The organism is Leclercia sp. LSNIH8, from assembly GCF_002920195.1.
Classification (GTDB): Bacteria; Pseudomonadota; Gammaproteobacteria; order Enterobacterales; family Enterobacteriaceae; genus Enterobacter.
The window spans coordinates 115,343-229,925 of record NZ_PQJY01000003.1 but is presented as its reverse complement, the minus strand read 5'-3'; the positions used below and the strand labels follow the sequence as shown (position 1 = coordinate 229,925).

At 56.8% G+C, this 114,583-nt stretch carries 107 protein-coding genes and 2 pseudogenes; 45 read left to right on the top strand and 64 right to left on the bottom strand.

What is annotated here, in order from left to right:
- Positions 1-224 precede the first annotated feature (224 nt).
- From C3406_RS09565 to C3406_RS09555, 3 genes are read left to right on the top strand one after another with little or no spacing between them, the layout of a single operon-like run.
- Entirely contained in the window at positions 225-566 is a 342-nt protein-coding gene (locus tag C3406_RS09565; RefSeq protein WP_103822050.1) for a TehB family protein, read from the top strand.
- 10 nt (positions 567-576) lie between these two features.
- Positions 577-930, top strand: a complete 354-nt coding sequence (locus tag C3406_RS09560; RefSeq protein ID WP_103822051.1) for a TehB family protein — start codon at positions 577-579, stop codon at positions 928-930.
- A gap of 4 nt (positions 931-934) precedes the next feature.
- Positions 935-1,117: a DUF1869 domain-containing protein gene (locus C3406_RS09555; protein WP_103179704.1), complete on the top strand. Its 183-nt coding sequence runs from the start codon at positions 935-937 to the stop codon at positions 1,115-1,117.
- Between the two features lie 20 nt (positions 1,118-1,137).
- Here C3406_RS09555 and C3406_RS09550 read toward each other — a convergent pair whose 3' ends face one another.
- From C3406_RS09550 to ymcF (C3406_RS09515), 8 genes are all read right to left on the bottom strand, one after another.
- Positions 1,138-1,404, bottom strand: coding sequence for a flagellin (locus C3406_RS09550; protein WP_476629935.1), 267 nt, complete (start codon positions 1,402-1,404; stop codon positions 1,138-1,140).
- A 159-nt stretch (positions 1,405-1,563) separates the two neighbouring features.
- Positions 1,564-2,988, bottom strand: a complete 1,425-nt coding sequence (gene patD, locus C3406_RS09545; protein ID WP_103822053.1) for an aminobutyraldehyde dehydrogenase — start codon at positions 2,986-2,988, stop codon at positions 1,564-1,566.
- A gap of 24 nt (positions 2,989-3,012) precedes the next feature.
- A complete protein-coding gene (locus C3406_RS09540) occupies positions 3,013-3,819 on the bottom strand; it encodes an ABC transporter permease (RefSeq protein ID WP_103822054.1) in 807 nt (268 codons plus the stop codon).
- Entirely contained in the window at positions 3,809-4,753 is a 945-nt protein-coding gene (locus C3406_RS09535) for an ABC transporter permease (protein ID WP_103822055.1), read from the bottom strand. Before C3406_RS09535 ends, C3406_RS09540 begins: the two co-directional genes overlap by 11 nt.
- A 1-nt stretch (position 4,754) precedes the next feature.
- A complete protein-coding gene (locus C3406_RS09530) occupies positions 4,755-5,768 on the bottom strand; it encodes an ABC transporter ATP-binding protein (RefSeq protein ID WP_103822056.1) in 1,014 nt (337 codons plus the stop codon).
- Between the two features lie 16 nt (positions 5,769-5,784).
- Positions 5,785-6,930: a putative ABC transporter substrate-binding protein YdcS gene (gene ydcS / locus C3406_RS09525; RefSeq protein ID WP_103822057.1), complete on the bottom strand. Its 1,146-nt coding sequence runs from the start codon at positions 6,928-6,930 to the stop codon at positions 5,785-5,787.
- Between the two features lie 291 nt (positions 6,931-7,221).
- On the bottom strand, positions 7,222-8,640 hold the full coding sequence (locus C3406_RS09520; RefSeq protein ID WP_103822058.1) for an aminotransferase-like domain-containing protein: 1,419 nt from the start codon (positions 8,638-8,640) through the stop codon (positions 7,222-7,224).
- Between the two features lie 112 nt (positions 8,641-8,752).
- Positions 8,753-8,941 carry a cold shock small protein YmcF gene (gene ymcF / locus C3406_RS09515; RefSeq protein ID WP_039028652.1) on the bottom strand — a complete coding sequence of 63 codons (189 nt, stop codon included), beginning with the start codon at positions 8,939-8,941 and terminating at the stop codon, positions 8,753-8,755.
- 360 nt (positions 8,942-9,301) lie between these two features.
- Here ymcF (C3406_RS09515) and C3406_RS09510 point away from each other — a divergent pair, with 360 nt between their 5' ends.
- The 5 genes from C3406_RS09510 to C3406_RS09480 all read left to right on the top strand — a co-directional run bounded on the left by C3406_RS09510 (position 9,302) and on the right by C3406_RS09480 (position 14,210).
- Complete coding sequence (locus C3406_RS09510) at positions 9,302-10,330, top strand: LLM class flavin-dependent oxidoreductase (protein WP_103822059.1); 1,029 nt, start codon at positions 9,302-9,304, stop codon at positions 10,328-10,330.
- Between the two features lie 659 nt (positions 10,331-10,989).
- On the top strand, positions 10,990-12,396 hold the full coding sequence (locus C3406_RS09500) for a cytochrome ubiquinol oxidase subunit I (RefSeq protein WP_103822061.1): 1,407 nt from the start codon (positions 10,990-10,992) through the stop codon (positions 12,394-12,396).
- A complete protein-coding gene (gene cydB / locus C3406_RS09495; RefSeq protein WP_103822062.1) occupies positions 12,396-13,406 on the top strand; it encodes a cytochrome d ubiquinol oxidase subunit II in 1,011 nt (336 codons plus the stop codon). Before C3406_RS09500 ends, cydB begins: the two co-directional genes overlap by 1 nt.
- The gene (locus C3406_RS09490; protein ID WP_103822063.1) at positions 13,406-13,534 is read left to right on the top strand and encodes a DUF2474 domain-containing protein; all 129 of its coding nucleotides are present in this window, start codon (positions 13,406-13,408) and stop codon (positions 13,532-13,534) included. Before cydB ends, C3406_RS09490 begins: the two co-directional genes overlap by 1 nt.
- Before the next feature lie 445 nt (positions 13,535-13,979).
- Positions 13,980-14,210 carry a DUF2554 family protein gene (locus C3406_RS09480; protein WP_103822064.1) on the top strand — a complete coding sequence of 77 codons (231 nt, stop codon included), beginning with the start codon at positions 13,980-13,982 and terminating at the stop codon, positions 14,208-14,210.
- On the opposite strand, the gene C3406_RS09475 is transcribed toward C3406_RS09480, so the two are convergent.
- Both C3406_RS09475 and C3406_RS09470 read right to left on the bottom strand, forming a co-directional pair.
- Positions 14,211-16,175 (bottom strand): peptidase U32 family protein, encoded by a 1,965-nt coding sequence (locus C3406_RS09475; RefSeq protein ID WP_103822065.1) that lies wholly within the window; start codon positions 16,173-16,175, stop codon positions 14,211-14,213. It lies immediately after the preceding gene.
- An 80-nt stretch (positions 16,176-16,255) separates the two neighbouring features.
- Positions 16,256-16,783: a helix-turn-helix domain-containing protein gene (locus C3406_RS09470; protein WP_103179718.1), complete on the bottom strand. Its 528-nt coding sequence runs from the start codon at positions 16,781-16,783 to the stop codon at positions 16,256-16,258.
- A 68-nt stretch (positions 16,784-16,851) separates the two neighbouring features.
- Here C3406_RS09470 and C3406_RS09465 point away from each other — a divergent pair, with 68 nt between their 5' ends.
- On the top strand, positions 16,852-18,039 hold the full coding sequence (locus C3406_RS09465; protein WP_255410156.1) for a benzoate/H(+) symporter BenE family transporter: 1,188 nt from the start codon (positions 16,852-16,854) through the stop codon (positions 18,037-18,039).
- On the opposite strand, the gene C3406_RS09460 is transcribed toward C3406_RS09465, so the two are convergent.
- Positions 18,019-18,891 (bottom strand): AraC family transcriptional regulator, encoded by an 873-nt coding sequence (locus tag C3406_RS09460; protein ID WP_103822067.1) that lies wholly within the window; start codon positions 18,889-18,891, stop codon positions 18,019-18,021. The two genes, C3406_RS09465 and C3406_RS09460, sit on opposite strands and share 21 nt — an antisense overlap.
- A 174-nt stretch (positions 18,892-19,065) precedes the next feature.
- On the opposite strand from C3406_RS09460, the gene C3406_RS09455 reads away from it, so the two are divergent.
- Positions 19,066-19,962 (top strand): DMT family transporter, encoded by an 897-nt coding sequence (locus C3406_RS09455; protein ID WP_103822068.1) that lies wholly within the window; start codon positions 19,066-19,068, stop codon positions 19,960-19,962.
- Positions 19,963-19,997: 35 nt separating this feature from the next.
- Here C3406_RS09455 and C3406_RS09450 read toward each other — a convergent pair whose 3' ends face one another.
- Both C3406_RS09450 and C3406_RS09445 read right to left on the bottom strand, forming a co-directional pair.
- Positions 19,998-20,669 (bottom strand): DUF3313 domain-containing protein, encoded by a 672-nt coding sequence (locus C3406_RS09450; protein ID WP_103822069.1) that lies wholly within the window; start codon positions 20,667-20,669, stop codon positions 19,998-20,000.
- A 139-nt stretch (positions 20,670-20,808) separates the two neighbouring features.
- Positions 20,809-22,401: an ABC transporter substrate-binding protein gene (locus tag C3406_RS09445; RefSeq protein WP_103822070.1), complete on the bottom strand. Its 1,593-nt coding sequence runs from the start codon at positions 22,399-22,401 to the stop codon at positions 20,809-20,811.
- A 114-nt stretch (positions 22,402-22,515) separates the two neighbouring features.
- Here C3406_RS09445 and pepT point away from each other — a divergent pair, with 114 nt between their 5' ends.
- Positions 22,516-23,745, top strand: a complete 1,230-nt coding sequence (gene pepT, locus C3406_RS09440) for a peptidase T (protein WP_103822071.1) — start codon at positions 22,516-22,518, stop codon at positions 23,743-23,745.
- A gap of 79 nt (positions 23,746-23,824) precedes the next feature.
- On the opposite strand, the gene C3406_RS09435 is transcribed toward pepT, so the two are convergent.
- The 3 genes from C3406_RS09435 to tehA form a co-directional block, all read right to left on the bottom strand.
- A complete protein-coding gene (locus C3406_RS09435; protein WP_103822072.1) occupies positions 23,825-24,259 on the bottom strand; it encodes a hypothetical protein in 435 nt (144 codons plus the stop codon).
- A 370-nt stretch (positions 24,260-24,629) separates the two neighbouring features.
- Positions 24,630-25,226 carry a tellurite resistance methyltransferase TehB gene (gene tehB, locus C3406_RS09430; RefSeq protein WP_103822073.1) on the bottom strand — a complete coding sequence of 199 codons (597 nt, stop codon included), beginning with the start codon at positions 25,224-25,226 and terminating at the stop codon, positions 24,630-24,632.
- Entirely contained in the window at positions 25,223-26,227 is a 1,005-nt protein-coding gene (tehA, locus tag C3406_RS09425) for a dicarboxylate transporter/tellurite-resistance protein TehA (RefSeq protein ID WP_103822074.1), read from the bottom strand. The genes tehB and tehA overlap by 4 nt, the downstream gene beginning before the upstream one ends.
- A gap of 122 nt (positions 26,228-26,349) precedes the next feature.
- On the opposite strand from tehA, the gene ydcK reads away from it, so the two are divergent.
- Positions 26,350-27,330, top strand: coding sequence for a YdcK family protein (gene ydcK, locus C3406_RS09420; RefSeq protein WP_103822075.1), 981 nt, complete (start codon positions 26,350-26,352; stop codon positions 27,328-27,330).
- Here ydcK and rimL read toward each other — a convergent pair.
- The 4 genes from rimL to C3406_RS09400 all read right to left on the bottom strand — a co-directional run bounded on the left by rimL (position 27,325) and on the right by C3406_RS09400 (position 31,780).
- A complete protein-coding gene (gene rimL / locus C3406_RS09415) occupies positions 27,325-27,873 on the bottom strand; it encodes a 50S ribosomal protein L7/L12-serine acetyltransferase (RefSeq protein ID WP_103822076.1) in 549 nt (182 codons plus the stop codon). The two genes, ydcK and rimL, sit on opposite strands and share 6 nt — an antisense overlap.
- Positions 27,874-27,922: 49 nt before the next feature.
- The gene (locus C3406_RS09410) at positions 27,923-29,578 is read right to left on the bottom strand and encodes a glucan biosynthesis protein D (RefSeq protein ID WP_103822077.1); all 1,656 of its coding nucleotides are present in this window, start codon (positions 29,576-29,578) and stop codon (positions 27,923-27,925) included.
- A 247-nt stretch (positions 29,579-29,825) separates the two neighbouring features.
- On the bottom strand, positions 29,826-30,599 hold the full coding sequence (locus C3406_RS09405; RefSeq protein ID WP_103179733.1) for an ABC transporter substrate-binding protein: 774 nt from the start codon (positions 30,597-30,599) through the stop codon (positions 29,826-29,828).
- Between the two features lie 11 nt (positions 30,600-30,610).
- Entirely contained in the window at positions 30,611-31,780 is a 1,170-nt protein-coding gene (locus C3406_RS09400; RefSeq protein WP_103822078.1) for a pyridoxal phosphate-dependent aminotransferase, read from the bottom strand.
- A gap of 110 nt (positions 31,781-31,890) precedes the next feature.
- On the opposite strand from C3406_RS09400, the gene C3406_RS09395 reads away from it, so the two are divergent.
- Entirely contained in the window at positions 31,891-32,733 is an 843-nt protein-coding gene (locus C3406_RS09395; protein WP_103822079.1) for a LysR family transcriptional regulator, read from the top strand.
- Here the strand turns inward: C3406_RS09395 and C3406_RS09390 are convergent.
- Both C3406_RS09390 and hglS read right to left on the bottom strand, forming a co-directional pair.
- On the bottom strand, positions 32,720-34,228 hold the full coding sequence (locus tag C3406_RS09390) for a carboxylesterase/lipase family protein (protein ID WP_103822080.1): 1,509 nt from the start codon (positions 34,226-34,228) through the stop codon (positions 32,720-32,722). The two genes, C3406_RS09395 and C3406_RS09390, sit on opposite strands and share 14 nt — an antisense overlap.
- Positions 34,229-34,270: 42 nt before the next feature.
- A complete protein-coding gene (gene hglS, locus C3406_RS09385) occupies positions 34,271-35,614 on the bottom strand; it encodes a 2-oxoadipate dioxygenase/decarboxylase HglS (RefSeq protein WP_103822081.1) in 1,344 nt (447 codons plus the stop codon).
- A gap of 435 nt (positions 35,615-36,049) precedes the next feature.
- On the opposite strand from hglS, the gene C3406_RS09380 reads away from it, so the two are divergent.
- The 6 genes from C3406_RS09380 to C3406_RS09355 all read left to right on the top strand — a co-directional run bounded on the left by C3406_RS09380 (position 36,050) and on the right by C3406_RS09355 (position 44,565).
- Entirely contained in the window at positions 36,050-38,449 is a 2,400-nt protein-coding gene (locus tag C3406_RS09380; RefSeq protein ID WP_103822082.1) for a DMSO/selenate family reductase complex A subunit, read from the top strand.
- The gene (locus C3406_RS09375) at positions 38,433-39,065 is read left to right on the top strand and encodes a DMSO/selenate family reductase complex B subunit (RefSeq protein WP_103822083.1); all 633 of its coding nucleotides are present in this window, start codon (positions 38,433-38,435) and stop codon (positions 39,063-39,065) included. Before C3406_RS09380 ends, C3406_RS09375 begins: the two co-directional genes overlap by 17 nt.
- Positions 39,058-39,891, top strand: a complete 834-nt coding sequence (locus tag C3406_RS09370; RefSeq protein ID WP_103822084.1) for a dimethyl sulfoxide reductase anchor subunit family protein — start codon at positions 39,058-39,060, stop codon at positions 39,889-39,891. The genes C3406_RS09375 and C3406_RS09370 overlap by 8 nt, the downstream gene beginning before the upstream one ends.
- Positions 39,891-40,775, top strand: coding sequence for a 4Fe-4S binding protein (locus C3406_RS09365; RefSeq protein ID WP_103822085.1), 885 nt, complete (start codon positions 39,891-39,893; stop codon positions 40,773-40,775). Before C3406_RS09370 ends, C3406_RS09365 begins: the two co-directional genes overlap by 1 nt.
- A 206-nt stretch (positions 40,776-40,981) precedes the next feature.
- Positions 40,982-41,905 carry a LysR substrate-binding domain-containing protein gene (locus C3406_RS09360; protein ID WP_103822086.1) on the top strand — a complete coding sequence of 308 codons (924 nt, stop codon included), beginning with the start codon at positions 40,982-40,984 and terminating at the stop codon, positions 41,903-41,905.
- A 281-nt stretch (positions 41,906-42,186) separates the two neighbouring features.
- The gene (locus tag C3406_RS09355) at positions 42,187-44,565 is read left to right on the top strand and encodes a glucose/quinate/shikimate family membrane-bound PQQ-dependent dehydrogenase (protein ID WP_103822087.1); all 2,379 of its coding nucleotides are present in this window, start codon (positions 42,187-42,189) and stop codon (positions 44,563-44,565) included.
- A 49-nt stretch (positions 44,566-44,614) separates the two neighbouring features.
- On the opposite strand, the gene C3406_RS09350 is transcribed toward C3406_RS09355, so the two are convergent.
- The 7 genes from C3406_RS09350 to ycgZ form a co-directional block, all read right to left on the bottom strand.
- On the bottom strand, positions 44,615-45,067 hold the full coding sequence (locus tag C3406_RS09350; RefSeq protein WP_103822088.1) for an energy transducer TonB: 453 nt from the start codon (positions 45,065-45,067) through the stop codon (positions 44,615-44,617).
- 164 nt (positions 45,068-45,231) lie between these two features.
- Complete coding sequence (locus tag C3406_RS09345) at positions 45,232-46,923, bottom strand: methyl-accepting chemotaxis protein (protein ID WP_103822089.1); 1,692 nt, start codon at positions 46,921-46,923, stop codon at positions 45,232-45,234.
- Positions 46,924-47,098: 175 nt separating this feature from the next.
- The gene (locus C3406_RS09340; RefSeq protein WP_103179746.1) at positions 47,099-48,217 is read right to left on the bottom strand and encodes an S-(hydroxymethyl)glutathione dehydrogenase/class III alcohol dehydrogenase; all 1,119 of its coding nucleotides are present in this window, start codon (positions 48,215-48,217) and stop codon (positions 47,099-47,101) included.
- A 29-nt stretch (positions 48,218-48,246) separates the two neighbouring features.
- Positions 48,247-48,522, bottom strand: a complete 276-nt coding sequence (locus tag C3406_RS09335; protein WP_103822090.1) for a metal/formaldehyde-sensitive transcriptional repressor — start codon at positions 48,520-48,522, stop codon at positions 48,247-48,249.
- 217 nt (positions 48,523-48,739) lie between these two features.
- Positions 48,740-49,018, bottom strand: coding sequence for a biofilm development regulator YmgB/AriR family protein (locus tag C3406_RS09330; protein ID WP_103822091.1), 279 nt, complete (start codon positions 49,016-49,018; stop codon positions 48,740-48,742).
- Between the two features lie 15 nt (positions 49,019-49,033).
- Positions 49,034-49,333 carry a hypothetical protein gene (locus C3406_RS09325; protein ID WP_103822092.1) on the bottom strand — a complete coding sequence of 100 codons (300 nt, stop codon included), beginning with the start codon at positions 49,331-49,333 and terminating at the stop codon, positions 49,034-49,036.
- 137 nt (positions 49,334-49,470) lie between these two features.
- On the bottom strand, positions 49,471-49,710 hold the full coding sequence (gene ycgZ / locus C3406_RS09320; RefSeq protein WP_103179748.1) for a regulatory protein YcgZ: 240 nt from the start codon (positions 49,708-49,710) through the stop codon (positions 49,471-49,473).
- 476 nt (positions 49,711-50,186) lie between these two features.
- Between ycgZ and C3406_RS09315 the strand changes: the two genes are divergently transcribed.
- The 4 genes from C3406_RS09315 to C3406_RS09300 all read left to right on the top strand — a co-directional run bounded on the left by C3406_RS09315 (position 50,187) and on the right by C3406_RS09300 (position 53,372).
- Complete coding sequence (locus tag C3406_RS09315) at positions 50,187-50,384, top strand: hypothetical protein (protein ID WP_103822093.1); 198 nt, start codon at positions 50,187-50,189, stop codon at positions 50,382-50,384.
- A gap of 1 nt (position 50,385) precedes the next feature.
- Positions 50,386-51,156, top strand: coding sequence for a hypothetical protein (locus tag C3406_RS09310; protein ID WP_103822094.1), 771 nt, complete (start codon positions 50,386-50,388; stop codon positions 51,154-51,156).
- 172 nt (positions 51,157-51,328) lie between these two features.
- Complete coding sequence (locus C3406_RS09305; RefSeq protein ID WP_103822494.1) at positions 51,329-52,312, top strand: DUF1852 domain-containing protein; 984 nt, start codon at positions 51,329-51,331, stop codon at positions 52,310-52,312.
- A gap of 28 nt (positions 52,313-52,340) precedes the next feature.
- Positions 52,341-53,372: a methionine synthase gene (locus tag C3406_RS09300; RefSeq protein WP_103822095.1), complete on the top strand. Its 1,032-nt coding sequence runs from the start codon at positions 52,341-52,343 to the stop codon at positions 53,370-53,372.
- Positions 53,373-53,441: 69 nt separating this feature from the next.
- Here the strand turns inward: C3406_RS09300 and C3406_RS09295 are convergent, their stop codons facing one another.
- Positions 53,442-53,924 carry a glutathione peroxidase gene (locus tag C3406_RS09295; RefSeq protein WP_103822096.1) on the bottom strand — a complete coding sequence of 161 codons (483 nt, stop codon included), beginning with the start codon at positions 53,922-53,924 and terminating at the stop codon, positions 53,442-53,444.
- 561 nt (positions 53,925-54,485) lie between these two features.
- Between C3406_RS09295 and C3406_RS09290 the strand changes: the two genes are divergently transcribed.
- Complete coding sequence (locus C3406_RS09290) at positions 54,486-55,163, top strand: SOS response-associated peptidase (protein WP_103822097.1); 678 nt, start codon at positions 54,486-54,488, stop codon at positions 55,161-55,163.
- A gap of 114 nt (positions 55,164-55,277) precedes the next feature.
- On the opposite strand, the gene ymcF (C3406_RS26825) is transcribed toward C3406_RS09290, so the two are convergent.
- The 13 genes from ymcF (C3406_RS26825) to C3406_RS09230 all read right to left on the bottom strand — a co-directional run bounded on the left by ymcF (C3406_RS26825) (position 55,278) and on the right by C3406_RS09230 (position 71,815).
- Positions 55,278-55,499 (bottom strand): cold shock small protein YmcF, encoded by a 222-nt coding sequence (gene ymcF / locus C3406_RS26825; protein WP_476629934.1) that lies wholly within the window; start codon positions 55,497-55,499, stop codon positions 55,278-55,280.
- Between the two features lie 80 nt (positions 55,500-55,579).
- Entirely contained in the window at positions 55,580-56,842 is a 1,263-nt protein-coding gene (locus C3406_RS09285; RefSeq protein WP_103822098.1) for a Y-family DNA polymerase, read from the bottom strand.
- Positions 56,843-57,010: 168 nt separating this feature from the next.
- A complete protein-coding gene (gene dsbG / locus C3406_RS09280; RefSeq protein WP_103822099.1) occupies positions 57,011-57,766 on the bottom strand; it encodes a thiol:disulfide interchange protein DsbG in 756 nt (251 codons plus the stop codon).
- A complete protein-coding gene (locus C3406_RS09275) occupies positions 57,766-59,790 on the bottom strand; it encodes a protein-disulfide reductase DsbD family protein (protein WP_103822100.1) in 2,025 nt (674 codons plus the stop codon). Before C3406_RS09275 ends, dsbG begins: the two co-directional genes overlap by 1 nt.
- Before the next feature lie 45 nt (positions 59,791-59,835).
- Positions 59,836-60,225 carry a copper-binding protein gene (locus C3406_RS09270; RefSeq protein ID WP_199182704.1) on the bottom strand — a complete coding sequence of 130 codons (390 nt, stop codon included), beginning with the start codon at positions 60,223-60,225 and terminating at the stop codon, positions 59,836-59,838.
- Between the two features lie 263 nt (positions 60,226-60,488).
- Positions 60,489-60,926 carry a poly-beta-1,6-N-acetyl-D-glucosamine biosynthesis protein PgaD gene (gene pgaD, locus C3406_RS09265; RefSeq protein ID WP_103822101.1) on the bottom strand — a complete coding sequence of 146 codons (438 nt, stop codon included), beginning with the start codon at positions 60,924-60,926 and terminating at the stop codon, positions 60,489-60,491.
- A complete protein-coding gene (pgaC, locus tag C3406_RS09260; protein ID WP_103822102.1) occupies positions 60,923-62,257 on the bottom strand; it encodes a poly-beta-1,6-N-acetyl-D-glucosamine synthase in 1,335 nt (444 codons plus the stop codon). The genes pgaD and pgaC overlap by 4 nt, the downstream gene beginning before the upstream one ends.
- Entirely contained in the window at positions 62,254-64,269 is a 2,016-nt protein-coding gene (pgaB, locus tag C3406_RS09255) for a poly-beta-1,6-N-acetyl-D-glucosamine N-deacetylase PgaB (RefSeq protein WP_103822103.1), read from the bottom strand. The genes pgaC and pgaB overlap by 4 nt, the downstream gene beginning before the upstream one ends.
- Before the next feature lie 9 nt (positions 64,270-64,278).
- A complete protein-coding gene (pgaA, locus tag C3406_RS09250) occupies positions 64,279-66,744 on the bottom strand; it encodes a poly-beta-1,6 N-acetyl-D-glucosamine export porin PgaA (protein ID WP_103822104.1) in 2,466 nt (821 codons plus the stop codon).
- Positions 66,745-67,067: 323 nt separating this feature from the next.
- Complete coding sequence (locus C3406_RS09245) at positions 67,068-68,483, bottom strand: surface lipoprotein assembly modifier (RefSeq protein ID WP_158250552.1); 1,416 nt, start codon at positions 68,481-68,483, stop codon at positions 67,068-67,070.
- Between the two features lie 52 nt (positions 68,484-68,535).
- A complete protein-coding gene (locus tag C3406_RS09240; RefSeq protein WP_103822106.1) occupies positions 68,536-69,300 on the bottom strand; it encodes a Slam-dependent surface lipoprotein in 765 nt (254 codons plus the stop codon).
- 501 nt (positions 69,301-69,801) lie between these two features.
- Positions 69,802-70,683, bottom strand: a complete 882-nt coding sequence (locus C3406_RS09235; protein WP_103822107.1) for an arginase family protein — start codon at positions 70,681-70,683, stop codon at positions 69,802-69,804.
- A gap of 37 nt (positions 70,684-70,720) precedes the next feature.
- The gene (locus C3406_RS09230; RefSeq protein ID WP_103822108.1) at positions 70,721-71,815 is read right to left on the bottom strand and encodes an NADH:flavin oxidoreductase; all 1,095 of its coding nucleotides are present in this window, start codon (positions 71,813-71,815) and stop codon (positions 70,721-70,723) included.
- 102 nt (positions 71,816-71,917) lie between these two features.
- On the opposite strand from C3406_RS09230, the gene C3406_RS09225 reads away from it, so the two are divergent.
- Together C3406_RS09225 and C3406_RS09220 are read left to right on the top strand one after the other, a co-directional pair.
- Complete coding sequence (locus C3406_RS09225) at positions 71,918-72,802, top strand: LysR family transcriptional regulator (RefSeq protein ID WP_103822109.1); 885 nt, start codon at positions 71,918-71,920, stop codon at positions 72,800-72,802.
- 164 nt (positions 72,803-72,966) lie between these two features.
- Positions 72,967-73,482, top strand: a complete 516-nt coding sequence (locus tag C3406_RS09220) for a GNAT family N-acetyltransferase (protein ID WP_103822110.1) — start codon at positions 72,967-72,969, stop codon at positions 73,480-73,482.
- A gap of 239 nt (positions 73,483-73,721) precedes the next feature.
- On the opposite strand, the gene C3406_RS09215 is transcribed toward C3406_RS09220, so the two are convergent.
- Positions 73,722-74,612 carry an EcsC family protein gene (locus tag C3406_RS09215; protein ID WP_103822111.1) on the bottom strand — a complete coding sequence of 297 codons (891 nt, stop codon included), beginning with the start codon at positions 74,610-74,612 and terminating at the stop codon, positions 73,722-73,724.
- A gap of 526 nt (positions 74,613-75,138) precedes the next feature.
- Here C3406_RS09215 and C3406_RS09210 point away from each other — a divergent pair.
- Positions 75,139-75,516, top strand: a complete 378-nt coding sequence (locus C3406_RS09210; RefSeq protein WP_103822112.1) for a RidA family protein — start codon at positions 75,139-75,141, stop codon at positions 75,514-75,516.
- A gap of 48 nt (positions 75,517-75,564) precedes the next feature.
- Here C3406_RS09210 and C3406_RS09205 read toward each other — a convergent pair whose 3' ends face one another.
- Complete coding sequence (locus C3406_RS09205; RefSeq protein WP_103822113.1) at positions 75,565-76,020, bottom strand: nuclear transport factor 2-like protein; 456 nt, start codon at positions 76,018-76,020, stop codon at positions 75,565-75,567.
- Positions 76,017-76,562, bottom strand: coding sequence for a VOC family protein (locus C3406_RS09200; protein ID WP_103822114.1), 546 nt, complete (start codon positions 76,560-76,562; stop codon positions 76,017-76,019). Before C3406_RS09200 ends, C3406_RS09205 begins: the two co-directional genes overlap by 4 nt.
- 159 nt (positions 76,563-76,721) lie before the next feature.
- On the opposite strand from C3406_RS09200, the gene C3406_RS09195 reads away from it, so the two are divergent.
- A complete protein-coding gene (locus tag C3406_RS09195) occupies positions 76,722-77,621 on the top strand; it encodes a LysR family transcriptional regulator (protein WP_233210550.1) in 900 nt (299 codons plus the stop codon).
- A 32-nt stretch (positions 77,622-77,653) separates the two neighbouring features.
- Here the strand turns inward: C3406_RS09195 and C3406_RS09190 are convergent, their stop codons facing one another.
- From C3406_RS09190 to C3406_RS09180, 3 genes are all read right to left on the bottom strand, one after another.
- Complete coding sequence (locus tag C3406_RS09190) at positions 77,654-78,130, bottom strand: SRPBCC family protein (RefSeq protein ID WP_103822116.1); 477 nt, start codon at positions 78,128-78,130, stop codon at positions 77,654-77,656.
- 15 nt (positions 78,131-78,145) lie between these two features.
- Positions 78,146-78,865, bottom strand: a complete 720-nt coding sequence (locus tag C3406_RS09185) for a DUF1571 domain-containing protein (protein ID WP_233210549.1) — start codon at positions 78,863-78,865, stop codon at positions 78,146-78,148.
- 71 nt (positions 78,866-78,936) lie between these two features.
- Positions 78,937-79,683: an SDR family oxidoreductase gene (locus C3406_RS09180; RefSeq protein WP_103822118.1), complete on the bottom strand. Its 747-nt coding sequence runs from the start codon at positions 79,681-79,683 to the stop codon at positions 78,937-78,939.
- Positions 79,684-79,781: 98 nt separating this feature from the next.
- Between C3406_RS09180 and C3406_RS09175 the strand changes: the two genes are divergently transcribed.
- Entirely contained in the window at positions 79,782-80,711 is a 930-nt protein-coding gene (locus C3406_RS09175) for an AraC family transcriptional regulator (protein ID WP_103822119.1), read from the top strand.
- On the opposite strand, the gene C3406_RS09170 is transcribed toward C3406_RS09175, so the two are convergent.
- Entirely contained in the window at positions 80,708-81,538 is an 831-nt protein-coding gene (locus tag C3406_RS09170) for a helix-turn-helix transcriptional regulator (RefSeq protein ID WP_103822120.1), read from the bottom strand. The two genes, C3406_RS09175 and C3406_RS09170, sit on opposite strands and share 4 nt — an antisense overlap.
- Before the next feature lie 100 nt (positions 81,539-81,638).
- Here C3406_RS09170 and C3406_RS09165 point away from each other — a divergent pair, with 100 nt between their 5' ends.
- Positions 81,639-82,544: an SDR family oxidoreductase gene (locus C3406_RS09165; protein WP_103822121.1), complete on the top strand. Its 906-nt coding sequence runs from the start codon at positions 81,639-81,641 to the stop codon at positions 82,542-82,544.
- Between the two features lie 42 nt (positions 82,545-82,586).
- Here C3406_RS09165 and C3406_RS09160 read toward each other — a convergent pair.
- Positions 82,587-83,499: pseudogene (locus C3406_RS09160) on the bottom strand (NmrA/HSCARG family protein).
- Positions 83,500-83,590: 91 nt separating this feature from the next.
- On the opposite strand from C3406_RS09160, the gene C3406_RS09155 reads away from it, so the two are divergent.
- The gene (locus C3406_RS09155; protein ID WP_103822495.1) at positions 83,591-84,514 is read left to right on the top strand and encodes a LysR family transcriptional regulator; all 924 of its coding nucleotides are present in this window, start codon (positions 83,591-83,593) and stop codon (positions 84,512-84,514) included.
- On the opposite strand, the gene C3406_RS09150 is transcribed toward C3406_RS09155, so the two are convergent.
- Positions 84,498-85,406, bottom strand: coding sequence for a LysR family transcriptional regulator (locus tag C3406_RS09150; protein WP_103822122.1), 909 nt, complete (start codon positions 85,404-85,406; stop codon positions 84,498-84,500). The two genes, C3406_RS09155 and C3406_RS09150, sit on opposite strands and share 17 nt — an antisense overlap.
- Positions 85,407-85,544: 138 nt before the next feature.
- On the opposite strand from C3406_RS09150, the gene C3406_RS09145 reads away from it, so the two are divergent.
- Positions 85,545-86,474, top strand: coding sequence for an aromatic alcohol reductase (locus tag C3406_RS09145; protein ID WP_103822123.1), 930 nt, complete (start codon positions 85,545-85,547; stop codon positions 86,472-86,474).
- A 15-nt stretch (positions 86,475-86,489) separates the two neighbouring features.
- Here the strand turns inward: C3406_RS09145 and C3406_RS09140 are convergent, their stop codons facing one another.
- The gene (locus tag C3406_RS09140) at positions 86,490-87,368 is read right to left on the bottom strand and encodes an AraC family transcriptional regulator (RefSeq protein WP_103822124.1); all 879 of its coding nucleotides are present in this window, start codon (positions 87,366-87,368) and stop codon (positions 86,490-86,492) included.
- A gap of 158 nt (positions 87,369-87,526) precedes the next feature.
- Between C3406_RS09140 and C3406_RS09135 the strand changes: the two genes are divergently transcribed.
- Positions 87,527-88,282, top strand: a complete 756-nt coding sequence (locus C3406_RS09135; RefSeq protein ID WP_103822125.1) for an SDR family NAD(P)-dependent oxidoreductase — start codon at positions 87,527-87,529, stop codon at positions 88,280-88,282.
- A 29-nt stretch (positions 88,283-88,311) separates the two neighbouring features.
- Here the strand turns inward: C3406_RS09135 and C3406_RS09130 are convergent, their stop codons facing one another.
- Positions 88,312-88,902: a TetR/AcrR family transcriptional regulator gene (locus C3406_RS09130; protein WP_103822496.1), complete on the bottom strand. Its 591-nt coding sequence runs from the start codon at positions 88,900-88,902 to the stop codon at positions 88,312-88,314.
- A 76-nt stretch (positions 88,903-88,978) separates the two neighbouring features.
- Between C3406_RS09130 and bdcA the strand changes: the two genes are divergently transcribed.
- Positions 88,979-89,692 (top strand): SDR family oxidoreductase, encoded by a 714-nt coding sequence (bdcA, locus tag C3406_RS09125; RefSeq protein ID WP_103822126.1) that lies wholly within the window; start codon positions 88,979-88,981, stop codon positions 89,690-89,692.
- Between the two features lie 4 nt (positions 89,693-89,696).
- Here bdcA and C3406_RS26820 read toward each other — a convergent pair.
- From C3406_RS26820 to C3406_RS09110, 4 genes and pseudogenes are all read right to left on the bottom strand, one after another.
- Positions 89,697-89,875 (bottom strand): annotated as a pseudogene (locus tag C3406_RS26820) (GNAT family N-acetyltransferase); the annotation flags it as partial.
- The gene (locus tag C3406_RS09120; protein WP_103179769.1) at positions 89,876-90,295 is read right to left on the bottom strand and encodes a translesion error-prone DNA polymerase V autoproteolytic subunit; all 420 of its coding nucleotides are present in this window, start codon (positions 90,293-90,295) and stop codon (positions 89,876-89,878) included.
- A 280-nt stretch (positions 90,296-90,575) separates the two neighbouring features.
- The gene (locus C3406_RS09115; protein WP_103822127.1) at positions 90,576-91,460 is read right to left on the bottom strand and encodes a dihydrodipicolinate synthase family protein; all 885 of its coding nucleotides are present in this window, start codon (positions 91,458-91,460) and stop codon (positions 90,576-90,578) included.
- 19 nt (positions 91,461-91,479) lie between these two features.
- Positions 91,480-92,358, bottom strand: coding sequence for a DMT family transporter (locus C3406_RS09110; protein ID WP_103822128.1), 879 nt, complete (start codon positions 92,356-92,358; stop codon positions 91,480-91,482).
- A gap of 90 nt (positions 92,359-92,448) precedes the next feature.
- Between C3406_RS09110 and C3406_RS09105 the strand changes: the two genes are divergently transcribed.
- The 3 genes from C3406_RS09105 (at position 92,449) to C3406_RS09095 (ending at position 94,592) form a co-directional block, all read left to right on the top strand.
- Positions 92,449-93,783 (top strand): aminotransferase-like domain-containing protein, encoded by a 1,335-nt coding sequence (locus C3406_RS09105; RefSeq protein WP_103822129.1) that lies wholly within the window; start codon positions 92,449-92,451, stop codon positions 93,781-93,783.
- Positions 93,784-94,069: 286 nt separating this feature from the next.
- A complete protein-coding gene (locus C3406_RS09100; protein ID WP_103179772.1) occupies positions 94,070-94,252 on the top strand; it encodes a con-10 family general stress protein in 183 nt (60 codons plus the stop codon).
- Positions 94,253-94,373: 121 nt separating this feature from the next.
- Positions 94,374-94,592 carry a hypothetical protein gene (locus C3406_RS09095; RefSeq protein ID WP_103822130.1) on the top strand — a complete coding sequence of 73 codons (219 nt, stop codon included), beginning with the start codon at positions 94,374-94,376 and terminating at the stop codon, positions 94,590-94,592.
- Between the two features lie 36 nt (positions 94,593-94,628).
- Here C3406_RS09095 and C3406_RS09090 read toward each other — a convergent pair whose 3' ends face one another.
- Both C3406_RS09090 and cybB read right to left on the bottom strand, forming a co-directional pair.
- Positions 94,629-95,939 (bottom strand): MFS transporter, encoded by a 1,311-nt coding sequence (locus tag C3406_RS09090; RefSeq protein WP_233210548.1) that lies wholly within the window; start codon positions 95,937-95,939, stop codon positions 94,629-94,631.
- 9 nt (positions 95,940-95,948) lie between these two features.
- A complete protein-coding gene (cybB, locus tag C3406_RS09085; protein ID WP_103822131.1) occupies positions 95,949-96,476 on the bottom strand; it encodes a cytochrome b561 in 528 nt (175 codons plus the stop codon).
- Between the two features lie 184 nt (positions 96,477-96,660).
- Between cybB and gap the strand changes: the two genes are divergently transcribed.
- Positions 96,661-97,662, top strand: a complete 1,002-nt coding sequence (gap, locus tag C3406_RS09080) for a type I glyceraldehyde-3-phosphate dehydrogenase (protein WP_103822132.1) — start codon at positions 96,661-96,663, stop codon at positions 97,660-97,662.
- Positions 97,663-97,765: 103 nt separating this feature from the next.
- Positions 97,766-98,692: an alpha/beta hydrolase gene (locus C3406_RS09075; RefSeq protein ID WP_103822133.1), complete on the top strand. Its 927-nt coding sequence runs from the start codon at positions 97,766-97,768 to the stop codon at positions 98,690-98,692.
- Between the two features lie 103 nt (positions 98,693-98,795).
- Here C3406_RS09075 and aldA read toward each other — a convergent pair whose 3' ends face one another.
- Together aldA and C3406_RS09065 are read right to left on the bottom strand one after the other, a co-directional pair.
- Positions 98,796-100,235 carry an aldehyde dehydrogenase gene (gene aldA, locus C3406_RS09070; protein ID WP_103822134.1) on the bottom strand — a complete coding sequence of 480 codons (1,440 nt, stop codon included), beginning with the start codon at positions 100,233-100,235 and terminating at the stop codon, positions 98,796-98,798.
- 197 nt (positions 100,236-100,432) lie between these two features.
- The gene (locus tag C3406_RS09065) at positions 100,433-101,236 is read right to left on the bottom strand and encodes a YdcF family protein (protein ID WP_103822135.1); all 804 of its coding nucleotides are present in this window, start codon (positions 101,234-101,236) and stop codon (positions 100,433-100,435) included.
- 388 nt (positions 101,237-101,624) lie between these two features.
- Here C3406_RS09065 and C3406_RS09060 point away from each other — a divergent pair, with 388 nt between their 5' ends.
- From C3406_RS09060 to C3406_RS09040, 5 genes are all read left to right on the top strand, one after another.
- Positions 101,625-102,947, top strand: coding sequence for an MFS transporter (locus tag C3406_RS09060; protein WP_103822136.1), 1,323 nt, complete (start codon positions 101,625-101,627; stop codon positions 102,945-102,947).
- A 152-nt stretch (positions 102,948-103,099) separates the two neighbouring features.
- Positions 103,100-104,752: an MFS transporter gene (locus C3406_RS09055; RefSeq protein WP_476629933.1), complete on the top strand. Its 1,653-nt coding sequence runs from the start codon at positions 103,100-103,102 to the stop codon at positions 104,750-104,752.
- Between the two features lie 33 nt (positions 104,753-104,785).
- A complete protein-coding gene (locus C3406_RS09050; RefSeq protein WP_103822137.1) occupies positions 104,786-105,865 on the top strand; it encodes an HlyD family secretion protein in 1,080 nt (359 codons plus the stop codon).
- Entirely contained in the window at positions 105,862-107,241 is a 1,380-nt protein-coding gene (locus tag C3406_RS09045) for an efflux transporter outer membrane subunit (protein WP_103822138.1), read from the top strand. The genes C3406_RS09050 and C3406_RS09045 overlap by 4 nt, the downstream gene beginning before the upstream one ends.
- A 96-nt stretch (positions 107,242-107,337) precedes the next feature.
- On the top strand, positions 107,338-107,997 hold the full coding sequence (locus C3406_RS09040; RefSeq protein WP_103822139.1) for an O-methyltransferase: 660 nt from the start codon (positions 107,338-107,340) through the stop codon (positions 107,995-107,997).
- A 401-nt stretch (positions 107,998-108,398) separates the two neighbouring features.
- Here the strand turns inward: C3406_RS09040 and hrpA are convergent, their stop codons facing one another.
- Positions 108,399-112,301 (bottom strand): ATP-dependent RNA helicase HrpA, encoded by a 3,903-nt coding sequence (gene hrpA, locus C3406_RS09035; RefSeq protein WP_103822140.1) that lies wholly within the window; start codon positions 112,299-112,301, stop codon positions 108,399-108,401.
- 202 nt (positions 112,302-112,503) lie between these two features.
- Here hrpA and azoR point away from each other — a divergent pair, with 202 nt between their 5' ends.
- Positions 112,504-113,109, top strand: a complete 606-nt coding sequence (azoR, locus tag C3406_RS09030; protein ID WP_103179784.1) for an FMN-dependent NADH-azoreductase — start codon at positions 112,504-112,506, stop codon at positions 113,107-113,109.
- A gap of 56 nt (positions 113,110-113,165) precedes the next feature.
- Here azoR and C3406_RS09025 read toward each other — a convergent pair whose 3' ends face one another.
- Complete coding sequence (locus C3406_RS09025; protein ID WP_103822141.1) at positions 113,166-114,419, bottom strand: MFS transporter; 1,254 nt, start codon at positions 114,417-114,419, stop codon at positions 113,166-113,168.
- Between the last annotated feature and the right edge of the window lie 164 nt (positions 114,420-114,583).

Below are 114,583 nucleotides of genomic sequence, written 5' to 3'. Positions count from 1 at the left end.
CGGTTCTACTTCTTAACCGGTTGAGGCTTTTTGTTACCCGAATCGGGTACTTTCCGGGATTTGTCTTTATCAACTTGTAGCATCAGACTCTCCTTTGTGGCCTTCGACGTAGATAAGTATAGCTTGGAAAAAGAACCCCTTTTAAAGTTGCATTTAAAATGCAATTTATGATACAAAATAGCCATCACCCGAGCTGTAATGACCTCATCCACAGGGAGGACGTTATGCTGCGTATTCCGCAACACTCTATTCACACCCGTTCCACACCGTTCTGGAACAAAGAGACTGCCCCGCCGGCCCTTTTCAGGCGCCATCTGGATACCGGCACCCGTCCCGGCGTCTATCCGCGTCTTAGCGTGATGCAAGGTGCAGTGCGTTATCTGGGTTATGCCGATGAAACGTCACCCGACCCGGACACCACGTTGATTATTGAAAGCGGCCATTTTGCTGTTTTCCCGCCTGAACGCTGGCATCACATCGAGCTGATGAGTGACGATACCCTCTTTAATATCGATTTTTTTGTTGAACCCGAGGTTCTAAAATTTGCCGGGCGTTCTCACGCCTGAGGAGCTAACGATGTTACGTATTCCTGCCAATTTTGTGCATACCCGTGCCACTCCTTTCTGGACTAAAGAGACTGCACCCGCCGCGCTTTTCACCCATCACAACACCAAAGCGGGGGTCTATGGCCGTCTGTCCGTGATGCAGGGCGCCGTAAAATACTTTGGATTTCCGGACGGCGACGCCACTGAACCTGATATGGAGCTGTTGATTGAAGCCGGCAGCTTTGGTATTTCTCCGCCGCAAAAATGGCATCGAATTGAACTCATGACCGAGGACACCGTGTTCAATATCGACTTTTTTGCCGATCCCGAGGTGACGCTGAATGGCGCAGGTCTGGGTAAAGTCGTTAATACCCACAAGGAGTAGCATCATGGGCAAAGCAACGTATACCGTTACCGTCACCAATAACAGCAATGGGGTGTCGGTGGATTACGAGACGGATGCTCCCATGGAGCTGCTCGTCCCGGATGTCGCTGCCGACGTGGTGAAAGAGCTGGTGAACACCGTGCGCGCCTACGACACGGAAAACGAGCACGAGGTGTGCGGCTGGTAGATTACCGCGCCGCTCCCTTCTTACATTTTGAGCAGTTCAAGCACCGTTTGCGGCACCTGATTCGCCATTTTCAGGGCCGCATTCTGGCTCTGCTCCAGGATCTGCGCCCGGGCGAGCTGGCTGGCCTCGGCGGCATAGTCGGCATCCTGGATGCGACTGCGGGCGGCCTGCATCGCCACGCCCTGCTGCGAGAGCACCGCTTTGCTGGATTCAAACCGGTTCATCATCGCGCCATACTGCCCCCGATAGCTGCTCACTTTCTCCAACGCGGCATCCAGTAATCCCATACATTTTCTGGCCCCCGCCTCGGAGGCCATATCGCTATTTTCCAGCTGCAGCGTCTTTAAATCCGTCGGGGCCAGCTAAATATATTTCTAAGTTAATGTATTCAATAAAATATATTATTGCGCGCCGGTTGCCGTGCCGCAACCGGCGCTGGGCACAGATCAGTGCTTAAACATGATATGACGAACCACGGTGTAATCTTCCAGACCATACACCGACATGTCCTTGCCGTAGCCCGACATTTTCATCCCGCCGTGGGGCATTTCGCTCACCAGCATAAAGTGGGTATTCACCCAGGTGCAGCCGTACTGGAGGTGGGCGCTGACGCGGTGCGCGCGGCCCACGTCCTGGGTCCACACGGAAGAGGCCAGCCCATACTGTGAATCGTTAGCCCAGTTCAGCACCTCCTCTTCGTCGTCGAATGAAGTCACGCTCACCACCGGACCAAACACCTCCCGCTGGACGATGGCATCCTCCTGCTTCGCCCCTGCCAGCACGGTGGGCTGGAACCAGTAACCTTTACCGTCGTGCTTGCTGCCGCCGGTGATCACCTGTACATGTCCCAGGGCTTTCGCCTCATCCACCGCTTTGCACACCCGGTCGAGATGCGCCTGGGAGCTTAACGGACCCAGCTCGGTGCTCTCGTCATTCGGATCGCCGATCTTCAGGCTGGCGACCGCGGCGCCCAGTTTTTCCACAAGCGCGGCGTATATCCCTTTTTGGGCGTAGATACGACAGGCTGCGGTACAGTCCTGCCCGGCGTTGTAAAAGCCAAAGGTGCGTACCCCCTCCACCACCGCGTCGAGATCGGCATCATCAAAGACAATCACCGGCGCTTTACCGCCCAGCTCCATATGGGTGCGCTTAATCGTCGAGGCGGTATGGCCGATGATATGTTCGCCGGTGGCGATAGAGCCGGTGAGCGACACCATGCGCACCTTTTCGTGCCCGGTCAGCGGGTCGCCCACGGTTTTACCCCGGCCAAACAGCACGTTAATGACCCCGGCCGGGAAGATATCTTTTGCCAGCTCTGCCAGCTTGAGGGCGGTGAGCGGCGTGATTTCAGAGGGTTTGAGCACCACGCAGTTACCGGCCGCCAGCGCAGGAGCCAGCTTCCACGCCGCCATCATCAGGGGATAGTTCCACGGCGCAATCGAGGCGACAACGCCAACCGGGTCGCGGCGAATCATGGAGGTGTGCCCTTCCAGATATTCTCCTGCCGCCGAACCGTGCAGGGTACGCGCCGCCCCGGCAAAGAAGCGGAACACGTCGGCAATCGCCGGGATTTCATCTCCCCTCACGCAGTGCAGCGGTTTGCCGCAGTTCTGCGACTCCAGCCGGGCTAAGGTGTCGGCCTGAGCGTCGATGGTGTCCGCCAGTTTCAGCAGGCATTCGGCGCGGCTTTTCGGCGTGGTCCGCCCCCAGCTGGCAAACGCGCGGTCCGCGGCCTGCACAGCTGCGTCCACCTGGGCGGGAGAAGCCTCGGCGATCTCCAGCAGCACCTCACCGGTGGCAGGGTTATAGACCGGCTGCTTTTCCCCTTCGCCGTTGACCAGTTCACCATTAATCAGCAGTTGAGTTTGCATAGCTTTGTCCTGTTTCAGTCAAGGTTATTTCCCGCTTCCGGCTACGTTTTCGCCGTCGCGGGTCAGCCACCAGGCCCCCAGAATGGGAATGGCAGTCACCAGCATAACCAGCAGTGCCACCACGTTTGTTACCGGTACATCGCGCGGACGCCCAAGCTGGTTTAACAGCCACAGCGGTAACGTGCGCTCATGTCCGGCGGTAAAGGTCGTCACAATAATCTCATCGAACGACAGGGCGAACGCCAGCATGCCCCCCGCCAGCAGCGCCGAGCCCAGATTGGGCAGCACCACATAGCGAAAGGTTTGCCAGCCGTTGGCACCTAAATCCATCGAGGCTTCAACCAGGCTCCAGGAGGTGCGCCGGAAACGGGCAATCACATTATTGAACACCACCACCACGCAGAATGTGGCGTGACCGAGAATGATGGTAAAGAAACCGGGCTCCAGATTAATGGTCTTGAACGCCGTCAGCAGCGCCAGACCGGTGATGATCCCCGGCAGGGCGATAGGCAGGATCAGCATCAGCGATACCGCGTTCTTGCCAAAGAACTCCCGCCGCCATAACGCCGCGGCCGCCAGAGTGCCCAGCACCAGCGCAATGGCCGTCGACAAAGCCGCGATTTTAAGTGACAACGTCACGGCTTCAATAATGTCGCTGCGCGTCGCCGCGGCACTGAACCACTTCAGCGTCAGCCCCTGTGGCGGAAAACTGAAGGCCGCGTCCTCGGTATTAAAAGCATAGATGGCAATAATCAGCAGCGGGAAGTGGAGGAAGATCACCCCGCCCCAGGTGGCGATTTTCAGAAACAGCGGTGCGCGTTCAGAGTGCATCAAACGCTCCCAGGCGCTTCACGAACGCCAGATAGAGAGTAATGAGAACAATCGGCACCAGCGTAAAGGCCGCCGCCATAGGCATATTGCCAATCGCCCCCTGCTGGGAGTAGACCATCTGCCCGATAAAGTAGCCTGGCGGCCCCACCAGCTGCGGCACGATGAAGTCGCCCAGCGTCAGGGAGAAGGTGAAGATCGACCCGGCAGCGATGCCCGGGATCGCCAGGGGCAGCACGACATAGCGGAAGGTCTGCCGCGGCCGGGCGCCGAGATCGGCTGAGGCCTGCAGCAACGACGGCGGCAGCCGCTCCAGCGCCGCCTGCACCGGCAGGATCATAAACGGCAGCCAGATATAGACGAATACCAGAAAGCGCCCCAACCCGGAGGTGGAGAGCGTACTGCCTCCCACGCCCGGCACCGTCAACAGCGAGGTGAGCAGCGGCTCCAGCCCCATATGGCTGAGAAACCACTGTGCCACGCCATCTTTTGCCAGCAGTAGCGTCCAGGCATAGGCCTTGACGATATAACTGGCCCACATCGGCAGCATCACCGCGATATAGAAGAAGGCTTTCCACTTTCCGTGGGTGTAGCGCGCCATATACCAGGCCATCGGGAAGGCCAGAATCGCACTGCCGATGGTGACAGCAATCGCCATCGTCAGGGTACGCAGGATGATGTCGTAGTTGGCAGGATTAAACAGCGCGCGAATGTTGGCGAAGGTCAGATCCGGCGTGACCGCCATGGTGAAGTCATCGAAGGTGTAGAACCCCTGCCACAGCAGGGTGAACAGCGACCCGAGATAGACAATGCCAAACCACATCAGCGGCCCGAGCAGGAGTAAAAACAGCCCCAGCGACGGCCTGCGCCAGAACAGCGCCGACAGACGCCCCGGCAGGCCGTGCGAAGCTGGTGGCGGCGAAACGCTCATATCCATTTCACCTCTCCTCATGCAGCGGCACCATAGCATCGCGCGCCCACGAGGCGGTCACCTGCTGCCCGGCCTCAACCCCCGGGGCCAGCGCGGAGCCGGTCAGGTTGGCCTGGCTCACCAGCAGTTTCTCCCCCTCGGCAAGCCGCAGCTCGTAACGGGTCGCCGCCCCCTGAAACTGCACCGCCTGCACCTGGCCCTGCACCTGGATTTCACCCTGCCCGTCCAGCCGAATATGCTCCGGGCGCAGGGAGTAGCTACCGGTCATGCCGCAGACGCGCCGGGCGGTGGTATCGGTAAAGACGTTCGAGGTGCCAACGAAGCTGGCGACGAACGGGGTGCGTGGACGCAGATAGAGCTCCCGCGGGGTATCCACCTGCTCGATTCGCCCGTTGTTAAAGACCGCCACCCGGTCGGACATCGACAGTGCTTCCCCCTGATCGTGGGTGACGAAAATAAAGGTGATCCCCAGCTCCTGCTGCAGTTTTTTTAGCTCAAACTGCATCTGCTCCCGCAGCTTGAGATCGAGCGCACCGAGGGGTTCGTCCAGCAGCAGAACACGGGGTTGATTGACCAGCGCCCGGGCAATCGCCACCCGCTGACGCTGGCCGCCGGAGAGCTGGGATGGCTTGCGCGCTTCGGCAAAACTGAGGCCGACCTTCTCCAGCGCCTCGCGGGCCTGAGCCTGGCGGGTGGACTTGTTGATCCCCTTCACCATCAGCCCGTAGGCCACATTCTCGAGGATGTTCATATGGGGAAACAGGGCATAGTCCTGAAAGACGGTATTGACGTCGCGATCCCACGGAGGGAGTTCGCTGGCGTCTTTGCCAAAGATAGATATAGCGCCGCCGCTCAGCTGTTCGAAACCGGCAATCAGGCGCAGGCAGGTGGTTTTGCCGGAGCCCGAAGGCCCCAGCATGGAGAAAAACTCCCCGTCACGGATCCGGATCGTTACTCCATCCACCGCACGCACGTCGCCATACAGGCGGGAGACATCGTTAAACTCTACTGCGTAGGTCATAATCCGCTCCCTGCGCTTAACGACCGCCCATGATGGCGATGTAGTCCTGAACCCAGCGGCTGTAAGGGACGAATTTGCCGCCGTTGGCGACTGGGGTTTTCCAGAACAGGATCTTGTCGAAATAGGTGTAGCCGTTAGTTTCACAGCCTTTATCGCCCAGCAGAGTGCTGGCTTTACAGCCTTCTGCCACCACCGGCAGGGAACCGAACCACGCCGCCAGATCGCCCTGCACTTTTGGCGTCAGGGACCAGTTCATCCACTTATAGGCACACATCGGGTGTTTGGCATCGGCGTGCAGCATGGTGGTATCCGCCCACCCCGTCACCCCCTCTTTCGGGAAGACGGTGCCTATCGGCTGATTCTCCCCTTTCAGGGCGTTGGACTGATAGGGCCAGGCGCTGGAAGCCACCACCCCTTCGTTTTTGAAGTCACTCATCTGCACCGTCGTGTCGTGCCAGTAGCGGTGGACCAGCGCATGCTGATCTTTCAATACGTTTAACACCGCCGTGTATTGCGCTTCCGTCAACTGGTAGGGATCGGTGATGCCCAGATCCGGCTGGGTGGCTTTGACATACAGCGCCGCATCGGCAATGTAGATCGGTCCATCGTAGGCCTGCACGCGCCCTTTGTTGGATTTACCGTCCGGCAGTGTCTGTTCTTTAAACACCACGCCCCAGGTGTCAGGCGGGGTCGGGAAGGTTTTGGTGTTGTACATCAGCAGGTTTGGCCCCCACTGATAGGGTGTGCCGTAGGCCTTGCCGTTAACGTTGAACCACTCCCCTTTGACGATCCTGGGGTCGAGGGTTTTCCAGTTGGGGATCAGGTCCGGATTGATGGGCTGAACGCGTTTGCCCATGATCAGGCGCAGGGAGGCGTCGCCGGAGGCGGTCACCAGGTCGTAACCGCCCTTCGCCATCAGGCTCACCATCTCATCGGATGTCGCGGCGGTTTTGACGTTCACTTTACAGCCGGTCTCTTTTTCAAACTGGGTGACCCAGTCGTAGTTTTTATCGGTCTCGCCCCGTTCGATATAGCCCGGCCAGGCAATGATATCCAGACGTCCTTCGCCTTTGCCGATCTCTTTTGGCGGCTCTGCCGCCTGCGCAGTCAAAATAGTCATGCCGAGCGCGCACAGGCTGCTACGGGCAAATGTTTTGCTCATACGTATTACTCCTGTCGTAATGAAATCAGAAGGCAGCCGTGCCGGTAGAATATCTCCTTAATTAAACGTAGACCGCGCCATTGCAGCGCACCCGGCAGGCCTGAGAAATTTCACCAGGTTGTGACCGGGGGCGCATTCCCCGGTAACTGGATTATAGACAAGGGGTTAGCAGGCGAAGAGGTTATGCATATTTCCTATGAGCGATAATAAAAAACGCCGCAAATTAATTGCGGCGTGATTAACAGGATAAGAAATGATTATTTAGCGGCTGCGATCAATAGCGAGAAAAACTTATTTTTGCGTTTTTAACATCCCGCTAATTATTTGCCCTAACTGGATCACCGCCTGCTCCTCCCGCTCTCCCCAGGCCCACGAAGTATTGAAGCGGAAAAAGGGCGTCCAGGTATCGGAGGTGGAGAACATTTTGCCCGGCGCAATGCTGATGTGGTGCTTCAGCGCCCGGGCGCTGAGCTCCCCGGCATCCAGCGGCGCGGGCAGCTCCAGCCATAAAAAATAGCCGCTGTCGCTGTGGTGAATTTTCACCTCATTGGGCAGATGGCGGAGCAGCGCCTGCCACGCCTGCTGTTTACGCTCCGCCAGCGTGCGGCGCAGGCGCCTGAGATGGGCGTCATAACGTTTGGTGGCGAGATAATCCACCAGCGCCAGCTGCATGGGCGAGCTGGTGGATAAGGTGCTCATCAGTTGAAGCTGCTGGATGCGGCGGGCATGTTTCCCGGCGGCGACCCAGCCAATGCGAAACCCGGCCACCAGGCATTTGGAGAAGGAGGAGCAGTGCAGGGTCATGTCGCTGCGATCCCAGGCTTTCGCCGGGAGCGGCTTTTCGCGGCCATAATAGAGCTCGCTGTAAACATCATCTTCAATCAGGGTGACGTTGTGCCGGGCGAGTAATTCGACAAGCTGCGCTTTTTTATCGGCGCTGAGGGTAAAGCCCAGCGGGTTCTGCGCGTTGGTCATCAGCCAGCAGGCTTTTACCGGGTAGTCGTTCAGCGCCTGCGCCAGGGCGTTGAGATCGATACCGTCGCGCACGTCGGTTGCCACCGACAGCGCCTTCAGCTTCAGCCTTTCCAGCGCCTGCAGCGCACCGTAGAAGCAGGGATTCTCCACAATCACCCAGTCGCCCGGCTCGGTGACCGCCTGCAGGCTGAGGTTCAGGGCTTCCAGCGCGCCCGCGGTAATCACAATTTCATCCGGGGAGATGTTCATCCCCTGTTGGGCATAGCGGCGGGCGATGGCGTGGCGCAGATCGACATTGCCCGGCGGCAGGTTCTCGATCACGCTCATGGCGGTGGCGGTTTTACTGACGTTCGCCAGGGAGCGGTTCAGCTGCTGTAAGGGAAAGAGACGCGGATCGGGAAAGGCCGAGGCAAAGGGCACCACCGCGGGATCGCGGCTGGCCTGCAGCACATCGAAGATATAGGTATTGATATCCACCGCTTCGTCGCGCATTACCTGCGCGGGCGGCATCGGCTGCTCTCCGCTGGGACGGGCGGCGACGTAATAACCCGACTGTGGGCGCGCCACAATGTGCCCCTGGCTCTCCAGCATCTGGTACGCATGGCCGACGGTCATAAAGCTCAGCCCGCTGCTGGTCACCTGCTCACGCAGGGAGGGCAGCTTATCGCCGGGCTGCCAGACGCCCAGATCGATCTGCGAAATGATTTGCTGCGCCAGGCGCTGGTATTTTTTCATCGGGTTCTCCTTGCTGCGTTACATAGTATATCAGCAGGAGAAAAAAGGCAGAATTAATAAACTGTTATAGGTGAGAGAGGAAAGTCAGCAGGCGTGACGGCGCCTGACTGGATTATTTACGCAGCTCAAACGGGACCTGGCGGGCATGACGGGAGGCCGCTAAATGGTCGAGGGTGATCATGGAAGATTTGCAGAAAATGCACTTCGCACCGTGTGGATTTTTTTCAGACACGTCGAAAATAGAAGTACGGAACTGCGAACCATGACAGCATGGGCAACGAAAATGGATAGTAGAACTCATGTAAATCTCCTGTACGTATACACGTAAAAACTAATGGGCCTTAAAGGCAATAAAGGTCTGAGACAAAACTAATCAGAGCGTAAAGATAAAACCCAGGAGCGACTGTGGAGAGGCACAACGTGATGAGATTGCTTTAGAAACTGCTTCAGATATTTTTTGGATTTCAAACCGAAAAATCATTAACGCATTAATGATGGAAGGATGCAAGCGGTATTTACGCTAACATTCCATAAAACAGGCAGAGCCGCTGAATTCATTCAAAATTTTTGACCTCATCTGTGAAATAAACGCCATTTCTTCTCGCCGGGTAATCCGTAAAGTAAGGGTTATGTTGTTTCTCAGAAATCAGGAAACCCCGGAATGAAAAAGATCGGTTTTTTATCATTTGGTCACTGGACACCGTCACCTCAGTCCGGCACCCGCAGCGCCGCTGATGCGCTGCTACAGTCTATCGATCTGGCGGTCGCCGCCGAAGAGCTGGGCGCGGATGGCGCTTATTTCCGGGTGCATCATTTTGCCCGCCAGCTCGCCTCCCCCTTCCCGCTGCTGGCCGCAATCGGCGCAAAAACCAGCCGGATTGAGATCGGCACCGGCGTAATCGATATGCGCTATGAAAACCCGCTCTATATGGCGGAAGATGCGGGCTCAGCCGACTTGATCTCTGGCGGACGCTTACAGCTGGGGATCAGCCGCGGCTCGCCGGAACAGGTGATCGATGGCTGGCGTTATTTTGGTTACGTGCCGGGCGAAGGTGAAAACGAGTCGGATATGGCGCGCCGTCACACCGAAGTGCTGCTGGATGTGCTGCGCGGCGAAGGGTTTGCTAAACCCAACCCACAGCCGATGTTCCCTAACCCGCCGGGCCTGCTGCGCGTGGAGCCGCACGCCGAAGGACTACGGGATCGCATCTGGTGGGGCGCAGGCTCTAATGCCACCGCCGTGTGGGCCGCGAAGCTCGGGATGAACCTGCAAAGCTCTACCCTGAAAGATGACGAAACCGGCGAGCCGTTCCATATTCAGCAGGCAAAACAGATCCGCGCCTACCGTGCCGCCTGGGCCGAAGCGGGACATACCCGCACCCCGCGCGTCTCGGTCAGCCGCAGCATTTTCGCCCTGATGGACGATCGCGACCGGATGTACTTCGGCTCCAGCCGTAACGAAAGCGACAGCGTGGGTTATCTGGATGAGAAAACCCGTGCCATCTTCGGGCGCAGCTATGCCGCCGAGCCGGACAAGCTGATTGCCCAGTTGAAACAGGACGAAGCGATTGCCGAAGCGGATACGCTCTTACTGACGGTGCCGAACCAGCTGGGCGTGGAGTATAACGTGCATGTGATTGAGTCGATTCTGAAGCATGTAGCACCGGCGATGGGCTGGCGGGACGCGTAAAATAATAGAGGTCCCGTGAAATGGATAATACACGGGACGTTATTTTCACGTCATTGTGTGAAATTAGTTATATAACCTCATAATATATTTGCATTAATTATGGCACAATGTGACTGGCTTTTGTCACAGAACCGATGTTAAGTAGCGCGTGTTTTTAACTCATGAAAAACAGGCCTTCAGGATGAAACCCAGTACTACTGTAATAATATGGTTGATGGAGTTAGCTCTTCTGTGTCTGGTTTATTCGTTAATTTGTATCGTTATGCCCGATATCTGGCTATATGACCTTTATACAGATAAATTTGGTTTTTTGACCGAGGCCGAATGGTACGACCGCTACATTTTCGCGTTGTCTCTATTATCGCTGCTTTTAACCACGCTTTTAATCTGGCTAATCTCCCGTCATATGCAAAAACGTAAGGCCCACTAACCGTAAAGGGGCTCTCGCCCCTTTATCGCCTTACCCGGCCTACAAAACCTCTCCCCGTAGGCCCGCGCAAGCGAAGCGCCGCCGGGCGTTGTGGCAACTGACTATAACACTCCCGGATAACGCCCTGCTTTTTAAAACTGTTATACAAAAATTCCTCTTTTCTGTCTCTGATACTGATTTTTGTGCTGATTTACCATAACAGTCACACCGATTGACCTTGAGGTTGTGCATGTTTGGTTTAGATGCGTTTGTTCTTGCGAGGATCCAGTTTGCTTTTACTGTCTCCTTTCACATTATTTTCCCGGCGATTACCATTGGCCTCGCCAGCTATCTGGCGGTGCTGGAGGGACTATGGCTAAAAAGCAAAAACCCCGTCTGGCGCTCGCTGTACCATTTCTGGTCGAAGATCTTCGCCGTCAACTTTGGCATGGGCGTGGTCTCCGGGCTGGTGATGGCCTACCAGTTTGGCACCAACTGGAGCGGTTTTTCCCAGTTTGCGGGCAGCATTACCGGCCCGCTGCTGACCTATGAAGTGCTCACCGCCTTCTTCCTCGAAGCGGGTTTCCTGGGGGTGATGCTTTTCGGCTGGAACAAAGTGGGGCCAGGGCTGCACTTCTTTGCCACCTGTATGGTGGCGCTGGGCACGATTATCTCCACCTTTTGGATCCTCGCCTCCAACAGCTGGATGCAGACTCCGCAGGGCTATGAGATCGTCAACGGCCAGGTGGTGCCGGTGGACTGGTTGGCGGTGGTGTTCAACCCCTCCTTCCCCTATCGCCTGCTGCATATGTCGATTGCCGCGTTTCTCAGCAGCGCGCTGTTTGTCGCGGCCTCGGCGGCCTGGCATCTGCTGCGCGGGAACAATACCCCCGCCATTCGCCGCATGTTCTCCATGGCTCTGTGGATGACGCTGATCGTCGCCCCCATTCAGGCGCTGGTCGGGGATATGCATGGCCTCAACACCCTGAAGCATCAGCCGGCCAAAATTGCCGCCATTGAGGGCCACTGGGAGAACCCGCCCGGCGAGCCGACGCCGCTGCTGCTGTTTGGCTGGCCGGATATGGCGCAAGAGCGCACCCGCTACGGCCTTGAGATCCCGGCGCTCGGCAGCCTGATCCTCACCCACAGCCTGGATAAGCAGGTTCCGGCGTTGAAAGAATTCCCGAAAGCGGATCGGCCCAACTCAACCATCGTCTTCTGGTCGTTCCGCATTATGGTCGGGCTGGGCTTGCTGATGCTGCTCCTGGGCGCGATCGCCCTGTGGCTGCGCTACAGGCAGCGGCTCTATTACTCCCGGCCTTTCCTGTGGTTTGCCCTGCTGATGGGACCGTCGGGCTTAATTGCGATTCTCGCCGGATGGGTGACCACCGAAGTAGGCCGTCAGCCCTGGGTGGTGTATGGGCTCCAGCGCACCAGAGATGCCGTATCGGCCCATGGCGATCTGCACATGAGCATCAGCCTGCTGGCCTTTATCGTGGTCTACACCTCGGTCTTTGGCGTTGGTTATAGCTACATGGTGCGCCTGATTAAAAAAGGACCGCAGGAAGAAGAGAGCTTCCCGACCGAAAACGATGGCCGCCCGGCGCGCCCGCTCTCGGCCGCGAGCGCTGAATTCACTCACAAGGAGACACCATAATGGGCATCGATCTCTCCCTGATCTGGTTTGTGATTATTGTCTTTGCCACCCTGATGTACATCGTGATGGACGGCTTCGATCTCGGTATCGGTATTCTGTTTCCCGCCATCAAGGACGCGGATGACCGGGACGTGATGGTCAACAGCGTCGCCCCGGTGTGGGACGGGAACGAAACCTGGCTGGTGCTGGGCGGAGCTGCGCTGTTCGGCGCCTTTCCGCTGGCTTATGCGGTGATTATTGATGCCCTGACCATTCCGCTGACCTTAATGCTGATCGGGCTGATTTTCCGCGGGGTGGCGTTCGAGTTCCGCTTTAAGGCAACGCCCGCACACCGTCCCTTCTGGGATAAGGCGTTTATTGGCGGTTCACTGCTCGCCACCTTTACCCAGGGGATGGTCGTGGGGGCGGTGATCACCGGCTTTCCGGTCAGCGGTCGCGCTTTTGCCGGGGGGCCGTTCGACTGGTTTACGCCCTTCAGCCTCTTCTGCGGCCTGGGGTTGGTAGTGGCTTACGCCCTGCTGGGTGCCACCTGGCTGGTGATGAAAAGTGAAAACCCGCTCCAGGGTCGGATGCGTCAGATATCGAAGCGCCTGCTGCTGGCGCTGTTGGTCATCATTGCGGCGATCAGCCTCTGGACACCGCTGGCGCACCCGGCCATTGCCGATCGCTGGTTTAGCCTGCCGAACCTGTTCTTCCTGCTGCCGGTTCCGCTACTGGTGGCACTGCTGGGCCTGTGGCAGTGGCGCTGCCTGGATAACCCGCATAGCCACCATCTGCCGTTCGTGCTGACTCTCGGGTTAATCTTTCTTGGCTTTAGCGGGCTTGGGATCAGCATCTGGCCGCATATCATTCCGCCGTCCATCACCCTCTGGCAGGCCGCTGCGCCTGCCCAGAGCCAGGGCTTTATGCTGGTGGGGGCGTTGTTTATTATCCCGATCATCCTTGTCTACACTTTCTGGAGTTACTACGTTTTTCGCGGAAAAGTCCAGCCTGGGGAGGGCTATCATTGATGAATCAACCTGTCTGGAAACGTCTGATGTGGATGGTGATTATCTGGGGCGGCAGCGTGCTGGCCCTGGCGCTGGTGGGGTTTTTCTTCCGGGTGCTGATGACGGCGGCGGGGTTTAAGTCACACTAGCCAACTTAAAGCGATAATTTGGCCGCTACATAACACTCAATTTACAGCGGCTCCCTGGTCCGGCTGAAAATCGCCGAAGCGTTGACCGCAGGCTGGGGCGAGGCGCATGGACGCGCCGAGAGGGGGCGACCTACAGGGATGTAGGATCGCCCCCGACCCGATAGCCGGAGGGAATAAGCTGAGGGCACCGCGAAGCGGCGATTTTCTTGCCGGGAGCCGGGATTGTTAAGGGGGCGGCGATAGCCCCCTTAACACGTTCACGGGTGACGTGGTTTGCAGAGAAGCAAGGAACGCAAGGTGAACGGAACTCCCTCAACCGTCGCATATCCCACCTTCCCCATCCCTACAAATCTCAACAAATCCTTTCCCGCCTTTAAAAAACCGAATAATAACCTCACGAAACTATCGGCATCATACTCCGCAAACGTAATCAACCGGTGGCAAGATGTTTAAAAAAACGTTATCAGCAATAATGCTCACCTGCGCCCTATTCTCCGGCCAACTGATGGCCAGCCATAAAGGACATGAATTTTTTTGGGTGAAGAACGTCGAGCAGCAGCTGCGCCACGAAGCGGACAGCGATGAATTACGGGTGGTGGCAGAAGAGTCGGCAGACGGCTTGCGCGAACATCACCACTGGCAGAAGTCGCGCAAACCGGATACACATTTTCTTTAATTACGCGCCTTTACGCTTCGGCAGCGTTTTGAGCAGATCGTCAGGGCTGACGGAAGCCACCACGCTGCCCGGCTGAGGCATTTTAAGGATGTGATTTTTCATCTTGCCGATGACGTGCATCTCGCATGGTCGGCAGTCAAATTTCAGGGTTAACACCTCATCACCATTCACCAGCTGCATCGGCGTCGCCTTCCAGCTCTTGATATTGCCTTTGGCCTGTTTCGGACAGAGGTTAAAGGCGAAGCGCAGGCAGTGCTTGGTGATCATCACCGGTACGTCGCCCTTCTCTTCGTGGGCTTCATACGCGGCATCAATCAGCTCAACGCCATATCGCTGATAGAACGCGCGCGCCTTGTGGTTGTAGACGTTCGCCAGGAATGAGAGATGCGTTTCCGGGTAGACCGGCGGCGGTACAGAGACCGCTTTGCGGCTGCCACGTGGGTAGTTTGCCAGGCGCGCGGCGTCCAGCATCTCGGCCGTTTCACGACGGAACTGGTTCAGCAGGCTGTTCGGCACAAAGAGCGCGCCAGGCAGGTTAACCTGAATATCCCGGGCGTAATAGATAGTCTGACCCAGCTTAGCGACGCCATCCTTCAGGTTGTTCAGCGCTTTTTCGGCATTGTTAGCCACCTCAAACTGCCCGTCCAGGGTGTGGGTGACGCTGGTACCATCTTCGCTGGTCATGGTCAGGATCAGCTGCTCTTCCCAGCCGCCCAGCTCGATGTCTACCGCAACGCGGCGCTCGCTGGAGGTTTTCAGCAGCGCCTGCTGCCAGTTATGGTCCAGGTTGCGGTTCAGGGGCGTATGCGGACGCACTTTATGCAGGTCGGCAGGCATTTCGTTTGGCCAGACGCGGTAGCGATTTTCACCGGTTTTCTCCACCGTGTTGGCGCGAAAACCGACCACTTCACGTTTGATCATCACGTTCAGGCCATCGCCATTCGCCAGCGGTTCGGTCACTTCCACATCCAGGTGCTCTCTGGAGACCTTCAGCACTTCACCCACCGGCAGGCCGATAAATTTCGGCGAATCGAATGCTCCGATATCCCCTTTGCGCGCATTCACAAAGTAGTCGGTACTGCCGCGATGGAAGGTTTTGTCCGTAGACGGAATAAAGAAGTGCTCTGTACGGCCGGCGGAACTGCGGGCCAGATCGCCGCGATCTTCAATAATGGCATCGAGCATCTGGCGGTAATGGGCGGTGATGTTCTTCACATAGCTCATGTCTTTGTAACGCCCTTCAATCTTGAAGGAGCGCACACCCGCATCGATCAGCGCGCCCAGGTTGGCGGTCTGATCGTTATCTTTCATCGACAGGAGGTGCTTTTCAAACGCCACCACCCGGCCCTGATCGTCTTTCAGGGTATAGGGGAGACGACACGCCTGGGAGCAGTCGCCGCGGTTGGCGCTGCGCCCGGTCTGGGCGTGGGAGATGTTGCACTGCCCGGAATAGGCCACGCACAGCGCGCCGTGGATAAAGAACTCGATGGTAGCGTCGGTCGCCTGGTGGATATCGCGGATCTGATTGAGGTTCAGTTCACGGGCCAGCACGATCTGGGTAAAACCGGCATCCGAGAGGAACTTCGCTTTTTCCACGGTGCGGATATCGCACTGGGTACTGGCGTGCAACTCGATCGGCGGGATATCCATCTCAAGGACGCCCATATCCTGGACGATCAGCGCATCAACGCCGGTCTGATACAGGTCGGTAATCAGACGCTGCGCCGGTTCCAGTTCATCATCATGAAGAATGGTGTTCAGGGTCACGAACACTTTCGCCCCAAAACGGTGGGCGAACGGCACCAGGTCGGCGATATCGCGCAGGCTGTTGCTGGCATTATGGCGGGCGCCAAAACCAGGGCCGCCGATATAGACCGCATCGGCACCATGAAGGATCGCTTCACGGGCAATGGCGGCGTCACGAGCCGGGCTTAAAAGTTCAAGATGATGGGATGGCAGGCGCATACTTCGTCGTTATCCGTTATGGTCAAAATGGCGGCTATTGTAGTCAGAAGTATGGGCCAGTGAAACAGTTTTACGTGTCTTTATCGGGGATAATGGATGAGTGAGTGAAAGTGCACCGTCTGGCCGCTGCTGTTGCGGTAGGCGTGCGGTTTATCCCCGGCAAAACGCAGGCCGGTATCGGGCAAAAGCGTCTGCCAGACGCCGTCGATCTGCATCTCCAGCTCACCGCTTATCACCACCACATGCTCAATTACCCCAGCCTCGTGCGGGGTGGATTCGCTGAGGGCGCCCGGCGCGAGGGTAATCGAGAAATGATCGTATTTCAGCGCCTCATCCCAGGGAAAGAGCGGTTTCACCACCATCGCCTGCTGCTGGGGATCGAATACCGGCGGGTTTTCCGCTTCTGGCGTGATAAAGGTGGAGAACGGCACGTTCAGCCCAGTGGCGATTTTCCACAGCGTCGAGACCGTCGGGCTGGATTCGTTCCGCTCCACCTGGCCGAGCATCGCTTTCGACACTCCGGTCTCTTCAGCCAGCTTTGACAGGCTCCAGCCGCGCGCCTGGCGCAGCGTTTTTAGCGTAATTGCAAGATGTTGCGTAATGTCCATAGCCCCTCCTCTTGCCGCGAGTGTACCACTTGTATGCTATAACGCACAGTGCTACATTCACGGCTGTTATAACGCACAACGGAGCTCCCATGCGCGCATCTTCGCTCACCTTTCCAACCGTTTTGTCCGGTTTCGTTGCCGTCCTGGTGGGCTACGCCAGCTCTGCCGCCATTATCTGGCAAGCGGCAGCGGCGGCAGGCGCTACGGCCCCGCAGATTGCAGGCTGGATGACCGCCCTGGGTCTGGGGATGGGGATCAGCACGCTGGGGCTGTCGTGGTGGTATAAAGCACCGGTGCTTACCGCCTGGTCGACACCGGGTGCCGCCCTGCTGGCAACCAGCCTGCAAGGGGTCACGCTTTCAGAAACCATCGGCATTTTTATTTTTGCCAATGCCCTGATCGTTATCTGTGGCGTCAGCGGCCTGTTCGCCCGGCTGATGAAGATCATTCCCCATTCACTGGCGGCGGCGATGCTTGCCGGGGTGCTGCTGCGCTTTGGGTTACAGGCCTTCAGCAATCTGGAGGGGCATCTGCTGCTGTGTGGCAGTATGCTGCTGGCCTGGCTGCTGACCAAAGCCTTTGCTCCACGCTACGCCATCGTCGCTACCCTGCTGGTGGGCGGATTAGTCGCGGCGCTGAAAGGTGACGTTGTCACGGAAAAACTGACTTTCGCGCTGGTAATGCCGGAATTTATCGCCCCCACCTTCAACCTCACCACCCTTATCAGCATCGGCCTGCCCTTCTTTTTAGTCACCATGGCGTCACAGAATGCGCCGGGGTTCGCCACGATGAAAGCCTCCGGCTATCCGGTGGCCGTCTCACCGCTCATCATTGTCACCGGCGGCCTGGCGCTGCTGCTGTCGCCGTTTGGCGTCTACTCCATCTGTATTGCGGCGATCACCGCCGCCATCTGCCAGAGCCCGGATGCGCACCCGGATGCCGGTAAACGCTGGCTGGCTGCGGCTGCGGCGGGCGTCTTTTACCTGCTGGCCGGCATTTTCGGCGGCTCGATTAGCGGGCTGATGGCGGCTCTGCCGCTAAGCTGGATCCAGACGCTGGCAGGTCTGGCGCTGCTGGGCACCATCAGCGGTAGTCTGCATCAGGCGCTACATAATGAGGCGGAACGCGATGCCGCCATCGTGACCTTTCTGCTGACCGCCAGCGGCGCAACCCTTGCGGGGATAGGCTCGGCGTTCTGGGGGCTGATGGCGGGCGGCGTCTGCTACGCCCTGCTGCTACGCACTCGCCGCACGTAGCTGGGACGGCGTAAGCCCGGTGGCGGCGCGAAAGCGGTTGCTGAAATGGCTGGCGGAGCTGAATCCGCATGCCAGGGCAATGTCGGTGAGCGGCTGGCGGGTGGTCCGCACCAGGGTTTTGGCCTTCTCCATCCGCCGCTGCATCACGTACTGGTGCGGCGCCATCTGCATCGACTGACGGAACATACGGGCAAAATGAAACTCGCTTAAGCTGGCCTGGGCTGCCAGATCCGCCAGGGTCAGCGGCTGGGCCAGATTCTCTTCGATAAACGCCAGCACATTACGCAGGACGAACGGCGACAGGCCACCGGTGATGGTCGGCAGCGACCACTGGACGTTGCTGTAGTGCTGCACCAGATGGGTCAGGAGCAGCGTGGAGGCGGTACTCAGCGTGAGCTGATTGGCAGACTGCTGCCAGTCGCAGCCGAGGATAAAATGGCGATACAGGGCGGTAATGCTGGCGTCGTCACCAAACAGATTTTCGTCCAGGGTAAAGCTGTAGGGGCTTTTGTCCCACACCTGCTCCCCCACGTTACGCAGATGGGCATCGGTACAGTAGAGATGCACAAACGACAGATCGTCGCGAATATCCCAGGTGGACTCGCTCTCTTTCGGCATCAGGCAGAAACGGTCCGGCCCGCCGCCGTTTTTCCAGCCGGCAGTGGTTTTGTGATAGCTCTCGTAGCCGTCGGCGATATAGAGACTGAGCGTATGGTGATCACAATACTGGGTGATGGTGTCGCGCTTGTTTGACCAGGCCGCCAGCTGGATCCCTGAATTCAGCGCCACGGCATTGTGTAATACCGCTTTATGTTTGCGCAGATTTTCAAAGGCACCATAGGTCTCAGCCATAACCACTCACACCGTTGTTAATAAGAGTTAACAAGTCTAAAAAGAACTGCCCTTCAGTACCACCCCGGGTCAGGAAAAAAGCGCAAGAATATGCAAGTCCGCCGCAAGTCTGTGAAAGAAGGTCATTCTCCCTGCCGCCATACTGACCCAGACTTTGCTGATAAGAGAAAAAAGATGAACGCATTTTTGTACGCTCTGGTCGTGATTATCTGGGGAACCACCTGGATTGCTATCTATCTACAACAGGGGCCGGTTCCCGCGCCGGTCTCTATTTTCTGGCGCTTTGCCGTCGCCACCGCCACCATCATGGCGGTGCTGCTGGTTCTGCGCCGCCTGCGTCCGCTGGCCTTGCGCGACCATCTGTTTTGCGGCCTGCAAGGATGCTGCGTCTTTTGCTTTAATTTCTGGTGTTTTTACACCGCGGCGGCGTATATCAATACCGGGCTGGAGTCGGTAATTTTCTCCATGGCGGTGCTCTATAACGCCCTGAACAGTTTTCTCTTTTTTGGTCAGCGTCCGCCCGCGCGTTTTTATCTGGCGGCGGCGCTGGGGCTGCTCGGCATTATTACCCTTTTCTGGAACGATCTGTTAGCCAGCGGCTGGAGTGCCGGTCTGCTGTTCGGCATTGCCCTCTCGGCGCTGGGCACTTACGGTTTTTCGCTCGGCAATATGATCAGCCTGCGCCACCAGCGCAATGGTCTGGAGACCATGACCACCAACGCCTGGGCGATGCTCTACGGTACGCTGGTGATGGGGGCAATTGCGCTGATCCGCGGGGATGATTTTACGCCGGTCTGGTCGGTAAGCTACATGGGTGCCCTGCTCTATCTGGCGCTCTTTGGCTCGGTGATTGCCTTTGGTGCCTACTTTACGCTGGTTGGAAGAATTGGCGCAGGCAAGGCGGCTTACAGCACCCTGCTATTCCCCCTGGTCGCGCTCTCATTTTCGACGGTGTACGAAGGCTATGTCTGGCACAGCAACGCCATTGCCGGGCTGCTGCTGATCTTAACAGGGAATCTGGTGATGTTTGCCCGTCCGGAGAACTGGTTCAGACGGTTGCGAACGGCGTAAAAAAACCGGCCTGCACGCTGCAGGCCGGCCTGATATTATTGGGTTTTATGCACGTCAAACATGGTGGCATCGGTCGCCATGTCATCCACAACCTGCTTCAGGGTTGCGAAGGTCATTGGCGTGTTTTCATTACTCAGCTCTTTACCTTCCCCTTTACGCACCACTTTGATGACCGGCTTGTTGGTCTTAGCGTCAATCAACTCGCCTTCAAAGAAGAGGTGGGTATCCATGGTACGATGGCCGGTTGCCATCTGTGTACCCGCCACGACCAGCGCAACAGGGACAACTTCATAGAACTGCAGGCCTTCTTTCTGCGAGCTCACACCAGTAATGGCGCCGCGGAAGATCAGGCTGCGTGAACCTGGCGTCGTCACAATCGGCTTACGCTGGCCGATAGCAGTTTTCATTTTGGTGTTGGTGTAGTTTAACAGTTCATCCAGCGTACGCTGGCCGATCTGGGTCGTTGGCTTTGGTGCCGGATAATAGGTGATATTGTTCCAGATAATGCTGTCGTAGTTCGCTTCGTTATAAGACTGATCAACCCAGCGCAGCGTTGGCTTGCCCGATGCGGAAGTCGTTTCTTTAAGCCCTGAGTAGTCTTTTAAAAAACCTGAATATTGATCAGGCGCGGCCACTTTTGACGCACAGCCAGCGAGAAGCAACAGGCCGGAGAGCGCGGCAACTTTAAATAAAGTGTTAGTACGCATAATGGGTGTATCCCTGTGAAGTGCAAATATGCAATTGAAGTTATAGCAAAAGTTGGCAGGAAAAAAAGTGACAAAAAATGAGGAAGAGAGCACAAATTGAAAAAAATTGCCCGTAACGATAACGGGCAGTGATAAATGATTATTTTACATCCACTTGCCAGAATAAATGTTTACCGAAAGGGTCTATTTCATAGCCCGTGACTTCTTTACGGACGGGTTCGAAAATAGTTGAGTGCGCAATCATTACCGCAGGCATTTGTTCGTGCATCATTTGCTGCGCCTGTTTATATAACGCCACCCGTTTATCGTGATCGGTAATGGATTTAGCCTCGGCAATAATTTTATCAAATGGCGGATAACACCATTTCGCGGAATTAGAACCGCCGTTGGCTGAGGTACAGGTAAAGAGCGGGCCGAAGAAATTATCCGGGTCGCCCGTTGCGGTTGTCCAGCCCATCAGCGCCGCCTGATGCTCGCCGCCCTTCACCCGCTTCAGGTATTCACCCCACTCGTAGGTGACAACTTTGGTCTGCACGCCAACTTTTGCCCAGTCGGCCTGAATCATCTCGGCCATCCGTTTGGCATTCGGGTTGTACGGACGCTGTACCGGCATCGCCCACAGGTCGATGGTCATCCCGTTGGCAAACCCGGCCTCTTTCAGCAGGGCTTTGGCTTTTTCCGGATCGTAATCGTAATCCTTCAGCTCGCTGTCTGCGCTCCAGACGCCCGGCGGCAGCAGGTTTTTGGCCGCCGTTCCGGTACCCTGGAAGACGGCCTCAATAATGGCCGGTTTGTTGATAGCCATCGCCAGCGCCTGACGCACTTTGACATTATCCAGCGGCGGTTTCTGGGTGTTAAACGACAGGAAACCCGTATTCAGCCCGGCCTTGCTCATCAGGTTAAGATCTTTATTGGCCTTCATCCGCGGCAGGTCGGCGGGGTTCGGGAATGGCATTACCTGACACTCGTTTTTCTCCAGCTTGGCGAAGCGCACCGAGGCGTCCGGGACGATGGTGAACACCAGACGATCCAGTTTTGCTTTACCCTGCCAGTATTCCGGGAAGGCGGTGAACAGAATGCGCGAGTCTTTCTGGTATTTCGCCAGCTTAAACGGCCCGGTGCCAATCGGCTCCATATCCACCTTCTCTGGCGTGCCGGCTTTCATCATCGCATCCGCATACTCGGCGGAGAGGATCGAGGCGAAGTACCACGCTAAGTCCGCGACAAACGGCGCTTCCGGATGAGCGAGGGTGAAGCGCACCGTGTGATCGTCCACTTTATCAATGGCGGTAATCAGCTTGCCAAACTCCAGGCTTTCAAAATTCGAATAGTTACCGTTAGAGACGTTGTGATAGGGATGCTTCGGATCTTTCTGCCGCATAAACGAGAAGATCACATCATCGGCGTTAAAGTCTCGCGTTGGGGTGAACAGCTTGTTGCTCTGGAACTTCACCCCCTTGCGCAGATGGAAGGTGTAGACCTTGCCATCTTCACTCACCTCCCAGCTTTCGGCCAGGCTTGGCACCAGATCGGTAGTGCCAGGCGTAAAATCCACCAGCCGGTTATATACCGGCACCGCGCTGGCATCCACGCTGGTGCCCGAGGTATAGAGTTGCGGGTTAAAGTTCTCAGGCGATCCTTCGGAACAATAGACCAGCGTTTTAGCGGCAACGGTGGAACTGACCGTCAGCGCGGCGACGGTTAGCGCCAGTTTTGTGAGGTTGCTTTTCATCGCGTTTTCCTGTCTTTTAATTTGACGGCTAATGAATTTTTGTCGTGCCAAACCATAAATATCATTAAAGTGATTTTGCAAACACCTGATAACTCAAATAAAGAAGGATCCACCATGGCTTCTGCGCTCGCCAGACAATTAACCCAACGCTTCTTTCGCTACCTGGCCGTCACCAGCCAGAGCGACCCAAAGGTGAAAACCCTGCCCTCCACACCCGGCCAGCATGAGATGGCACGGATGCTGGCCGCAGAGCTGCAAACGCTGGGTTTGTCGGAGATCGTGATCGACGAATTTGCCACCGTCACCGCGGTAAAAAAGGGCAATGTACCCGGCGCGCCGCGAATCGGTTTTATCACCCATATCGATACCGTTGACGTCGGTTTGTCACCGGATATTCATCCACAGATCCTCACCTTTACTGGAGATGATCTCTGCCTGAATGCCGAAAAAGATATCTGGCTGCGGGTCAGCGAACACCCTGAAATCCTCGCTTATCCCAATGAAGAGATCATTTTCAGCGACGGTACCAGTGTGCTGGGTGCCGACAACAAATCGGCGGTGACGGTGGTGATGACGCTGCTGGAGAACCTCACCGCTGAGCATCAGCATGGCGACATCGTGGTGGCCTTTGTGCCGGACGAAGAGATTGGCCTGTGCGGGGCGAAAGCGCTGGATCTGGCCCGTTTTGATGTCGATTTCGCCTGGACCATCGACTGCTGCGAGCTGGGGGAGATTGTTTACGAAAACTTCAACGCGGCGGCGGCGGAGATTCGCTTTACCGGCGTGACGGCGCATCCGATGTCGGCGAAGGGCGTGCTGGTGAACCCGCTGCTGATGGCGACCGACTACATCAACCATTTCGATCGCCTACAAACACCGGAGCATACCGAGGGCCGCGAAGGTTATATCTGGTTTAACGGTATTCAGGCCGGGCAAAACGAGGCGTTGCTGAAGGCGAGCATTCGTGATTTCGACCGTGAGAGCTTTGCCGCGCGCAAGGCACAAATTGGCGACGTTGCGGAGAAAATCGCTGCCCAGTATCCCACCGCGAAGGTGAGCTGGCATATCGAAGATACCTACAGCAACATCAGTAATGCGGTGGGTGACGATCGCCGGGCAATCGACCTGATGTTCGAGGCGATGGAAAGTTTAGGCATCACGCCAAAACCGACCCCGATGCGCGGCGGCACCGACGGTGCAGCGCTTTCGGCGAAGGGACTGTTAACGCCAAACTTCTTCACCGGCGCCCATAACTTCCACTCGAAGTTTGAGTTTTTACCGTTGAAATCGTTCGAGGCGTCGTACAACACGGCGCTGCAGCTCTGTCTGCTGGCGGCGCGTTAAGCGGGTTGACGTTTTATTCCGTTTTCACTTAACGTGCGCAAACTGGAGAACCCGGCCATGACATGACCGGGTTAATTTTTTATTTAACCTGACGGTTATTATCTGCTTTAAGCTCTTCCCAGGATGCTTCGAGTATCCAGAGGCACTTAGCGCCATCGCTCGTTTTCAGTAGCGCCTGCCGCGTACGCTGGTAGAACGCCTCGATCTCTGCCGCTGATTTCTCGGTCGGAGGGGTACAGATGATGTCGCTACCAATCATGTGCGGCCATTTTCCAGCATCAATGGTTTGCATCACCCGGAGCGTAACGGTGGTGTTCGTTGACAAGGCTGAGGCCATCGCGTCTTCAAGTTGTTGAGCCTGCTTAACGTCAGCGATTGCAGCCAGCGCCGGGATCTGTTCAATCCACTCCGCCTCGCCAGCAGCCACGCCGCGCAGAGCGGAAGGCCAATCTGTTTCTTCAGCCATTGCCGGAAGTGAGATAAGCGCTAGCAGGAAAACGGCCAGCCACTTCATCGCACCACCTCCAGATCGGTGCTGTCGCGGATTATCTGCCGACGTGTCGACAACGAAAGAATAATACAGCCTGCAATGCGCGGGATTGCCATTTAGTTAAACTCCATTTAAGAAAATCCTGTAGTGTTATGCACTTACATGCCATCCCACGCTATAGCTTAAAAAAGCATCCGTCAACTTCTGTACGACGGGACGTTAAACGCCCTGCTGTTTCCTTGATGAAAATAAAATAAGCCGGAAAAATCTGGCCTGGGTCTGATAACGAACCTGTTTACCATTGCATTCGCGGATACGCCGGGTGGCGGCTGCGCCTTACCCGGCCTACGGTCTTGTAGGCCCGTGCAAGCGCAGCGCCGCCGGGCAAGAACGGTTACGTCGGTTTACGCGCCAGCATCGTGGCAAAGCGCAGCTTAATGCGGTTCCCCTGGGCATCGGTGCGGTGCAGCTCGCCTACATCCTCGTTATACTTCAGCAGTTCCCAGCCCGCATAGTAGTGGCTTAACTCGCCGGTTTTAAACGCGAACGGGAAGCCAACGTTGCACGGATAATCGTCGGTATCCATTGCCGCCACAATCAGGTTATACCCGCCCGGTTTCGTGCAGCGCTGCATGTTGTCGATAAGATTGGGGATGGTTTCCGCCTGCAGGAACATCATCACCACGGTAGAAAGAATAAAATCGTATTCGCCGTCAAAGCGCAGGGTGTTGAGATCCTGGACCGCCGTCTGCAGGTTAGTGATGCCCTCTTTCGCCTTGATGCTCTCGATATTCTCGATGCCCATCGGGTTTTTATCCCACGCGGTGACGTCAAAGCCGTTCGCCGCAAGGTAGAGGCTGTTTCGTCCGTTGCCGCAGCCGAGATCCAGCGTCTTGCCCGGCTTAACAATCCCGGCGCTGTACAGCACTTCGGAGTGGGTACGGGTCAGGCCATATTTTTCGGTAAAGTAGTTCTCATCAAACACAGTCATTCTTTTTCCTCAGCTTGCATAAGCGTTGCTTTGTCTGCACGAACCAACAGTTTCCCCTGCATCAACAGGATAAACGTACGCACCAGTAATAGCGCAATGATGGCATTGGTAAAAATAAAGAGCGGAATGGCGATGGCGTGAAAGAAACCGGACGGGCTGCTCTGCCCCAGATGCAGACCGGTGGTGGCCAGCGCCGAGACGCCGAACGAAAAGCTCCAGAATGAAGCATTAAAGGGCTGCGACAGATACCAGGGCATCAGCCGCAGGGTAAAGAGTAATTGCAGCAGGCCGTAGCCGAACAGCATTTTGGCAAAGGTATCCGCCTCGCCGCCGTTGACGCTGAGCCACGCGCTGCAGGCCACCAGCGCAGGGGCCAGCTGAATACCGAGAGATGAGCGCATCGGCGCAGGCAGTTCCCCCGCGCTGCGCAACCGTTGCAGGATCACCGGCTCCAGGCTCAGCCAGGAGAAGACCCCCGCACCGAGAAACACCAGCCCGGCATCGTGAAACCCGAGCGCGCCGCAGGCCATGGCGCTGATAAAGTTGTTGGCCACCGTCGGCAGGTAGAGCCCGGGAGTGGTCGCCTCTTCCGGATGTTTGCCGCGCCACAGCCCGGCGGATTGCCACGCCGCATAGCTCAGCTGCACCACCACGCCCACGCTAAACAGAGCCAGTGCCAGGGGGCGATACCAGGGCACAAAGCCGATGGCCACCAGCATGGTGGTGGCCGGGAACAGACTTACAAAGCTGCTCATTACCGGATGGCGCATCTCCGCCAGTACGCTGCCGGGAAACCGCACCGCGCGGGTGATGAACGCCACGGTCAACAGCAGCCAGATCGTCATTGCCAGCGTCACCAGCATCTCTCCCGGCCAGTGCGGCACCGGCCAGATGGTGCTGGCGTAGCGCCAGGCGAAGCCCATACCGATGGTCCCCAGCACCATACCGTAGTAACCAGCGGGTAAATTCAGAACGCGTTCAGTCGTTTGCGTTTTATACATATTTTTTAATCTATAAATTATATTTGAAATGCTAGTTTAAGGAGTTTCATTTACCTATGCCAGTGTTTCGATCAAGCTAAAGTTTGCTACGTTTAGTAAAGAGGACAACTGCGGGCACTGTGATGAAAAAATATCGACTTAGCGAGGAAAGCCGTCTGCACCACTGGCAGGATGGCGAGACCAAAACAGCGGTAAAGGTGCGCCAGATTATCGCCGCACGTGATTTCAGCGATGTGAAAAGCGGCACCCGGGGCGGTTGGATCGACGACGAATCGGCGCTCTCGCAGGAGGATGACTGCTGGATCTACGACGAGAACAGCGTGGTCTTTGCCGGGGCGCAGGTGAGCGGTAACGCGCGCATTACCCGGCCCTGCGTAATTAGCCATCGGGCATCTGTCGGCGATAACGCCTGGGTGGACGGGGCCGAGATCAGCCACAGCGCGCGCCTAAGTGACAACGTCACCGTTCAGTCTTCGGTGGTGCGTGGCGAATGCCATCTTTTTGGGAACGCCCGTATCCTGCACAACAGCATGGTGATCGCCGCCAAAGGGTTAACCCCGGACAATGAGCAGATCCTGCGTATTTTTGGCGAGGCGACCGTCAGCCAGTCGCGGGTGGTGCATCAGGCACAGATCTACGGCAACGCCATTGTCAGCTACGCCTTTGTAGAGCATCGCGCTGAAATCTTTGACAACGCACTGATCGAAGGCAACGAAGAGAATAACGTCTGGGTATGCGACTGCGCCAAAGTCTACGGCAACGCGCGCCTGCTTGCGGGGCTGGAGGAGGATGCCATCCCTACCCTGCGCTACAGCTCCCAGGTGGCGGAAAATGCCCTGGTTGAGGGCAACTGCGTCATCAAACACCATGTGCTGATTGGCGGCGAAGCCTGGCTACGCGGCGGACCGATTCTGATAGATGACAAAGTGGTGATTCAGGGCCGGGCGCGCATTCGCGGGGAAGTGCTGATCGAGCATCATATTGAGATTACCGATGACGCGGTGATCGAGGCGGCGGAAGGCGAGATGATCCACTTGCGTGGTGAGAAGGTGATTAACGGCGCGCAGCATATCACCCGCACGCCGCTGCTTGGCGCATTATGAGGTGCAGATCCGGGCGTAGATATTCTGGTCGTCATAGCGTCCGTTGAGGAATTCCGCCTCTTTCAGACACCCTTCCAGTACAAAGCCGTTGCGCAGCGCCACCTGATTGCTGGCGGCGTTGTCAACGCGGCACTTGATGACGAAACGGCGGATCTCTCCGCGTCCGGCATAGTGGCGGATAAACGCCTCCAGCGCCTGGGACAAAATACCCTGCCCCTGATGGGCTTCATCCAGCCAGTAGCCGATATAGCCGGTTTTATTCAGCGGTTCGATGGCGTTAAACGACAGCACCCCCACCAGCGCATTATCGTGAAAAATCAGGAACATTTTGGCGTAACCGCGCTGATGCAACATCTGGTTGCTCTGAATGTTCTGGCGGGTATCCTCTTCGGAGCCGACATATTGCGGCCAGTTAAGGTAGTCCTGCAACCACGCCCGGTTTTTGATCACCAGATTATGCAGCTCGGTGGTGTAACGCTCGTCGGCGGCACGCAGTTCGATATGCGCATTGACGGGAATGATCTCTTCAGTTGGTGTGGTCATCGTGCATCCTCTGCAACGCCGAGCGGCGCAGCCGCCACCCGGCAAAGGCTTAACGCATTACGCGGTCGTCTACATACTGACGTTTATCCGGCGCGGGCGGGAAATAGTGATACAGCCAGGTTTCGCTGATCGCTTCGCCCTGGCAGCGCAGGAACATCCGTATATCCACCGTATCGGTCGAATCGCTGGTCGGGTACCAGTCAAACTGGATGCGATAGCCATCGAACGGCTCCACGTAGAGGATCTCAATCTGCTTCGCTTCGCCACTGGAGAGGGTGATCACCGGCTCGATCCCTTTTGGCGCGGCCGCTTTCAGATCGCCGCCAACAAAATCGACCGCAAAACGACGCGCCCACACTTTCGGGTAGTGCTCGCCAGGAGCCCAGCCTTCCGGGAAGCCGCCCATGCCGGTGCGGGTAGCCAGCACGTTTGCCAGTGGGGAACGGACCGGCGGCCTGGCGCTCCAGTAGAGACGGTACTGGAAGTTCAGTTGATCCCCCGCCTTCACCGGTTTTTCCGGCTGCCAGAAGCAGACCACGTTATCCAGGGTTTCGCCGGTGGTCGGGATCTCCATCAGCCCGACGGTGCCTTTGCCCCACTGGTTACGCGGCTCAACCCACAGGCTTGGGCGCTTGTTGTACCAGCCCATGATGTCCTGATAGTGGGAGAAGTCGCGGTCAAGCTGGAGCAGACCAAACCCTTTCGGGTTTTTGTCGGTATAGGCGTTGTATTGCAGTTTTTGCGGGTTATTCAGCGGACGGCAAACCCACTCGCCGTTGCCGCGCCACATCGCCAGACGATCGGAGTCGTGGATCTGCGGATGAATGGTATCGCAGACGCGACGCTCGTTGTTGCCGCAGGCGAACATGCTGGTCATCGGGGCAATACCCAGCTGCTGGATCTCTTTACGGGCATAGAGATGGTTTTCGACTTCCATGATCACCTGCGTCTTCTCGCAGTGGATCACAAACTTATAGGCCCCGGTGATGCTCGGGCTGTCGAGCAGGGTGTAGACCGTGAAAGTGGTCGCCCCGGGTTTAACGGTTTCGAACCAGAAGGCGGTGAAGTCCGGGAACTCCTCGGTGCTGTCGGCGTAGGTGTTCAGCGCCAGGCCGCGGGCGGAAAGCCCATACTGATAGGTGTCGTCCACCGCGCGGAAGTAGCTTGCGCCGAGGAAAGAGACGATATCGCGGCGCGCCAGCTCGGGCGATTTAAAGGCGCGGAAACCGGCGAAGCCTAAGTCGCTCTGCCCTTCCAGCTGCTTTGTATCGACCCCCGCGTCGTGGTAGTTGAAGAGTTCCGGGCGGAAGTGGATCTCTCGCGCCTGGGCGGTCTGGTTATCCAGGGAGAACATGCGCACCCGACGGCGGAAGCCCATCCCGACATGGAAGAACTGCACATCAAGCTGGCGGTTTTCGATGTTGTTCCACAGCGACTGCTTTGGATCGTACTGGATGCTGTTGTAAGCCTGCGGCGTCAATGTGGCGAGCGTATCCGGCAGCGGACGCGGCGCACCACCCCACGGTGTTTGCGCCAGGTCGTGAGCCATGGATTGCAGCACAGAAAAGTCGAAACGGCGGCTGGTGCCGTCCGCAATATCCGATTCAGCTGCACTGGCCGCCTGGGAAAAGAGTGCGGCGAAACCGGAAGTCCCGCTCACTGCGGCTACGGCCAGGGAGCCTTTTAAAAAACGTCTGCGATTCATGCCTGGAAAAACGTCCTTATGGTCGTGGGGTGGTGGGTTTCGCTTAAGGCGAAACAACGGCAGAAATAACATCATTAAAAGGGCACAGCCTAAACAAAAACGGTTAAGAATCCAATTGTTGGCAGGCGAGAATATGAACAAAGCGCGAAAGAATTTTCTGTCGAGGGGAATTGCCTGAAACGGAGGTAAAGTTATGTTTAAAACAGCCCCCGACGGAGAGCATCGTCGGAGGCTAAGGGTAAGATGATTATTTCACGCTGACATCAATGCCAGGGAAGTACTTCTGCGCGAGTTTGTCGATGGTGCCGTCAGCACGGACTTTATCAATAGCGGCATCAAGCTGCTTTTTGGTGGCCTCATCGCCTTTACGCAGGCCATAGCCGATCCCGCTGCCGAGGATGGTGTCATCGGCGACCGGCTTACCGATAAAGCCAAAGCCTTTCCCCTGCGGCTTGCTGAGGAAACCCGCCTGCCCGGCGGCAGACATCACCAGCGAGGCGTCAATACGGCCATTCAGCAGATCGCCCCAGGCCATGTTCTGATCTTTATACGACACCACGGTGACACCCTGTTTTTCCCAGTGCTCCTTGGCGTAGGTTTCCTGAATGGAGCCCTGTAACACGCCCACGGTTTTGCCCTTCAGCCCTTCCGGGGTGGCGTCCACCGCGCTACCGGTCTTGCCCACCAGCTGAGATGGAATACGGTAGATCGGCTGGGTAAAGTCGATGCTCTGGCGACGCTGGTCGGTGATGTTCATCGCCGAGTTGATGGCGTCGAATTTCTTCGCCACCAGCCCCGGGATCAGCGCGTCAAACGAGGTTTCAACCCAGCTGCACTTCAGGGCCGCCGCCGCGCAAATCGCGTTCCCCAGCTCAATATCAAACCCTTCCAGCTCACCCGAGGCGTTACGGCTCTCAAAAGGCGGATACTCTGCTTCTACGCCGTAACGTAATTCGGTTGCGGCAAGTGAGGAAAACGAACACAGCAACCCCAGGCCGACAACGAAGGCTTTTACTTTCATGACTGAACTCCTTAGCGTGGTTTTACCCGACACAGGGCCTGCGCACCTGCCCGTAATGTCGCCTCATCTTTGGCAAAAGAGAGACGGATTAATTTGTTATCTGTCCCGTCGGTATAGAACGCCGAGAGCGGGATCGTGGCAACACCGTAATCAACAATCAGCCGTTTCACCATCTCGCTGTCGCGTTCATCGCTGAAGTGGCTGTAATCCGCCAGCAGGAAGAAGGAGCCTGCGCTCGGCAGCAGACGGAACGGTGAATCGGCCAGTAGATTGACCAGCAGATCGCGTTTGCGCTGGTAGAACGCCGCCAGCGACAGCCAGGTTTGCGGATCGGCCATATGTTCAGCAAACGCGTACTGCATAGGGGTATCGGCAGAGAACATCAAAAACTGATGGATTTTGCAGATCTCATCCATCAACTGCGCCGGGGCGACACAGTAGCCGACGCGCCAGCCGGTGACGTGGTAGGTTTTGCCAAACGACGAGACGATCACGCTGCGCTCCGCCAGCCCTGGATGGGTGGCCATGCCGTGATGCGGCACGTCGTCAAAGACCACGTGCTCGTACACTTCGTCAGAGAGAATAATGATATCGGTGTTGCGGGTGATCGCCGCAAGCTGCGCCAGATCCTCCGCCGAGAAGACCTGCCCGCTCGGGTTATGCGGCGTGTTGACGATAATCATCCGGGTGCGCGAGGTAATGGCGGCGCGCACTTCATCCCAGTTCACCGCAAAATCTGGCACCGTCAGCTTGATGGCCACCGGCGTCGCACCCTGCAACCGCACTATTGGCGCATAGCTGTCAAATGAGGGCTCAAAGTAGATCACCTCATCACCAGCATGCACCAGCCCGCTGATGGCCGAGTAGAGCCCTTCGCTGGCGCTGGCGGTAACTAACACTTCGCTGGCGGGATCGTACTGCGTGCCGTAGAGGGAGGCGATCTTATCGGCGATGCGTTCCTTCAGCGACGCCAGCCCGGTCATGGAGGCGTACTGGTTGTGGCCCGCCTGCATGGCGCGGTGGACGCCCGCCACCAGGGCGGGATCGCAGTCGAAATTCGGCGCGCCCTGAGAAAGGTTGATGGCATTGTGTTCAGCGGAGAGCTGACCGATAACGGTAAAAATCGTGGTGCCAACGTCCGGCAGTTTGGAGCGGGGTTGTATCGGAGTACGCAGCGTCATCGGAATTTCCTCTGGTGAATAATGCATAACTATTCAACCTGAACGCTATTGTGGCGACAATCGAATTGTTGTCATAATAGCCATGATAAAAAATCATACCTGGAGGTTCTGTGTCGCATCGCGCATTCCCGCTCACTGCCGTTGAGGCGTTTATTGTTACCGCCCGACACCTGAATCTGACCCATGCGGCAAAAGAGCTCTGCCTGACCCAGGGGGCGGTGAGCCGTAAGATCGCCGCCCTTGAAAGCTGGTTTGGTTTTCCGCTGTTTGAGCGCCACGCCCGCGGGCTGCGTCTCTCCTCTCAGGGCAGCGCCCTGCTGCCGGATCTGCGCGCGTCGTATGAACATTTTCTCACGGTGGCGGACCAGGCCCGGGCGCAACAAACCGTGGTGCGCCTGAAGGTGCCCACCTGCGCCATGCGCTGGCTGGTGCCGCGGCTGCTACAGGTAGAACGCGAGCAGCCTGAATTGCAGATTGCCTTGACCACCACCAACGATCACAGCGTCAATTTCAAAACCGAATCCTATGATGCCGCCATTGTCTTTGGCACCCACCTGAGCGCGGGCGATCTGCTGTTTGAAGAGGCATTAACGCCGGTATTAAGTCCCCTGCGCCAGGGCACAGCGGTGGAGTCGCTTACCTACCTGCACCCGACGCGGGATAAAACCGACTGGTCGCTGTGGCTGGAGAAACAGGCCGTACAGCCGCCTGCCATGCACAAAAATCAACACTTCGACACCATGGATCTGGCAATCACTGCCGCTATTCAAGGGCTGGGTGTCGCCATTGCCGACGAGACACTGGTGGCGGAGGATATCCGCGCCGGGCGGCTGGTGCGGCCTTATGCAAGCAGCGTAAGAACCGGCGCCAGCTACCGGCTGGTGCTGCGGGAGTCGCGCGGCAAAGCGGCGGGGCTGGCCGCCTTTCGCGCGTGTCTGCTTAATCCAGGCTGACGTGGTGCTTCATCACCCGTTTAAACAGCACCATGCGGGCGCGCATAAATCGGTTTTCAAGCTTAAAACCCGCATGTTTATTCACTCCGATACGTAGCAAAACGTCCCGCCTGCGGTGACACGCAGGCCAGCGCGTCGGGCCATTCAGCGTGTCGCACTCCCGGCTGGCATGGCGGGCAAAGTTGACCCAGTAGTCGGCAACCTGGGCGGCAAAGGCCTGGTCGTTGACATTAACATACTGTCGGGCAGGCTCGGCGAGGGTGAGCGTATCAAACACATACGGCACCTCGTTGCCATGCCAGGCCCCGTTGATGTAGGTGGCATGTTCGGCTTCTGCAACATAATCGAACCAGTAGCGCCAGCACGGCTCCCCTACCCGCTGCTGGGCCTGCATCACCACAAACCCCAGGGTGGTGAAGGCCATATCGCGGCATACCTGACGCCCCAGTTCGGTATCGTCTTTGACGCCGGGATAGAGCAGCTTGATAAGCCCCAGTCCCAGCCGCCGCTCCCGGCGCAGCTTCTGGATCTGCCCGGCGAGATCGATGCCAAACACCCCCATCACGCTGGCTTCATCGCTGTTGGAGCCGACCATGATCGGCACCGGATGGTGGCGGGCGGCAAAAAAGACCTCCAGCATCGGCTCCGGCAACACACAATCCCCATGGATCGGCGCAGGAGCTATGTTGAGCGGTGCCGTCAGCGGCCAGAACGCCTCAGGCGGGATCGCCCGCAGCTGCTCTGCGGTGGCGTTTTCCAGCCCAAAATGGGCCGCCAGCGCCTCGCCTTTTTTAAGCGCCTGCTCCCGGGGCGTATCCGGCAGGGTGTAGCCGCTCTGGATTATCGCCTTATGAAACAGCCCTTTTGCCAGCGGCGAGGCCAGCAATGACAGCACGCTGCGCGCCCCGGCAGATTCACCAAACAGGGTGATGTTCGCCGGATCACCGCCAAAGGCAGCAATGTTGTCGCGCACCCATTCCAGGGCCGCTATCTGATCGAGCAGGGCAAAGTTATGTACCACCCGCTCCTCTTCTCCCGCCAGCGCCGGATGGGCAAAAAAGCCCAGATGGCCGAGCCGGTAGTTGAGCGTCACCACCACGACCCCGCGCTGGGCCAGCGCTTTTCCGTCGTAGGGCGGCAGCCCGCCTGCGCCAATGGTAAAGCCGCCGCCGTGCAGCCAGACCATTACCGGCAGCGGCGCGGCACGTTCCATCGGCGACCAGACGTTCAGATAGAGGCAATCCTCCGAGAAACGGCCCGGATCGCCCCCACCCAACTGCTGGCAGTACTCGCTGCTTTGCCAGCTTGACGGCGAAAAGGCGGTGGCCTGGCGCACGCCCTGCCAGCTTGCCACCGGCTGCGGCGAACGCCAGCGTAATGCGCCCACCGGCGGCGCGGCATAGGGAATGGCGCGCCAGACCTGTACATCGTCATCGGTGATGCCGCAGATATCGCCGTGGCACGTGGTCACTATCGGGGAAGAGACGTTTTCCATATCGACCTTCAGTTGCTATCACATCCCCGCAGAGTACCGTTTTTAAAGCAAACCGCAACGTCGCTTGCTGCGCTCTTCCGCTTCCTGATAGAGGGTGAACTCGTCCAGCACCGGGCAGCCCAGCGCCTCTTCAAAGGCATCACGGCTGGCATTGCCGCGGGTGCGGGCCTGGGTCTCGTTACCAAGGTTGGACTGGAAAATCCCGGCGGCACTCACCGGCAGGAAATCTTCATAGGTGATGGGCTGGGCGACCACCCAGCCGCGCTCGATGAGCGGCTGCGGATCGTCGCCGGGGCCAAAGGCGTGGCGGTGCGCCTCTCCTGCCGGGGTCAGGCGATAGCGGAACCACGCCAGCCCCTGGCGGCGCAGGAAGATATCGCTGTCGGGAAAGGCCTGGAAAACCTCCTGCAGATGCAGCTGGTGGGTCAGATTATCCTTGCCGGTTCCGGCCTCCGCCAGCAGGCGATCGTAGAGCTCGCGCCCTTTCGGGGTTAACGCCACGCCGCGCTGTTCAATTTCGCCAAAACGCGCGGTATGGGTTCCGCGCGCTTCTCCGGCAAACAGTACCGGCTCCTCCAGCGCCTTAAAGCTGGTCTGGCGCAGCAGAAGCGGCATCTCCCGGCGCGGCGGCCCCTCGATGAGCATCTTCGGCTCGATGCCATATTCCGGCATCAACGCCTGCACCCGGTCGATATCCAGCGTGCGCGGCGTCAGGTGGTTGATATGGCAGCCCGGGAAGCAGACCACGTCGGCAATCAGCCGGTGTTCGTTGTGCAACGCCAGGTATGTCTCATGATCGACCGTGGCGTGACGATGCCAGCGGAAAGTCTCCAGCGCCTCCTGGACAAATTCGTCGGCCTGCGCCGGGGTGAACGCCCCTTCCGCCTCGTGCAGTTCAATCAGCGCCAGGCAGCGGGGAGTAAAGATGTTGCGACGGGCAAGGATCTTTGCCGCTTTCTCGCGCAGGGCAACATTGTCTATCAGTTCAAGGCGCAGCAGCGAGGTAAAGATACGAAACGGGTTACGGCATAGCGCGGCATCGTCTACCGGGCGAAAGGCGGTGGAGTGGACCGGCACCCCGGCCTGGGAGAGATCGTAATAGCTGACCGGGAACATCCCCATAATGGCGAACATACGTCGCAGGGTCGCCAGCTCCAGGGCCGTACCAACACGGATCGCCCCGTGGCGTTCGAGGTTGAGGCGGGCGAGTTCATCCGCGTTGGCCAGTTGTTCGTGCAGCTTCGGGTTGTTTTCCAGTACCGCCAGATTCACATCCGCTACCAACTCCAGCAAGGTGCCATACTGCGGAACTTCCTGCTGGTACATCGCCGACATAGCCTGCGAAAAGTTTTCCCGAATATCATCAGCCGTGATGGTGTTCGCCATGATGTCATGCCTCCAGTGAATATTACCTGGAGTGTAGAGAAGGCCGTTGCTGCTGTTTGGAAGAATTTACGAATTGTGATCTGAGTGGTTGGCTGCCTGTTTTTCATGCTTCGCTGTTCAAGGAGGATAAAACATCCGGTCTTAAGTGAAACGAAAATATCCCCTAACAAACATTTATATCCTGCATTATTAACAGGGGCAGCACTGTACATATTTTAACTTTTATTATTCTGATTATTTATTGATATTCTCGTTGACGTTAACTCTATGGCCGATTTATTTGTTCAATTTCCGCACTAAGAATAAATGATAATTATTATCGCAATAGTCTGAATTTTCCGCCGTTAATCCTGGTTAATTACCCTCTTTGATAAATATCAACTACCCCTTTTAAGGCATCAGGGAAAATAAGGCTATTTTTTATGAGGGAATAATATGTCTGTACCTGAAAACAATGAAGATGACTTCCCGTCCGGGGTGTCGCGCAGAAGTTTCCTGAAGGCGGGTTCCGCCGCCATCGCTTTGCCTTTTTTGACCTCCGGGCGTGCAAGCGCCTCCACGCCTGGCGCAGAGGCCCCTGCGGTGGGTGCGACGCCTGCCGCACGGGTGGTGCAAACCTGCAGTACCTTTGACTGCGGCGGTAAGTGCGATATTCGTGCGCATATTGCCGATGGCGTGGTTACCCAGATTACGACCCGGCCGGATGCCGCACTCGATCCCGATATGCCGGTGATGCGAGCCTGCGTGCGCGGTCGTAGCTATCGTAAATTTGTTTATCATCCCGATCGTCTGAAATATCCAATGAAACGGGTGGGTAAACGTGGCGAAGGTAAATTTGAACGCATATCCTGGGATGAGGCGACAACCCTTATCGCGGATAATATTACCCGCATTACGAAGAAATACGGACCTGAATCCCGCTTCGTGCACAATAATACCGCAGTCAGCGGCGGCACTTTTTCCGGCGATAAAATGATGCGCCGCTTATTGAACCTGACCGGCGGGCATCTGGAATATTACCACTCCGTCAGTATGGGCAATACCGCCGCCGCCACACCTTATACCTACGGCACGGTCGCTACCGGCAATTCCCTTGATACGTTGCAGGATACCCGCCTGGTGATCCTCTGGGGGCATAACCCGACGGAAACCATTTTCGGCCATACCAACCACTATTTTCAGCAGATGAAGCAGAACGGCACCCGCTTTATTGTCGTCGACCCGCGCTACTCCGATACCGTGTCGTCGCTGGCCGATGAGTGGGTTCCGCTTTTACCGTCAACCGATAACGCGTTGATGGATGCGATGATGTACGTCATCGTCAGCGAAAACCTGCACGATAAAGCCTTTATCGATCGCTATACCCTGGGGTTCGATGAGGAGAACATGCCGGAAGGGGTACCTGCTAACGAGTCGCTGGTGGCCTATCTGATGGGCAAAAAAGATGGCGTGGTGAAAACGCCGGAATGGGCGGAAAAAATCACCCACGTCCCGGCCCAGACCATTCGCCAGCTCGCCCGTGACTACGCCACCACCAAACCTGCGGCGCTAATCCAGGGATGGGGGCCGCAGCGCCATATCTGCGGCGAGCGCACCGCCCGTGGCTCCACGCTGCTGGCGACCATCACCGGTAACGTCGGCGTAAAAGGCGGCTGGGCAGCGGGCTACGGCGGCATCGGCAACCGTAAGTTTGCCACTGGCCCGGAGATGCCTGACAACCCGGTGAAAGAAAAAATCTCGATCATGAACTGGGTGCAAGCCGCCGATGACGCCAGCAAGGTGACGCCGGAAGATGGCCTGACAGGGGCAACGCAGCTGAAGAGCAATATTCGGCTCCTGTTCTCGCTGGCGGGCAATTACCTCGCCAACCAGAACCCGGATATTCATCAGGCGGTAAAAGTCCTGGAAGATGAATCCAAAATTGAGTTTATTGTCGCAAGCGATCTCTACCTGACGCCTAGCGCCCGCTATGCGGATCTCCTGCTGCCAGAAACCAGCTTTATGGAGCGCTGGAACATCGGCGAAAGCTGGGGTACCGGCAGCTATCTGATTCTGTCCGAAAAGATCGTTGAGCCTGAATTCGAACGCCGCTCTGACTATGACTGGCAGCGCGAGGTGGCGGCGAAGCTGGGTATCGAAGCGCAGTTTAGCGAAGGCCGCAGCGAGAAAGAGTGGATTGAACACATCTGGGAGCAGACGCGCCTCTCCATGCCAGATGAACATCTGCCTACCTTTAGCGAGTTACAGCAACAGCGTCAGCATCTGTTCAAAAGCAAACCGCATATCGCCTTCGAAGCGAACATCCGCGACCCGGAGAATAACCCGTTCCCGACGCCGTCAGGCAAAATTGAGATCTTCTCCAAGCGGCTCTATGACATGCATAACCCGGACATCCCTGCCCTGTCGCACTATGTTCCGGCCCATGAAGGCCCTGAAGATGAGCTGACGAAACAGTTCCCGCTGCAGCTCATCACCTGGAAGGGTAAAAACCGCGCTAACTCTACCCAGTACGCCAACCCGTGGCTGCAGGAGGTGCAGGTCCAGAAGCTGTGGATCAACCCGCTGGATGCGGAGAAACGCGGCATTCGCCAGGGAGACACGGTCCGTATTCATAACCAGCGCGGCATCTGCCAGGTACCGGCAGAAGTGACCGTCCGGATCATGCCTGGCGTCGTCGCCATGCAGGCTGGCGCCTGGTGGCAACCGGACGCCAACGGCGTCGATCTCGGCGGTTGTCCAAACGTTCTTAGCTCGGCGCGTATCACTCCGCTTGCTAAAGGTAATGCTCATCAAACCATGCTTGTGGAGGTCGCAAAGTATGACGCAGCAGTTTAATGATTTTCCTCCCGTCAGCGATAAACAGCTGGGGTTCTTTATCGATTCGTCCCGCTGCTCAGGCTGTAAAGCCTGCCAGGTGGCCTGCAAGGATAAACATAATCTCGAGGTGGGGCGTCGCTTCCGCCGCGTTTACGAGGTGAAAGGCGGCGGGTTTATCCCGACCGGCCAGGGCGGCATGGCGCAGAACGTCTTCGCCTATACCCTGTCGATCTCCTGCAACCACTGCGCAGATCCGATCTGCACCAAAAACTGCCCGACAACGGCCATGCACAAGCGGCCCGGCGACGGCATCGTGCGGGTTGATACCCGCAAGTGTGTGGGCTGCGGCTACTGCGCCTGGTCGTGTCCTTATGGCGCGCCGCAGATGAATGAAGAGACGGGCCAGATGTCCAAATGCGATTTTTGCGTCGATCTACAGGCCAAAGGAGAGCAGCCCGTCTGTGTCGCCACCTGCCCGCTGGGTGCTATCAAGTTCGGCCCGATTGACGAGCTGCGCGCCCGCTACGGCAGCATCTGCGATGTGCAGGGACTGCCGGATTCATCCATCACGCATCCTAACCTGGTGATCAAGCCGCACCAGGGGGCAGAGAAAGAGGAACAACCGCATGCATGAGTTGCCATTACTGATATTTACCCTTCTGGTACAGGGTTCCGTTGGCATCACGCTGTTCCTCACATTCGGCGCAGGGGCGGCAAAACCTGTACCGCAGGCAACGCGTCAGCTGCTGCCGGTATTGCTGATAGCCTGCGTGATGGGCGGCCTAGGGTTAATCGCCTCCACCCTGCACCTGGGCTATCCGCTGAATGCCTTTAACGCGCTGCGCCACGTCGCCAGCTCGTGGTTAAGCCGTGAAATCGTCTTTGCCAGCTTCTACCTGGCTGTGCTGGGGCTGTGTACGCTGATCCTGCTGGTGAAAAAAACGCTGGTCAGCTTCCTGTTGCCCGTTGCGGCAGTGCTGGGGCTGATTGACGTCTGGTGCATGAGTGCCATCTACGCCAACAGCACCATCATCACCTGGATGCATTTCAACACCTGGCTGATGTTCTATGGCGCAGTGGGCATTCTCGGCGCAGTGGCGATGGCCTGGCTGCCCGTTCTGAACACCGATGCGGTGATGCAGACGCGTCGCACCCTGATGCGCCTGGCGGTGGTGTTCGTGGTGAGTATTGTCGCGATCCGCCTGCTGGCGCAGCCTGCGTACATGGATTATCTTGCCAACGCGCCGCTGAAAAACGTGGTGACGCTGCCTCATCAGCCGCTGGAGGCATTTGCCCGGCTCGAAGGGCTGCGCCTGGTCAGCTGGATAGCCTCCGTCCTCGGGGCGGTACTCTTTGCCGTAAGTGGCTGGCGCAACCGCAGAACCGGGCTCCTGATCGGTGGCGGGCTGCTGGTGTTGGCAGAGATCGCGTTTCGCTTTGTTTTCTTTAACATTCACTGATGGCTATTTTTCGCCTTAACGCTAAGCCCCCTGCGCCTCCCGGCGTGGGGGCTTCTTGTTTGCGTAACACCTTCCCTCGCCACCCCTGTCGCGCCTGCGCAGACGCGTGCCCGGTGGCGGCTATTACCCTTTCCGCCGCCGGGCAGACGATCGATGACGCGAGCTGTCTGCGCTGCGGTAACTGCCTGTTTCCGTGTCCCACCGACGCGCCAGAAAATCTGTCACCTGCGCTCAGGAACTATCGGGCCGATCGCTTAGTCGCGCCGTTTTCAGCCTGCATAACCGTCGATGAATTGCTGATGTGGCATTTCCAGTACGCTATCCGGGGCGTGGAACTGGAGAGCGCGGCCCATCCGGTGTGGGTCCGGGCCGTCGCCGAATTAAATCTTACCCTGCGCCAACTCCGGGAGCCGGAGTGGCAAATTTTTCCGCCGACGCCCCGCGCCGTTAACCCGCTACGTCGCCACTGGTTACGCATCCCCGAGGAGAACGTCCAGTCAGGCCGGGTCAGCGTTGGTCGCCGCGCCCGCAGAGCGCTCTTATCGACCGTCAGCGAGTACCAGCTCTCCTTGTCGTTATCCCGGTGTGTGGCCTGCGGCGCCTGCGCCAGAGCCTGTCCTGAAAACGCGCTTCAGCTCACTGACACGGCGCTGGAGTGGGATCCTGCCCGCTGTACGGGGTGTAACAGTTGTACCGCTGTCTGTTTTTCCGATGCGATCCGCATTGTGCATCAGATACAGGCCGCAACGCCACAACGCTATCCGTTTGCGGCAAAAACCTGTCGCAGCTGCCATCACACCTTCTACACCTTCTACACCTTCTCCTCTGAGGCGGATCGTTGCCATATTTGCCAGCGCCACGCCTATGCAATGCGGGAAGCATAGCCCGTCTGATGTTGCCATTTTGTTATGCAAAATGGCTTTCGTCCTCATAACCTCCTCCCTGGCCACCTCTGATAGCGCATGTAAGCGACAGATTTTATTCAATGCTTTACTAAAACTGATGAAATGTTAACGATATTTTGCTATCAAGTTATCAAAATTAAATAACTTTCCTTGTCACGTTGAAGGCTCTGTTTTTAACATCGCTTATGGAAAAAAATGGTTTGTTTTCTCAGCGCATTCGTCTGCGCCATTTGCACACTTTTGTGGCCGTCGCTCAGCAGGGTACGCTTGGGCGCGCGGCTGAAACCCTTAACCTCAGCCAGCCTGCGCTTTCAAAAACGCTGAACGAGCTGGAGCAACTCACCGGCACCCGGCTGTTCGAACGCGGGCGTCTGGGCGCACAACTGACGCTGGTGGGGGAGCAGTTCCTGACTCACGCAGTCAAAGTCCTGGATGCCCTGAATACCGCAGGCCAGTCGCTGACGCGGCGTAACGATGTGGTGCCCGATGTGGTGCGCATTGGTGCCCTGCCCACCGCGGCGCTGGGCATTTTGCCGGCGGTCATCGGCCAGTTCCACAAGCAGCAGCGCAACATCACCCTGCAGGTCGCCACCATGAATAACACCATGTTGCTGGCGGGCCTGAAGTCGGGCGAACTGGATCTGGGGATCGGCAGAATGTCGGACCCGGAGCTGATGAGCGGCCTGAACTATGAGCTGCTCTTCCTGGAATCCCTGAAGCTGGTGGTACGTCCCCGCCATCCGATCCTCAACGATACCGTGACCCTCAGCCGGGTGATGGAGTGGCCGGTGGTGGTGTCGCCGAAAGGCACCGTGCCGCGCCAGAACGCCGAAACCTTGCTGCAAACCCAGGGATGTAAACTGCCGCCGGGCTGCATTGAAACTCTCTCGGCCTCATTGTCGCGTCAGCTGACGGTCGATTATGACTATGTCTGGTTTGTCCCGTCCGGGGCGGTGAAAGAGGATCTGCGTCAGGGCTCGCTGGTGGCGTTGCCGGTGACCACACCCGGCCCCGGCGAACCGATTGGGGTATTAACCCGCGTGGATGCCCCGCTCTCCGCCGCCACCCAGACGCTGCTGAGCGCGATACGTAAATCGATGCCCGTCTAATCACACTTCTCTCCAGCCCGTCGTGATGACGGGCTTTTTGTTTCCATTACTCAAATAATGCGAAATCATTCATTAACAATTGCACTAAACAATTTAACAGATTTATCATACCCGCCGATTTCACCAAATGGTTCATTCAAATAACACAGCAGTGAACTCACTGGCGCTTTCACGGCGTCAGGCTAGACTTTTTCATCATGGATTTTCTCTTCTGTTACCCATTTGGTTCAGGGTTGAGTCTGCCCTGTCCAGTGAAGAGAAGATTATTTCAGGAGACAGAAATGGCTATAGGTAATTCGCTACGTGGGTTCCCCCGGTTCCTGCAGTGGCTACTGGTTGGTCTGATGGCGATCATCGGGCTGGCCGTCGGTGGGCTGGGCTTTAAGCTCGCCACCGTAGGGGGAAGCTGGTACTTCCTGATCATGGGTGTGGTGATGCTGATCGCCGCCTTCCTGATCGCGCGCGGGCGCACCAGCGGTATTCTCCTTTACGCGGTGGCGTTTATCGCCTCGCTGATCTGGGCCGTGAGCGACGCAGGCTGGGATTTCTGGCCGCTCTTCTCACGCCTGTTCACCTTTGCGGTGCTGGCGTTCCTCGCCGCCATAGTCTGGCCGTTCCTGCGCGGCACGGATCGACCGGTTAACAAAGCTCCGGCATTCGGCATTGCTGCCGTGCTGGCCGTCGCCATGCTGGTGAGCCTTGGCTGGATGTTTAAACCGCAGACCCTGGTTGCCGCTAACGAACCTGTACCGGTAAAACCAGTGCCCGCGGGGCAGCAGCAGAAAAACTGGGCGCACTGGGGTAACACCACCCATGGCGACCGCTTTGCCGCCCTGGATCAGATTAACAAGCAGAACGTGAGCGATCTGAAAGTGGCCTGGGTTGCCCATACTGGCGACATTCCCCAGAGCAATGGCTCCGGCGCGGAAGATCAGAACACCCCGCTGCAGATTGGCGATACGCTCTACGTCTGTACGCCGTACAGCAAGGTGCTGGCGCTGGACGTCGACTCCGGGAAAGAGAAGTGGCGTTATGACTCCAAAGCCACTGCGCCAAACTGGCAGCGCTGCCGTGGTCTGGGCTTCTTTGAAGAGACTGCAAATGTGACAACGTCACAGGCAGAGACCCAGCCTGCCGCCTGTCCGCGTCGTCTGTTCCTGCCGACCACCGATGCCCGTCTTATCGCCATCAACGCCGATTCCGGCAAGCTGTGTGAAGACTTCGGCGACCATGGCGTGGTTGACCTGAGCGTCGGTATGGGCGAAGTGAAGCCGGGCTACTATCAGCAAACCTCCACCCCGCTGGTGGCGGGCAATGTGGTGGTTGTAGGTGGTCGTGTGGCGGATAACTTCTCCACCGATGAGCCGCCGGGCGTGGTGCGCGCCTATGACGTGCACAGCGGTAAGCTGGCCTGGGCCTGGGATCCAGGCAACCCGAACATCACCGGCCTGCCGCCGGAAGGCCAAACCTACACCCGCGGAACACCGAACGTCTGGTCAGCCATGTCCTATGACGCGAAGCTGAACCTGATTTACCTCCCGACCGGTAACGCTACCCCGGACTTCTGGGCTGGTCAGCGTACCGAAATGGATGACAAATACAGCTCCTCCATTGTTGCGGTGGATGCCACAACCGGTCAGGTGCGCTGGCATTTCCAGACCACCCACCACGATCTCTGGGACTTCGACCTGCCATCGCAGCCACTCCTGTACGATCTGCCGGACGGTAAAGGCGGCACCACCTCGGTGCTGGTGCAGACCAGCAAGCAGGGCATGATCTTTATGCTCAACCGCGAAACCGGCGAGCCGGTGGCGAAGGTGGAAGAGCGTCCAGTGCCTGCCGGAAACGTTGAAGGCGAGCGTTACTCCCCGACCCAGCCATACTCCGTCGGCATGCCGATGATTGGCAACCAGACCCTGACCGAATCGGACATGTGGGGCGCCACGCCGGTTGATCTGCTGCTGTGCCGCATTCAGTTTAAAGAGATGCGTCATCAGGGCGTCTTTACCCCGCCGGGTCTGGATCGCTCTCTGCAGTTCCCGGGCTCACTGGGCGGGATGAACTGGGGCAGCGTCTCGGTTGACCCGAACAACAACCTGATGTTCGTGAACGACATGCGCCTGGGGCTGGCGAACTACATGGTGCCACGCGCTAATGTAGCCAAAAACGCCAGCGGGATTGAAATGGGGATCGTGCCGATGGACGGTACGCCGTTTGGTGCGATGCGCGAGCGTTTCCTCTCTCCGCTGGGTATTCCATGCCAGAAACCGCCGTTCGGCACCATGTCTGCCGTGGATCTGAAGTCCGGCAAGCTGGTGTGGCAGGTACCGGTAGGTACCGTGGAAGATACCGGTCCGCTGGGCATCCGCATGCATATGCCAATTCCGATCGGTATGCCGACGCTGGGCGCCTCGCTCTCCACCCAGTCTGGCCTGCTGTTCTTCGCCGGTACGCAGGATTTCTACCTGCGCGCGTTCGATACCGCTAACGGGAAAGAGATCTGGAAAGACCGTCTGCCGGTGGGCAGCCAGTCCGGGCCGATGACCTACGTGTCACCAAAAACCGGTAAGCAGTACATCATCATCAATGCGGGTGGTGCGCGTCAGTCTCCGGACCGTGGGGATTACATCATCGCCTATGCCCTGCCTGATAAACAGTAATCGCGTTTAACCGTCGAGCCGGCCACCCTTGTGGCCGGCTTTTTTATTTCTACGGCTTAGCGGAGAGAGAATTTTCGATCCAGGTCGCCGTTGTGCCGTTCTGGTAACTGACCACCAGGTTCTGATGGACGCCAGCTGGCCAGCAGCTGCGTAAGACGGCGCGTTTTGTCTCCTCGAAGAAGGGTTTATCCCCTGCGGCCTGGTAATCCGTCGCGCGGCCATTGAGCTTGACGTTAAACGAGACCGTCACCCTGCCGGAATATTTCTGCGCCGCGGCCTGCTCAGGATAGCGCGGCTGCACCCGGTATACGTCGCCGTCGCAGTCCGCCTGCCCGTTATCGACGGTCGATGTGCTGCCGCCCACCGGGAAGGATAATCCGACACCCACTCCGCTGCTCCCCCCGCCGCCGCCGATCCCGATGCCGCCAACCCCCACGCTGCCGCCAGAGGCACACCCGGCCAGTAACCACGCTGTGCAAACCACCTGCGTAAATCGTTTCATCGTCCTGTTCCTCTTGAGCCCTTACATCCATCATAGCGGGGAATAAAAAAAGGGTTCATGTCGAAACATGAACCCTTTTTTGCCCGGCGGCGCTTCGCTTGCACGGGCCTACGGTTTTGTAGGCCGGGTAAGCGCAGCGCCACCCGGCAGGATGCGGCTGGGGATCAGAAGGTTTCCCAGTTATCACCATCGGCAACCGCCGGACGCAGCGGTGCGGCTGGCGCGACAGGCGCCGCTTTACTGCTGCTGCGGGCCTGGCCCATACCCTGCAGGCGGAAAGCGCCTACCGCTTCAGTCAGACGGGCAGCCTGATCTTCCAGCGAGGCCGCGGCGGCAGAGGCTTCTTCCACCAGCGAGGCGTTCTGCTGGGTCACTTTATCCATCTCCGAGATCGCCTGGCTGACCTGCACAATGCCCCGGCTCTGCTCGTCGGAAGCGGCGGCAATCTCCAGCATAATATCGGTGACGCGTTTAACCGCTTCCACGATTTCGCTCATGGTGTTGCCTGCGGCAACCACTTCCCCGGAGCCCTGATCGATGAGCGAAACCGACTCGCTGATCAGCCCTTCAATCTCTTTCGCGGCGTTGGCGCTGCGGCTGGCCAGCGTACGGACTTCGCTGGCGACCACCGCAAACCCGCGCCCCTGCTCACCGGCACGGGCGGCTTCCACCGCGGCGTTCAGCGCCAGGATGTTGGTCTGGAAGGCGATGCTGTTGATCACCGCGGTGATTTCAGAGATTTTCTTCGAGCTGCTGGAGATGTTGCCCATGGTTTTCACCACCCCGGAGACCATCTGGCCGCCGCGGCTAGCTTTACCGGAGGCATCTTCCGCCAGTTTACTGGCGTGGTGCGCGTTATCGGCGTTCTGCTTCACGGTGGCGGTCAGCTGTTCCATGCTGGCTGCGGTCTGCTCAATTGCCGCGGCCTGCTGCTCGGTACGGGATGAGAGATCGGTGTTACCAGCGGAGATTTCGCTGGTGCCACGGTAGATCTCTTCCGCTCCCTGGCGCACGGTGCCCACGGTATTCACCAGCGAGCGCTGCATGGTTTGCAGATCGTGGGTCAGACGGCCAATTTCACTGCGCCCGGTCAGATCTTCCGCCAGCGTCAGGTCGCCTTTGGCGATATGGGCAATACGGTTCGCCGCGCGCTGCAGCGGGTTAATCACCGTGCGACGCAGTACGATAAAGGTGATCACCGTCAGCACCAGGGCCAGACCAAAGGCGCCGACCATAAACATCAGCCCCAGCTGGGTGCGGGTATGCGCCTGTTCGGTCAGCATATTGGCGCGGTCGGTACGGATCTTGATCGCCTTCAGCAGCACCGCGTTATAGGCATCATCCAGCGGACGCGCCGTCTCGTTTTCGTGGTTGATGATGGCTTCGAACATGCCGTTTTTGGCATATTTCAGCATCGGCTGCATGCCATCAATGTAGGCTTGGTAGCTCGTCTTCAGATCGCCATCCAGCGCTTCGTCCGCCGGGGTACGAACGCCACGGCTCATGTAGGCGGCAAAACCATCCTGTGACTGTTTGAGCCGCTGTTCCGCTTCCGCGATGTTCTTTTTCATCTCATCCATTTCGGCGATACGGCTGGCAGCGCCCGCATGGATCATGTTGATACGCGCTGTGCGCAGATGGTTTGAACTGTTTGATAACCCAGTACGTACCTGAATTTCAGCGGTCACATCTCGCAGATCCTTATCGGCCTGCAATAAAAAATAACCTGCCAGCCCGGCGCTCAGGGCAAACAGCAAAATAATGCCACCCAAAATCGAGGAGAAAAGCGGAAGCAGCCTGATGTGATGCAGGAAGCCCAGCTTATGTTGCGCCCGAACTGTTGTTGTTGTGTCCATAGCCGTTGACTCTCTCATAGGTAAGATGCGTGGAAACACGCCTGTAAAATAGTCATCGGCACTACCGAGAATTTGATTACGGCTAAAATCGCAACACGGGTCACAATTTCGCAATGATTTTTAAAGAGATGTCGTCCCGCTGCCCATAAAGGCGCAGCGGGAGAGAGAAGGTTTATCAGTTATCGCCGAAATGGATAACGGTACGGATGGATTTCCCTTCGTGCATGAGGTCGAATGCCTCGTTGATCTGATCCAGCGGCAGGCGGTGGGTAATGAACGGATCGAGCTGAATTTTGCCCGCCATCGCGTCCTCTACCATGCCCGGCAGCTGGGTACGCCCTTTCACGCCGCCAAACGCGGAGCCACGCCATACGCGGCCAGTCACCAGCTGGAACGGACGGGTTTTGATCTCCTGACCCGCACCGGCCACGCCGATGATCACGCTTTCGCCCCAGCCCTTGTGACAGCACTCCAGCGCCGCGCGCATGACGTTGACGTTACCAATGCACTCAAAGCTGAAGTCGACGCCGCCGTCGGTGAGTTCAACGATGACGTCCTGAACGGGCTTGTCGTAGTCGTTCGGGTTGATGAAGTCGGTCGCGCCCATCTCACCCGCCAGCTTGAATTTTTCCGGGTTGGTGTCCACCGCCAGAATGCGTCCAGCTTTCGCCTGTACCGCGCCCTGGATCACCGCCAGACCGATGCCGCCCAGACCGAATACCGCCACGGTATCGCCCTCTTTCACTTTGGCGGTGTTGTGGACGGCACCAATACCGGTGGTGACGCCGCAGCCCAGCAGACAGACCTTGTCCAGCGGCGCCTGTGGGTTCACTTTTGCCAGCGAGATTTCGGCGCAGACGGTGTATTCGCTGAAGGTGCTGGTGCCCATGTAGTGATAGATCGGCTCACCGTTGTATGAGAAACGGGTGGTGCCGTCCGGCATCAGCCCTTTACCCTGTGTGGCGCGCACCGCCTGGCAGAGGTTGGTTTTGCCGGATTTACAGAACTTACACTCGCGACACTCAGCGGTGTACAGCGGGATGACGTGATCGCCCGGTTGCAGGCTGGTGACGCCCTCGCCGACTTCCACCACCACGCCGCCGCCCTCATGGCCGAGCACCGCCGGGAAAACGCCTTCCGGATCGTCACCCGACAGGGTAAACGCGTCGGTGTGGCACACGCCGGTGTGGGTGATTTTGACCAGCACTTCACCCTTCTTGGGTGGCGCCACATCAATTTCAACGATTTTCAACGGCTGGCCAGGGCCAAATGCAACAGCAGCACGTGATTTCATCTTACTTTCCTTTTAGTGATGTCAGGTGTTTATTTTAGATAAGAGCGCAGCAAATGGCCGACTTCCGCCATTCTTACAGCCCGCTGATCGGCGGTGGTATCGCCCGTCACCAGCTCATCTTTGAGGTGAATTTCGACCATCTCGCCCATCAACCCGTTTGCAGCGCCGCGCACCGCGGCGATTTGCTGCAGGATAGCAAGGCAAGGTTCGCCGGACTCAAGCGCCCGCTCCAGGGCATCGACCTGTCCGCGAATGCGGCGCACACGCGTCAGGACACGTTTTTTGTCTTCAGATGAATGTGGCATGGGAGAGGCTCCTGGATACTGTAGGGGGGTATAGTATTTTATTTTACAGAGCGCTGTAAACGTGAATATTCAGAGAGGTGTCGCGGTGGGATAGGGAAATCAGGCTGGGACAGGTGTGATGATAGTTCAGGATATGTTCCTGCCCTGGTTAAGGGCAGTTGGCGTCGGCTATTTTACACGACCTTTAGTACGCGGCTTCCGCAGGCATAAGGGATGCTTAAATATCATCCTGCGTGAAACCCACAACAATTTCGAGCGTATTACGTATGACATCGGCAGCCTCTTCATCCGATGTTTGTTCAAGCGCGTAAATTAACTGAAGAATAATTTGCTTATTGGTGAGGTTATCACCACTGAGAATAATACATCTTATCGCTGAACCTAATATGGCAGACTCAACGGACAAGGCACCGCCGGCTGAACGGAAGTAGGATGCCAGCGCCTGATCCTGAAGGGCATTGAAATGCGGTGTGTGCTGAGAAATATTAGGTTCCATATTATCCACTCAAGGTTAATGTTTTTTATCGTATTTATGCTGAGTATCAGTCACCATAAAATGGTGCATTCTGTTGACATAACAATGACTTCTGACTTCTGTCTGTATGCCACTACTGGATTTAACCTTTTGCTCAACCTCTAATGCTGCCGCCGACAGCGCACTTCGTCTTTCAACATCACGCTCTATGCTGGCCATAATTTTCAGTTTAACGGCCAGCGTCTTAAAATTTATAGGACCGTTGTCTTTTAAAATTAACAACACAGCTTCGCCAATAAGATCGTCCCTCAGTTTTTCAGATTTCGTTCTATGCATAACTGTTCTCACGCGACTGAACGTAGCCGGGCTACCTCTCATCGCACTATCAATATACTATTTTGCGTAAGGTGCTTTACCCTCTTTGCGCAAACTCCTATATCGACTGCTTTAAGCCACAGAAGCGCTAACACTCTCTATCGTTCAAAAAACAGTGCGATAAGCTCATTATAGTGGGCAATTTCTGCTTCATCTTCCGTCTCTTCTACCCGTCGTAATAGCCTGGTACAGATAGCCAGACGGCTCAGATTACGTCCCTCATTCAGAATTTCACCGACAATGAGCCCCAGCGTTTCCTGCTGGCTACGCAGACTGGCTTTATTAAAATAGGCGGTGATAGCCTCAGCTGAACTTTGGCGCGAACTGTTACCTCGCATAGGTGCTCCGGATTGACGTTTAGGTTAGGGGTTAAAGTGATGTTAAAAATATACTAAACCGCCATAGTTGTACATATTCATTGTACAACTTTTTGAGATTTTAAATAGCAGCCTAAGTTATTTTCAAAAATAACAACGCCTTAAAAAGCACTAAAAATTATCTGGCGTTCAAAATCCACAAAAACCATTTTATATAAGTGATTAATTAACAAGGCTTAACTATCACCCATCAATTATGGAACTCTGCCTGAAAACAGAGCTGCCAGCGCATCATAAACGGCCCTACTGACCTCACAGTTCAGCACCCAGGCTGTACAACTTCCGCTACGTCAATGACACGTTAATGATTAACATGACTCCGGTGGCGTGGAGGAGCAAAGGGCTGAACGTAACCTGGTGCTTTTCAGCATAACCTTAAGGCAATATTCTCAATTCCCTACCATGCTTAGGCTTTTTGTCTATAAGGAGCCCACGCTATGAGACGCCTGTTTACCTCCATTTTCTCCAGCCCTGAGGCGCTGCTACAGGTGATGAGTCAGCAGGAGATTATTGAGGCCGTGGAGGACGGGGACCGCATCATTATCGATCAGGATGGTAACGCCTCGGTCAACTATAAAAGCAAAGAGGTGCGACAGGACTTCCTGCGCCATGTTAACGCGCTGAAGAGGGCCTGATATGGGAACAGCGATTTTTATGGTGCTGATGGTGAGCGGATACTGGTACACCAGTCGTGACCTCTCCACCCGGTTCAAAATTAAGCGTTCCTTTGGCTGGGATGTCTATTTTCTGGTCGCGCTGTACGGCTGTATCTTCGTTTTGCAGGGCGTGATCGCCACCAGCCTGCTTTGGCTGTTGCTGCTCGGGCTCTCTTACACTGCCAATACCTTCCACTTAACTGCCCAGGACAACGCCAACTGGCAAGTGGATTTTATGAACTGGAGCTTTCTGGGCATCCAGGCGCCGGTGGTGGTGATGCTGGCTTTTGCCATTCTGTTTTGTCTCTATCGCTCGAACTGGGCGGGCAGCGCCAGGCTGGACGGCGAAGGCCGCAAGCAGCTTTACAAGCGCCTGTCGCAAGCCAGCGGGATAGAACAGTTGCTTTATCAGTGCATGGAAGAAGGCGAACTGGCGCTGGTGACGCTGAAATCGCGGCGGATTTATATCGGGATGATCCATACCGCAACCCTGGAATATGAAAAGACCGCCAACATCGTGCTGATCCCGATGCTGAGCGGCTACCGCGACGGCGAGACGCTGAGCCTGCGCATTGAGCATAACTACAGTAAATGGTATGCCGACCACGATATTACGCTCGATTCACAGCCCAAAAGCGCCATGGCGTTTCGCAAGGTCATCATGCTAGATCAAATTGAAAGTCTTTCACTTTTCGACCCCGCCAGCGCCAGTGCGCTGGATCTGGAACGGCATACGGAGAGTGCAGAGTGAAATTTTTTCACCATCATGAAGATGACTCATGTTGCAATGAAATTTAGTCGCTTTCACTCCCTCCCCGGCTCTGGCATAACTTAAGCCATATTAACGTATTAGCAACATACAGACTGACTTCTGTAACCGCGAGGGGATTTCAGTCTTTATGTCAGAGCCGGGAAACATCACCATGAATAACGCTTTCACCTTCACGATTACCCACAGTCGTTTCGATGAAAATTACAACCCATCCGAAAACACGCGGATCACCACTAACTTTGCCAACCTCGCCCGCGGGGAAAGCCGTCAGCAGAACCTGCGCAATACGTTAGTGATGATTGACAATCGTTTCAATGCGTTAGCGCACTGGGACAACCCGAAAGGCGATCGTTATTCCGTAGAGCTGGACATCATCTCCGTAGAGATGAATATCGCGGGAGAAGACAATCACGCCACCTTCCCGGCGATTGAAATCTTAAAAACCAACATCATTGATAAAAAAACCAACGAGCGCATTGAAGGGATCGTCGGGAATAACTTCTCCTCTTATGTCCGGGATTACGATTTCAGCGTTCTTCTGCCGGATCATAATAAACAGCAGACGACCTTCACCATTCCGGCTAATTTTGGCGAACTGCACGGCAATATCTTTAAGCACTTCGTTAATTCCGATGAATATAAGGCCAATTTCAACAAGCCGCCGGTTATCTGCCTCAGCGTCTCCAATAAAAATGTCTATCACCGCATCGGTAATGCCCATCCTGTTTTAGGCATTGAGTACCAGCAACAGGGCTCTTCGTTAACAGAAGCGTACTTCAAAAAGATGGGCCTGCAGGTGCGCTACTTTATGCCGCCACACAGCGCCGCGCCGCTGGCGTTTTTCTTTACCGGCGATTTGCTGAGCGACTACACCTTCCTGGAGCTTATCGGCACCATCAGTACGATGGAGACATTCCAGAAGATTTATCGCCCGGAAATTTACAACGCGAATTCGGTCGCCGGGCACTGTTACCAGCCCAGCCTGACTAACGAGGATCACTCCCTGACCAAAATTGTTTACGACCGCGAAGAGCGTAGCCAGCTGGCCATTGAGCAGGGAAAATTTACCGAGAAACACTTTATCAAGCCGTACAAAACTCTTCTTGAGCAATGGTCTGCTCAGTACGCGCGTTGATTCAATTAAAACAATAAGGTCACCTGTTATGAAAACATTGCTCCCCACCTCCACTGCCGGCAGCCTGCCGAAACCCTCCTGGCTGGCACAGCCGGAGACCCTCTGGTCGCCGTGGAAATTGCAGAACGAAGAACTGCTCGCCGGTAAACAGGATGCGCTGCGTTTGTCCCTCGACGATCAGCTGCGGGCTGGCATTGACATCGTCAGCGACGGTGAGCAAACGCGCCAGCACTTTGTCACCACCTTTATCGAGCACCTCAGCGGCGTCGATTTTGAGAAACGCGAGGTGGTTAAAATCCGTAACCGCTATGATGCGAGCGTGCCGACCGTGGTCGGCGCCGTGGCCCGTCAGAAGCCAGTGTTCGTTGATGATGCGAAATATTTACGCCAGCTCACCACCCAGCCGATCAAATGGGCGCTGCCGGGTCCGATGACCATGATCGACACGCTCTATGACAACCACTACAAAAGCCGGGAAAAACTGGCCTGGGAGTTTGCAAAAATTCTCAACCAGGAGGCCAAAGAGCTGGAAGCGGCCGGGGTCGATATTATCCAGTTCGACGAACCCGCCTTTAACGTCTTTTTTGATGAGGTGAATGACTGGGGGATCGCCGCCCTGGAGCGCGCCATTGAAGGGCTGAAGTGCGAAACCGCTGTCCACATCTGCTACGGCTATGGCATCAAAGCCAACACCGACTGGAAGAAAACGCTGGGTTCAGAGTGGCGCCAGTACGAAGAGGCGTTCCCCAAACTGCAGACCTCGAATATCGATATCATCTCGCTGGAGTGCCACAACTCGCGCGTGCCGATGGATCTGCTGGAGCTAATCCGCGGTAAAAAGGTGATGGTCGGCGCCATTGATGTGGCAACCAACACCATCGAGACGCCAGAGGAAGTGGCCGCTACGCTGCGCAAAGCGCTGCAGTTTGTGGATGCCGACAAGCTCTACCCGTCGACCAACTGCGGAATGGCGCCCCTGTCCCGTCAGGTGGCTAACGGCAAGCTCAATGCGTTAAGCGCAGGAGCAGAGATTATCCGCCGGGAGCTGGCGGCGCGATAAGTCCTCAGGCCGGGCAAGCGCAGCGCGCCCGGCTTTTCCCCTCTCATCTCTCTGGTTCGCCTGCATTAATCAGCGTTCAAGTGCAGCGACGATAGCGGCTTCCATTTTCTCCGGGGTGGTCATCGGTGCAAAACGTTTGAGCGGTTTGCCGTCGCGTCCGATGAGGAACTTGGTGAAATTCCACTTGATTCGTCCCCCCAGTACGCCGGGCAACGCCTCTTTCAGATAACGAAACAGAGGATGCGCTGTTGCGCCGTTGACCTCCACTTTCCCGAACATCGGGAAGCTGACGCCGTAATTGACGTGACAGGTCTGGGCAATGTCGTCCGCGCCGCCAGGCTCCTGCTTACCGAACTGATTGCAGGGGAAACCCAGCACCACCAGCCCCTGGTCGGCATACTTCTTGTAGAGTTTTTCAAGACCAGCGTACTGGGGTGTAAAGCCACACTGGCTGGCAGTGTTCACCACCAGCACAACCTTCCCCGCATAGTCGGCCATAGAGATGGGCTGACCGCGCAGGCTGGTGGCCGTAAGTTGATGAAAGGCCGTCATCTGGGATCCTCAGAGCAGTAGGTTTTCAGGCGTGGAGGAGTATAGGGCCTCATCCTGGATATGTCCGCCTCTGACCGGTATCGAATCTGCCAGCAATAAGAAAAATACCCGGAAGATAATGACAAATAAAAAATGCGATCTAAGATTTTTACCAAACAAAACTGAGAACATGGAGTCGAGGATGACGATTGTTTTATTCACCGCGCTGGCCTTTCTGCTGATTTTGGCCGGGCTTATTTGCCTTCTGAAGCAGTTAGTCGATGGATTTTGTCATCCGGAGGGGTCTTAAACCCGCCTGAGATGCCCGATGCTTGACGCAGCATCATCCCGGTAGATATTCCCATCAATACGCCTGATTCTGGTGTTATTCCATCTACTCGTTTTTCGGTTACCGGCCAGCACGCTGCGCATCGGCTATCACGCCGACGGGCAACCAAAACGCTTCACCTTTACCGATGTGGTGGTGACGCGTTAATCGCTTTTAGCCCAACCGTCCGCCGCTGAGGTTACAGTTCCGGGAAATTCACCCTCTATACTTAAGAAAAACCACCGGAGGTAACTATGTGCGGACGTTTCGCCCAGGCCCAGACCCGGGAAGAGTATCTTGCTTTTCTGGCGGATGAAGCAGACTGCGATATCCCCTACGACCCGGAACCCATCGGGCGCTATAACGTTGCGCCCGGCACCAAAGTGCTGCTGCTCAGCGAACGCGACGATCTGTTGCATCTCGACCCGGTATTCTGGGGTTACGCCCCTGGCTGGTGGGATAAAGCCCCGCTGATCAATGCCCGGCAGGAGACCGCCGCCACCAGTCGGATGTTTAAACCGCTATGGAACCATGGCCGGGCAATTGTCTTTGCCGACGGCTGGTTTGAGTGGAAAAAAGAGGGAGAGAAAAAACAGCCTTACTTTATCTCCCGCGCCGACGGCCAACCCATTTTTATGGCCGCCATCGGCAGTACGCCGTTCGAGCGCGGGGATGAAGCGGAAGGATTCCTGATTGTGACCGCGGCAGCGGACAAAGGGCTGGTGGATATTCACGACCGACGACCGCTGGTGCTGACGCCGCAGGCGGCACGTGAATGGCTTCGCGAGACGGTAAGCAGCAAAGAAGCTGAAGAGATAGCGCAGACCGGTGCCGTTCCCGCAGATGATTTCCACTGGCATCCTGTCACCCGGGCGGTGGGAAACGTAAAAAATCAGGGGCCAGAATTAATCAATAAAATAAGCGAGCCGTAAAAATAAAGCACGCTATTTTTTCAGAAATAACGAAACGGCAGTTAATATAAAATGTCGTCAACGTAGCGGCAAAATCATTTATCGGGAGGGCCAGAATTAGCCCCCCTTTAACACCTAAACTACCTGTTTTGGCCAGCGTCTTCTTTTTGGCATTGGCACGCATGAGTGTGCGGTGAGTCGGGTTCCACAGACGGAACAGACAGCACCATGAGGTTGGGTTTGCGTAGGGCTAAAAGAGGTAAAACGAAACCGCTTGCTCGTGCAAACCGGGCACTCAAATTTTATGTTGGAAATAGCACCTCCGGGCAGGTGTGTAGAGCCACCACCATAGCGCAATTATTGATCGTCCAGGGATATATCTTTCCTGTTCGACAAATATTTACGTTCAGGCTTTGCACTATTTTAGTGAAAGCAATTTATTTGACGCGCGGTAAATCCGAAAAACGTGTGGTATATCGCGGAGACAACATCTCCCTTTTCATTTGCCACTGCTGCTCTATTCCCTGCCCCGCAAACCAGATTGTTCCGCGCCCTTGCTCATTTAATTTGTCGACGAGAGCCATCAGCTTTTCGCTATTGCGGCGCGGCGGATTTTCATCAAATAAATTAAGCTGCGCGACGCCAGAGCTGAAAAAATCCCCCAGCATGACGCCCGCTTTTTGATAGCGTAGCCCCTCTCGCCAGATGAGATCCAGACAGCGCGTCGCCGCGTTAATGATGTCCCGGCTGTCTTCGGTTGGCGTCAGCAGTTTGACGGAGGCGCTATTGCCGTAGTAAGGCTCGTTCAGCGCAAACGGCGAGGTCTTCACGAAAGCCGAAATAAACCGGCAGTACTGGTGCTCGGCCCGCAGCTTCTCGGCGGCGCGGGCAGCATAGCTACAGATGGCCTGGCGCATCGCCTCATAGTCTGAGATCCGCTCGCCGAACGAGCGGGAGCAGATAATCTCCTGCTTGTGGGCAACATACTCCTCAAAACCCAGACAGGACTCGCCGCGCAGCTCGCGAACGGTACGCTCCAGCACCACGCTGAAATGCTTGCGAATCAGGGCGGTGGGAGTGTTCGCCAGATCCAGCACGGTATGAATGCCCATCGCATTGAGCTTTTTACTCAACCGTCGCCCGACGCCCCATACCTCTTCGACGGGCAGCGCCGCCATCAGCTTGCGCTGACGCTCAACGCCGGATAAATCGACCACGCCGCCGGTCTGCCGCTGCCATTTTTTTGCCGCAAAGTTTGCCAGTTTGGCGAGGGTTTTGGTGGGCGCAATCCCTACCCCGACGGTGAGGTGTGTATGTTGCAGTACCGTTCGGCGGATTTCGCGGCCAAAAGCGTCCAGATTATAGCAGTTGCTGACCCCGGTAAGATCGCAAAACGCCTCATCAATCGAGTAGATCTCGACCCGCGGCGTGAGCTCTTCCAGGGTGGTCATCACCCGATGGCTCATGTCAGCATACAGCTCATAGTTACTGCTGAAGGCGACAATCCCGTGGCGGCGGAAGATCTCTTTCTGTTTGAAATAAGGCGCCCCCATCGTCACCAGCCCTTTCGCCTCGGCGCTGCGGGCAATCACGCAGCCATCGTTATTCGACAGCACCACCACCGGGCGCCCTTTCAGATCCGGGCGAAACACCGTCTCGCACGAAGCATAGAAACTGTTCACATCGACAAGCGCAAACATGATTATTTGCGCCCTTTAACGAACGCAGCAATGCGCGGGAAGGTGAATAGCATAGTCTCAAATCCGTTTAACTGTATATATATACAGTATCAATGATTTTTCGAACAAATCAAGGTGCTTACCGGCACAACGGTTGAGACTATGGTTCAGGTTAATAACCGGAGTGGCTTATTTACAGGCCACCAGATCGGCCATCTGCTTAGCATCCGGCAAGCCGACGATCTGCTGCAGGGTGCGATCTTTATTTAGGTAATAGATGGCAGGCGTACCGCTGGCGCCGAGCTGCGTCATCAGCTGCTGGTTATGCTCTATCTGCTTAAACACCGCAGGTGGGGTATTACTCGTCAGCGCCGGTTTGGTTTTGCCGTTGCTGCTCTCCATGTCATACCAGACTTTAGCCGGATCCTTCGCGGAGAGGATGGCCGCCGCATACTGCGCGCTGTCCGGGCGGATCACGCCCACCAGCAGGGTTGTGGTGCTGATGCTTTTATCCTTGATAAAGGGCTGCGCCTGATGCCAGAACTTATTGCAGTAGGGGCAGAAAGGATCGGCGAACACCACCACCTGACATTTCGCGTCCGCGCTGCCCTCTTTAATCCCCGGCGCGGCGGTGAGCTGTTTCCACATTTCGCGCCCGGCGGGAATATAGATCTCCTCGTTGATGATCTTCTCGCTCAGGTTATTGCCCTGGGCATCATACATATAGCCTGAAACAACATGTTTTTTATCCGGTGTGAGATAGAGCGTGACGCCCATGTCCTGATATTTGCCCAGCCACCCTTCTACGCCGCCGGGCGCGCTGAACGGCTTGATGATTTCAATGCCCTGCTTCTGGATTTGCTTAACAGGTTCGGGTAAATCAGCGGGCTGCGCCTGCGTGGCGGCGCTGAAGGTCAGAATTAACAGGGACAGGATCTTCTTCATTATTTTTCCTCAGTAAAATCAGATGGTGTAGCCGCCCCGGCCTTCGCCAGTGCGGTCAGTAAAGCCTCTTTGCTCAGCAGGGAGGGCAGAACATGCCCCTGCGGACGTGAAGGACCAAAAATAGCGTTAAACGGGATGCCGCTGGCGCCGTAGCGCCTCAGGAACTGCTCGATTTCCGCCGAGGGCTGGCTCCAGTTGCCTTGCAACAGAACCACGTCGTCGCGGTTTAAAGCCGTCACCACCTCAGGGCGATGAAGAACCATAACCTCATTAACCCGGCAGTTCAGACACCAGTCAGCGGTGATATCCACCAGCACGCGCTTTCTGGCAGCCAGCGCCTCGCTGAGCGCGGCCTCACTCAGCGGCTGCCAATTGAGGGGAGAATCATCCTTCCCCTGGGGTTGCGGGGCCAGAAACGCATACAGCCCGGCGCCAAACAGCACGCCAAACGCCAGGCTGCGCAGATTCTCTCTGTGATACGGCATGGCCTTTGCGCAGCGATAGAGGAACAACGCCACCATCAGGCCGCCGCCAATCAACACATATCGCGCGCCCCACTCTTTGACCAGCAGCGACATCAGCCAGATGCAGGAGCCCAGCATCAGGAGCACCAGCACCAGACGCAGTTTGCCCATCCAGGGGCCGGGCTTCGGCAGCCAGCGCGCCACGCCGGGGGCCATGGCGATCGCCAGCCAGGGAAGGCTCATCCCGATACCCAGCACCAAAAAGACCAGCCACAGTTGATGAACAGGCGCCGCCAACGCGAAGGTGACGGCCGTGCCGAGAAACGGCGCCGTACAGGGCGTGGCGAGCAGGGTCGCAAACGCGCCCTCCAGGAAACTGCCACCGATGCCGTTCCCACCGGCGGTAGCCAGCCGGGTGGTGAGCGAGGAAGGCAGGCGGATTTCCAGCAGGCCCGCAAGGCTGAAACAAAAAATCCACGTCACCAGCACCATCGCGCCAATAAACCACGGATTCTGGAACTGAAAGCCCCAGCCAATCCAGGCCCCGGACAGCCGCAGGCCGGTAACGACCGCCGCCAGCACCAGAAACGAGAAGATGATCCCGCCCGCCGTCGCCAGAAAACGCAGCCTTGTCTGGCGTCGCGTGCTCTCTGCCAGGGTCATCAGCGACGCGAGCTTGATTCCGAGTACCGGCAGAACACAGGGCATCAGGTTGAGGATCAGGCCACCCGCCAGCGCCACGGCCATGATCTGCCAGAGCGTGGTGGAGGGACCGGGGCTGAGCTCAACGGTAAGCTGCTGGCTCTGCGCGCCGTCGCTGACCAGCAGCGCGATCTGCTGCAAACCGTCGGCCGCCAGCGGCTCTCCCTGGCTGTCGCTGACGCTAAACCGTGCGGTCAGGGTGTCGCCCTGAACCGCTGTCTGGAGCGGAGCAAGCGTCGCCTCCTTCGGGTTATCGGTGAAGAGTTCGGGCCGGGACCAGCCTTGCGGCGAGGTCAGTTTCACCGTCAGGGTGTCGCGGTCCGTGGCGACGGATTTAACCGCTATCGCGCCGTGTGTCGCAGGAACCGCCCGCATCGCCTCATCCCAGGCGCTGGCAAAGTCCGCCGACGGACCGGCGGCAAGATTGATATCCAGCGGGAACGTGTTAACCACGCAGAGGTTACTGCACAGCGAAAGCGTCAGTTTCCCGCGCAAACGCTGCACCTCATCGGTGGTGATTTCCAGCGGAAACACCACCCGACGGTCGTAGCCCACCGAACTAAAGCCAGCGGAAGTAAAGCGCACGGGACGCGGCCAGTGCCACTGGGTAGTGGCCTGCGATGCCCACTCTATTACCGGCCGAAAGCCGCCGTCGCCGGGGGTTCGCCAGTAGGTTTTCCACCCTTCATCAGGGGTAACATCCAGCAGCAGGCGAACTTTGCCCTCTGCTGGCGCATCGTGCCAGACCTGCACCTGAGCGTGGGCATTGTCAGGCGTCATCGGCCAGCCCGGTACCGCAGCGCAGGCCGCGGACAGGCTGAACAACAGGAACCACAGGCTCCTGAAAAGCGTTTTCATAGTTTTCTCCGTGAAAAATTGACTAAACAGGCACTGCCATGTCAGTCATTCACGGAAAACGCAGTTTTTGAGATGTATTCGAAGGAGCGGAGGACGGAACAGGATCACCGGCCTCGGCAGGACGCTGATTTTGATCAGCACCGCTAAAACGAGCACCAGCAGACCGGGTAACAGCAGAAGGTTATCAAAATGAAGGGGTTGGGCGGAGAGCAGCGAGTGGGCGCTCAATTCGCAGGGTGACAACCCTGGGGAGGAAAGTTCCTGCGGGCTATGTTCAGCACTCAACGAGAGCGTGGCGGCTTTGACCTGCATGTGATGCAGGATAGCGGCCCGCTGGGTCAGACAGATCAGCATGACAACGCAGGCAACGAAAAGCAGCGCGATGGCTCTCAGTTGCCTGTTTTTATGTTGAGTCGGACCGGTCAGGATAGTCATGGGCAATGAGGATAGTGAGCGAGCCGCCAGCGGGCAAGCGGCAATTTGTAAAGTAATGCCAGCCCGAGCGTTTCGGCAAGGGTCAGCCTGACCGCAACTTGCAAAAATAAAGTGTATCCCGCCATACACCCTTTTCAATCTTAAGCCACCTGGCATTTCCGGGCTGGCCTTTTTGCGCTGATACAACTTAACGTCGTCAGCGAGCCGCAGGCAATCCGTAAAAACCTGCCAGTAAACATCCAGAATGACCGGCAGGTTTTTCGTTACTCGCTCCGCACGTCAGCGAGGATTTTCGCCATCCACACGCGGTCAATTGCCCCCGTATCATAATGGGCGAGAGTAAAAACCTGGGCCTGATTCATCATTAGCGCCAGTTCGGGGGTGATATTGAAACTTGCCGCCACTTCATGACGCTCAAGTCCAGGCCGACGCTTACGGCGTTCGACACGAAAGCGCAGCTGGTTGTATTTTGCCCAGCCGATCAGCGCCAGATCGATAAGACAGGCCACCAGCAGGTAGATACTCAACGTGCTGAGCGTGGTGTAGAACGGCCTCGTCCCCAGAAAGGGATCATGTTCAATCGCGCTTATCAGACCTCTGTAAATGAGCCAGCTAAACCCCAGCCAGGCAACGATGGTTAACAGCAGATCCAGCGCGCGTGGAAACAGCCGTTGTTCAGTAAAAATTAATGGTTGGATCATGGTTTTAATCTCCCAATACCGCGATCGGGACTCACCCAACGAGCTCTGCTGCGTTTGCGGCGCAGCATGACTTTCGGGAAAGCCACAAGCGTAGTGAACAGGCTCAACATCCAGTACACCACCGGAAACCAGATAACCCAGAACAGTGACGCCGCAATACCTTTCTCGTAGCGTCTCTCAATAAACAGACTGACCGCGAACTGCAACAGACAGACCACGCCCAGCATCAGGCCAGTAAAAGCCGGTGGGAAAAGGTGCTGAACATATAAAGACTCGGGCATCGGAATAAGCAGCCCGATGAGAAACAGCAGAATGCTGACGGCATAGGCAAAGGCCCATGCGGTTGACATACAAAACTCAAGAAACAGCGGCCACATGCGCCGGTACTCCCAACTCCACAAGCGACGCATGTTGACAATAAACACCTCTGCGCCCCCCTGCGCCCAGCGCAGACGCTGCTTCCAGAGCCCTTTCAGCGTCTCGGGCATCAAAATCCAACACAGCGCACGAGGTTCGAAGAAAATTGACCAATGGCGCAGTTGTAACTTCCAGCTGATATCAATGTCTTCCGTGATCATATCCGGGCTCCAGTACCCCACCTCTGCCAGGGCGCGACGGCGAAAAGCGGCAATGACACCGGAAACGGTAAAGACCTGACCATAGACGCGCTGGGTACGCTTGATGAGGCCGATGATAGATGAAAATTCCCCCACCTGGACTCGCCCAATCAGCGTTGAACGGGTACGGATACGCGGATTACCGGTCACGGCTCCCACGCGAGGGTGATTGAGCAGCGGTGCGACCATATACACCGCCGCATCTCTGTCCAGCAGCGCATCCCCATCAATACATACCAGAAAGTCGCTGCGCGCCGCCGCGGCACCAGCCTGCAGGGCGACCGCTTTGCCCTGATTTTCCGCCAGATGAATCACTCGCAGCCGCGAATATTTACTCGCTAACTGGTCCAGCACGGTCGCGGTGTTGTCTATAGAACCGTCATTGATAGCAATCACTTCTATATTTTCATAACGTTGCGCCAGCGCCGCTTCGATAGTCTCACGTGCATTCAGCCCTTCGTTAAAGCAGGGCACAAGAATGGAAATCAGCGGATTGCCTGTAAGTGTAGGTGGCGGTGTGCCCGGCCCCCATGGCCAGTGGCGCTCGCGGTGAAGCCAGAAATAAAGCCCACCGCTTATCCAGAGAGCCGACATAAACAGCGGCCAGAAAAAGACGAAATTAAGGATCACTTCACCGGTAAAAATCACCGCCACGCCGAGCGGAAAACTGAACATCAGGCAAAGGATCAGGAAGGCGATGAGGCGATCGGTCATTTTTGCGGATACCAGTAGGAGGAAAAAGCAGAACGGATCTCTGCCATCCGGGGTTGATCGTTAATGAAATCGTCCGGGTAGTAGCCATAGTTTCCGGCACCGCTCATCTTGAGCTGCCGCATCCACCCGTTAAGCATTTCACCGCTAATAGCGTCCTGCCCTGCCCCCTTACGCCAGTCCCGGGCCTGAAGTTCAAAAACCGTTTTATCCAGTGCGCCAGGGAAACGGGCGACCCGCCCGACCAGTCTGTCCAGCCAGGCATTGGCATCGTTGACCGGGACATTTTCCATCAGCGGCATCGCCATCGGCGCTGTCCAGTCGTAGGTGCTGAGAAAATCATTCAGATTCTGCGCAAACCAGGTTTCGCTCTGCGGATCCAGTACCGGCATGGCGTAAATGTTACGGGCGGTTTTGATCTGCGGGCCGCGCACGGCACGCACGGTTTGCGTGAGCTGTCGGGTAAAATCAATCAGGGCGCGACTTTTAAAACGCGTCCAGCGCGCCAGCAGTTGCGGGTTGGCGCGGATCTCCGCGAGGTTGTCCGGGAAACCTGCTGCACGATAGGCTTTGAGTGCATCCGGAGAGGCATCCTCAAAGTCGGTCAAAAAAGCGTCATCATGGAACAGGATGCCGCTGAAGTTGGCATGGCGCGCGAGATCCTCGTAGATGTCGTTGATTCTCTGACGGGCAACCGCATTCCAGGGTGATAAGCGCAGATAATGGCGGTTATCTGGCGCAATGCGTCCGTTGTCTGGCGACCACGCCGCCACGCGAGGCACCGAGGGGTCTAACCCAAACGCCAGTACCGGCATCCAGGCGTAAACCTTCACCCCGGCACGGGTCTGCAACTGCCAGGAAACGAAGTTAAACAGATCCGCCCGCATCGGTAGCCAGCGACTGCGAAAATAGAGCGCATTGACGTTGCCGTCCCCTTTCGGATCGGCATAGGCCTGTAAGAAGACATGGGTGATCTTCATATCGAAAACACGCTGGATGAGCAGATCGATATTTTTACGTTGTTGAGCCTGATTTTTGTCGTACACATAGTCGAGATCGATATGCATAACCCGCATGTTTTCAGGTTCTCTGACCTGAGCTATCTGGCTGGCGAAGCTACGCAGCGAAGGGTTATTGGAAATCAGCACCCGGGGAATATCTTCCAGCCTGGCGGCATTCGCCAGCCCCTGGTTCAGCGTGAAAGCCATCTGGTAGCCCTGCTGATGCGCGAGCTTCAGCGTTGTCCCGCTCGCCGCACCGTAGGGCCAGACCCAGGCTCGCGGTGCTTTCCCGGTGACCTCTTTGATTTTGCCCGAAATGCGCGCCAGGTCGGCATTTATACGCTTTTCAAACTGCGCATCCGTTTCGTACTGCCCGCTGGTTTTATCGTAGAAGCGGTTAGCGGCTGCGGGCTCCTGACTGCCTTGCGGGTTGGCCTGATGACCGTAATGGGATGCCCAGGTGTGCGCACCCACTTCCACGAGCCCCGACTCGCTGGCCTCGCGTACCATCTTCCAGGTGGCAAATTTTTCCCGCGGCGTCTTTAGTCCGCCAAAATCCACCAGCGAATGTTCCGGTGCATCCACCCAACTGCCGACAGGCGCCCACAAAGCAGGCCATTTGAATAACCGAAGCAGCGGCAGAACGCGCGTCGAGAAGCTACTGTATCCATCATCAAAGGTCAGCATCACCGCCTTTTCCGGCAAGGTGCTTTTTCCTGCATGGGCATCCAGCACCTGCTGCACGCTAATCGGCTGGTAACCGTTATCATGCAGCCAGGCAAACTGGTCGTTCAGGGCGCTGGTGCGCACAGAGAGATAGCGCTGATCGGCGGCGCCATCCTCCACGTCGTGCCAGGCCAGCACAAGAAAGCTGTTTTTGGGCCAGGGCTGGTCTGCATAGAGCGCCGGCCGTTCGGCGGGAGGAAGATAACGTGGTGCCGCGGCCAGTGCACACATGCTCATCATCATCCACCCGACGATTACCCTCGCGGCGAGAAGCCATCGTTTCATCATGATGCGCCCTTAAAACCTGACATTCAGATCAAATGCGAGGGCAATATTGCGCTCCCGCTTCCCGTCGTAAGGACGCTTATCCCAGGTCAGTTTCACCCCGGCATCCACTACGTTATTCCATTGAATACGTTGCCCGTAACCAAACTGATTGATGGCCCCAGCGCTGTGCCCTTTTTGCCAGTAACCGCCCGCCCCCGCTTCAAACTGCTGCTTCCAGACCGTGTCGTAATGGCGGTACAGCACCTGTTCGGCGCGCAGCCCTGCCACCGCCGAAACATCACGTTTGGGGTTGTAATAAGGCACATCTTCTTTGCTGTTGTGGCTGCCGCCGATGCCAGGGATAAAATCCAGCGTAAAACGTGGCGACGTCCAGAGGCGTTCTTTACCGCTGATGCCGTACTCCAGTCGATCGTTGCCGTCGGTGAAATGGGCACCGGAAAGCGAAAGTTGATATTCGCGTCGTTCGTTCTGATACCAGCGTACCCACAGATCGCCACCGTTGGCGTTTACCCCATTGCGCAGGGCACGCAGCGGCGTGTTACGGGATAACCGCTCCGCCGAGCCTCCGACCCGCCAGTTGTCGCTGAAATCGTACCAGCCGGAGAGGCGTCCGCCGATTTTCTGATCGGTGTTATCGTTGCGCCCGGAGATCTCCATTTCGGCCCAGCTATTCCTTGACGTCCATTCCGCGCCCGCCAGCAGGTCCCGGCTGATTCCCTTCCCTTCCTCAAAATCGCCACGGGCAAAGTTGTAGCCGGTAAACAGTCGCCAGTTTTGGTTAACAGGTGGGCTATAAAGCGCAGTGTTGAGAGTAAAATCATTTTTGCCACTGACCGGACTGTCGGATGAGATGCCCTGAGACCCGGCTATCCGCAGTTCCGCTTTGTTATGCACCGCCATCAGTCGTTCAAGCTGCAACGTGGCGGCATCATCCGGGCTGCGGGTGACCACATCTTTTGTGAGTTCCTCGGCCTGCTGCCACTCCTGTAGCTCCATGGCCGTCCATGCCTGTTGCCTTTCCAGGGTCAGGTTGCTGGGTTCAATGACTTCGGCAAGCTTAAGTTCGCGCTCTGCGGCACGCGGTAATCCTCTCGCCAGCAGCACTGAGGCATAGGCAATACGCAGTGCCTGGTTACCCGATCCTGTGCGCGCCAACCGCTCCGCATGCTTCTCGGCTGCGGGCAAATCATTCACGGCCACCAGATATTCGGTTTGTAAGGTTCTGGCCAACAGCCAGTTGTCATTGGGCTGCGGTGTGGGAGAACCATAGATCTTTCGCAGATAAGGGCTCTCTTTGCTGTAGTCATCCAGTTGCTGCTTCGCTTCGTCGAAATGGTTGTTATCGAGACGGGCATAGAGCAGTTCCTGTTGATCGTCCATGGTCAGCGGCGTGGATGCCAGGGTCGAGCCACGCGGAAAATAGATGCTTTCAAGCAGCGACTCGGCTTTATCCGGCTGCTTCTGCGCAAGATAGGCAGAGGCGACCCATCTTCTGGCGTAGTCAGGAACGGGCGTTCCGTCCGCCTCGAGCGATTCAAATTCGGCAATCGCTTTATCCATATGTTTACGAACAACCAGCGCGCCCAGCCGATCAATTCTGGCGCGTCGCACATCAGCTTGCGCCTCGGGATGTTGTTCCCATGCGGCAATCAGCGCGTCATAGCGAGCCAGTGCTTTATCTGCAACCAGAAATCGTTCTTCTTCATTGCGGGTGGGCGTGAACGCAGCGCGGACGGTTTGCGCCGCCGCATCCAGTTCAAGTTGACGTGTAATGGCATCAGGCTGCGGAAAGCGTTCTGAAAGGGTCAGCGCAGGGCCAGCAATGCGGCTGGCCGACATCGCAGCCAACAGCGTGGGCACCACATTTTTGTTGCGGTCTGAATCGGTATCGAGGTGGCTGGCCGCCAGTACTGAATCCCAGTTTTTCCCCTGAGCATGATAAACATAAGCCAGCAGGGCCTCTCTCTCTGGCCCCGGCTCCTCGTCTGCCCAGCGCCGGGCTTCGGTGACGGCCTGCTCGTTGCGATGGGCATCTGCGAGCGTCATTATCCAGCCGGTGCGGGCGTCGCTATTGCCGGGCTCATCTTGCAGAACGCTTTCCCAGACGGCCAGCGAAGCATTCCACTGCTTTTGGTTACGCAGCGCGCGGGCGGCAGCGACCTGCCCTCTGGCAGGGATGGCCATGTGTTGGCGATAACGCTCCCATACCGCCAGCGTCTCAGCATCATTATTGGCCCATGAGGAAACCTGAAGCCAGTCAGCAATCTCCCCTGCCGTTAATTGTGTCTGCTTTTCCCGAACGGCAAGGTATTGCAATAAAGGCTGGCGGTCGCCATCGCGTGCCTGAATTATAAGTTCGTCGTAGGTCGACATCCCGGCGTATACCCATGTCGGGAATAACATGCTCACCATTAATAAATATCGTCCCGAACGCAAGGGATTAATAACGCAAGAGGGGCAGGAAACTCTGAGCATAGCTATCCCTTTATCTCTGTTTTAACGTGAGCTTTGCATTTATTCATGGCTAAAAGATGACGAAAATGCGATAGCTAAAAAATAAATAAAAAAGTACCGACAAATTTAAAATCTCATACTTTCTTCGTATTTATCATTATGCAATCAAAGGCTAATTGTTTAAAAAAAACACCTGAATGCCGCTCAAAAAAGTTAGCATCCACGGTGAACTTTTACCAACCTATAAAATAAAAAACACGCCGAAGCGTGCTTTTCATGTTAATTTCATCCTTTCGTATCAGACTTACTCTGCATACTCAGTAAAATGGCTTGGCAATCGTCTGTTAAAAATTCTTATCCAGAGAAAGCGTGACATTCCTCTGTCGATAATCATAGAAATCGATATTGCTATCGACCTGCTTATAAGTGAAATTCAGTTTCGGCATCACCCCAAAGAAATAGAGGTCGCGATGCCAGAGCGAGAGATTATAGATCTGTTCGTTATCTTTCCGTCGCGTCGAGAAGATATCACTGTCGGCCTGGTAATTGCGTCTGGCAATGGCCGTGGTGGCGGCAAAAGAGAGCTGCCAGGGCATATCCACCTGCACCCCGCTGCGCAAACCTACCCGATGGTTAGATTCACTGCGAGTAAAGGTCTGCTGATCGAGCAGATCGAAGCCGGCAAATCCTGACACCCGGTTACTGAAGGCATGGGAAAGGGTTGTGGAAGAGTAACGATTTTGCCCGCGCAGGAATCGATAATCTTCATTATCATAATCCAGTTTCTGATATTCCAGCGCCTGACTCACCTGCCAGGTGGGCGTAAGTAAATAACTGTATTCGGCGCGGACGCCAGGCCCAGAAGAATAGGCCTCGGTGCCATACCATCTTTTTTCATAAAAAGGTAACAGCGCGAATTGTTGCCGGAAATTACGCCATTGATAGCCAGCATAAGCACGGGTGGTAATATCATCAAAATCATGGTTATTCCAGTAACTCTTTCCGTTTACCGTACCCAGAAATCGCAAGCCATGCTGATCGTAGAGTTGAACATCTTTTTGTAATGCGCCATTGAACCAGAAACCTTCCCCGCGCTGAGGGAAACTATCTTTATTACGAATAAACAGACGATCGCCAACCCGAATGGTTTTACCCGATGACGCATTATTCACATTGCTGTCATTCAGATAGCTCACGCTGAATGAACTCGTTAATGCGCTGCCTTTCTGAATGCGCTCAAGATATTGCGCAATGACCTGCTGAACATTCTCAGGCGGATTGCTTTGTAACACACGACGAAACTGATAATCAGCCGCGTCAAACTGACGATTTTCAAACATGGCACGCGCTAAATCCAGACGCACCGCAGCATAGTCAGGATGTTGACTCAGAATAGCGCGATAGTGTTCGATCGCCTCTGCATAATGCCCCTGACTGCGTGCCAGACCGGCTTTTGCAAAAAGAATCAGGGTTGGATCCGGATTGGGTGACGCCGCATAGACAGGTAAAATGGCACGCACCATCGGCCACTTTTCTTCACGAATGGCCTGATCGAGCAGCGCCATCGCCAGCTCTGGCTGTTCCGCCAGTTGCGCATTGGTAACATGCAGCGTCTTATCGCCAGGCCCGGTGCGCTTTTCCGGCGTGGTCAGTCGTTCAAAGTGGGGAGCAGCAGGAATTGAGTCGGTTTCCGGCGGCGCAGCAAACGCAACGCTGAGCGGGCACAGCAAACTCAGTGCGCCAGTACGCAAAATATTCATAGAAAGGCTTACCATCTGAAGGTCCGGTCAGCCTGGCTGACCGGAAAACGATTTATTGACGTGTCGCGCCAAAGGATGCGTTTTTAGTCGTGTCTGCAAACTGCGCCAGACCGCCTAACTCTTCAGCCGTGGGACCATTGAAATGTCCGGTGAATGTCCCCGCCTGGCCGCCGGATTGCGCATTACCGGTGAAACCACCGTTGGCAATGTTGCCCTGCATCGCAATTTCGCTACCAAAGGTATCATTTCCAGCAATGGTGCCGTTGATGGTTTTCGCAGCAAAATCAATGTTAAAGCTGGCATCGCTCAGGATATTTTCACGCATACCGTGACCCACATAGGTCGCAGTGCCCTGGGTTGGCACGTTAGCCGCGAGCGTGGCATCCCCGGTGTAGAAGACCTCATGCTGACCTTTTTCATACTGTGTCCAGGTACCGAACGTGGTGTAGCTCATCCGGCCACAGCACCATGAGGTTGAGGAGACCGGGGTACGGTCGTCACGGGTGAGCCGCTGGGTTTGCACCAGGCCCGCAGAGATCCCGGTGCCGCGCATCACATATTCACGGCCCTCAGGGGTAGTGTAGGTCCAACCAGAAAGGGTACCGCCGGTGGTCAGGCTGACCGGTGCCGAGGCAGGGGTTTCCGGTGTAGTGGCAGGCGTTTCCGGTGTGGTCCCCGTGTTGCCGTTATCCGTTTCCACAGGCGCAGTGGTTACCGGGGGCGTACTGTCACCGCCGCCACCACCGCCTCCGCCTCCGCCACCACATGCAGTCAGTACAAAAGCGGTCAGTAATAAACCAGGTTTTAAGATCCCCATAAGCTAAACGTCCTTGGTTGTGAATAAATTCGCATGATTTGTAACATAATTTTTGCGAATGAATTTACGTCAAAACATTTAGCATCTCTAATGATTAGTTCTTATTGCCGCTCATTCTAAGATTAATCTTAACAACTACTTACACAACGTTGCGCCTGTGGTTATCCTAACCGGCGTTAATTTAACTTAAGGCGATTAATTAGCGCTTTTGTTACGCGCTTTATATTATGCGTCCTTATTCACCCTCTCTCCTGCTTATTACAAATCATGTTCGGGTTATAGCCGAAAGTAATATTGCGCATAGTAGTTACCCATGGATTTATTTAGCCCTTGAAGGCTAAAGCAGACGATACATATCTGGACTAAATCTTAACTCAGTAAGGGTCCGCTTCGTGCCAGAAAAGGACGATGTGAATGTGAGAGTTTTAGTACTTCAAATATCTCATATAAGCAGTCCGCACATCCTGTAGGTGAACGTGCAGACTACAGTAGTTCTGGCATTTACTCGTTCATAATTGGGAGCTTTTTAAGAAACTCTTTAAGATTCCAGGCATCCCACGGCAGATGTTCGGTAATACCTATGATCACAATTTCTGTTTCAGCAGAGACATCACGGATGATCCTGAGCGTCTGAGCAAGATTCAGTTTTCCTACCGGATACACCGCCTGCCAGTCAAACTCAGGTTCAGGCTCCGCGAACAGCAGCGAACGGAAGACGTCCGGATTAAGGACGTCCAAATCCAGATGCACTGCCAGTTTGCGGATACTCTGTTCTTTTATCCAGCGGGTGATCCTATCACTGTTTTCATAAAGCTCTTCCGGTCGAGCGACCTGCAGACCCAAATCGCTGACAACGGCCGTTTCCTGCTCCGTCAGCCCTTCTTCAATCAGGCCGGCATACATAACGCGCGAGGGAGCTACCGGGGTTTTCACTTTTGAAGCAAACTCCGGATCGCCAACACCTAAAAGATTGCCCAGCACCATGGTATGGCCGTTGGTAAAATCGCGCGGGGTTTTCACATCAGGGTGTGAATCGATCCACAGTACGCCCATTTCGCCATTGTGCCTGTCGTTCATCCAGGCAAAGGGGGCCTGGTCTACAAGGCAGTCACCGCCAAACACCACGATATGATCCGGTTCTTCTTTTTCCAGCACTGCCCAGGCCTCATCATGCTGCCTGAGTAACTGCCGGCGATAAAGCAGCCCCTCTTCAGGCTCAGGCGTGTCCGGGTTAAACTCCGGCACGCTGATAGTATGCAGAGGGGAGCGTGTCTGCGGAGAGAGCCAGTGCAGCAGCCGGGCACCAAACCCGTAGAGCTCCTGGTTACCACCCTGCCACTGTGGAAATAAGATCCTGATGGTTTTTTTCGACTTGTCAGTCATGTTAACTCCCTGGATTCAGCACAGCTGGTGATAACAATTAAAAACGCTCTTTTTCCTTAATGTCCGCAACCGGCGAAAGAATATCGCCAGGCAGATCGTGGAGTGGCAGACCGCTGCTGACTTTTCGTGGCCAGTCAGGATTGGCAAGCGCAGCCTTGCCAATGGAAACAAAGTCAGCCCCCATACCCAGAAGCTTTTCTGCCGTTTCACCGTCATCCAGCCCGCCGTTAGCAATGATGACAGTCTCCGGAGCGGCTTCACGGGCAAGCTCAACAAGGCTCTTATCGCCGTTCTCGAATGCAGGCAGCCAGGATTTGTATTCGGTCACATGGATATAGTCCACGCCGGCATCGGCGAGCAGGCCAAATATTGTCCTGGCGCCTGCCTCACCTTCTTTCCATTTATGATGAAAATCGTTGACTTTTCCCTGCGAAATTCTGACACCCAGCATCTTTTCTGCGCCAATTTTGCTGCGTACGGCACGGATAACTTCCAGCGTAATGGCCAGCCGGTTTTCCAGGGAACCGCCCCAACCATCAGTACGCTGGTTGGTATAGTCTGTCAGGAACTGGTCAAGCAGGTACCCGTTCGCCGCATGGATCTCAACCCCGTCAAATTTCGCATCACTGACGGCACGCTCAGCGCTCTCAGCAAAACTGGAGATGATGTCGCGGATCTGTTCTTCACTGAGCGCCTGGGGTGTACGGTATTCACCGGAACCATGATAGAACTCAAGCTGCTGACCTTTAGGTTTTACGGCAGAAGGACCGGCAGAGTCCGGACGGTAGATATTTTTCTGAGACAATGCCCCGGCATGAATAAGCTGGGCTATAACGCGTGCACCGTTATGATGAGCTTTTTCGACAATATTTTTCCAGCCGGAGAGCTGTTCTGCATTCACGATGCCTGGCTGAAACGCATAGGTCTGCGACCACGCCTGGTCAATATAGATACCTTCGGTGATGATGGCACCGAAACCTCCCCGGGCAAAGCGGGCGTAATAATCCTGCATTTTTTTACCCGGTACGCCAGTTTCAGACGCGGAGATACGCGTCATAGGGGCGACCATAATGCGATTGCGGAACAGGGCACGGTTAATGGATTTGGCTTCATATAAGGATGCGTGGTGCATGGTGACTCCCCGGTAACAATTATAATAAAAATAATTATAATGCCGTTATCATGAACGTTATACTGGCATAAAATGCATCACTGTATAACGGAAAGTGATAAAATGAATCTTCGGGATGTTGAACTGTTCACTATTCTTGCGGAAACTTGCAATCTTTCTCAGGCCGCACGCAGACTTGGCATGAGCGCGATGAGCGTGTCGCGTCATCTCGCTCAGCTGGAAAAGGATTTAGGTGCGCGTCTGTTTCAGCGTACGACCCGCGCGGTGTCGCTGACCAGCGAGGGCGAAGAATTTCTTCCTTATGCCAGAACCATGATGGAAGCAGAGCAAGGCGCGCGGATTTTGTTCAGCGAGGATGCTGCCGGGGCATCAGGCCTGCTGAAGATCACGGCGCCCTCCGGCATCGGCCGGCGTTATATACTTCCCCTGCTGCCTGAACTCATGGAACGGAATCCAAAGATGAAAATCGATCTCAACCTCAGTGATGACGTAGTGGATATCGTGGGTCAGGGATACGATGTGGCTATCAGGGTCGCCCCGCTCAGGGATTCGAACCTGATTGCCCATAGACTCAGCAGCAACCCCCGGATCCTCTGTGCCTCACCTGCTTATCTTTCCCGGCACGGGATTCCCACCACTCTGGCAGAACTGACCAATCATCAGTGCTTGAGAACGGCAATGGTGTCTCAGTGGACATTTGTGAAAGATGGGAACCTACTCAGTCATCTATTTGAGCCACGGTTCATTTGTAACAATGTAGAAGGTGTCCGAAGTATGTGTAAGGCCGGAGCGGGCCTGGCACAACTAACAAAAGCAGATATTCACACTGAACTGGCAACCGGAGAACTCGTCGAAATAACACTTAGTGATGCGGAATCCCACATGCTGGCAATATGGGCGTTGTTTCCGACAAAGCGCTACCTGCCATCCCGCGTTACTGTCTTTCTTGATGCTTTAAAGTCGTCCCTGAAGAGACTAATGTCATGAATACCTTTTCAGAAAGTGAAGAAGTCATAATGTCCGCCTCTCGCTCATTATTGACCTTCAGCTCGGTTAGCTCGTCCGCTTCGTGCCAGAAGCCGGCGTTCTTTACGTCGTGTTATTGGGATAAGTTCACCGAAAGTCATATCTTCAAGTAAGAGGCACAGTATATGAATTTAGAAACACCCCGTTTAAAGCTTGAACCCTATGATGACTCTCATTACGAAGGTTTGAGGGTAATGGATAGTGATGCCGGTGTGATGCGTTATATCACCGGAGGTATCGTTAAAACGCCCGAAGAAACCTGGGAAGGTATCAGAAGAGTCCAGGCACGTTGGGATAAGTACAACTTCTCATGGTGGGCTATCAAAGAGAAGTCCTCTGGCGTGATCGTTGGTGCAGCATGCCTCCAGCACCTGGCAAACGTGGATGGCGCACCATTAGAGATTGGCTGGCGTCTCGTCCCGGAGCATAACGGCAAGGGCTATGCAACAGAGGCAGCTCAAGCGATCGTTGATTACGCGGCGGAACAGGTAGGAGCAACTTATCTGGTTGCTGTTGCCGATCCTGAAAATATCCCCTCGCAGCGTGTGATGCAAAGGTTAGGTATGACTTACAAAGCAATAGAGCAGCATTACGATGTGCCATGTGTGGTGTATGAGCTTAAGATACGCAGGCCTGCTTAAATGTTGGCTACCCCGTGCAAACGAGGGTAGCGTTAAAGAAGTTATGCCCTGGACTACAAACAACCGGAACTAGACGTAATCATCTCTCTTTTGTCCGCTTCTCGCTCACAGCGGACCTTCAGCTCAGTTAACTCGTCTGCTTCGTGCCAGAAACGGACATTGGAATTTTTGCCGACTCGTAAATTGGCGACTGAATTGTCTGTTAAACCCGTGGCTCTTCAGAACACCCCGTTTTTCGCTCATTCGAAAACAGGATCGCCATCGCCGAGTAAAAAGTCATCCGCAGGTTTTACTGTAAGATCAATCACAGACGGACCGTATTTGATTGCCAGGAAGCGCTCACGATAAAGATGGTATGCCGCATCGCAGACGTTACTGGTGAAATAAGCGTTATAACCTCCGCCCACGGCCGCGCCTGCTATAGGAATCGTTTGAGCCAGTTTTGCCTTGGTGAGACGAATCCCTAAACTGTTGGCTATCTGTTTAATAATCTTCACAAATACTTGTTTTTCCAATTCTTCCCAGACTACTTTCTTGGCGACCTGCTGCGATATTTTTACCAATTGCGCCATGGCGACGTTTTTCGCCATAGTTGATGAAGCAGAAGATAGCCCTAATATGTTAAAGGCAAAAAGCCGTTCTTCCTGACGGGTGATGTCAAAACCGTAATAACTCGCATATTCTCCAATAGCTCTCAGATTCAATGTAATGAGGGTAGGTATATCGATGGCCATCCCTGCAATCCCTATAACGCCCGTGCCTGCACCTTCCGCAAGTGCGATGCCCTTGTACTTGGCTGCAAGCCAGCCGACGGTTTTATCGATGTCCTCAAGACGTAACGTTTCAATATCTTTGTAGTGATTGATGTGCAGATGCCCGTCGTTACGGAACTCTTCGAAAATCGCCTCTGGTCGTACTGACCAAAGCGCGGCATCGCTACAGACTCCCACTAGGCCTTGCACAGAAGATTGAATGGCTTCGCCGACGACAGGCGTTGAGAGAGCAAACTCTCCGGCTTTGTTTAGAGGTTTACTCATTAATTCAAATGATTTGGTCAGAAAACCGCGCGGTGGGTTTTTCCAGTCGTGGATTTGCTGAAGTGCATTTTTATCGTAATCGATCAGTTCCATATTATCCCTCGCCTGCTGGTAATCAGTATTTGTATGACGTGAATTAGATACTAAAGTTATCGGTCATAAAAACGTGCGCTTTAGTGTTTTAAAGCTCTGTTGAAAATTCCGCTTCTCGCTCATAGCAGACGTCTTGCCTCTGGGCATCTGTCGCTTCGTATTACAGGATGTTTTCTGAGCAATTCAACTCAATGGTGAAGGCTATGTGTAACTGCGGCAAACTACCATCATCAGTGGCTGAACCCGGATATCAAGATCGGGGGTTTCAGTTTGAGAGGAATTTATTTCTTAATCACTACTTCGATATACCCGATAGCGATCATTTCAAGCCACCCTTAATTACTCACAATTCATGTATTGCTGTCTGGACTGTGGACAATCGTGGTACATAGAGTGCACTCCAGACGAGATCCCTCTCGAGTTATGTCATTTGCATTTACCATTTCCCTGGTTCAACCGAATTAGCACTACTTTAGAAGTCATATTATAAAGCGGTAGCTTATTCACCTTAAAGAAGGCCTGTAACATGAGTAATGTGATAAGAAAGAACTATCCTGAATTAGGTGAGGTCAAGGCGCCTTACGTCCATTCAGTAAAGCATGGCAACACGCTCTATATTTCCGGTCTTACTGCCTTTGGCACTGCGGCTCAACATCATGGTATTACTGCGCAGGCTGAGGAAATATTCAGCCAAATCAGGAAAATCGCCAGCACAGAAGGCACTGATTTCTCCGCCCTGGTTAAAGTGACTATATTCATCACCTCTTTTACGGAGATCGACGCGCTACGTAAAGTGTTATACCGACATTACGGCGAGCACTTGCCTGCCAGTTCGCTCGTGGAAGTCAGCCGCCTCTTCTCTCCGGATCTCTCAATTGAAATTGAAGCTGTATTCGGCCTTTAATTCCTTGTTCACATCCCGGCGGGCAATTTCGCCCGCCAGTGCAGGCCCTCATTGATTAAGAAAAACGCGGGCGCTCGACAGTTTGCCGTCACTGACGGTAAACACATCTTCACCGCGCACCCGCCAGGGTTGATCTTGCGGGCCATAGCCCCAGGTCACGCGCGCCACGCCGTGATTCCACTCGACCGGTGCCGGGGTGAAGATGAAACCAGGGTGCTGCGTCTGCACTTTGTTGATGGCGGCATTGATGCCTTCTGTTCCTGTAGATAAACCATCGTAATCGGCAACGAAAAAGTCTGCGGTGTAGACGCTGGCAAATGCTGTTGCCCGCTCGGCCGCGCGGGTGTTATTCCAGATGGCGAAATGGCGATCGATAAGTTGCTGTAAATCTGCCGGTGCAGTCTGGTTGGTATTGTTGTTCATGGTTGTGCCCTCTGCGAATGTGGTGTGTGTTCCTGCCAGCAATGCTGCCAGCAGCAATCCTCTGGTAATCGATATTTTCATTTCACTTTTCCCACCAGCTCTATCTGCGAGCCCCACGGCGTCAGGAAATAAAACCACTGGGTACCATCAGCGTTGGTAATCGGTTCGTTCAGCGTTTTCAGCCCCGCTTTTTTGATCGCCTGATAGCTCGAAGCAACATCCTGCGTTTTCAGCGCGATATGGGTGGCGACGTCATCATCCTGATGTGGCCGGGTGTGGCTGATGTGTTCGCCGCTGTACTGGAACAGCTCCACGCCCGTGCCATCCGGCAGGCGCATCATGACAAAGCGGGTAAGCTCACTGGACTGATGCCAGTTAAATGCCGATTTCCACTCATCCGGGATGGCGCCCGGGGTCGTGTCGGCCTCCAATGTTGCCCCGAAGGTGGTCTGGAAGAAGGCTATAGCCTTGCCGAGGTCAGGTACGTTGATACCAGCATGATCCACCCCCGAAATCGGCACCAGCGGTGAGGTTGTCGCGCTAAATACCGGCGCAGAGAGACTGACCGCCCCCAGCAACAGTGAGGAAGCGAAGAGCGTTGAAGCGATGCGTTGCGTTTTCATCAATATATCCCAGTGATGATGCGTTTATGGTGAGCGACAGCGGCGCTATCGCAATGGGGAGAAGCATATCGACGGGAGTAAATTTTCAAAATAGAATGGTTTGAAACTCATCATTGCAAATTTGAAATGACAAGATTTCCGGATTTTGAAGGTCTCGCGATGTTTGCGAAGGTGGCAGAGGAAGGTTCTTTTGCCGCCGCAGCCCGTCTGATGGGCGTATCTGTTCCGACCGTATCACGCGCCGTGGCCCGGCTCGAGGAGCGTCTGGGCGGCAGGCTGTTTAACCGAACCTCCCGCCAGCTTGCCCTGACAGAGTTCGGTCAGAGCATGGCGGCAAAAGCTTCCGGGATGTACCGCCAGGCGGAAGAAATGGAAAGCGAAGCCCACGAACTGTCTGTGCAGCCGCGGGGCCATGTGCGGCTTGCCGTGCCTATGTCCTTTGGATTGCGTTGGGTTGCGCCGCTGATGCCAGAGCTTATTCGCCAGTTCCCGGAAATTAGCGTGGATCTGCATCTGTCGGACGCCTCCGTCGACCTGATTGCAGAAGGTTTTGATGCCGCATTGCGGATTGCCGCGCTGCCGGACTCCTCACTGGTTGCACGCAGACTTTGCGCGGTAACCCAGTATCTGGTGGCGGCGCCAGCTTACCTTGCTGAGCACGGTATACCGCAGCATCCACGCGAACTGTCAGACCGGCAGTGCTTCAGCTATGCCTACAGGGCGCGAAGCCAGGTGTGGCGCTTCGTCCATCATTCCGGTGTTCAGGAAGATATCGTCCCAAATGGACCGTTGCGGGTCACTAACTCCGAGGCACTGCTGCCTCCCCTTCTTGCAGGGCAAGGCATTGCCGAGCTGCCGGAATTTATCGCCGCTGAGTACCTTAAATCGGGCCAACTGGTGCATCTGTTGGCTGAGTGGACGATGACGCAGGGTGGGCTGTACTTTGTGACCCCCACCGCGCGCAGTCGTCCGTTAAAGGTGAAGGTCTTAGCCGACTTCTTCGCGAAACACCTCAGCGAGCCGGCATGGCGCATACCCGCCGTTAAGGATGAGCTCTAAGCCAGGTTCCGGGCGTGCAGGGTTGGGGTCGTTTAACCCACAGATACCTCGACACGCCTGCCTAATCGCCGGGCTAAACCCTTTGCGCCGTCGCGCATTACCCTGTCATGATTCCAGCGAAAAACGGGCCCCGCCAGCGGGGCAAGCACGTTCATCCAGCGGGCATTGGTGCGGATATCCCAGTCATACCGGACGATCGTCTCCCTCCCCCGTTCGGTCAAAGACCACACGCCACGCCCTTCCACCTCGCCGCTGGCTTCCCCTTCCAGCAGGCATAAAGGTTGAATCGTTAATACATGGATATCAAAGGTGATGCGATACGGGAGTGCCCCCTTCCAGGTATAGCGATGCAGGGCACCAATTCCCCGGCCATCTCCTTTCTTTAATTCGATAATCTGTTCCAGACTTTCCCACCATTCCGGCCACAAATCCGGATGGCAGAGGATCTCCCAGACCTCCTGTACAGAAGCCTCAACCCGCCAGACGGTGGAAAACTGATAGTCAGCCATAGAGCACGACTCCCGTCAGGGTGCGAAGAAATCAGGAGGGAAACGCACGTTGATGGTCATGGCCTCCATCGTGACGGTTTCCAGTAATTTACCCCCCAGCCCGTAGCTGACCACTTTGGTGGGCAATCCAGAGTGCTTATCAAACCACACCTCATAGCGATGAACCGCATCGACAGTCTTTCCTTCGGGGCCAACCACCGACAGATGCACCGCCGGTTTCCCGGCAACGGTCTCTTCACCAGGGAGAGTGGTTGTGCCGCCCTGTTGCAGACGGCGAATGTTATTCAGCAACACGCCAATGTCCGATTGATCCACCCGATGACCATTTTCATCCGTTATCAATGAATCCGTGGGCGACAGGTTCAGCACCGGAAACGTCCCCGCGCCGAAGGGCCACAGCTTGACGTTGCCCCTGGCCGGGTTATAGATGAGCACCGCCCCGGCATGAGGCGTGGAAAAATCCATCCGCACATAACCCGGTTTACGGTAGCTATAGCGGATGACTTTGGTTTCGTCCTGCGAGGAGACGGAGCGCACCATCACCTGGTAAGAGGCAATTTGGGCAAAACGTTGCAGGGCGCGCGCAAGGGGATCGGAGGGAGCAGCACCCTGCAAAAAGGCTGCGGCCACCACCAGTTTGTCCGCGGCGTGCGCAGGCTCGTGAACGCTAAAAAGCAGTAATGTTGTCAGCATTACCGCCACAGAGAGGAAGCCGCCGATAATGGTCTCCTGCAATAAAATGACCGGGAACAGGTATCAGTATGTCGGATAACCGCTGAACCTGCTGAGTGGCTTTTGCGGGAAACTTAAACGCGTTGAGCGGCCATCTGCCGTGCATCCTCTCCGGCTGGCAAACGGACAGGCGTATCTGGATCGTTTGCCATCTGCCAGATGGCTTTTGCCACATCCTCGGGTAAGGTTACACTCGCATGCGCATCCTGCATGCCCTTAAAGACACGCTCGCTCAACGCGGCATACTCTGCGGGAATCGAACCCATGATCCGTTGCGCATTTTCGCCGAAACGGGTTGCGGGTGAACGCCCGGGCAGGACCAGGCCCATGCGGATATTAAAGGGCGCAAGCTCAATTGCCAGGGATTCGGTGAACACATTAACCGCCGCCTTACTGGCGGTGTAGACCGCAAGCAGCGGTAGCGGTTTAAGGGTGACCGCAGAAGTGACATTCACGATCACGCCTGAACGACGTTGTCTGAACTGTGGGAGTACGGCCCGAATCATGGCGATGGTGCCAAGCGTGTTGGTTTCAAAAATCTCCCTCACCGCCTCCGGGGAGACGCCTTCCAGGGCGTTTAACATCCCTACCCCGGCATTGTTTACCAGAACATCGATATCGCCAGCGTCTGAAACAGCCCGCTCGATGCTCTGCTGAGAGGTGACATCGAGGCTTAAGAGGCGCAAACGATCGCTATAAGGAAGAAGCCCCTCCTGCGGTGTGCGTATCGTCGCAATCACGTTCCAGCCCTGTTCAAGAAAGTAACGTGCGGTTTCCAGACCAAAACCGGATGAACAGCCTGTAATCATAACCGTTTTCATAATCACTCCTGCATGTGGTTTACCTGAGCACATAATAGACAGCCCTGGCTGGACGATATATATTCAAAAGTCCGTCATTCTTTAGCAGGAGTCCGGAAATGAGCGATCCGTTAGCCGAAGCCATCGCCATGTTAAAGCTCAAAGCGGTGCTGACAAAAACGGTGACCGGCGCGGGCATCTGGCGGGTCCGCCGCTCGGATGAGGGGTTGTCCTTCTACTGCGCTGTTCTTGAAGGGACATGCCGCCTTGAGCGCGAAGGCGATGAGCCCCTCACACTGCATGCGGGTGATTTTGTTTTAATACCCGCAGCCTACAACTTTGCGTTGACGAGCCTCGTCCCCCCAGCCTCGCCAGGCGTCAACACTACTCCCATCGAAGTGGCAGAAAGACATTTCAGGCTTGGCGATCCCCATGCTGACCCTGAAATGCTGGCGTTGGTCGGTCACTGCATGTCTGAATCACCCGATGCGGGTTTGCTGGTTTCACTGTTGCCCGGGCTTGTGTTTGTGCGTGATGAAAAGCGTCTTTCGCTGCTGGTCGGATTGTTAAAGGATGAAGCCCAGGCGCAGCGTTCCGGAAAAGCGTTCATGCTGGCGCGCATGCTGGAACTGCTCTTTATCGAGGCTATCCGCTCTGGCACGTCTCTCGCCACGCCCGGATTAGTGCGTGGTCTGGCCGATCCCCGCATCGCCCAGGCGATACGGCTGATACATCAGGAGCCTGCCAGAAAATGGACGGTGCAGGCGCTGGCCAGTCGCTGCGCCCTCTCCCGATCGATGCTGTTTGAGCGCTTTACGGAGATGACGGGCGTCACGCCGATGGGATACCTGCTCTCCTGGCGCATGACCCTCGCCATGCAACTGCTGTGCGATACCGGCGTCACGGTCGCCGAAGTGGCAGAGCGCACGGGTTACGGCTCCGCCAGCGCATTCAGCGTGGCGTTTACCCGCTATGTTGGTGTGCCGCCGGGGAAATATGCGCAGCATCGCGCGGCGGTTAAACATGTCGGGCTCACCGACACCGGTTAACCACAGAGCGGGGATTGTCTGAGCTGGGCATCAATTTTCAGGCGGCTCTCCTCGGTCGCCGGGTTAAACACCAGCATCGCCAGATCCGGCCGTCCCTCCACGGCAAAGGTTGAGAATTCAAGCTCTATCGCGCCGGCCTGGGGATGATAGATACGCTTCACCCCCTCACCGTGACTGGCGACATCGTTGCTCTGCCACCAGGCATCAAATTCAGGGCTCTGACGGGAAAGTTCGGCAATCAGGCTGGCGGTTTCCGGCGATGTTCCCGCGCGCGCCACGTCAGCACGAAACGCGTAAACCACCAACCGCGCCACCGCCTGCCAGTCATCTTGCGCCCGGCGTACTGCCGGATCGGTGAACAGGCGGCGCAGAACGTTACGCTCTGTCGCGGGCAGCCGCGCATAATCGGTTAAAACGCATGCGGCGGCGCGATTCCAGGCAATGACGTCCCAGGTGACGGTTTTGACGATCGCAGGGATGCTCAATGCATCCAGAACCCGCTGTAATCGTGGCGCCATTTCGGCAGAAACAGTGAATTGCCTGTCGGGTGGATGGCCAAAAGCCAGAATAAACAGGTGCTCGCGCTCCGGTGAGGTCAGACGCAGCCCGCTGGCGATGCGATTAAGCACCTCCCGCGACGGCGCGCCGCCACGACCCTGCTCAAGCCAGGTGTACCAGACCGGGCTGATACTGGCGAGCTGAGCAACCTCTTCACGGCGCAATCCGGGCGTGCGTCGCCTGCCCGAGCTAAAGCCAAAGGAGGCCGGATCGAGGCGTAAACGTCGCGCCCGCAGAAAATCGCCCAGTGACTGCATAGCAGTGTGCATCGTCGTCATCCTGTTAAGGTTTATACCCTGATAATGTCTCTACTTTTCTCGTCTGACTATAGCGCTACTCTGTTCCGGAACCCTACTCTGGAGGTGTGTTATGCGAGTTTTTCTTACCGGTGCGAGTGGCTTTATTGGCTCCCGGATCCTTACTGAACTGCTGGCGGCCGGACATCAGGTTACCGGCCTCGCCCGCTCGGAGAGCAGCGCCCAGGCACTCATCGCTGCGGGTGCCGATGTGCATCGCGGGACGCTGGACGAGCCCGATACCTTAGCCACAGGCGCACAGGGCGCTGATGCGGTGATCCATACGGCTTTTGATCATGATTTTCACCGTTTCGCCGAGAACTGCGAAAAGGACCGGCGGGTGATCCACGCGATGGGCCAGGCACTGAAAGGCAGTGATCGTCCGTTGATCGTTACCTCAGGCACCGGCATGGGCGATGACAGTGCCACGGCCATTGCGCAGGAAAATCAGTTCAAAACCGGGAATCATAATCCCCGGGTGGCAACAGAAATTGAAGGCAATGCGCTGCTTGCTGAAGGTGTTAATGTGCAGGTTGTGCGTCTGCCACAGGTGCATGATACCCGGCGCCAGGGCCTCATCACCTGGTACATTCAGCACGCGGTTGAGAAAGGGGTCGTGGCCTGCATCGGTGAGGGCGATAACCGCTGGTCGGCAGTGCATGTCAGCGATGCCGCCGCGCTCTACCGCCGGGTGCTGGAACGTGGTGAACGCGGGAAGCGCTACCATGCCGTTGCCGAAGAAGGGATCCTCCTCCGCCAGATCGCGGAAACCCTTGCCCGTAAGCTCAGTCTGCCGCTGATATCCCTTCCGCCTTCAGAGGCTGAAGCGCATTTTGGCTGGCTCGCCATTTTTGCCGCCATGAACCTGCGCGCATCATCGGCCTGGACGCGTCAGCAGTTGGGCTGGCATCCCACCGGTCCCGGCCTGCTCGAGGATCTGGAGAAGATGGATTACGCGCCGCTATTATCGTCCCGATAGTTCCTTAACCCGGCTCCCTTTGCCGGAGCCGGGTTAAAGGGTTTAGCGGTTGTACGCCCAATCGGCAGAGCTTGCCAGCGCCCTCTCGAAAGCAGCCCGCCCGCTCCCCGCCAGCCAGGACTCAAAGGATTGCAGCTGCGGATTCAGCTGTCGCATCGCCTGCAGATCGGCATGCCCTGCCAGCCGTCCGTCATCCACCAGCGCCGTCAACTTTTGCAGGAAAGGGTTCGCGGCCAGTACCTCGTCGGGAAAACGGGAATAGCCCCGCCGCGCTGGAGAAGAGCGCCTGAAGCCGCAGGCCGGTGACGACATCGCTGGCGATCTCAAAGGTTTTGCCTGCAAACCGCTCCGGCCCGGCGAAGATCGCGGCGACGATTTTGCCGATGTCTTCCACCGCGATCACCTGCATGGATCCTTCCGGCGGCATGAAGAAATGAAAGTGTCCCTCATCCAGCCCGAACCCGGGCATCACCAGCAGCTCCATAAACGCGGCTGGCCGCACGATGGTCGCAACCAGGGGCAATGTCCGGATATGCCGTTCGATTTCCGCCTTGGTGTCGAAGTGCGCTACGCCCGTGGGTTTACTGCCCGCCGCGTTGCCTGAAGAATAGACCAGGTGCTGGACGCCGCACTCAACGGCAAGGCTGGCGATGGTTTTGCCATAGCTAACCTCATCGTCGTCGGTCACCGTCCCGCCGGGCGAACTGGGCTGGACGCTGAACACGCCGTATGCCCCTGCCATCGCCCTTCTCATCGCATCCCTGTCATCGAAGGTTCCGGTCACGATTTCCGCCCCGGCGTCCCGCAGGGCGAGTGATGCCGGAGAGGACGGATTGCGCACCATGACGCGCACAGACCAGCCGTTGTTAAGCAGCGCATTCGCCACCGAGCCGCCCTGCTGGCCCGTCGCACCAAAAACCAGAATCGTACTTTCATCTGTCCGGGAATGTTTCATCGCGCCCTCCGCGCATAATCTGCATGATTGCTTTTTCTCGGTGATGTTCACTATCCTGCTGGCACAACTAACATTCAAATTGATTAATATGATGAAGAAAATCATTGAAAATGATTTTAACCGGATAGATTTGAATCTTCTGACGGTGTTTCTGGTGTTATACCGGGAAGCCAGCGTCACCCGTACCGCAGAGGTGCTGCACCTTGGGCAACCGGCCATTAGCGGGGCGTTGAAAAGACTGCGGGAGATGTTTGATGACCCGCTGTTCGTTCGCGGTGCCCGGGGGATGCTGCCGACACCGCGCGCCGAAGCCCTGATGGTTCATATGCAGCCGCTGATGGAAAACCTGCATACCGTCATTTTTGGCGCTCAGGACTTCTCTCCCGCCACGGCAAAACGGACCTTTCGCCTGGGCATAAGCGACTGGAGCGAGCACTGGCTGATGCCGGATCTCCTGCCCGCCATCGCCCATCAGGCACCTGGCGTGGCGCTGCATAGTCTCCCCGCCGATCCCTTTCAGGTACGTCGATTACTGGAGGAGGATGCCATTGATATTGCCGTTTCGCTGAACAAGCAGAGCACGGGAGAGATCGTGAGCGAGCCCGTCATGACGATGGGCGTTTCCACGCTCTGGTCAGCAGAGCAGATCCCCTGTGAAGGGCCCTTGTCGGTAAACGACTTTATCGCTTATGAGCATGTTATGGTGTCGTATCGCGAATCAAGCCACAGTGAAATTGACCGGCAGCTTGCCAGCCAGGGGTTGCAGCGGCGCGTGCGTTACGTGACGGCCAATTTTTCCACCTTTCCTCTGCTGTTAACCACGATGCCCGTTTTCGCCACGGTTCCCGACGGACTGGCCCGACGCTGGCAGCAGCATTTTGCGTTACGTTCCAGCGCAACGCCCGTGAAGTACCCCACCTTTACGCTGTGCATTTTGCGCCACAAGCGCCGGGTGCAGGATCCCGCCCTGGAGTGGCTGATGGCGCAGTTAAAAGCGACTATGCTGCGCCTTTAGCAGGTTGAGAGAGCACCGTGCGACTCCAGTCATAAAAAGCGCGCACCGCAGGAGGAAGATACCGGTTTTGCGGATAGACCAGCGACAGGGGCAAATCATACGAGACAGTCTCCATGCAGGGCACAAGCGCACCGCTCCGGAGCCAGGACGTCACCAGATAGCTGGCCACGCGAATTAATCCGAGCCCTTGTATCCCGGCCTGAATATAGGCGTCGGTATCATCGACAACCAGCGTCTCTTTCATCCGGATCGCGCAATCGCCCTCCTCAAGGGTAAAAAACCAGTCGGTGGTGCGTCCGGTGCGATGGTTGAGATAGCCAACGGCGTAATGCCTTTCCAGATCATCAATATTTTCCGGCTTACCATGGGCGGCAAGGTATGCCGGAGAGGCCAGAACCACCCACTTAAAGTTCGCGAGAGGTCGCGCCACCAGCGTGGTTGAATCGTCGATTCTGCCGGTACGAATCACGCAGTCATATCCTTCCTGAATGATATCTTCGACGTTATCGCTGGAACACAGGATCAATTCCAGCTCAGGGTAGCGCTGCAGAAACTCCGCAAGCCTCGGGAGAATGCAGTGCCGGGCCAGCGACTGCGGCATCCCCACCTTGAAACGCCCTTTGGGCTGCGCCGCCCGGCCAGGAAAAGAGGATTCTATGGCGGCAATATCAGCCAGCACGCGTTTGCACTCCTCGTAGTACCGTCGGCCATCGGCGGTCACGCTGAGTGTGCGGGTGGTTCGCTGCAGAAGCTGGATCCCCAGCCAGGACTCCAGCTCCTTAATCACCCGGGAGACCGTTGAACGCGGCAATCCCATCGCTTCGGCTGTCCTGGCGAAGCTATGGGTATCCACCACGCCGACATAGACCTGCATTGCTTCCAGCTTATCCATATTGCCCTCCAGACCAACTGATTATGCCATTTTTACGAACAGTCTAACCCGCGAGCAGCCTCTTATCGAATAAACATCCCGGCCATACACTTGCCTTAATCGTAGCAAACAGGCTGCTGGTAACCGTGAGGAATAAAAATGGCAGAGCGCAATGTTAATAAAGGCGAAAAAGTATTGGTGCTGGGAGCGGGACAACTGGGCACCGCCGTACTGGATTTTCTCATCCCGGCAGTCACACGGCGAAACGGCAGCGTCTCGGTTATCGTCTCGCCCGGGTCACTGGATCAACAGGGTAATCTGCTCTCCGATGACCATCAGCGACTGGCTGATTCAGGCGCAACATTTATGGCCGTTGACGTTGCAGCCAGTACGATTGAATCGTTAAAACCCCACTTTGCTGGCTTTGATACGGTGATCAACTGCATGGGTTTTATCGCCGGTGCAGGGACACAGATAAAAATTACCCGCGCGGTGCTGGAGGCGGGCGTGAGACGCTACTTCCCCTGGCAGTTTGGCGTTAATTACGATGTGGTTGGCAAAGGAAGCGGCCAACCCGTCTGGGACGAACAGTATGATGTCAGAACCCTGTTGCGGGAACAGCGCGCGACGGAGTGGGTGATTGTGTCAACCGGTATGTTTACCAGCTTTCTCTTCGAACCGGCGTTTGATGTGGTGAATCTAGCCAACAAAACCCTCCATGCTCTCGGAGGATGGAACACCCAGGTCACCGTGACCTCACCCGCGGATATTGGCCGACTGACCACGGCGATCTATTTGCAGCAGCCACGAATAATCAACGAGGTGGTATTTGTCGCAGGGGAAACGACCTCGTATGGAAAACTGGCGGAGACGGTTGAACGCGTGACAAAACAGACCTTCGCGAAAAGCGTATTCACGCTGCCCGCCTTACAGGAAGAACTGCGTTTACAGCCGGATGATCCGATGCTGCGCTATCGCGTCGCCTTTGCCCGGGGAGAGGGAGTGTGGTGGCCGATGAGTGAAACCTGGAATGCGCGGCACAATCTGCCCACGCAGGATATTGCCTCCTGGCTCAAAACGGCCATTTAACGTTTGCCCCCGGCCTCAGGCGCTGGCTTTAGCCAGCCGCCTGTCACGCCCCGGCGGCACGCCATACATCCGGGCATATTCCCGGGTGAACTGCGACACGCTGGCATAGCCTACCCTGTAGGCCGCCTGAGCGATGGCGGTTCCTTCTGTCAGCATCAGCCGACGGGCGTGGATCAGGCGCAGCTGTTTCTGAAACTGTAACGGCGAGGTGGTGGTGATGGCCCGGAAATGTTGATGGAACACGGAAACGCTCATTCCCGCCACGCCGGCAAGCTCTTCAACGCTTATCGTGCGGGTAAAATCCTTACGCAAAACCGCGACCGCGCGGCTGATGCGTGCGGAATAGCTCTCTACTGCGCCAAGGGCACGGATAGCCGCCCCGTGTACGCTACGGAGCAGCCAGTAATGTAGCTCTCTGCGTAATCCCTCCCCCAGGACCGCCAGCGCGGGCGGGTCGTCAAACAGCCTTGCCAGCCGGTAAGCTGCATCCGCCACCCCGGCATTCATTGGTTCAATGCCGACGTAAGGTCCGTCACCCTGCCCTGCGGGTGCCAGCGCCTGAAGCTCACGCAGGATGGCAGTATCCAGCTCGAGCACCAGGGAATAGTAGGGATGGCGAAGGCTGGCCTGCGTTATCTGGCTGATCGTCGGCACATCCGCAGCAATCACCATCGCCTCGCCCGGGCCATAGTCAAAACGTTCAGTACCGGTCGTGACGCATTTGCGTCCCTGCAACAGCATCGCAATCAGCGGTCTGTTGATGGCAGCCTGCAGCTCGCCGGGATGCAAAGCCCGGATAAGGGTTAACCCCGGCACCGGCGTAACCGCCACCCCGCTACGGTCGGCGTGGATATCAGCATAACGGCGACAAAGCTCGAACAGTGCAGCAGGCATAGGATCCTTTCGGGCAAGTTTTTAAACGATAGTATGTGATAACTGGCGACAGAACACCTCCCTGAAAGAGAAATGGGCAAAACTTCACAAGGATCGGGCAAGGGCCACAGAGGGGCTTCTCCTACTGTAGTGATACCACTCAACAGACAGGAGCTGTCATGAATAAAATCGCACTTATCACCGGCGCCAACCGTGGCCTCGGCCGTCGTACCGCCCTCGCCATTGCACAACAGGGGGGTGATGTCATTGTCGCTTACAGAGGAAACACTGAGCAGGCTGAAGCGGTTGTCGCGGAGATCCGCGCGCTGGGACGCAAAGCGATTGCCCTCCAGCTTGATATGGCGCAGACGGCAAGTTTCCCGCGCTTTGCCGAAACATTGCGCACGCAGCTTGCTGAAGTCTGGGCGCGCGACACCTTCGATCATCTGATTAATAACGCCGGTCACGGTGAGTTTGCTACCCTGGCCGATACGACCGAAGCGCAGTTCGACGGGCTGTTCGACGTTCACGTCAAAGGGGTATTTTTCCTGGTGCAGGCGCTGTTGCCGCTGCTGGCCGACGGCGGGCGGATCGTTAACTTTTCGTCCGGTTTGACCCGGGTTTCCTACCCGGGGTTTTCGGCCTACGCCGCGGCAAAAGCGGCCGTTGAGATGCTGGGCGTGTATATGGCCCGCGAGCTGGGCGGACGCGGTATCACCGTCAATACCGTCGCGCCAGGGGCCATTGAGACCGATTTCGGCGGCGGCCTGGTGCGCGACAACGCCGATGTTAACGCACAGTTTGCCGCCATGACCGCGCTCGGGCGTGTCGGCGTTCCCGATGATATCGGCCCGATGGTCGCCAGCCTGCTGCGTGACGACAACCGGTGGGTGACCGCCCAGCGTATCGAGGTGTCGGGCGGACAGACCATCTGATCCCCACGCAATAAGAACCGGGTCTGGCCTCAGCGCGAAAGTAACGGCTGCAGGGCCAGACCCGCCAGGCGCACGGTCTCCTGCAGACGCACCAGACTATCCCCTGCCCGCGCTTTCGCCGACAGTCCCGCCATCAATGTGCTGATAAAGTCGGTCAGCCGAACGGCTTCGTGCGGATAGTATTGAGCAATATAGGCCCGGATAGTCTCTTCCGCAGCCGTGTGCAATTCGCTTGCCGCCTCGCGCGCAGGCCGATCGTTGCAATGGATCCCTTCCAGTACCAGGCACCCGGCTGCCGTCGGATCGCTCACATAGCGTTTTGCCGCTTCGTGCAGAACATCCATCAGGCACTGCGCCACCGGGCGGTCGTGACGCAAGAGTTCAGTAAAGGGGATCGCGCCAGTATGGCTATACCGCTCCAGCACCTGGGTGTAGAGCCCCAACTTACTGCCAAAGGCGGCATAGAAGCTGGGGGGATTAATGCCGAACGCCTTTGTCAGATCAGCCACACTCACCGCGTCATAACCCTGCGAGTGAAAGAGGTGTTGGGCGGTTTCAATGGCCTGCTCAGGATCGAACCGGCGAGGCCGTCCTGGGGTACGGCTCTTTTTTGTAGTGATCACTACATTACTCCTTGACGGCACGCATAGCCGACGCATATTGTAATGATCACTACAATATCATAAGGAACGTTTTATGGCTGCACTGCAAAAGAGATCGGTACTGGTTTTAGGCGGAAGTCGTGGCATTGGCGCGGCTATCGTCAGGCGCTTTGCCTCCGAGGGCGCATCGGTGGTGTTCAGCTATGCGGGATCGCCAGACGCCGCCGCGCAGCTGGCCGCTGAAACCGGAAGTGTGGCGGTACAGACCGACAGCGCCGACCGGGATGCGGTGATAAAACTGGTGCGTGACAGCGGGCCGCTGGATGTTCTGGTCGTCAACTCAGGCATTGCGCTCTTTGGCGATGCGCTGGAGCAGGATAGCGACGCCGTCGATCGCCTCTTTCAGATCAACATTCACGCGCCTTACCATGCCGCGGTTGAGGCGGCCCGGCAAATGCCGGACGGCGGACGCATTATTGTCATCGGTTCTGTGAATGGCGATCGTATGCCCATTCCGGGGATGGCCTCTTATGCGGTCAGTAAATCGGCACTGCAAGGGCTGGCGCGCGGCCTGGCGCGTGACTTTGGTCCACGCGGGATCACGGTTAACGTCGTGCAGCCCGGCCCCATCGATACCGATGCAAATCCGGAGAGTGGCCCGATGAAGGAGCTGATGCACAGCTTTATGGCAATTAAACGACACGGGCGTCCTGAGGAAGTGGCGGGCATGGTCGCCTGGCTGGCGAGCCCGGAAGCGTCATTCGTGACAGGCGCCATGCACACCATCGACGGTGCCTTTGGCGCATAATCTTTCAGAGGGAGGGGTCAGCGAGGCGCTTGACGAAGCGCTTCCTGACCTCTTTATAACCTTATTTTCATAAAAATTATGCGCCCTGACGCGTCTTTCACTGCTTGAAAGCTCAATCTGCGTACAGCCTTTATCCAGGGCGAGACGTTCAGCGGCGGCGAGAAGTTTCTGGCCTGTTCCCGCCTAATCCGCCGACTTCACGATATAGGTCACCACGCCAAAGATATCGAGCGACTCTTCGCTGCTTACGAGGATGGGCGAATAGGCGCTGTTCATCGGGTTAAGCTGCACCCGGGGTCGGAGCTGCAGGCGTTTTACCGTAAATTCCCCCTCCACCGCGGCGATCACAATATCCCCATGCTGCGCCGTTCTGGCGCTGTCGACAATCAGCAGATCGCCGTCGCCGATCCCGGCATCAATCATCGAATCCCCGGCCGCCTTCACAAAGTAGGTCGAGTTGGGATGCTGAATAAGTAATTTATTTAAATCGATACGCTGTTCAACATAGTCCTGGGCCGGGCTGGGAAAACCGCACTGTACCACATCGCTGAAAAGGGGGAGCGCAATCACCTCGCGCAGCGCTGAAAGTTGGTAAAACTCCATGATTCGTTCCTCGAATACTGTTTTTATATACAGTAGTCGTGGCGCGAAGCGCAATCAAGTCGCAGGCCGACAACGACGGTTTATTACTTAACCGCTTCGCTTACAAGTGATTGTTGCAATTAGAAATATTTGTTTTGTAAATGTTTTCTGGCCTGGAGGCCTTCAAACAGGCTGATGAAGGATACAGAGGGTGCGGGCACGCTCCCGCTCCTCTGCCATCAATTCGGTGATATCGCCAGGCCGCCCGCGCATTGCCCGGCGGCGCTTCGCTTGCACGGGCCTACAAAACCCGCTCTGCCACCTCCTGCAACGCATCCCGCTCCGCCCCCGCCAGCGTCTGCAACGGAAAAGGTAAACACGGCGTCGCAACTCTCCCACGCAACTCCGCCACCGTCGCAATCACCCGCAAGCTCCCGTATCGACGGAAGAATCCCCATAACGGCTCCAGCGCGCCGTTAAGCCGCCGGGTCTCCTCCACATCCCCCCGCAGCGCCGCCTGCGTCAACCGCAGGCAATAATCCGGGAAAAGTCCGGCCAGCACCGAGTACCAGACGTCGCACCCTGCCAGCAGACCGGCAGCCGACTGCGCATCACCGCTGATGCCAATCGTCACCCCCGCTGCCACCTGATTTTTCAGCTTCGCCACACGGGCTGAGGCGTCAGCCGGATCGGCTGGCAGATCGCCGAGCTTGATGGACCCCATATTGGGTAAAAACGACAGCGCCACCAGCAGTTCATCATTAAATTCAAAGCCGCTGGTCGCCGGATTGTCGTAGATACAGAGCGGAACGGAAATTTCACCGCAGACGCGCTCGTACAGGCGGAACACTTCCTCCGCCGTCAGTTTTTGGTAACAGAGCGGGGCCAGCAGCAGGCCGCTCACCCCGGCCTTTTGCGCATCCTCTGCCAGTCTCACGATCTCTTCCGCGTTGACGCTGCCGATACTGGTCATCACCGGCACGCCCGCTGCGGCACTCACCGCCAGCCTTGTGGCGGCAAAACGCTGCTCCCGGGTTAAGTAGGCGTAACTCCCCGTGGAGCCCAGCGCGCCGATGGAATTTACCTCTGCCGCTGCAAGCGCCTCAATCAACGCGCCAAAGGCTTTCTCATCGGGTTTCCCCTGCACCAGTGGGGTCAGGGGAAATGCACTCAGACCATTAAACATTTTGGATCCCTTTTAAAATTCAGCGGGCATATTTCCGCGAAGCAATAACACACAGAATGACACCCAGGGTGATAAACACCATCAACGGGCTCACCCTCTCATGTAACAGCGTGGCGGACAGCCCCAGCCCCAGAAACGGCTGCAACAGCTGTAGCTGCCCGACCGCCGCGATCCCGCCACGAGCCAGCCCTTTGTACCAGAAGATAAATCCAATCAGCATGCTGAACAGCGACACATAGCCGAGCGCGGCCCAGGCCGGAAAACCGATGCCGCTAAAGGATACAGGCATCATCAGAAGGGAGGCCACCACCATAAAAGGCAGCGCCAGGATCAGCGCCCAGCCGATCACCTGCCAGCCGCCTGTCTCACGGGTGAGCGCGGCCCCTTCGGCATAGCCCAGGCCGCAGACGATCACCGCCGCGAGCATCAGCAGATCGCCGGTCAGGAAGAGCGCCGCGCCCTGCGAAAGAGCAAATCCCACCACCAGCAGGCTGCCCAGCACCGAGAAGATCCAGAAGGCCCTGGCGGGGCGCTCCTTGCCGCGCAGCACGGCGAAAATGGCGGTCATCAGCGGCAACAGCCCGAGAAACACAATCGAGTGGGCGGTCGTGACATGCTGCAACGCCAGCGCGGTAAGCAGCGGAAAGCCGACCACCACGCCCAACGAGACTATCATCAGCGGCACAATTTGCGCGGCTGGCGGGCGCTTCTCCCGTAACCCCACGATCAAGATCAGGGCCAGCCCTCCGGCAAGCGAGGCCCGGGCAAAGGTCAGGAAGAAGGGATCAAAGTCCTGCACCGCAATCCGGGTGGCGGGCAAGGAACCGCTGAAAATTACCACCCCCAACAGGCCGTTGAGCCAGCCTGACAGCGCGTTTTTATCTACCGCAATATCCATTCCCGTTACCTTCCCGATCTTGAGCCTCTGTGGAGCGGATGGTAGTCTCGCCAATCTAATACAATCAAATTATTGTCATGGATACATTTGATGAAAGCCCGTTACAAAGGGATCGTGGATCGCTACGCGCAACTGATCCGCTCCGCCACGCTGACAGCAGGCACCCGCCTGCCCACACACCGGACGCTCGCCGCCCGGGAGCGTATCTCTCTCGCCACCGCCACACGGGTCTATGCCGAGCTGGAGAAAATGGGGCTGGTCAGCGGTGAAACCGGACGCGGCACCTTCGTCAGGGAGATCCTGTTACCGTCAGGTCAGGGAATCGATCAACATGCGATCGCCACCGATGTACTGGATCTGAATTTCAACTATCCCGCCCTGCCGGGCCAGGGAGAGCTGCTGCGGGAGGCGCTCAGACAGATTGCTGCCGCGGGAGAAATCGAATCGCACCTGCGCTATCAACCCCATGCAGGCAGGCAGACGGAGCGGGAGATTGTGGCCGCACACCTTGCCGGGCCGTACTTTCAGCCGTCGGCAGACAACGTGCTCATTGTGAACGGGGCCCAGCATGGCCTGACCATCACTGTTATGGGGCTGCTTCGGCCCGGTGACGTGGTGGCGGTGGATGCCCTCACCTATCCCGGCTTTAAGGTGCTGGCAGCACTGTATCACCTTGAGCTTATCGCTATTCCTGCAACGGAAACCGGGCCCGATCTGGCCGCGTTACGCCAGATCTGTCAGAGACGCCACGTGCGCGCCATTTACACCATGCCTACGCTGCATAACCCGCTGGGCTGGGTGCTGAACCGCGACCAGCGTCAGGCGCTGGCAAAGATTGCCCGGCAGCATGATCTGCTGATTATCGAAGACACCGCCTACGGCTGGCTGATCCGCCGTCCGCCACCGCCTGTTGCCAGCTTCGCGCCGGAGCGAACGGTCTGTGTCACCGGTTTTTCAAAAAACGTGGCGACCGGCCTGCGGGTCGGTGCGGTGGTCTGCCCGCCCGATCTGCGCCCGGCACTGGAGAGGGCTATCCGGGCCACTACCTGGAACACGCCATCGGTGATGAGCACGATGGTCTGCCACTGGATCCAGGACGGCACCGTAGCCCGCTTTGAAACCCTGAAAAGGCGCGACGCCCGGCTGCGGCAGCGAGTGCTGAAAGCGGCCCTGGGGGATCTATCCTGTATTACCCATCCCGACTCTTACTTTGCGTGGCTGCCGCTGGCAGAGGAAGCCCGGGCCGATCGGGTGGTGAAGGCGCTGATGGACCTCAATATCTCCGTCTCCACCGCGGAACCCTTTTCGATCTCCGGTACAGTGCCGCAGGCGATCCGGGTTGCCCTCGGATCGGTGCCGGTTGAGTCGTTACGCCACGCGTTGCTGCAGGTCAGAGCAGCGATTGAGCTTGAACAAAGCCGTTAAGACTTATCTCAAATTTCCTCAGAGAGGGAATTATTTTATGAATCTGTAAACACCTTTTATCACCTGAAAACTATTCGTCAGATATATAAGGGAGGCTAACTTATTTATTAGCGAGGATATATTTCCTGGAGCCGGTAAAAATTAAAATTTGTTAGCCTTGAACAAGCAAAAAACGCATCGGGAGGCTTATTGACGTTTGTTCCGTTCTGTCTACATTTATTTGTGCACGCATTTGAGGAAGTTAGTTTTCCTTAAAGTATTCTCAACGAAAAACTGGAGACAAGTTATGGCTAATCATCGAGGCGGTTCCGGCAATTTCGCAGAAGACCGGGAGCGTGCATCCCAGGCGGGCCGTAAAGGCGGACAGAGTAGCGGCGGTAACTTCAAGAACGACCCGCAGCGGGCATCCGAAGCGGGGAAAAAAGGCGGACAAAATAGTCGTGGTGGCGGACGCAAACCCGCAGCGTAATCCGCTGCGATATATTTTCCGCTAACCGCGATATGTCAGACAATATATTCATGGACGTACCGAGCGGCAATTTTGCCACACTATGCAAACGCAGCCCGATAAATTATACGGAGGTTAGAGTATGCATTTAAGACGCAGAGTTCGTAACGCACGCAATAATCATCGCACCCGTGATGATGTCGGCTGGATAATTCCGGAGGATGCGGAGTGTACCCGCTCACCGGATAGCGGCGGTCCGGCGCTCAATATCATCAGGGGCCGTGACGCTGACAGTGAAGTGAGGCTCAGTCAGCGTCAGTCGTACCTGGTCAACGCCATGGCGCACCGAGATCTGAAGTAATCAGCTGTTAAGTGATGCAACATTTGTTGTGCTTTGTTATTTGCCCGGCCTTCCCCGCCGGGTTTTTTTATGCCGTACGTAGCGACGCAGCGGCAGTCCGGCGGTCTCTTTCGCCCGTAATACTGTCAGGAAGGTGATCAAGGCGGCCGCCATGACAAACAGCGCGGGTGAGAGCGGATTGCCGCTCTTTATAACCAGCCAGGTCGAAAACCACGGCGTGATGCCGCCAAAGAACGCCACCGCCAGGTTATAGGCGATGGCGATACTGCCAAAACGAATGCGGGTAGGAAACAGCTCCGCGATAGCCGCGCAGCTGGCCCCGTCAAAGGCGGCAATGCAGATCCCCAGCAGCAGCATCGCCAGTAGCGCGTAGACGATATCGCCCTGCGCCATCAATCCCATGGCAGGCCAGCTCAGGAGGATAAACCCCACGCAGCCCGCCAGCATCAGCGGCCTGCGGCCAAACCTGTCCGACAGATATCCCATAAAGGGCACCATCACCGCGACAGCCAGGAGCGCGAACGTGGTAATAATGTACGCCTGCGTCGTCTGAAAGCGCAGCTCCGTCGTCAGGTAGGCGGGAATAAAAGCCTGTAACATCCAGTGTCCCACCGCCTTGATCACCACAAAACCGATGCAGAAGCCCAGCGCGCGTCGCTCGGTGGTGACCGCCGTGTACAGCGGGGCGGCCTCCGTATGATTGCTTCTCTTTAAGGCCAGAAACTCGGGGGAGTCTTCAAGATGGGTGCGCAGGTAGAGGCCAATCCAGCCCAGCGGCCCGGCGAGCAAAAACGGAATGCGCCAGCCCCACTCATTCATCGCCGCCTCTCCCAGCACCGTGGTGAGCAGCAACACCAGGCCAGAGGCGGCAACAAAGGCCAGAAAGCCGAAGTTATCGATCCAGCAGGTAAAGTAGCCCCGGCGGTGGGCGGGGGCATATTCGGCCAGAAAGGTGGTGGCCCCTGCGCTTTCGCCCCCGGCGGCAAATCCCTGAATCAGCCGCACCAGCACCAGCAGCACCGTGGCGAGAAGCCCCACCTGCGAATAAGTGGGCAGCAGTCCGATCAGAAAGGTGGCGCCCGAGGTCAAAATGATCACGGTCGTCAGTACTTTGCGGCGCCCGAGGCGATCCCCGAGGGAGCCAAACCACAGCCCGCCCAGCGGACGCATCACAAATCCGGCGCCAAACACCGCGAACGACGACAGTAGCGCCAACGCCGGATCTTCAGCCTGGAAAAAGTGCAGGCCAATAAACGCGGCCAGCGTGCCGTAAAGCCCGAAATCAAACCATTCGACAAAATGGCCGATGCCGGTAGCAAACAGCACTTTACGCAGCTTACGGGACACAGGCGCCCCTTAGCGTTTTTTCGGCATCATGCGCAGGAGGGTGTTGTCTTTCCAGTAGTAGTGATGAAGCAGCGCGGCAAAGGCGTGAATGCCGACGATAAAGTACCCCAGCTTCGCCAGGGTGACGTGCCAGACTTTCAGCGTGTCCACGAGGTCAAAATTGGACCCGGCGGCGTGCGGCATCCCCAGCCCGAACGCAAACCAGGTATTACCCCGGTTATACATCATCACCAGCCCAATCAGCGGCAGGGCAATAAACAGCAGATAGATGGCGAGGTGCCCCAGATGGGATAAGCCGGTATACATCGGTTTTGGCTTAGGCACGATTGGCGGTGCGGGATACTTAAGACGCACCAGCAGACGCGCGACCATCAGCACCAGAACAGAGATCCCGCAGGAGACGTGGACCATATTGATCAGCGGGCGGTCGCTGCGCGGGAAAAAGCCGCGAAACTCCATGGCACAATAGGCCACGATCACCAGCAGAAAAACCAGCCAGTGGATCGTGATTTGCAGGCCGGTGTATTTATTGCGCATAGTCTTTCCTGAACAGAAGGCTAAAAAACGTAAAATAACCCAGCTTCAGCTAAAAATTCATTAATTATTGTCCCCTATTTTTCAAAAACTTCCGTGCAGATGAGCCATCTTCAATTGCCTCGCTGGGCTTCATGGTCTAATCCTGGATGAGTTCATCGTCCCGTACATCACACAGGAGAAGATCATGAGTAAGATTGGCATTAACGGTTTTGGTCGTATTGGCCGACTGGTTCTCCGTCGGTTGCTGGAAACGCAGGACAGTAATAGCGTGGTGGCGATTAATGATTTGACGTCGCCGAAAGTGCTGGCCTACCTGTTAAAACATGACTCTAATTATGGCCCCTTCCCCTGGAGCGTCGACTTTACGGAAGACTCGCTGATCGTCGACGGGAAGTCCATTTCGGTGTATGCCGAAAAAGAGGCGAAACACATTCCGTGGAAAGCCGCTGGGGTGGATCTGGTGGTGGAGTGCACCGGGTTCTACACCTCGCAGGAGAAATCCCAGGCCCATCTGGACGCGGGTGCCAAAAAAGTGCTCATCTCCGCCCCGGCCGGTGAGATGAAAACCATCGTCTTTAACGTTAACGACGACACGATCGAGGCCAGCGACACCATTATCTCTGTCGCCTCCTGCACCACCAACTGCCTGGCCCCGCTGGCAAAAGTACTGCAGGATTCCTTTGGCATCAAGGCAGGCACCATGACCACCATCCATGCCTATACCGGCACCCAGGCGCTGGTGGATGGGCCGCGCGGCAAGGATCTGCGCGCCTCCCGCGCCGCAGCAGAAAACATCATCCCGCACACCACCGGCGCGGCCAAGGCGATTGGGCTAGTGATCCCCGCCCTGAGCGGCAAGCTGAAGGGCCATGCCCAGCGCGTGCCGGTCAAAACCGGCTCCGTGACCGAGCTGGTCTCGATTCTGGAGAAAAAAGTGAGCGTGGATGAGATCCATCAGGCGCTGAAAAAGGCCACCGAGGGCAACGAATCCTTCGGCTATACCGACGAGGAGATTGTCTCGTCCGATGTGATCGGCACCCACTTTGGGTCGATATTCGATGCCACCCAGACGGAAGTCACCGAGGCGGGCGATGTCCAGCTGGTGAAAACCGTCGCCTGGTACGACAACGAATACGGGTTTGTTACCCAGCTGGTGCGTACCTTAGATAAGTTCGCTGCCCTGTAAACACGCTGCGGACAGCCCGGCTGTCCGCAACCTGTGAAACTGTTCAGGTTTTCATTCCGTTAACCCTGCTATAACAAACGCTTTCCAGAGAGGGAGCGTTAACATGGAAGCACTCAGCCGCGAGACACTCGAACAGAATATGGCCCACGCCGTCAGCCGTTCGGTCACCTTTACCATTTGGCCCGATAATGAAGCCCCGGGCGCACGTACCAGCGATGCCGTCTTTACCCCGGAACCCCACCATACCGGTACCTCCCACTTTGATCGCGCCGTCACCGGCATCCGCGCCCCGGAGATAACCGTCTATGCCCCGAGCAAACCTAACGGGGTGGGCATTCTGGTGACGCCGGGCGGGTCATACCGCCGCGTGGTGCTGGATAAAGAGGGCAGCGCGCTGGCCTCCTTCTTTAATGCGCGCGGCTATACCCTGTTTGTGATGACCTACCGCATGCCGGGGGATGGTCATGAAGAGGGTGCTGACGCGCCGCTGGCCGACGTTCAGCGGGCGATGCGGGTGATTCGCGCCGGTGCCGGGGAGTGGAAGCTGGATCCGGCGCGGATTGGGGTGCTGGGCTTCTCGGCGGGCGGTCACGTGGCGGCGAGCCTCGGTACACGCCATGACGAAACGGTATACGTCCCGCTGGACGCCGTCGACGAGTACCCTGCCCGTCCGGCCTTTATGGCGCTGGTGTATCCGGTGATCACCATGCGTGCCGAGCACCATCATTCGGGCTCGCGCCATGAGTTGATGGGCGACAACCCTGGCGAGGATTTGATCCATCGCTACTCGCTGGAAGAGCGCGTCACCCGCGACGCCCCGCCGACCTTCCTGCTGCATGCCGCCGACGACCCGGCGGTGAAGGTTGAGAACAGCATGGCGATGTTTACCGCCCTGCGCCGTGTTGGGGTGCCGGTTGAGATGCATCTGTTCGAGCGCGGGAAGCATGGATTTGGCATCCGCGATGCCCAGGGGCTGCCGGTGTCCGTCTGGCCGGAACTGATGATGAACTGGATTGCGACGAAGGTGTAAGCCTGGGGTGCCGGGTGGCGGCTTCGCCTTACCCGGCCTACGTGTATGATGCTGTTTGCCGGTTTTGTAGGCCGGGTAAGCGCAGCGCCACCCGGCGTGTTTATCACGACTGCAAATAGACCACCTGGGTTTGCAGGTATTCATGCAGGCCGTGTTTACCATCCGCTCCGCCGATCCCGGACTTACGCCAGCCCGCGTGGAAGCCCTGCATCGCTTCAAAGTTCTCGCGGTTAATGTAGGTTTCACCGAACTTCAGCCCTTTAATGGCCTTCATCGCCACGTTCAGATCCCGGGTATAAATCGAGGATGTCAGGCCATAGTCGCTGTCGTTGGCCATCTTCAGCGCCTCTTCTAAGGTGTCAAACACCACCACCGGCAGCACCGGCCCGAAGGTCTCTTCGTGCATGATGCTCATATCCTGACGCACGTCCAGCAGCAGCGTCGGCGGATAGAAGTAGCCCTTGCCTTCCACCGCTTTGCCGCCCAGCACCACTTTCGCCCCCTGCTCTACCGCCAGCGCCACCTTCTGCTCAACACGCTCCAGCGCCGCGGCGTTGATGAGCGGCCCCATGGCGATGTCGTTACGCTCGGCCGGGTTGCCAAACTGCACCGCTTTCATCGCCTCGCCCAGACGGTTTGCAAAGCGGTCGTAGATGCCCTTCTGTACATAGACGCGTTCGGCGCAGTTACAGACCTGCCCGGTGTTGATCACTCGGGAGTCGACAATAGCCTTCACCGCCAGCTCAAGATCCGCATCGTCCATCACGATAGCCGGGGCTTTACCGCCCAGCTCCAGGCACACTTTGGTGATGTTCTTCGCGGCGGCGGCCATGATCTTCTCACCTGCGGCCACGCTGCCGGTCATGCTGACCATCGCCACTTTCGGGTTGCCCGCCAGCTCCTGGCCCACGGTTTCCCCGCGTCCCAGCACCAGGTTAAAGACCCCTTTCGGCAGGCCGATCTCGTCGACGATTTTGGCGAAGGCGATGGCGTTATTTGGGGTGAACTCGCTCGGCTTAATCACGATGGTGTTGCCGGTCACCAGCGCAGGTGCCAGCTTGCGGGCAATCAGGAAGAACGGGAAGTTCCACGGCAGGATACCAGTGGTGACGCCCAGGGCGCGTTTGAACAGCAGAATGTTTTCGCCCGGACGATCGCTCTGGATAATTTCACCCTCGTAGCGGCGGGCCCACTCCGCCATGTAGTCGAGATAGTCGGCGGTGAAGGAGACCTCAACCTCCGCGAGCTGCTGGATCTTACCGCCTTCGGCCACAATCAGGGCGCTGATCTCGCTGGCGCGCTCGCGAATGCCTGCCGCGATTTTACGTAACCAGCCTGCGCGCTGGATGGCAGGCAGTGCCTCCCAGGCCTCCTGGGCGCGTTCGGCGGCGTCAATCGCCTTGCGGGCATCTTCGGCGCTGCCGTCGGGAATACGGGAAATGACCTCTTCGGTAGCTGGATTGATGACATCAATCCAGGCATCACCCTGCCAGGCTACAAACTGTCCATCGATATACATAGGATGTTGTACGGGTACTGTCATGACTCGCTCCTGTAATTACACTGTTTTTAACAAGTAAAATTATTGTTAAAAACTACAGTTCCCGATCCGCAATCCCAGCCTATCGCGCTGTTTTTGTGAGATATCTCATAAAAGAAACGGGTCAGCAGGCGTAAATCATTTCATCCCGACAACATCAGGTTGCCCGTTTGCGATGAGTTTCACGCAAACGGGCAAGGTTACAGCAGGGAGCGGCTCGCCAGCGCCTCGGTGAGAACGGCGTCATGACGCAGGATCTGCCAGGCCGCCTCCACCTCGGCCGGAATATCCACATGCACGATAAAATCGCGGCCAAGCGGACCGTAGCCATTGATGTCATCCCGCAGGCGCGGCAGCTCGCCCAGCACCAGCGACAGATAGCGCTCGACAGGCCACAGCCCCTCGCCGCCGCCGCGGAATACCAGGCCCTCATCACTGTTTTGCAGCTGCGGCACAATGCCGGGATGGCTGGTCCACGACGGGGCATCTGGCTTATCGCGCCAGACGCGGGCAAAGGTCGCCATGGTCCGCCGCTGCATGGTCGGGTCCTGCACCACAATCCCGCGCGTCACCCTTAGCTGATGATGGAGGATCGTCGCGGCGCTGAAGCGGGCATTTTCACCGCAGTTGGTGGATTGATCTTCCACCAGCAGACGCGCCGGCGGAATATGCCAGAACTCCCGGGCGATCTCCGCCAGAATGGTGGCCTCGGCTTTGCCGGTGGTGCGCACCTTGTTATAACGCGGATGCTGCGCGATGGCGGCGTATAAGAAGGTGGTGGAATGGCCTATCCCGCCGCTGATCAGCAGCGGCACGGCAAGCTCCGACGCCAGACGGCAGGCCGCGTCAATGGAGGGGATCACCGCATTACCGGCCAACACCACCAGATCCGGCTGTAGCGCGGGCGGATTGTAAGGCAGATTGTCTTCAGCGAGCCAGGCCCCGACGGTATTGACCGCGACCAGCGTTTTATCCGGCAGAGACGGGAAGATTGTGAGACTCATCGTTACCTCCTTCCAGCAAGTAAGTTAAGGGTAACGCGCGGGCCGTCGGTTAACAGAGGATCCCTCTGAAAGCGAAATCGGCAGTTACCTTATAAGAATAGTCATTAAACTGAAATAACCAGAAACGTCCAAAAATCAGGCGGTTGCACCTGCATTATATGCTGTAACTTAGGCCATTAAAAAAATTAAGCGCCAGAAATATCGCCATTAAAAGCAGTGATTGCTGCTTATTTCAGCGTGATCTGACCAGTTTTCACCTCGCCCTGCTTGCCAAAAGTAACAGCTCTCCCTAAGTTGCTTAACAATTCGACAACCTTTTACTTTCTGGGTTGCACCCGAAGCGCGCCGGGTGTCACCCGCTTCATCATCCACTGGGCGGGATCACGGTATGACACAACAACACGAAAGCAGTACCGCAGTTTTACGCAAAAATAAAAAGGTGCTGGTCGCCAGCCTCACCGGCAGCGCCATTGAATGGTTTGACTATTTTCTCTACGGCACAGCCGCAGCGCTGGTGTTCAACAAGATCTTCTTCCCGATGGTCGACCCGGTCATCGGCCTGATTTTGTCCTATCTCTCGTTCTCGTTAACTTTCTTTATCCGCCCCATCGGTGGCGTGATATTCGCCCACATCGGGGATCGTATCGGGCGCAAAAAAACGCTGGTGTTAACTCTGTCGTTGATGGGGGGTGCAACCGTGATGATTGGGCTGTTACCTACCTATGAGCAGATTGGCCTCTGGGCCCCGGTCCTGCTGATCCTGATGCGCATTATTCAGGGAATGGGAATTGGCGGCGAATGGGGCGGCGCCCTGCTGCTGGCCTATGAGTACGCGCCGGAGAAGCGCAAAGGCTTCTTCGGCAGTATTCCGCAGGCGGGGGTGACCATAGGCATGCTGATGGCGACCTTTATCGTCTCGCTGATGACGCTGTTTAGCGAAGAGGATTTCCTCTCCTGGGGCTGGCGTATTCCGTTCCTGCTGAGTTCGGTGCTGGTGCTGCTCGGCCTGTGGATCCGTCAGGATATCGACGAAACGCCGGAGTTTAAAAAGGTGAAATCCTCCGGCAAGGTGGCCAAAGCCCCGCTGCGCGATACGCTGAAATACCACTGGCGCGAAGTGCTGATCGCCGCCGGGCTAAAAGTGGTTGAGACCGCGCCCTTCTACATCTTCTCCACCTTTGTGGTCAGCTACGCCACCACCACGCTCAGCTATCAAAAATCGCAGGCGCTGGAGGCCGTGACCCTCGGGGCGCTGGTCGCCACCATCATGATCCCGCTGATGGGGCTGCTGTCGGATAAGGTTGGTCGCCAGCGAATGTATGCCGTCAGCGTCTTTGTCCTCGGCCTGTTTATCGTGCCGTGGTTTATGCTGCTCAACACCGGCACCACGTGGGGCATCGTGCTGGCTACCGTCATCGCTTTCGGCGTGCTGTGGGCGCCGGTCACCGCAGTACTCGGCACCCTCTGTTCAGAAATTTTCACCGCCAACGTGCGCTACACCGGCATCACCCTCGGCTATCAGCTGGGCGCAGCCCTGGCGGGCGGCACCGCGCCGCTGATTGCCACCGGCCTGCTGGCGAAATATAACGGCGACTGGGTGCCGGTGGCCTGGTATCTGGCGGTCACAGTGACCATCTCCCTGATTGCGATCTTCTGTGCCAGCCGGGTTAAACGCGCCCCGGTCATCAACGCACAAACCCACGAACTCTGATCCCCAGGCGGCCAGCACTTGCTGGCCGCTGTCATACTTACCGCTCACATTTGATTAACCCGCTATTATCATATTCACTTGAAACAGACTTTGCGTCAGACGTAGAATCATTAGCCCACTAACTATCATCAATGCGACAGGTAATAAACGCTATGCGACTGCCCCAACGCGACCCCTATGCTCCTCGCGAGTGGCAGCCTCACGAAAAGCCGATGCTGTTAGGCTCCCCCTCCACTCCGATCCACAGCACGCCCAAACGGGTAGCCTACGGTGTGGTGGGACTGCTGGTATGCCTTACCGGCGCGCTGGGCAATGCCATGGTTTCGGCCAACCTGCAAAATCTGCAGGGCACCTTTGCCGCCTGGTCCACCGAGATCGCCTGGCTGCCCGCAGTGTACGTAATGACCAACGTGTCGATTAACCTGCTGCTGGTGAAGTTTCGCCAGCAGTTTGGCCTGCGCGCCTTCACCGAAGGGTTTCTGGTGCTCTATGTGCTGGTGACCTTCTTTCACCTCTTCGTCAACGATCTCAGCTCGGCCCTGATGGTGCGCGCCGCCCACGGTATGGTGGCCGCGGCGCTCAGCTCGCTTGGGATCTACTATCAGATCCAGGCCTGGCCGGCGAAACACCGCCTGAAGGCTCTGACTATCGGCATCACCGGTTCGTCGCTGGCGATCCCCATTGCGCGACTCTTTTCAACCGAACTGCTGCAGATCGACGAGTGGCGCGGGCTCTACCTGTTTGAGCTGGGCCTGGCGCTGATCTCGCTGGGCTGCGTCATTGCCCTCAAGCTGCCTCCCGGCGACCGGCGCAAGGTGTTTGAGAAGAAGGATTTCATTACGTTTATCCTGCTGGCCCCGGGGATGGCGCTGCTGTGCGCGGTGCTGTCGCTCGGGCGTCTCGACTGGTGGTTTGAGGCGCCGTGGATCGGCTGGGCGCTGGCGGGCTCGCTGGTGCTGATTATCCTGGCGATTGTGTTTGAACATAACCGCAGCAACCCGCTGCTGAACACGCGCTGGCTTTCCAGCGGCAGCATTGTGCGCCTGGGGTTGATCATGCTGCTGATCCGCATCGTGCTGGCGGAACAGAACACCGGGGTGATTGGCTGGCTGCAGTATGTCGGCCTGCAGAACGAACAGATGACCCATCTGGCGTGGGCGATTTTAGCCGGTATCGTCTGCGGCATCACCGCCAGCTGTCTGACCATTAAACCGACCAGGCTTGCCTGGCCGATCGTCACCTCGCTGGTGCTGATGATTATCGCCTCCCTGCTCGACAGCCAGTCCACCAGCCTCACCCGCCCGGATCAGCTGATGCTGAGCCAGTTTCTGCTCGGGTTCGGCAGCGCCTTTTTCCTCGCTCCGGCGATGCTGGCCGGGATTGGCGGGGTGATTGCCGATCCGCGTAACCTGGTCAGTTTTTCGGTACTGTTTGGCATGAGCCAGAACATCGGCGGCCTGCTGGGGTCGGCCATTCTGGGCACCTTCCAGACCTGGCGCGAAAAATATCACTCCAGCCTGCTGGCTGAGCAGCTCACCAGCCTCAATCCGCTGGTCAACGAGCGGCTGCAGATCTACAGCCAGATGTACCGCAGCCTGATTGGCGATAACGCCCTGCTGAGCACCCAGTCGGTGCTCCAGTTGCAGACCACCAGCACGCTGGAAGCAAATATTCTGGCTTACAACGATACTTATCTTTTGACGGCAGGCATTGCCACCGCCACGCTGGTCTGGATCCTGTGGCGCTTGCTGCGGCTGCGCATCACTGCCCGTCTGGCGCTGAGAAAGGCCACCGGCAGTCAGTAATGGATAAAAATTAATGATGTTTCTGGAGAAGTTATGAGTCAGCAGGATGCCGCTAAAGAGCAGGCCAATACCCGTAATAATCTGCGCGTAGTGTCGATATTTACCGCCGCCGCCATCGGCCTCGTCGGCGTGCTGGTGATCCTCTACGCCTGGCAGCTACCGCCGTTTACCCGCCATACCCAGTTTACCGATAACGCCTACGTGCGCGGCCAGACCACCTTTATCAGCCCGCAGGTGAACGGCTACATCATCGAGGTCAGGGTGCAGGATTTTGAGCAGGTAAAGAAAGGCGACCTGCTGCTGCAGATTGACGATCGTATCTACCGCCAGCGGGTACACCAGGCTGAAGCCCAGCTGGCGATGAAAATAGCCGCGCTGAACAACAACCTGCAACAGCGTAAAAGCGCCGAAGCGGTGATCCAGCGTAACGAGGCGGCACTGAAAAACGCCCGCGCGCAGAGCCAGAAAACCCAGGCTGACCTCAAGCGCGTAAAAGATCTTACCGCCGATGGCTCGCTGTCGATCCGTGAGCGGGATGCTGCTCTGGCGAGTGCCGCCCAGGGCAGCGCCGATATCGACCAGGCGAAGGCCACGCTGGAGATGTCGCGCCAGGATCTGCAAACCGCCATCGTTAACCGCGCCGCGCTGGAGGCTGACGTCGAAAACGCGAAGGCGGCCCTTGAGCTGGCGCAGATCGACCTGCAAAACACCCGCATCGTGGCGCCGCGCGACGGTCAGCTCGGGCAGATTGCCGTCCGCCTGGGCGCCTATGTGACCGCCGGAACCCACCTCACTACCCTGGTGCCGCCGCAGCACTGGGTGATCGCCAATATCAAAGAGACCCAACTGGCGAACCTGCGCGTCGGCCAGCCGGTGAAATTCACCGTCGACGCCCTGAACGACAAAGCCTATGAGGGCCGGGTGCAGAGCATCTCCCCCGCCACCGGGGTGGAGTTCAGCGCCATTACGCCGGATAACGCCACGGGCAACTTCGTCAAGATCGCCCAGCGTATTCCGGTACGCATTGAGGTGCTGGGTAAGGCAGAAGACGCCGCGCGGCTGCGTCCGGGGATGTCGGTACAGGTAACTATTGATACCCGGGAGGCAGAATGATCCGCCGCCCGCTAACCGCCCTGCTGATTGCCGCAGCCCTGAGCGCCTGCCAGTCGGTGGATGTTGAGCCAGCGAAGCCGACGCTACAAATCCCCGCCCAGTGGCGCGCCGCTACCGGCCCCACCAGCCCGGCGGAACAGGTGTGGTGGCGCAATTTTCACGACAGCCAGCTCAACGCTTACGTTGACCAGGCCCTGCGCAACAACAGCGATGTGCTGATTGCCCGGGAGCGGATCAACGAGTATCAGGCCCGGGTCTACGCCAGTGAAGGCAGTCTGTTTCCGACCCTGGATGCCGATCTGAATGCGGGTCGCGCCCGTTCCCAGTCGGCGGCGACCGGTCTGCCCACCTACGGGGCGCTCTACAAAGGCAGCCTGACCGCCAGCTATGACGTGGACATCTGGGGGGTGAACCGCCGCACCACCGATGCCGCCCGGGCGAGCCTCGAGGCGCAAAAAGCCGCCGCCGCCGCGGCAGATCTGACGGTGGCCTCCTCAGTGGCTTCGGGATACGTCACCCTGCTGGCGCTGGACGAGCAGCTTAAGGTTACGCAGTCGACCCTGAAAGCGCGGGAAGAGGCCTTTAATCTGGCACAGCGGCAGTATCAGACCGGCTACAGTTCGCGCCTGGAGCTGATGCAGTCCGACTCCGAGCTGCGTTCGACGCGGGCGCAGATCCCGCAGGTGCAGAACCAGATTGCCCGTCAGGAGAATGCGCTCAGCCTGCTGCTGGGCAGCAACCCGGGGAGCATCGCCCGCAGCGCGGATTTCGATGCCCTGACGCCGCTGCGTATCCCTTCGCAGCTCCCTTCGTCGCTGCTCAATCGTCGCCCGGATATTGTGCAGGCGGAACGCCAGCTTATTGCCGCCGATGCCTCGCTTGCGGCCTCGCGCGCCAGCCTGCTGCCGTCGATCAACCTGACCGCCACCGGATCGATTCAGGATCGTACTCTGCCCGGCCTGCTGGACAACCCGCTGGAGCTGTGGAGCATCGGCGGCAGTATTCTGGCCCCGCTGCTGAACCGTCAGGCGCTGAATGCCCAGGTGGATATCGGCCAGTCGCAGCGCAATCAGGCGCTCTACAGCTATGAAAAAACCGTGCGTAACGCCTTTAAAGAGGTGAACGACAGCCTGGATGCCATCGCCCGTTACGGCGAACAGCTGACCGAACTGGTGGCGCAGCAGGCGGTGGCCCAGGAGACGCTGCGGATCGCCCAGAACCGCTATAACAACGGCTATTCGTCCTATCTTGACGTGCTGGACGCCCAGCGCACGCTGTTCTCGGTGCAGACCAGCGTGGTGCAGGCGAAAAATAACCTGCTGCTGGCGCAGATCGATCTGTATAAAGCGCTGGGAGGTGGGTGGTCGGCATCGTAAACGCCGGGCGGCGCATGCGCTTGCCCGGCCTACAGGTTTCGTAGGCCCGTGCAAGCATAGCGCCGCCGGGCAATATACGCACTAAGGGGTCAATCTATGCAACAACTGTGGTCTGACGTAGATAATTTCATGATTTCCGAGCTTATTCCTCAGGATGAGGTGCTGCAAAAGGTCCTTGAAAATAACCAGCGCGCTGGGTTACCAGCCCACGACGTCGCCGCTAATCAGGGGCAGTTACTGGCGCTGTTTGTGCGCATGACCCAGGCGAGGCGCATTCTGGAGATTGGCACTCTCGGGGCTTACAGCAGTATCTGGATGGCGCGCGCCCTGCCCGCGGATGGCAAGCTGATCACGCTGGAGGCCGACCCGGTTCACGCTCAGGTCGCACGGCAGAACATCCATCTGGCAGGGCTGGAGCAGCGTATTGAGCTAATCGAAGGTTCGGCTCTGCTCTCCCTTGAGCGCTTCGATACTATCCCGCCCTTCGATCTGATCTTTATTGATGCCGATAAACCCAATAACCCGGGCTATCTGGAGTGGGCGCTGCACTACTCCCGGCCGGGAACGTTGATTATCGGCGACAACGTGGTGCGGGACGGAGAAGTGGTTAACGGCCAGAGCGATGACGCCCGGGTGCATGGCGTGCGGCGGTTTATCGAGATGATCGGCGATAACCCGCGCCTGACCGCCACCGCGTTACAGACGGTGGGTGTGAAGGGATGGGATGGGTTTACGCTGGCGATGGTGAACGGGTAAACACCGCTTACCGGCCCTGCGGGAGGGGTGCTGTTACATGCGGCACCGGTGGTGGTTCCGTTCACCTCACGTTCCTTGCTTCTCTGATACATCCGAACCGGTGAACGTGCCAGGGCGGCTCAATCGCCACCGCCCTGGCAACCCGGGCTCCCGGCAAGAAAATCGCCGCTTCGCGGTCCCCTCAGCTTATTCCTTCAGGCTTTCGGGTCGGGCACCAGCCTGCATCCATGCAGGCTATGCCCTCTCGGCGCGTCCCTGCGCCTCGCCCCGGCCTTCCGGAAACGCTTCGGCGATTTTCAGCCGGACCAGGGAGCCGCTGTTAGCCTTTTATTAACCGAAACGACTCCATTGCTTCCATGCAATATTGTAGACCGGGCAAGCGCATGCGCCGCCCGGCGATTTTAAGCGGAGATCTGCTCCATCGCCTGCAAGATACGCTTATCGGAGATGGGGTATGGCGTCCCCAGCTGCTGGGCAAAGAAGCTGACGCGCAGCTCTTCAATCATCCAGCGGATCTCCTGTACATCTTCATCATCGCGGCGGGCCGGTGGCAGCTTGTTCAGCCACTGCTGCCAGCGCTGCTGCACCGCTTCCACCTTCAACATCTGCGCCCGGTCGCGGTGCGGATCGATCGCCATCTTCTCCAGACGTTTTTCAATCGCCTGCAGATAGCGCAGCGTATCGCCTAAACGCTTGTATCCGTTGCCGGTCACAAACCCGCGATAGACCAGCCCCGCCATCTGTGCTTTCACATCCGAGAGCCCCAGCGCCATGGTCATATCCACCCGCCCTTTCAGGCGCTTGTTGATATTGAACACCGCGGTCAGGATCTGCTCGACCTGCTTCGCAATGTTGACCACCGTCTCGTTGAGTTCAGCGCGCACTTTTTCGTGCAGTTGTGCAAAGCCCTCTTCGGTCCAGACCGGGCCACCCGCAGCGTTGATCAACTGGTCCACGCCGCAGGAGATGCAGTCATCGATCAGATCCAGCACCTTGCCGTACGGGTTAAAGTAGAGCCCCAGTTTGGCCTTGTTCGGCAGCTTCTCGTGCAGATATTTGATCGGCGACGGGATGTTCAACAGCAACAGGCGGCGCAACCCGCGCCACATCGCCTGCTGCTGCTCCTGCGGATTATCGAACAGCTTGATCGCCACGCTGTCGCGCTCGTCCACAAGCGCCGGCCAGGCTTTGACCTTGTAGTTGCCGCGCTTCTGCTCGTAGCTTTCCGGCAGCTGACCAAAGCTCCAGATGTGCAGTCCGCTCTGCTCGATACCGTCGTCGGCCACGGCAGAAAGAGTCTCCTGCACCTTGCCTTTTAAGGCCTCTTTCAGCTCGGTCAGGGAGCGGCCTTCCTGCAGCTTTTTATTCTTATCATCCACTACCCGGAAGCTGATTTTCAGGTGATCGGGCACCTGATCCCAGTGCCACTCTTCACGGTCAATAGTCACGCCGGTCATCCGGCGGAGCTCGCGCTCCAGCGAATCCAGTAGCGGCAGCTCTAGCGGCGTGGCGCGGCCTAAAAACGCCTCGGCGTAGTTCGGCGCAGGCACAAAATTGCGGCGCACCGGTTTTGGCAGCGATTTAATCAGGGCGATAACCAGCTCGCGGCGCAGGCCGGGGATCTGCCACTCAAATCCGCTCTCTTCTACCTGGTTGAGCAGCGGCAGCGGGATATGGACAGTCACGCCGTCGGCATCGGTGCCCGGTTCAAACTGGTAGCTCAGGCGCAGCTTGAGGTTGCCCTGGTGCCAGAAGTTCGGGTAGTCGAGCTTGCTGACCTGCTCCGCCCCCTCTTTGATCAACATGCTCTTTTCAAAGTTGAGCAGGTCCGGGGTCTCGCGGCTGACCTTTTTCCACCAGCTGTCAAAGTGGCGGGCAGAAATCACGTCGTGGCTGATGCGCTGGTCGTAAAACTCAAACAGCGTCTCGTCATCCACCAGGATGTCGCGGCGACGGGTTTTGTGCTCCAGCTCTTCCACTTCGCTGCGCAGCTTGAGATTTTCCCGGAAGAAGGCGTGGCGCGTCTGCCAGTCCCCCTCCACCAGCGCGTGGCGGATAAACAGTTCGCGGCTGAGCGCCGGGTCGATCTGGCTGTAGTTGACCTTACGCGCCGCCACCACCGGCAGACCGTAGACGGTGACCTTCTCGGTGGCCATTACCGCCCCCTGCGCCCGCTCCCAGTGCGGCTCACTGTATGAGCGCTTCAGCAGATGCTGCGCCACCGGTTCGACCCACTCCGGATCGATGCGTGCGGCAATGCGGCCCCACAGACGGCTGGTCTCCACCAGCTCGGCCACCATCGTCCACTTCGGCGGCTTTTTAAACAATCCGGAGCCGGGGAAGATGGCGAAGCGGGCGTTACGCGCCCCGGTAAACTCCTGCTTGTCGGCATCTTTCATCCCGATATGCGACAGCAGACCGGTCAGCAGCGCGATGTGAATTTCGCGGTACTCCGCCGGTTCGCTGTTGACCGGAATGCCCAGCTCTTTTACTACCTGGCGCAGCTGGGTGTAGATATCCTGCCACTCGCGCACCCGCAGGTAGTTAAGGAAATCGACCCGGCACTGGCGGCGGAACTGGTTTGAGGAAAGCGCTTTCTGCTGCTCACCGATGTAATTCCACAGGTTCACAAAGGCGAGGAAGTCAGACTCTTTATCGTGGAAGCGGCGGTGCTTCTCGTCGGAGGCCTGCTGTTTGTCCATCGGACGCTCGCGCGGATCCTGTATGGAGAGCGCCGAAGTGATAATCATCGCCTCGCGCACGCAGCCATGTTTTTGCGCCTCCAGCACCATCCGCGCCAGACGCGGATCCACCGGCAGCTGGCTGAGCTGACGGCCCATCGGCGTCAGCTTGTAAACGGTGGCCTGCTCGTCGGTGGTGATCGCCCCCAGTTCCTCCAGCAGGCGCACACCGTCCTGGATATTGCGCTTGTCCGGCGCTTCCACAAACGGGAAGGCGGCGATATCGCCCAGCCCGAGAGCAGTCATTTGCAGAATAACCGACGCCAGGTTGGTACGCAGAATTTCCGGGTCGGTAAACTCCGGGCGCGAGAGGAAATCGTCTTCCGAATAGAGACGAATACAGATCCCTTCCGAGACACGTCCGCAGCGGCCCTTACGCTGGTTGGCGGAGGCCTGAGAAATCGGCTCGATCGGCAGTCTCTGCACCTTGGTGCGGTAGCTGTAGCGGCTGATGCGCGCCGTGCCGGGGTCGATAACATATTTAATGCCCGGCACGGTAAGGGAGGTTTCCGCCACGTTGGTCGCCAGCACGATCCGGCGGCCGCTGTGGGCCTGGAAGACGCGGTTCTGCTCGCTGTTGGAGAGACGCGCATACAGCGGCAGGATCTCGGTATGGCGCAGGTCGCGCTTGCTCAGTGCGTCGGCGGTGTCGCGGATTTCGCGCTCGCCGCTCATAAAGATCAGGATATCGCCCGGGCTTTCATTCCCCAGCTCATCCACCGCATCGAAAATGGCCTGGAGCTGATCGCGCTCGGTGTCGTCGGCGTCTTCCACCATCGGACGGTAGCGGACCTCAACCGGATAGGTGCGCCCCGAGACTTCGATAATCGGCGCATTGGTGAAATGACGCGAAAAACGTTCCGGGTCGATGGTCGCCGAGGTGATGATGACTTTCAGATCCGGGCGACGCGGCAGCAGCTCCCGCAGGTAGCCCAGCAGGAAGTCGATGTTCAGGCTGCGCTCGTGCGCTTCATCGATGATGATGGTGTCATACTGCATCAGCAGCCGGTCCTGCTGGATCTCCGCCAGCAGAATGCCGTCGGTCATCAGCTTGACCATGGTGTTGTCGCTGACGTGATCGCTGAAGCGCACCTTATAGCCGATGCAGCCGCCCGGCTCGGTTTGCAGCTCTTCGGCAATACGGTTCGCCACCGTTCGCGCCGCCAGACGCCGCGGCTGGGTGTGGCCGATCAGGCCCTTGATCCCGCGCCCCAGCTCCATACAAATTTTTGGCAGCTGGGTGGTTTTGCCCGAACCGGTCTCACCCGCCACAATCACCACCTGGTGATCGCGCACGGCTTCGAGGATCGCCTGTTTTTTCTGGCTGACGGGCAGGTTGTCCGGATAGGTAATGGCCGGGCGCGCGGCTTCGCGCAGCACAACCTTACCCGCCGCCTGTTCAATCTCTTTCGCCATCTCCTGGAAAATGGCCTGTTGTGCATCAGGATTTTTAACCTTCTTTACCCCATGCAGGCGGCGGGCAAAGCGCTGTTTGTCACGCAACATCAGCGGATCCAGCTGTTGCATAAGCATCGGGAAGGTTAATTTCTGTTGTTCTGTCATAGCGTTAACGGGCAGTGCACTGCCGGATAAAATCTCTTTGTAATGATTGCTATAGAGTACCACATCGCGGGTTTTTGCGCCTTATTCAAAAAATTCGAACATAGACTTCGATATATTGCGCTATCCCTGCGACAGGATTGTGAATAGAGTGTCAGCAAGCAACGGGGCAACCCCCTCATCAAATACAACAAAGGAATCACCCATGAGCAAAGTATTAGTTCTTAAATCCAGTATTCTGGCAGGGTACTCTCAGTCTGGTCAGCTGTCTGATTATTTCGTTGAACAGTGGCGTGAACAGCACAGCGGTGACGAAATCACCGTCCGCGATCTGGCCGCTCAGCCTGTTCCGGTACTGGATGGTGAGCTGGTGGGTGCCCTGCGTCCGAGCGATGCGCCGCTGACGCCACGTCAGCAGGAAGCGCTGGCGCTCTCCGATGAGCTGATTGCCGAGCTGAAAGCCCACGACGTGATCGTGATTAACGCGCCGATGTATAACTTCAACATCCCGACCCAGCTGAAGAACTACTTCGACCTGGTAGCGCGTGCGGGCGTCACCTTCCGCTACACCGAGAAAGGACCAGAAGGTCTGGTCACCGGTAAACGTGCGATTGTGCTTTCAAGCCGTGGCGGTATTCACAAAGATACCCCAACTGACCTGGTGGCGCCGTACCTGACCCTGTTCCTGGGCTTTATCGGCATCACCGACGTGAACTTCGTCTTTGCTGAAGGTATCGCTTACGGTCCGGAAGTGGCGGCCAAAGCGCAGAACGATGCGAAAGCGGCTATCGACAGCCTGGTCGCGGCGTAAGATTCAACGCTGAAAATCTCGCCGGGGAGTGGTGCACGCATCACTCCCCGGCGCTTTTATGTCTCCTGCAAACGTGCCAGCATCCGTGCCCCGCTGAGATAAATAATCGCGCACAGCAGCAGGCTGAGCAAGGCCGTGCAGATAAATACCCCCGCCCCGGTCATGGCGAGCATCACCCCGCCGATTAACGGCCCGACCGCAACCCCCAGCGTCGATAACGTTGAAGCCCCAAGATAGGCACCCCGGTGCTCCGCCGGCGCGAGCTGATCGAGCAAAATATTCAGGTTTGGCATCAGAATCGCCTCCCCCATACTGAAGACGGCGGTAAAGGTCAGCCAGATCCACACCTCCGTTGAACGGGTGGCAAAAAAGCAGAGCTGCGATAAGGCGAAAATGGCGCCGCCCAGAAGTATCCGTTTCGGCAGGTTAATCTGCGCCATAAACCGCACAATCAGGCTTTGAAACACCAGCACGGTGCAGGCATTGGTAACCAGAATCAGGGTGATGAGCTTCACCGCCCCGTTGCCATCAAGTAGCATCAGATACTGCGGCAGTACGGCTTCATAATGGATAAAAACGATACTGCACAAGATGCTACACAGCAGCGCCGCAACATAGATTCGGTCTTTGGCGATAATCCCCATCATCTGATGCAGCCTGATGGCCGGCGCGCTGCCGGACTGTGGCTCACCCACCAGTTTCCCCGCCGGGATAAACAGCAGTACATAAACGAAAAATGGCAGATAGGTTAAGCCCGTGATCAGGAAAGTCCCCTTCTGGGATGTCAGGCCAAAGACCAGCCCCACCAGCGGGCCAAACACCGCCGCGACGTTGATCAGGTAGTAGCGCATTTGCAGGGCCAGCGCCCGGCGACGGCGGTCACCCAGCAGATCGCTCATCAGCGCGCGCACCGGGGGATCGACCCAGGCAAAGCACACCCCGATGATCATCAGGCCGGTGATAAACAGCCCCATCCCGCTCGCCTGCGCCAGCGTGATATAACCCACGGCAGAGAACCCGCACCCCAACAGAAGGATTACCCGCCGCCCCATGCGGTCCGAAATCTGCCCGCCGTACATGCCGAGCACCACGGAGATCAGGGCGCTGCTGGTCATCGCCACGCCAATGGCGATGGGAGACATATGGTAATTCTGGGTCATGATCACGGCGATAAAGGGCCATGCCATAAAATAGCTAAACCGTATGACGAAGGTAAAAAAGAGCAGCGCGTGTACGGTTGCAGGAAATGTTTTTAGCGTCTGAAAAAGCCCCGGTGCCGCGCAGATTTCAGCGGCGGGTTTGGTTGTCATAGGTTGTCCTGTTGGTTATTTTTAATTGTTCTGTTGGCCACGAAATATACCTGGCTAACTAGTAATAAATTTAATTACCCGCAGGTGCAATAAAAAACTTAACAAAAAGTTAATAGTTTTTTTTATCTTGAAATTGTGAATTTTACTTTTGCAGGATTTTTTTC

Coding starts and splice junctions, on each gene's coding strand:
- C3406_RS09565 (WP_103822050.1), top strand. CDS start 225: ATGCTGCGTATTCCGCAACACTCTATTCACACCCGTTCCACACCGTTC.
- C3406_RS09560 (WP_103822051.1), top strand. CDS start 577: ATGTTACGTATTCCTGCCAATTTTGTGCATACCCGTGCCACTCCTTTC.
- C3406_RS09555 (WP_103179704.1), top strand. CDS start 935: ATGGGCAAAGCAACGTATACCGTTACCGTCACCAATAACAGCAATGGG.
- C3406_RS09550 (WP_476629935.1), bottom strand. CDS start 1,404: ATGGGATTACTGGATGCCGCGTTGGAGAAAGTGAGCAGCTATCGGGGG.
- patD (WP_103822053.1), bottom strand. CDS start 2,988: ATGCAAACTCAACTGCTGATTAATGGTGAACTGGTCAACGGCGAAGGG.
- C3406_RS09540 (WP_103822054.1), bottom strand. CDS start 3,819: ATGCACTCTGAACGCGCACCGCTGTTTCTGAAAATCGCCACCTGGGGC.
- C3406_RS09535 (WP_103822055.1), bottom strand. CDS start 4,753: ATGGATATGAGCGTTTCGCCGCCACCAGCTTCGCACGGCCTGCCGGGG.
- C3406_RS09530 (WP_103822056.1), bottom strand. CDS start 5,768: ATGACCTACGCAGTAGAGTTTAACGATGTCTCCCGCCTGTATGGCGAC.
- ydcS (WP_103822057.1), bottom strand. CDS start 6,930: ATGAGCAAAACATTTGCCCGTAGCAGCCTGTGCGCGCTCGGCATGACT.
- C3406_RS09520 (WP_103822058.1), bottom strand. CDS start 8,640: ATGAAAAAATACCAGCGCCTGGCGCAGCAAATCATTTCGCAGATCGAT.
- ymcF (WP_039028652.1), bottom strand. CDS start 8,941: ATGAGTTCTACTATCCATTTTCGTTGCCCATGCTGTCATGGTTCGCAG.
- C3406_RS09510 (WP_103822059.1), top strand. CDS start 9,302: ATGAAAAAGATCGGTTTTTTATCATTTGGTCACTGGACACCGTCACCT.
- C3406_RS09500 (WP_103822061.1), top strand. CDS start 10,990: ATGTTTGGTTTAGATGCGTTTGTTCTTGCGAGGATCCAGTTTGCTTTT.
- cydB (WP_103822062.1), top strand. CDS start 12,396: ATGGGCATCGATCTCTCCCTGATCTGGTTTGTGATTATTGTCTTTGCC.
- C3406_RS09490 (WP_103822063.1), top strand. CDS start 13,406: ATGAATCAACCTGTCTGGAAACGTCTGATGTGGATGGTGATTATCTGG.
- C3406_RS09480 (WP_103822064.1), top strand. CDS start 13,980: ATGTTTAAAAAAACGTTATCAGCAATAATGCTCACCTGCGCCCTATTC.
- C3406_RS09475 (WP_103822065.1), bottom strand. CDS start 16,175: ATGCGCCTGCCATCCCATCATCTTGAACTTTTAAGCCCGGCTCGTGAC.
- C3406_RS09470 (WP_103179718.1), bottom strand. CDS start 16,783: ATGGACATTACGCAACATCTTGCAATTACGCTAAAAACGCTGCGCCAG.
- C3406_RS09460 (WP_103822067.1), bottom strand. CDS start 18,891: ATGGCTGAGACCTATGGTGCCTTTGAAAATCTGCGCAAACATAAAGCG.
- C3406_RS09455 (WP_103822068.1), top strand. CDS start 19,066: ATGAACGCATTTTTGTACGCTCTGGTCGTGATTATCTGGGGAACCACC.
- C3406_RS09450 (WP_103822069.1), bottom strand. CDS start 20,669: ATGCGTACTAACACTTTATTTAAAGTTGCCGCGCTCTCCGGCCTGTTG.
- C3406_RS09445 (WP_103822070.1), bottom strand. CDS start 22,401: ATGAAAAGCAACCTCACAAAACTGGCGCTAACCGTCGCCGCGCTGACG.
- pepT (WP_103822071.1), top strand. CDS start 22,516: ATGGCTTCTGCGCTCGCCAGACAATTAACCCAACGCTTCTTTCGCTAC.
- C3406_RS09435 (WP_103822072.1), bottom strand. CDS start 24,259: ATGAAGTGGCTGGCCGTTTTCCTGCTAGCGCTTATCTCACTTCCGGCA.
- tehB (WP_103822073.1), bottom strand. CDS start 25,226: ATGACTGTGTTTGATGAGAACTACTTTACCGAAAAATATGGCCTGACC.
- tehA (WP_103822074.1), bottom strand. CDS start 26,227: ATGTATAAAACGCAAACGACTGAACGCGTTCTGAATTTACCCGCTGGT.
- ydcK (WP_103822075.1), top strand. CDS start 26,350: ATGAAAAAATATCGACTTAGCGAGGAAAGCCGTCTGCACCACTGGCAG.
- rimL (WP_103822076.1), bottom strand. CDS start 27,873: ATGACCACACCAACTGAAGAGATCATTCCCGTCAATGCGCATATCGAA.
- C3406_RS09410 (WP_103822077.1), bottom strand. CDS start 29,578: ATGAATCGCAGACGTTTTTTAAAAGGCTCCCTGGCCGTAGCCGCAGTG.
- C3406_RS09405 (WP_103179733.1), bottom strand. CDS start 30,599: ATGAAAGTAAAAGCCTTCGTTGTCGGCCTGGGGTTGCTGTGTTCGTTT.
- C3406_RS09400 (WP_103822078.1), bottom strand. CDS start 31,780: ATGACGCTGCGTACTCCGATACAACCCCGCTCCAAACTGCCGGACGTT.
- C3406_RS09390 (WP_103822080.1), bottom strand. CDS start 34,228: ATGGAAAACGTCTCTTCCCCGATAGTGACCACGTGCCACGGCGATATC.
- hglS (WP_103822081.1), bottom strand. CDS start 35,614: ATGGCGAACACCATCACGGCTGATGATATTCGGGAAAACTTTTCGCAG.
- C3406_RS09380 (WP_103822082.1), top strand. CDS start 36,050: ATGTCTGTACCTGAAAACAATGAAGATGACTTCCCGTCCGGGGTGTCG.
- C3406_RS09375 (WP_103822083.1), top strand. CDS start 38,433: ATGACGCAGCAGTTTAATGATTTTCCTCCCGTCAGCGATAAACAGCTG.
- C3406_RS09370 (WP_103822084.1), top strand. CDS start 39,058: ATGCATGAGTTGCCATTACTGATATTTACCCTTCTGGTACAGGGTTCC.
- C3406_RS09365 (WP_103822085.1), top strand. CDS start 39,891: ATGGCTATTTTTCGCCTTAACGCTAAGCCCCCTGCGCCTCCCGGCGTG.
- C3406_RS09360 (WP_103822086.1), top strand. CDS start 40,982: ATGGAAAAAAATGGTTTGTTTTCTCAGCGCATTCGTCTGCGCCATTTG.
- C3406_RS09355 (WP_103822087.1), top strand. CDS start 42,187: ATGGCTATAGGTAATTCGCTACGTGGGTTCCCCCGGTTCCTGCAGTGG.
- C3406_RS09350 (WP_103822088.1), bottom strand. CDS start 45,067: ATGAAACGATTTACGCAGGTGGTTTGCACAGCGTGGTTACTGGCCGGG.
- C3406_RS09345 (WP_103822089.1), bottom strand. CDS start 46,923: ATGGACACAACAACAACAGTTCGGGCGCAACATAAGCTGGGCTTCCTG.
- C3406_RS09340 (WP_103179746.1), bottom strand. CDS start 48,217: ATGAAATCACGTGCTGCTGTTGCATTTGGCCCTGGCCAGCCGTTGAAA.
- C3406_RS09335 (WP_103822090.1), bottom strand. CDS start 48,522: ATGCCACATTCATCTGAAGACAAAAAACGTGTCCTGACGCGTGTGCGC.
- C3406_RS09330 (WP_103822091.1), bottom strand. CDS start 49,018: ATGGAACCTAATATTTCTCAGCACACACCGCATTTCAATGCCCTTCAG.
- C3406_RS09325 (WP_103822092.1), bottom strand. CDS start 49,333: ATGCATAGAACGAAATCTGAAAAACTGAGGGACGATCTTATTGGCGAA.
- ycgZ (WP_103179748.1), bottom strand. CDS start 49,710: ATGCGAGGTAACAGTTCGCGCCAAAGTTCAGCTGAGGCTATCACCGCC.
- C3406_RS09315 (WP_103822093.1), top strand. CDS start 50,187: ATGAGACGCCTGTTTACCTCCATTTTCTCCAGCCCTGAGGCGCTGCTA.
- C3406_RS09310 (WP_103822094.1), top strand. CDS start 50,386: ATGGGAACAGCGATTTTTATGGTGCTGATGGTGAGCGGATACTGGTAC.
- C3406_RS09305 (WP_103822494.1), top strand. CDS start 51,329: ATGAATAACGCTTTCACCTTCACGATTACCCACAGTCGTTTCGATGAA.
- C3406_RS09300 (WP_103822095.1), top strand. CDS start 52,341: ATGAAAACATTGCTCCCCACCTCCACTGCCGGCAGCCTGCCGAAACCC.
- C3406_RS09295 (WP_103822096.1), bottom strand. CDS start 53,924: ATGACGGCCTTTCATCAACTTACGGCCACCAGCCTGCGCGGTCAGCCC.
- C3406_RS09290 (WP_103822097.1), top strand. CDS start 54,486: ATGTGCGGACGTTTCGCCCAGGCCCAGACCCGGGAAGAGTATCTTGCT.
- C3406_RS09285 (WP_103822098.1), bottom strand. CDS start 56,842: ATGTTTGCGCTTGTCGATGTGAACAGTTTCTATGCTTCGTGCGAGACG.
- dsbG (WP_103822099.1), bottom strand. CDS start 57,766: ATGAAGAAGATCCTGTCCCTGTTAATTCTGACCTTCAGCGCCGCCACG.
- C3406_RS09275 (WP_103822100.1), bottom strand. CDS start 59,790: ATGAAAACGCTTTTCAGGAGCCTGTGGTTCCTGTTGTTCAGCCTGTCC.
- C3406_RS09270 (WP_199182704.1), bottom strand. CDS start 60,225: ATGACTATCCTGACCGGTCCGACTCAACATAAAAACAGGCAACTGAGA.
- pgaD (WP_103822101.1), bottom strand. CDS start 60,926: ATGATCCAACCATTAATTTTTACTGAACAACGGCTGTTTCCACGCGCG.
- pgaC (WP_103822102.1), bottom strand. CDS start 62,257: ATGACCGATCGCCTCATCGCCTTCCTGATCCTTTGCCTGATGTTCAGT.
- pgaB (WP_103822103.1), bottom strand. CDS start 64,269: ATGATGAAACGATGGCTTCTCGCCGCGAGGGTAATCGTCGGGTGGATG.
- pgaA (WP_103822104.1), bottom strand. CDS start 66,744: ATGCTCAGAGTTTCCTGCCCCTCTTGCGTTATTAATCCCTTGCGTTCG.
- C3406_RS09245 (WP_158250552.1), bottom strand. CDS start 68,483: ATGAATATTTTGCGTACTGGCGCACTGAGTTTGCTGTGCCCGCTCAGC.
- C3406_RS09240 (WP_103822106.1), bottom strand. CDS start 69,300: ATGGGGATCTTAAAACCTGGTTTATTACTGACCGCTTTTGTACTGACT.
- C3406_RS09235 (WP_103822107.1), bottom strand. CDS start 70,683: ATGACTGACAAGTCGAAAAAAACCATCAGGATCTTATTTCCACAGTGG.
- C3406_RS09230 (WP_103822108.1), bottom strand. CDS start 71,815: ATGCACCACGCATCCTTATATGAAGCCAAATCCATTAACCGTGCCCTG.
- C3406_RS09225 (WP_103822109.1), top strand. CDS start 71,918: ATGAATCTTCGGGATGTTGAACTGTTCACTATTCTTGCGGAAACTTGC.
- C3406_RS09220 (WP_103822110.1), top strand. CDS start 72,967: ATGAATTTAGAAACACCCCGTTTAAAGCTTGAACCCTATGATGACTCT.
- C3406_RS09215 (WP_103822111.1), bottom strand. CDS start 74,612: ATGGAACTGATCGATTACGATAAAAATGCACTTCAGCAAATCCACGAC.
- C3406_RS09210 (WP_103822112.1), top strand. CDS start 75,139: ATGAGTAATGTGATAAGAAAGAACTATCCTGAATTAGGTGAGGTCAAG.
- C3406_RS09205 (WP_103822113.1), bottom strand. CDS start 76,020: ATGAAAATATCGATTACCAGAGGATTGCTGCTGGCAGCATTGCTGGCA.
- C3406_RS09200 (WP_103822114.1), bottom strand. CDS start 76,562: ATGAAAACGCAACGCATCGCTTCAACGCTCTTCGCTTCCTCACTGTTG.
- C3406_RS09195 (WP_233210550.1), top strand. CDS start 76,722: ATGTTTGCGAAGGTGGCAGAGGAAGGTTCTTTTGCCGCCGCAGCCCGT.
- C3406_RS09190 (WP_103822116.1), bottom strand. CDS start 78,130: ATGGCTGACTATCAGTTTTCCACCGTCTGGCGGGTTGAGGCTTCTGTA.
- C3406_RS09180 (WP_103822118.1), bottom strand. CDS start 79,683: ATGAAAACGGTTATGATTACAGGCTGTTCATCCGGTTTTGGTCTGGAA.
- C3406_RS09175 (WP_103822119.1), top strand. CDS start 79,782: ATGAGCGATCCGTTAGCCGAAGCCATCGCCATGTTAAAGCTCAAAGCG.
- C3406_RS09170 (WP_103822120.1), bottom strand. CDS start 81,538: ATGCACACTGCTATGCAGTCACTGGGCGATTTTCTGCGGGCGCGACGT.
- C3406_RS09165 (WP_103822121.1), top strand. CDS start 81,639: ATGCGAGTTTTTCTTACCGGTGCGAGTGGCTTTATTGGCTCCCGGATC.
- C3406_RS09155 (WP_103822495.1), top strand. CDS start 83,591: ATGAAGAAAATCATTGAAAATGATTTTAACCGGATAGATTTGAATCTT.
- C3406_RS09150 (WP_103822122.1), bottom strand. CDS start 85,406: ATGGATAAGCTGGAAGCAATGCAGGTCTATGTCGGCGTGGTGGATACC.
- C3406_RS09145 (WP_103822123.1), top strand. CDS start 85,545: ATGGCAGAGCGCAATGTTAATAAAGGCGAAAAAGTATTGGTGCTGGGA.
- C3406_RS09140 (WP_103822124.1), bottom strand. CDS start 87,368: ATGCCTGCTGCACTGTTCGAGCTTTGTCGCCGTTATGCTGATATCCAC.
- C3406_RS09135 (WP_103822125.1), top strand. CDS start 87,527: ATGAATAAAATCGCACTTATCACCGGCGCCAACCGTGGCCTCGGCCGT.
- bdcA (WP_103822126.1), top strand. CDS start 88,979: ATGGCTGCACTGCAAAAGAGATCGGTACTGGTTTTAGGCGGAAGTCGT.
- C3406_RS09120 (WP_103179769.1), bottom strand. CDS start 90,295: ATGGAGTTTTACCAACTTTCAGCGCTGCGCGAGGTGATTGCGCTCCCC.
- C3406_RS09115 (WP_103822127.1), bottom strand. CDS start 91,460: ATGTTTAATGGTCTGAGTGCATTTCCCCTGACCCCACTGGTGCAGGGG.
- C3406_RS09110 (WP_103822128.1), bottom strand. CDS start 92,358: ATGGATATTGCGGTAGATAAAAACGCGCTGTCAGGCTGGCTCAACGGC.
- C3406_RS09105 (WP_103822129.1), top strand. CDS start 92,449: ATGAAAGCCCGTTACAAAGGGATCGTGGATCGCTACGCGCAACTGATC.
- C3406_RS09100 (WP_103179772.1), top strand. CDS start 94,070: ATGGCTAATCATCGAGGCGGTTCCGGCAATTTCGCAGAAGACCGGGAG.
- C3406_RS09095 (WP_103822130.1), top strand. CDS start 94,374: ATGCATTTAAGACGCAGAGTTCGTAACGCACGCAATAATCATCGCACC.
- cybB (WP_103822131.1), bottom strand. CDS start 96,476: ATGCGCAATAAATACACCGGCCTGCAAATCACGATCCACTGGCTGGTT.
- gap (WP_103822132.1), top strand. CDS start 96,661: ATGAGTAAGATTGGCATTAACGGTTTTGGTCGTATTGGCCGACTGGTT.
- C3406_RS09075 (WP_103822133.1), top strand. CDS start 97,766: ATGGAAGCACTCAGCCGCGAGACACTCGAACAGAATATGGCCCACGCC.
- aldA (WP_103822134.1), bottom strand. CDS start 100,235: ATGACAGTACCCGTACAACATCCTATGTATATCGATGGACAGTTTGTA.
- C3406_RS09065 (WP_103822135.1), bottom strand. CDS start 101,236: ATGAGTCTCACAATCTTCCCGTCTCTGCCGGATAAAACGCTGGTCGCG.
- C3406_RS09060 (WP_103822136.1), top strand. CDS start 101,625: ATGACACAACAACACGAAAGCAGTACCGCAGTTTTACGCAAAAATAAA.
- C3406_RS09055 (WP_476629933.1), top strand. CDS start 103,100: ATGCGACTGCCCCAACGCGACCCCTATGCTCCTCGCGAGTGGCAGCCT.
- C3406_RS09050 (WP_103822137.1), top strand. CDS start 104,786: ATGAGTCAGCAGGATGCCGCTAAAGAGCAGGCCAATACCCGTAATAAT.
- C3406_RS09045 (WP_103822138.1), top strand. CDS start 105,862: ATGATCCGCCGCCCGCTAACCGCCCTGCTGATTGCCGCAGCCCTGAGC.
- C3406_RS09040 (WP_103822139.1), top strand. CDS start 107,338: ATGCAACAACTGTGGTCTGACGTAGATAATTTCATGATTTCCGAGCTT.
- hrpA (WP_103822140.1), bottom strand. CDS start 112,301: ATGACAGAACAACAGAAATTAACCTTCCCGATGCTTATGCAACAGCTG.
- azoR (WP_103179784.1), top strand. CDS start 112,504: ATGAGCAAAGTATTAGTTCTTAAATCCAGTATTCTGGCAGGGTACTCT.
- C3406_RS09025 (WP_103822141.1), bottom strand. CDS start 114,419: ATGACAACCAAACCCGCCGCTGAAATCTGCGCGGCACCGGGGCTTTTT.